The organism is Rothia sp. LK2492, from assembly GCF_040946345.1.
Classification (GTDB): domain Bacteria; phylum Actinomycetota; class Actinomycetes; order Actinomycetales; family Micrococcaceae; genus Rothia; species Rothia endophytica.
In genome coordinates, this window is the sequence record NZ_JAYWLX010000003.1 from 115,344 (window position 1) to 230,686 (window position 115,343).

A 115,343-nucleotide genomic window follows, 5' to 3' on the forward strand; every position below is an offset into this window, starting at 1 on the left:
TCTCTTGCTAACGACCCCCAGATTCTGCTGGCTGATGAAGCTCTGCTATCGCTGGACCTCAACCATCAGTACGCTGTATCTGAGCTGATCCACCGCTACAACCGTGAACACAACGCCACGGTCATCTTTGTGACCCACGAAATCAACCCGATTATTGAACACGTTGACCGGGTGCTTTACTTGGCCGGCGGACGTTTCACCGTAGGGACCGTAGAAGAGGTCATGCGCTCTGAGGTGCTCACCGATCTTTACCAAACACCTGTTTCTGTCCTTCACACCAACGGACACTATGTTGTGGTAGGCGGGGAACACTCTGAAAAAGACCATCACTGCAGTATTCAGGGCCAAGACCTGATTCATGGGCCCCACATCAATGAAATACACCGCCCCGTCACCTCCGATCGGAGTGCATAGCTGTGCAACTCAACATTACTTTTACAGATTTCCTCTCGGAAGTCTTTGTCTTCGATCGCTACGGTGAGCTGGTGGTACTGCTGCACCAGTCAATTTTTGCCGGTGCTGTGCTGGGCGTTATCGGTGGCTTTGTGGGTATCTTTGTCATGATGCGCCGGCACGCCTTTGCCGTTCACGCCATCGCAGAGATGTCCTTTGCTGGCGCTGCACTATTTCTCCTGTTGGGCTATAACGTGGTCACCGGTTCGCTGGTGGGATCCATTGCCTCAGCTCTACTGATAGCACTCATGGGCTCAAAAGCCCACGAAAATGATTCTGTGATTGGAGCTCTCATGCCTTTTGGGTTGGGGCTGGGTATCCTTTTCCTCTCTCTTTACTCAGGCCGAGCTGCCAACAAATTCTCGCTGCTAACCGGTCAAATTGTTTCGGTAGACTCCGCACAGCTCACCACCATGATCATAGGTGCAATCGTCATTGTTGGAGTCCTGGCCCTCATGTGGCGTCCCCTCATGTTCGCTTCGCTTGATCCGGTAGTAGCTCGGGCAAAAGGCGTGCCGCTTCGCACGCTTTCTCTTGCCTTCATGATTGTTCTGGGTATTGCCACCGCTCTTTCAGTTCAGGTAGTGGGCTCCCTGCTGGTTCTTGCCCTACTGATTACTCCCGCTGCAGCTGCCCTGCAGGTAACAGCGTCCCCCCTCAAAGCCCTGATTCTTTCCGTGATTTTCGCTGAGATTGCAATGGTGGGTGGCATCATGCTGGCACTGGCTGGGTCCCTTCCCATTAGCCCCTACGTCACCAGCATTTCCTTCTTTACCTTCGTGGTCTGCAGAGTAATCCGCGCTGTACGTCAGCGCCACAGCGCCTCAGGACGTGCACAGACCAAGGAAATTCAGCACGCCCCCGCCGCATAAGGGGATGAAAAAGCCCGCTCATTTTAGAGCGGGCTTTTTATATCTAACCAGCTGAACAGTTGCCACACACGCCGGTAATTTCGATAGTGTGGTTGACCTCGGTGTAGCCGTGTTCGCCAGCGATTTTTAGGGTCCAGTCCTCAAGCTGGGGGACCTCAAACTCAACCGCCGCACCGCACACCCGGCAGAGTAAATGGTGATGATGGTGCTCAGACTCGCAACGGCGGTAGATAGCCTCACCCTCCTCTGTCTTGAGGGACTCCACTTCGCCAGCAGAGAGCATAGACTGAAGAATTCTGTAGGTCGTCGCAAGAGAAACTGAGTCGCCCCTGGAGACCATAAGCTGGTGCAAATCCTGAGCTGAAATAAAATCTTCGAGAGTATCGAGGGTAGCGGCTACCGCGCGTCGTTGCTTTGTGTTACGCACCTCGGTAGTTTTCTGCGCGGTGGTCGCCATTGGCCCTCTTTCGGTAGAAGTCATCTTGCTTTACAGTCCATAATAACCTTGCAGAGCCATCCAAGTTGCTCAGTTCACCGGCAGGGGAGGGAGGCCCCGTTCACCCCAGGACAAAATAACACCGGCAGGCACCCACAGCTGTTGTGTGACCGTCGAAACTACTAGGGTAGAGATATGAAACTTACCAAATATACCCACTCCTGCGTCCGTCTCGAAGATCACGATACCGTACTGGTGCTTGACCCCGGTGGCTTCTCAGAGGTGGAAGAGGCTTTGGAAGGCGCACAGCACATTCTCATCACTCACGTTCACCCCGACCACTTTGATGAAGAGAAGGTCCTCGCCTTTCTCACAAAGAACACCGAGGTAACCCTGCACGCGCCAGCTGCTGTTGTTGATACCGTCAAAAAAGCCCTGCCCGATGCCGCGGCAACTGCCGTCACCGCTGACGGTCAGCTAGAGCTGTCAGGCTTCACCATCAAGACCTTTGGCGGCCAGCACGCGGTGATCCACCCTCTGCTACCTGTGATTGACAACGTTGGTTATCTCATCGATGATAACCTCTTTCACCCGGGTGACTCCTTCGTGGTTCCTCACGGCATCGAGGTCAAAACTCTGCTGGTCCCTATCCACGCGCCCTGGAATAAGATTTCTGAGGTAATCGACTTCATCATTGCTGTGCGGGCTCAGAAAGCATTCCAGATTCACGATTCCCTGCTGGCAGAGAATGGCAAAAATATGATTGTTGGTCACGCCACCAACTTTGGTAAAAAATACGGCACCGAATTTGAGTACCTGCCCGCGGGTACCTCAGTCAGTATTTAGAAAGAGTAGCCATGAGCACCGTTTTCACCATGATTATGAAGGGCGAAATCCCTGGCCGCGTAATTTGGCAGGACGAAAAGACAGTCGCCTTCTTCACCATCGAACCCTTTCAGTACGGTCACACCTTGGTGGTTCCTCGCGAGGAAATTGACCATTGGGTTGATATGCCCCAAGATCTTGCCAGCCACGTCTTTGGCGTAGTCCACAAGGTGTCTGAGGGCCTGCAAAAAGCCTTTGACCCCCAGCGGGTTGGCATGATTATCGCGGGCTTCGACGTGCCCCACACCCACATCCACGTCTGGCCCTCCCAGCACCAAAGTGAATTCACTTTTGAGCAGGCCAACCGCAACCCGGACGCCGCCGCTATGGACGAGGCCGCAGCCAAGCTCCGCGAAGCTCTACGCGAGCTAGGCTACGGGGAGTTCGTAGCTGACTAAGCAGTAATGTCTTAGAGGGGCATTGCGGACGAGCTCTCACCGACTAACCCTCTTGCGGGACAGTCACTACTGAAAAGATTCTTTTCCTCTAGAACCTGCCCCGCAATTCACGCCAGACACAGCCAGTCGGCTATGAGCTCGTCTGCAACGCCCCCTCTTTTTAGCTGTTCTTCATGGCGTTTAGGGCTTCGCGCAGCGCTTTGGAGATTCGCTTCTCCGAAACCGTGTAAGCGGTGCCTAAATCTTGGGCGAAGAAGCTGACGCGTAGCTCCTCAATCATCCAGCCGACCTGCTCCAGCTCAGGACTGGCGGATAGCCCAGCGGGCAGGGACTTGACCGCCTTGTCGTAGGCATCCTCAAGGTTCTGTACCGTGAGCATCAGCTGGTTGTCCCGGTTCACATTGGGCCCTAACTTTTCGAGGCGTTTGCGCATAGCGGTCAGGTATCGGGGCAGATGGTGTAGCTGGGCTGCACCCGTAGCTGCCACGAAACCGGGGTAAATCAGATGCTCAAGCTGGCCCTTCAGATCGCCCATAGCGTGGATGACTGCCAAGGAGGTGCTTTTCTTGATGAGCTTGCGCACGGCGGCTGCCTCGCTGAGGATATCTGCCACTAGTTTGGTAATGATGAAGACCGTATCAATCAGTTCAGCTCTTACCGTGTTGAAAAGCTCCGTGTACTCATCCTTGGTAAAGGGCGGGTTTGCCGGAATCAGCTGGTCAATGGCCGCAACCGTGCAGTCGCTAATCAGCTCATCGATGGAACCGTGGGGGTTCTGGGTAAAGATGAGCTTCTCACGATTATTGAGGTGATCACTCACATAACGTTCGGGCGACGGGGTACCCAGCTTGAGCAGACGAATCACACCACCGCGCTGGGCGCGCAAAGCCTCAGCCTCGGTGGGAAAAATGCGAACCGCAACGCTAGTACCTTCATCAACTAAGGCGGGGTAGCCCGCCACCGTCTGGGTAGCGATAACCCGCTCAATCTTGCGGGGGAGGTCTGCATCGGGCCAGCTAGTTAGCCCGGAGACTTCGCGGACTGCTTGAGTCTTTGACCCGGACGCACTGCCCCCGGTGCCCTTCAAGGTGAGTGCGGGTCTGACATCCGGTGTGCCCTGAGCAGAGACCTGACCCGGCGCACCTTTCTTCTTTCCACCCGCCATCGCTTGCATGGCTCCAAGAGTCTCAGGGGATGCCCCCAGTGACGCGGCCAGGGCTGAACGAATCTCAGTGTGCAGGTTTGCCTGCAAATCTTTGAGGTTCTTGCCCTCACCCAAAATTTTGTTTCTGTGGTTGCGTACCTGGAAGGTGAAACGAAGGTGATCGGGCACAGCGTCCCAGTTGAAGTCTTCCGGGTCAACCACGTGCCCGCGCAAACGGCGCAAAGCTAAAGCAAGCGCCTCAGTGAGGCTGTCGGTGAGCGGTGAAAATTCTTCGGTCAGCTTGTTAACCGCCTGACGGGCGACGTCCGGGGCCGGCACAAAGTTTTTACGAACCTGTTTGGGCAGAGACTTAATGAGGGCGGTGACCAGCTCCTCGCGCAGGCCCGGGATGAGCCATTCAAAGGGGGCAGGCTCCAGCTGGCCTAAGAAGAGCACCGGCACCTGAACTGCGATGCCATCGGTCTGCGCCTGCGAAGAGCGAACCCCACCTATAGAAACTGAGGGCGCAAACTCATACCGTAGGTCAAGGGAAAGCTCTCCGCCGCTGGTGGCTACCTGCCAGGTGCGCGGGAAGAGGGAATCATCGTAGTCGGCCGCCTCTTCATCAATGAGGTGCTCGGGGTTGAAATCGAGCAGGTGCTCGTTTTTGGTGCGCTCTTCCTTCCACCAACGGTCAAAGTGGCGCTCAGACACGACATCAGCGGGGATGCGGGCATCGTAGAAGTCAAAAAGGGTCTGGTCATCTACTCGAAGGTCGCGGCGGCGCAGGCGGGCCTCCAGCTCCTCAACCTCGGCCAGGGCCTTCTGATTGCGGGCGAAGAACCGGTGACGGGTAGACCAGTCACCCTCGACCAGAGCCGAACGAATGAACATCTCGCGGGCAGCTACCGGATCAATACGCCAGTATTGAACCCGGCGGTCAGCGATAATAGGCACTCCAAAAAGAGTGACCTTCTCATGAGCCAGAACCGCACCCTGCTTAGCAGACCAATGGGGGTCAGAATACTGACGTTTGACCAAGTGGGCAGCTAATTCTTCGACCCATTCAGGCTGGATTTCAGCGTTGACTCGCGCCCAGAGCCGGCTGGTTTCAACCAGTTCAGCTGAGACTAGCCACTCCGGGTTTTTCTTGAAGAGACCGGAACCGGGGAAAATTGCGAAACGGGTGCCACGGGCACCGCGGTATTCGTGCCGGTTAGTTTCATCCTGAATACCGATGTGGGAGAGCAGACCGGTCAGCAGAGACTTGTGCACTGCCTCCTCATGAGCCGCCGGGTCGATGTCACGACCACCACTAACGCTGATACCGGCTCCGCGCCCAATTTCGCGTAGCTGAGCAAAAAGATCCTGCCACTCCCTGATACGCAAGTAGTTGAGGAATTCTCGGTGACACATCTTGCGGAACTGGCTAGAAGAGAGCTCATTCTGCTTCTCATTGATATGTTGCCAGAGCAACAAGAAGCTAGAAAAGTCAGATTTCTCATCCAGGTAACGCTTGTGCAGAGCATCAGCTTCGCCGCGTTTATCTGACGGGCGCTCGCGGGGGTCCTGGATGGTCAGGGCAGCGGCCAGCACCATCATTTCTTTAGCTACCCCGCGCTTGGACGCCTCAACGATCATGCGGGCAAGCCTCGGATCAACGGGCAGAGCAGCCATGGCCCGCCCCGCTGCGGTCAGCGGTGACCCAGGGCCGCGGCGCCCCTGCCCCCTCCCTGCCTGTGCTCCAGCCTCACGAAGAGCACCTAGCTCACGCAGAAGGTTAACACCATCATTGATGGCGCGGCTGTCGGGAGGCTGTACGAAGGGGAATACCGAGATATCTGCCGGGGTCTTGACCACGCCGATGGCGGTCATCTGCAGGATGACAGCCGCCAGGTTGGTGCGCAGAATTTCCGGATCAGTGAACTCAGGGCGGGCTTCGAAATCCTCTTGGGAGTAAAGACGAATAGCGATACCGTCAGAGACTCGACCACAGCGGCCAGAACGCTGGTTGGCACTGGCCTGAGAAATACGTTCAATGGGCAAGCGCTGCACCTTGGTGCGGGCTGAATAGCGCGATACGCGGGCTGTTCCGGTATCAATCACGTACTTGATGCCGGGGACTGTCAGTGAGGTCTCGGCAACGTTGGTGGCAAGGACGATGCGGGGCCTGCCAGCGGGACGGAAAACCCTGTGCTGCTCAGCCATAGAAAGTCGGGCGTAGAGGGGAAGAACCTCGTAGTCTCGCAGGCGGCGGGTGGTGCGCACCATGTCATTGATAGCATCCTCAGCGTCGCGGATTTCGCGTTCGCCCGAGAAGAAAATCAGGATATCGCCGGGTGCCTCTTCAGAGAGCTCACGAATAGCATCCAGGACGCCGTCCAAAGGGTCGCGGTCTTCATCCTCTAAGCCGTCACCGGCATCCATATCGTCTTCGCCGCCATCTCCAGTGCGGGTGCCCTCTAGAGGGCGGTAGCGGATCTCAACGGGGTAGGTGCGCCCCGAAACCTCGATGATGGGCGGGGCGTCATCAGGCAGGGTTGCTTCAGCTATTTCTTTTTCTTCGGCGCTCAGTGATTCATCAACAATGCCTACGCCGGGCACGAAGCTGGGGGAGAAGTGGCGGGCAAAGCGCTCGGGGTCGATGGTTGCCGAGGTGATGATGATTTTGAGGTCCGGACGCTGGGGCATGATGCGTTTAAGGTAGCCCAGAATAAAGTCAATATTGAGGCTGCGCTCGTGAGCCTCATCGATGATGATTGCCGAGTATTTGCTGAGTAGCCGGTCATGCTGAATCTCAGCCAGCAAAATACCGTCGGTCATGAGTTTGATCGCTGAATTCTGGCCCACCTCAGAGGTGAAACGCACCTGATAGCCCACGGTTTCACCGACTTTCTGGCCCAGCTCTTCAGCAATTCGCTCAGCCACTGAACGGGCTGCAAGACGGCGGGGCTGGGTATGACCGATGAGGCCGTAGTCAGCTAGCCCCAGCTCTAGGAGCATCTTGGGCAGCTGGGTGGTTTTACCCGAACCAGTCTCACCTGCAACGATGGTGACCTGGTGGTCGCGGATAGCTGCCATAATGTCATCTCGGCGGGCTGAAACTGGCAGGGCTTCGGGGTAAGTAATGGTCTGGGGCACTAGACGCTGAACCGGAGCGGCCTTACCTAGAGGTTCTGGGCGACCTGGTGAATGGCGATTCTGCCGGCCCCGGCCCCTATCGTTGTTTCCTCTGGATTGTTTGCCCTCGTCCTTGCGGCGTGAGCGCTTGCGGGCATCCGGTTTGTCAGCTGTTTCAGAGCGAGCTGGTTCGGGCGCTCGGGTGGGGGCTGCGTGCATAGCAGCAGCCAGGGCACCCAGGTTAGAAGTTTTTGAGGAAGAATCAGATGAAGTAGACATACTGACCTCAAGTTTAGTGCAGGGCTAAGGTTGCGACTATTGACGGCTTTGCTGTTGAGAGCGAACGTACCCCCTGGACACCAGTAGTGAGCAAAGAGGCCTAGAATAAAACAAACACATTCTCCAGGGAATGAGGACTCTTTGGGCACCTGTCACTTCTTTCGTAAAGCGAGCGCTGTCTCTTCTCAAGAAGCACTCGAGCTCTGGTTAGAGGCTAGCGCCGTCATTCCTGATGTGCGTGCTACCAACCTGCTCACCCAACGAGGCATTGAGTCAGCTAGCACAAGCCGAGGGCTTATTGGCTGGCGAGCTGCCGGAGGACCGCTCGAAGGAGTTACACGCTAATGTCAGATTTCTGGGAGCGTTTCAAAGAAGCAAGAACGCACCACTATCAGCAGATGGGAAATGTGCCAGATGCCAACTCGCCGGCTAAGGGACGAGGGCCTGTAATAAACGCGGGTGTGTTTACCCCGCTGGTGATACTGCTGGGCATCATGTGGGTGACATACGCTATTTCTTTTGTTGTACCGGGTAGCTTGAGCTGGCTGGGAATTCGCTCCTGGAATTTGGCCGGCTTAGGCGGTATTTTTACCGCACCCTTCATTCACTCCGGATTGCGTCACCTGGTGGGTAATACCCTCTCGTTGGCTGTGCTCGGTGCCCTGATTTCTTTGGAGGGCGCTCGCCGTTTCCTCAGTGTTAGCCTGCTGGTGGCGATTGTTGCTGGGCTGGGAGCATGGGCGGTGAATGCACCGGGCGTGGTGACCGTGGGCGCCTCCGGGCTCGTCTTTGGCTACTTTGGCTACCTAGTTGCCGGTGCCTTTTTTACCGACTGGGGTAGCGGCAAGTTGCTGCGCGTCGTGCTGGCTGTGCTGGTAATCGCGGTCTACGGGGCAAGTATATTCTTTGGACTGGTGGGCGTGCGCGCCGGTATTTCTTGGCAGGCCCACCTCTTTGGGTTACTGGGTGGGGTGCTTGCCGCCTGGATGATTCGGGGCAAAGACAGGGTATGAAAAAGACGGGGTTGGTTCAACCAACCCCGCCTTAGAGTGGTTAGAGACCGGCTGCTACGGGCAGGACCAGCTCCATCATGTCGGTGAAGGAAGTCTCTCGCTGTTCAGCGGTGGTATCTGAGCCCTTAAAGAGATGGTCTGAGACCGTGAAAACTGACAGAGCTTCTACGCCGGCGGCTGCGGCCACCGCATAGATTCCCGCGGTTTCCATTTCAACCGCGAGAACGCCCATGTCTGCCCACTTCTTGTTATCGGAGAAGTCGGACTTATAGAAGACGTCGCTGGAGAGCACGTTGCCTACGTTCAGATTCACGCCTTGCTTCTCTGCTTCCTTTGCTACTGCCGAGAGCAGTGACCAGGAGGCGGTGGGAGCGAAAGTGCCGGGCAGCTTGTAGTGCGCCATGAAGTTGGAGTCTGTGGAGGCAGAGGCAGCTACAACGATATCGAAGGTGTCGACAGCGTCAGAAAGACCGCCGCAGGTGCCAATACGAATCAGACGCTTGACTCCAAAGGAGTGGATGAGTTCGTGGCTGTAGAGGGAGGCTGAGGGGATACCCATGCCGGTACCCATAACCGAGACGTTCTGGCCCTTGAACTCACCGGTGTAGCCGAACATATTGCGCACGGTGTTGAACTGGGTGACATTCTCAAGATAGGTCTCTGCGATGAACTTGGCACGCAGCGGGTCACCGGGGAGCAAGATAGTCTCAGCGATTTCAGCGCCGTTGGGGGCAATGTGAGGGGTGTTGAGGGGCACGGGTTTCTTCTCCAAAAGTTTCTGGCAGGGATGCCTTCTATTCTATAGTGAGCAGTCTCGGCGATCTGAGGTGCAGTTCAGAGAGGGCTTACTTGATTGCAGTCTTCTGACCGGCGCCCGACGGCTCCTATCTTGTGCTTGAACAGTCCGCGGACGTTAGTGGTGATCATCAGCGCACTCGTGCTGGCCTCAACCACCTGGCGCTCAACTGCGCCAGCAGGCAAGAGCTAGAAGACATCAGAGAGCAAGCACCCAAACATGGCTGGACTGAACTTTTTGCTGACCGTTACCCTCACGCAGGAGGGGAGAAACACACAGCCCTCTATTTAGAGAATGATGAGGGCTTTGAGGTTGAGCTAGTTCTGGTTGACGGTCCCAAATAACAGAAAACCCGCTCCTACTGCTGTAAGTGCGGGTTTAAGCTGTGCCCCCGAAAGGATTCGAACCTTCGACACCCAGCTCCGGAAACTGGTGCTCTATCCACTGAGCTACGGGGGCATATTTATTTATTCAACCATAGAACCCGTAGCGCAGGGGATGCGCTCCGCGCCGAGTCCTTGATTTGTATTTCCTCGCGCGCTCAGCAAATCAACGACTCGCTCGAGCTACGGGGGCATATTCATTTATTGAACCATGTCCGCTGTTATCACAGCGAACGGAACATAACTTTACCAGAAACATCACAAGCATTTTCACTGGCGCCCCGCTAGCGGTTACATTAGAGAGGACGCCGGGCAGAGCCACCCGGGTGCGGTCAGAAAGGGTAGCACATGGCAGCGCACTTTATCTCCGGTAACTACGGCGAGGAGGGAAACCCCTCGCAAACCTACGACTACTACCCCGGTACCACTCCCACTTCGCCTCTGCTGATTTACGTCCACGGGGGAGCCTGGCGCTTCGGTGACAAGTCCTCCTTTCACCGCTCCGATAACGATGTACACAAGATCCGCGAATACTTCCAGGCAGCCGGTTTCGCTACGGCCACCATCAACTACCGCCTTTCACATCAGGCTCTCTTTCCTGCCCAAATTCACGATGTCAAAGCAGCCATCCGCTATCTGAAGCAGCACGCTAAAGTCTTGAGCTTCGATCCCGCTAAGATAGCGCTGGCAGGAGGCTCAGCTGGCGGTCACCTGGTGCAGTTGGCTGCAGCAAGCGCGGCTTTCAAGGACCCCTATTTTGAAGGGCTGCCCGCAGTAAATATACCAGCTCATCCTTCGTCCTCAGTGAGCTGTACCGTTAGCATTTACGGCGTTTCCGATTTGCGTACCATTTTCGATGACCGTGTAGCTTGTGGCTTTGATCGGAATCATCCTGAGGACGACGGGGCGGAATGGCGGTTGCTGGGCAGCTCCTATCCAGCTCCTGTCGGGAGCGCGGCGGAGACTAACTGGTCAAAGGCTCACCCTATCGACCTGGCTCAGCAGGCAGAAAGAACTGGGAACAGAAGGCACGCACCGGTTTTCTACGTACACGGCACGGGCGATACCTGTGTGCCACCCAACCAGTCTGAAAAAGCCCACCGAGCCTTGGGGGATCGGGGAGTGGCTACCGAGCTGCTTCTGGTCCCCGGTGCTGAGCACGCTAACCCTGCTATCTATGCAGACCGTCAGGCTTGGGAAAGAATCGTTGATTGGGTTCTACATCAGTTTGAGTGAACTGTAGAACCTGACGCATCTAGGGCCGTATCGTGAACCGTACTTAGGGGGTTTCCTATAACCCTGTAAACTGGTGGCTATGACTCCCGAAGAACTCTCACTTGCTATTGACGGCGCGCTGAATGCAGCGATTGACGCCGGTGAACTGACCCTTGCTGATGGCGAAACCGCACCTGCTGTGCGTGTTGAGCGCCCTAAGAATCGTGACCACGGTGACTGGGCAACCAATGTTGCTTTGCAGATTTCTAAGAAGGTGGGTAAGAACCCCCGCGAGGTTGCTCAGATTTTGGCTACGCGTATTTCCGAGCTAGATGGGGTTGCTTCTGTTGATATTGCTGGCCCCGGCTTCTTGAACATTGTGCTGGACGCCGCGGCTGCCGGTGAGCTGGCTGTGACGATTCTCGATCAGGGGTCGGCTTATGGCCGCAGTGATGTGCTGGCTGGGAAGACCATTAACCTTGAATTTGTCTCGGCTAACCCCACCGGCCCTATCCATCTGGGCGGTACCCGCTGGGCAGCTGTGGGCGACTCACTGGCTCGCATCCTGGAAGCTCAGGGTGCCACCGTTGTGCGTGAGTACTACTTTAACGATCACGGCAACCAAATTGACCGCTTCGCCAAGTCTCTACTGGCTCGAGCCAAGGGCGAGGCAGCTCCTGAGGACGGCTACGGTGGCGAATACATCACCGATATCGCCAACCGCGTTCTGGCATCCCACCCCGATGCGCTGAGCGCTGAAGACCCTCAGGAAGTCTTCCGTTCGGTGGGCGTTGAATTGATGTTCGAGGAAATCAAGCAGTCCCTGCACGAGTTCCACGTAGACTTCGACGTTTACTTCCACGAGAACTCTCTCTTCGAGGACGGCAAAGTTGACGAGCTGCTAGAGAAGCTCAAGGAATCTGAGAATCTTTACTTCAAGGACGGCGCCTGGTGGCTGAAATCCACCGATTTCGGAGATGATAAGGACCGTGTGGTTATCAAGTCAGATGGCAACGCTGCTTACATTGCTGGCGACATCGCCTACTTCCAGGACAAGATCAAGCGCGCCGAAAACCCTGCTGACCTAGCAATTTACATGCTGGGCGCTGACCACCATGGCTATGTGGCCCGTCTGAAGGCAGCAGCTGCAGCTCTGGGCGATGACCCCGATATGGTTGAGGTCATGATTGGCCAGATGGTTAACCTGGTCAAAGACGGCAAGCCCGTGCGTATGTCCAAGCGCGCCGGCACCGTAGTGACCATGGAAGACCTGGTCGAGATTGTAGGTGTAGATGCTGCCCGCTACTCGCTGACCCGCTACTCGGTAGATTCCAACATCGACATTGACCTGGACCTGCTGACTAAGCAGTCCAACGAGAACCCGGTCTTCTACGTTCAGTACGCCCACGCCCGCACCTGTGGCTTAGCACGTAATGCAGAACTCGCCGGCGTCACCACTGATTCATACGATGTCGCTCAGCTCAGCACCGAGGCCGACTCAGCGCTACTGGCAGCTTTGGGTCAGTTCGCTGGTGCTGTCAAAGAATCAGCTGACTTCCGTGAACCCCACCGCGTCGCTCGCTACCTGGAAACCCTCGCAGGTGCCTACCACCGCTGGTACGGCGTCTCACCTGTGGCTCCCAAGGGTGAAGAAGAAATCACTGACCTGCACCGAACCCGTCTGCTCCTGAACAATGCAACCCGCCAGGTCCTAGCCAACGGCCTGGGCCTGCTGGGCGTCTCAGCTCCGGAGAAAATGTAATATGGGCGCCGAATCCGCTCTCTTTGCCCCGAGCTGGCTAACCTACCCGCAACAGCCTGCTGAGCTGCCCCCTAGCATTTGGATGCCCTCATTCAAGCGTGCTGAAAGCGGTGAGCTGACCGTTGATGGAACTCCGGTTTCTGCTCTGGTGGAAGAGTTTCAAACCCCTGCCTATGTCTTTTCTGAGGACACTTTCCGTGCTCGTGCTACCGAGTTCCGCTCGGCGTTTAAAACCGCTTTTGCGGCCCACGGGGCAGAAGTTTCTGTCTACTATGCCGGTAAGTCCTTCCTCACCACAGCTGTAGCAAAGTGGGCAGAAGAAGAGGGGCTCTATCTGGATACCGCTTCTGGTGGCGAGCTTGCTCTCGCTCAGCGCGCCGGTGTTCCGGGGGAGCGTATCGCCTTGCACGGTAACAACAAGTCGGTAGCTGAAATTCGTCGAGCCTTGGATTACGGGGTGGGGCGTATCGTGGCTGACTCGGTCCCCGAGGTGCAGATGATTGCCAGTATCGCCGCCGAGATGGGCCTTGTGGCCCCGGTGATGTTGCGCGTAACCCCCGGCGTCCATGCTTCAACCCATGACTTCATCGCCACCGCGCACGAGGATCAGAAGTTCGGTCAGTCTATGGCAGCGGGCACGGCTCCTTTAGCTGGCCTTGCCGTGGCGGAGCTAAACGAACTGGGCGTGACCGCCGAGGACGCTTACGCGACCGTGGCAGTTGCGCTGGCCCACCGGGCTGAGAGCATTGACTTGCGCGGTTTGCACTGCCACATTGGTTCGCAGATTTTTGAGGCAGACGGCTTTGGTGCCGCCGCCCAGAAGGTGCTGACCTATATGCAGCAGCTCAACGAACGTTTTGGGTTTGTGCTTCCCGAAATTGACCTGGGTGGCGGCTATGGCATCGGTTACACTGAGCAGGACGCCCCGCGCGGCTCCGCTGAAATCGCCACCGAACTTGCGGACATGGTCTCTAAGACCTGCGCCAACGTTGGTATGGCCATACCGCACCTGTCCTTTGAGCCAGGTCGGTCAATTTCTGGCCCTTCCGGTATCACCCTTTACACCGTAGGCACTATCAAAAATGTGGCGATTGAAGACGAGAACGGGGACACCCGCGTGCGCCGCTACGTTTCGGTGGACGGCGGTATGAGCGATAACCCCCGCCCCGTCCTCTACGAGTCTGACTACGCGGTGACCCTGGCTAACAGGGAACCTGCCGGGGAGCAGATTCTTAGCCGCGTGGTCGGTAAACACTGTGAATCAGGCGATATCGTGATTCGGTACTGCTATCTGCCCGCTGACCTGGCTGCGGGAGATATCCTGGCGGTGCCCGGGACCGGGGCCTACAACCACGTTATGAGCTCTAACTACAACTACCTCACCCGTCCGCCAGTGATTGCTACCTCTGGAGCTAAGGCTCCTCGTGCTATCGTGCGACGTGAAACCGAAGAAGATATGTTGGCCCGTGACCTCGGGCTAATCTAAGCGTGAAACCAATTTCAGGAGAGAAGCCTATGAGCTCCGTCCCGTCCATTAAAGTTGCTCTGCTGGGTGCCGGTAACGTCGGCTCTCAGGTAGCTCGTATGCTCACCGAAGATGCTCAGGTGCTGAGCGATCGTATAGGCGCGCAGGTTGAGCTGATTGGTATTGCGGTCCGTGATACCTCAGCCAAACGTCACTACTCTGCTAATCCCTCGCTTTACACCACCGATGCAGAGGCGTTGATCGACGCTGCTGATGTGGTAATTGAGTTGACCGGTGGTATCGAACCAGCCCGCGAGCGCATCTTGCGCGCTCTGAAAGCAGGAAAGTCGGTGGTTTCGGGTAATAAGGCTCTGCTGGCTAAGCACGGCGTGGAACTCGCTGGGGCTGCCGCTAAGAGCGGTGCGCAGCTTTCCTATGAAGCGGCTGTTGCTGGCGCTATCCCGATTCTGCGCCCCCTGCGTGATTCCCTGGCAGGTGACCGCGTGACCCGCGTGCTGGGCATCATGAACGGCACCACCAACTACATCCTTGACCAAATGCACACCACCGGTGCCCAGTTTGAGGACGCTCTGGCTGAGGCTCAGCGTCTGGGGTACGCCGAAGCTGACCCCACCGCTGATGTTGAGGGGCACGACGCGGCGTCCAAGGCGGCGATTGTTGCCTCCCTGGCCTTCCACTCAGATTTCACCATTGATGATGTTTACTGCGAAGGTATTACCTCTATTACCGCTGATGATGTGCAGGCTGCAGAAGCCGATGGTTACGTAATCAAGTTGCTGTCAGTCTGTGAACGGGACGGCGATGGAGTTAACATCCGGGTCAACCCCACCCTGGTGCCCGTAAATCACCCTCTCGCTAATGTTCACGGCGCGTTCAACGCTGTCTTTGTGCAGGCTGATAATGCCGGTGAGCTGATGTTTTACGGCCCCGGTGCCGGTGGCGCCCCCACCGCATCAGCCGTTTTGGGTGACTTTGTTTCCCTCTCCCGCCGTCTAGTGCTGGGTGGCCCTGGTGTTCCCGAATCCTCCTACGCTGATCTGTCGGCTACCGGCATGAGCGCCGTTGTTTGCCGCTATTCGGTGGGCATCGTGGTGGAGGACAAGCTGGGTGTGCTCGCTAACATCGCCCGTATCTTTGCCGAGCACGGGGTCTCGATTGAAACTATGCGTCAGACCAAGAAGCGTGACGGTGAAACCGCGCACGCGATCATTCGTATCGTGACCCACCGGGCTACCGACTCCAACCTGCGCAAAACCATGGCGGTAGTTGACGCTCTTGATACCGTCAACGAGATTACCTCCGTTATTCGCGTTGAAGACTAAGCGCCAGCTACTACTAGGAGCACCCTGACTATGAACCTCCCTATCATCGACGACTCTAATGAACCGGCGCTTTCACCCGATGTCATTCCTGTGGGCTGCGCAGTTACTGTGAGGGTGCCGGCTTCCTCGGCCAACCTTGGCCCGGGCTATGATTCCTTGGGTCTGGCACTGGCTCACTACGATGACCTGACCGTCACGCGTACAGAGTCTGGGCTTACTTTTGAAGTGACCGGTGAGGGGGCCGACCAGGTACCTCAGGACGCTAGCCACCAGGTAGTTAAGGCTATGCAGACAGCCTGGAAAGCAGTGGGGTTGCTGGAGTTGCCCGGCCTGCATATTAAAGCTCACAACCGTATCCCGCACTCACGGGGTATGGGCTCATCTGCGTCTGCCATCGTTGCCGGGGTAACCGCGGCCAACGGCCTGCTGCCTGAAGAGTTGCGCCTGGATGATGATGCTGTACTGCAGATTTGCTCGGGAATGGAAGGGCACCCGGATAACGTGGCACCCTCACTGTACGGCCAGCTGGTGGTGTCTTACGGAGAAGACGGCGGCTGGCACTGTCTGCCCATCGCGGCTCATGAACGGGTGCTACCGGTTGTAGCTATCCCCGATTACGAGGTGCCCACTAAGATTGCCCGCGGCCTCATCCCCGAGACCGTGCCGCACCGCGAAGCGGCAATCAACTCGGGCAGGGCGGCGTTGCTCACCCAGGCGATCTCTACCTACCCGGACTTCCTGCTACCTGCCACCTCCGACCTGCTACACCAGCCCTACCGGGCGGTCGCCATGAAACCCAGTGCAGCACTCGTATCAGCTCTGCGCGGCCAAGGCTACGCAGCTGTCATCTCGGGCGCCGGCCCCACCGTCATGGTGCTGGCTAATGGCAAGGAAGAACGTGTTAGCGTCCTTGACGCCATTGAAAGACTTACCGGCACACCGGGTATTAGTAAGTATGAAAGCTCACCTATCAGCTGGCGCGTGCTACCCGTTGATATCGACACAGAAGGTGTTATGCTTACACATGAAGAATAAAGTCTCAGAGCTTTTATGCCCCAGGGCATGAAGCCTAGCTTTCTTCTTACCCACGGTTTAGAGCCGCGTGAAGCCCGTACCTCTACCGTTCCCTAACACTCTCGGATCACCGAAAACCAGTGTTTCTCTGCTCTAAGCGCGTAGCCGCGCGTTTATCTGAGCAGTCAACGCCCCAGCGGTAGCCTCACCAGTGCTGACGAGAGCACTGTGTCTACCGCACTCCCAGGGCAAGGGCCAGCCAGTCTGAGGCAGCCCGACCTACCGCCCCGCGAAACCAAACGCATTTCGAAAGAAGGAATCTTCGTGGCAGAAACTACCGACCTCACCGCAGGTACGGAGACCGCAAACGCGGCTGACAATAAAGCTCCCAGTCTGAGCACCCTCAAACTAGCTCAGCTCCAGTCCCTTGCCTCACAGCTGGGCATTACCGGTGCGCGTCGTATGCGCAAGTCCGATTTAGTCGAAGCTATTACCACCCATCAGCGTGGCGGAGCAGTCGCTGATCGTGCCGAGGCACCCGTTGCTGAGGAAAAGCCCAAGCGCACCCGCAAAACTGCAGCTAAAAGTGAAGACGCAATTGCAGAAACTGTAGCAACAGAAGAGAAGCCCAAGCGCACCCGCACCCGCAAGACCTCGGCTAAGGTTGAAATTGCGGCTGAAACCTCAGAGGCTCCTGCCGAGCAAAATACTGAAGAGAGCACCGGTACTCAGCGTCGCGGTAACCGCCGCGCGAGCAGCACAGGTGCACCCCAGGCCGAGACCTCCGGCCTGGAAGCTGTAGAAGCAGCGCTGGACGCCGTTGAATCTGAAAAGAACGCCTCAGTTGACCAAAAGAACCAGAAGTCTGATGAGACTGACGGCGAAAACGGCACCAAGCGCACCCGCACTCGTAACCGCAACGATCGCCGCCGTGGCCGCCCTGAGAATGAGACCTCGGGCAACCAGAACGCCGGCGAAAAGAACGAGAGCGCTGCAACCGACTCCGCTGAGGAGAACGATGAGAAGTCTGAGCGGGAGAACCGCTCAGAGCGTGGGGATCGCAAGAACAACCGCCGTGACCGCAATGACCGTTCAGAGCGTAACGACCGGTCAGAGCGTAACGACCGGTCAGACCGCAATGACCGGTCAGACCGCAATGACCGGTCAGACCGCAATGACCGTTCAGACCGCAATGACCGTTCAGACCGCTCCTCTACCAATGGCCCCGACGAGGATCGCCGCAACGCCCGCAAAAACCGCCGCGACCGCCAGAACGAACGCCGCGACCGTCGAGGCAACCGCCGTGACTTCGATGAGCCTGAAATCACCGAAGATGACGTGCTGGTTCCTGTAGCTGGTGTTCTTGATGTGCTCGATAACTACGCTTTCGTGCGCACCTCCGGCTACCTGCCCGGTACCAACGATGTCTATGTATCCTTGGCCCAGGTCAAGCGCTACGGCATGCGCAAGGGTGACGCCGTGGTCGGTACCATTCGCGCCCCCCGCGAGAACGATAACAGCAGCCGCCAGAAGTTCAACGCCTTGGTGCAGCTGACCAGCATCAACGGCATCACTCCAGAAGAGGCTAAGGGTCGCCGTGAGTTCAATAAGCTCACCCCGCTCTACCCCAACGAGCGTCTGCGCCTAGAAACCGATGCTAAGAAGATTTCAACCCGCGTCATTGACCTTGTTGCTCCCATCGGTAAGGGCCAGCGTGGTCTGATCGTTGCACCGCCTAAGGCCGGTAAGACCTTAATGCTGCAGTCCATCGCCAATGCAATCACCACCAATAATCCCGAGGTTCACCTCATGATGGTTCTGGTGGACGAACGCCCCGAAGAAGTCACCGATATGCAGCGCACCGTCAACGGTGAAGTTATTGCCTCCACCTTTGACCGCCCCGCAGATGACCACACCACCGTGGCCGAACTGGCCATTGAGCGTGCCAAGCGTTTGGTGGAACAGGGCCGCGACGTCGTGGTTCTGCTGGATTCCATGACCCGCCTGGGGCGTGCCTACAACCTGGCAGCCCCTGCTTCAGGTCGTATCCTCTCCGGTGGCGTTGATGCTGCTGCGCTCTACCCGCCCAAGCGTTTCTTCGGCGCTGCCCGCAACATCGAAGAGGGCGGCTCTCTAACCATTCTCGCTACCGCTCTGGTTGAGACCGGTTCAAAGATGGACGAGGTCATCTTCGAGGAATTCAAGGGTACCGGCAACATGGAGCTGCGCCTTTCACGTCAGCTCGCTGACAAGCGTATCTTCCCCGCCATCGATCTGAATGCCTCAAGCACCCGCCGCGAGGAGAACCTGCTGTCGGCTGACGAAATCAAGATCATGTGGCGCCTACGCCGTGTACTGGCTGGCATGGACCCTGAGCAGTCACTCTCTGTCCTACTCTCAAAGTTGCGCGAGACTGGCTCTAACGTTGAGTTCCTGCTTACCGTTGCCAAGAGCGGCCTGGGCCACTCAGAGTAACCGAGCGATAGCACCACCCCAAATGCGGGGTGGTGCTCAGCCGCTTAACCACCAAGTTTTTGCGCCCGGGTATCGGGCGCCATCAAGATAAAGGCACAAGAGACGTGATTGACTCAATCCAGGGTCTGCTCGATGAGCACACCGACCTACAGAAGCAACTGGCTGACCCCGCGGTGCACGCTGACCAGGGTAAGGCCCGCAAATTAGGGCGCCGCTACGCTGAACTCAACGGTATTGTTGAAGCCTACAAACGCGTCACTACCCTGCGCGATGATATCGAAGCGGCCCGTGAAATGGCAGCTGAAGATGAAGACTTCGCAGCAGAGGTTAAAGAATTAGAAGCCCAGCTGCCGGCAGCTGAAGAGAAGCTACGCCGTCTGCTGATCCCCCGTGACCCGGATGATGGTCGCAACGTCATCCTTGAGGTCAAGGGCGGCGAAGGCGGCGACGAGGCATCCCTTTTTGCTGCTGACCTATTACGCATGTACATGCGCTATGCCGAGTCCAAGGGCTGGAAGACCGAAATGATTTCGGCACAGAGCACCGATGTGGGCGGCTACAAGGACGCCCAGGTCGCGATCAAGACTAACTCCACCGATCCCGCTGAGGGCGTATGGGCTCACCTGAAGTACGAGGGTGGTGTTCACCGTGTCCAGCGTGTTCCCGCGACGGAATCTCAGGGACGTATTCACACCTCAGCTGCTGGTGTGCTGGTCTTCCCCGAGGTCGATGAGCCCGAGGAAATCGAGATCAGCCAGAACGATTTGAAGATCGATGTCTACCGTTCATCGGGCCCCGGTGGTCAGTCAGTGAACACTACCGACTCCGCCGTCCGAATTACCCACCTGCCCACCGGCATCGTGGTCGCCATGCAGAACGAGAAATCACAGATTCAGAACCGTGAAGCCGCTATGCGCGTGCTGCGTGCACGTCTGCTCGCTTGGCAGCAGGAGCAGATTGACGCTGAAAACGCTGAAAAGCGTCACTCCCAGGTGCGTACCATGGACCGCTCAGAGCGTATCCGCACCTACAACTTCCCCGAAAACCGCATCGCGGATCACCGTACCGGTTACAAGTCTTACAACTTGGACGCTGTAATTAACGGTGACCTTGAAGCTGTTATCCAGTCCGCCATCGAGATGGACGAGGCAGCCCGTCTAGAGAAGCTCGGCCAGGGTAAGTAAACCGTGGGTGAGTTTTCACTGCACCTCGGTGAAGAGCTGGCAACAGCCCTTCATCGGGGTGGCGTATACCTGCAGAGCTGTGGTGTTGAATCTGGTCAGGTGGACGCTGAGCTATTGGTTGCCTTCCTCATGGAAAAATCTGAGAAAGAGCCGGTATCTCGTGGCCGGGTTCAGGCTTTAGCGCTGATGGGGTCTGCGGTTCCTGAAGGCTTTGAAAATCTCATCAACTTGCGCGGGGACAGATTACCCCTGCAACATTTGACGGGTCAGGCGCATTTCCGCGGACTGACGCTTAGCGTTGGCCCCGGAGTCTTCGTGCCCCGACCTGAAACCGAACTGCTGGTTGAGCATGCCAAGACCGCCTATCTCTCACTGGTAAACCAGGGAGGTGCCGGGGTAGTAGTGGATCTTTGCACAGGATCCGGCGCCATTGCTGCTAGCTTGGCGGCAGAACTGGCGGGTGCCAGCGTCCACGCCGTTGAGCTGTCCTCTGAGGCCGCTGCCTGGGCGCAGCGTAATCTGGCTGAGCACGCTGTTCACCTGGTGCAGGGGGACGCACTGACTGCTCTGCCAGAACTGCTGGGGCAGGTAACGGTGGTTGCCTCGAACCCACCCTACATCCCTGATGGTGCTGTTCCTCAAGACCCAGAGGTCCGTGATCATGACCCCACCTTAGCCCTGTACGGCGGTGGAGAAGACGGCATGAAAATGCCCCGAGCCGTCACTGCCCGAGCTTTTGACCTGCTAACCCCGGGGGGCTATTTCATCATTGAACATGCTGAAACTCAGCGGGAACTCATGGTAACTGCCTTTAAACGGGCCGGTTTTGAGCGTATAAAATCAATAGATGACTTTGCCGGTAAACCGCGTCATACCAGCGGCTATAAACCCCTGCCTGCCCCTACAAGTGTGAAAGAATGATGAGCGTGAACGCAAGCATTGTTACTACCACCGATGAGACCTCCCGCCGCGAGGCGGTTGAGACTGCCAAAGCAGCGATTAGCTCTCATAAGACCGTGGTGATCCCTACCGATACGGTCTATGGAATCGCTGCTGACGCTTTCTCCGTTGAGGGGGTCTCTGCGCTCCTGGCAGCCAAGGGTCGTAGCCGTCAGATGCCACCGCCCGTTTTGATTTTCAACGAGTCAGTGCTTGCTGGTCTGGCAGACGATGTATCTGAGGACGCCGCGGCGCTGGCCGCCGAGTTCTGGCCCGGTGCGTTGACCCTGATTTTCTATGCTCAGCCTTCGCTGAACTGGGATCTAGGGGAGACCCAGGGAACGGTTGCCCTGCGCGTACCCGATGATCCTACGGCTATTGAACTTCTGCGTCACCTTGGCCCGCTTGCTGTCTCTTCAGCTAATAAGACCGGACGCCCTGCAGCTACGACCGCTGAGGAAGCGATGGAACAGCTGGGCAATGATGTCGAGGTTATCTTTGACGGTGGCCCCAGGCCGCTCGAACGAGGCGAAGGGTTTGACGCTGCTTCTGTTCTGCCCTCCACCATTGTTGACTGCACCTCTGACCGTCTGGTCATCGTGCGTGAAGGCGCAATTTCGGTAGAGCGCCTGCGCGAGGTGGTACCCAACCTCATGACTCGTGCTGAGGTAGAGGCCCAGGATCAGGCAGTCCGTGAAGCGCAGGCCGCGGCTACTGAAACTCAGGTTGCCATGGATCATGCCGATTACCATGCGCTTGAGCCAGCTGATGCAGAGCCGCTGGCTCGTCGTGCACCGGCGCCCGAGAGCGGCACTGTTGTTGCGGGCTTGGTGGGTGCCTCAGGTGTTGCCGGGATAGACCAGCGACGTGTGCCGCATGCCCAGACTCCTGAGACGAAAGTGGTGCGAGATAGCACCAAACCCTACCCGGTTGATGCTGCCAGGAACCTAGTTTTCGGTGCGGCGCAGGGGGCGGCTGAGGTGCTTTCCACTAGCGAACCAGAACTACCTGAATGCACCTCACCCGAAGGCACTGAGGCTGAGGAACAGGTCGGTTAAGTCCCACTCCATCAGCTAGATTTTCTGAGCAGAAAGGGGGGCCCATGGCCCCCCCTTTCTGCTTATTCTTGGTAAAGCTTGTCCAAACTGTTGACGCTAACCTCCACGGTATTGGCAAGCTGACCCTCTCACCCGGTTCGCTGGCGCTCACTAGGCGATTCACGCCAGCCCCGACCAACTAGCCAATACCGTGCCGGTCAGGTTCCCAGTTCCCCCACCAACACTTAGTCCGCGAAGCGGCGGTCTGATTTTTTGCCCAGAGAACTGTGGGCGGTGCGTAGCACCTCTGAAACGCGGGCGGTAGGAACGAGACCGTTGGTGCGTGCCCAGCTGTCATCGACGTCCTGACCGAACCACATGACTTCGAGACGGCGCACAGGGCCGGTCAGCCTGTCACCTGAGTAGTCTGAGGCTTTGTAACCGGCACTCAGCAGGGCGCGGCAGAATTTTTCGGGAAGGCGCATCGGGCGGCGTCGTCCAGCATCGACGAGCACTGATTCAGTGGTGGCGCACTCCCAGGGCTGAAGGACGATGGGGGGCAGCTCACCGTCAAAAGCTCCCACCATAGCGGTGAACTCTGCTAGGGCGTAATTTGACGAGACGGGAGTGCGGTGCTGCCCGTCCCCGGCAACTGAGGCTAGGGGAGAAGAGGCAATCTTAGCGAAAGCTTGGGTGGTGCGGCGGCCTTGCCCCTGCACGCTAGTTGCTCGCAGTATGCAAATTTCAAGGGCGTGATGGCGAGCTACCTGGGCAGGTGCGTGGGAGGGAGCTGCTGGGAACTGCGATGCGGCAGAGCCCGGTGCTGTGCCCTGGGCTGCTTTTTCTTCAATAAAGGAGCGCAAGCCTAGCAGTACTTCTTCGCCCAGTGCTTTGGAGAAGGAATAAGCAGAGAAGGGGGCAGTTTCTGGTGTGTCTGTGAGTACGGGAACCGGTCCCAGCACAGCAGCTGAACTCATGTGAATCAGTCTGCGAACCCCGGTACGCTGAGCTGCGATAGCGATAACGGCTGGGAGTAGGGCGTTGGCACCGAGTAAGGGCGCTAAATCTTCCTGATCCGGGGCTGCTAGACCGGAGGCATTGATGACGACATCGCAGCCGGCGAAGGAATCTGCAAGGGAGTCGATGATGCCTTCTAGCTTGCGGGCGTCGCTAATTAGCTGTTGGGGGTCTGTTTCACGGGTGACTAGCCGGGGGGCCTCGATTGCATCTACCGTGAGGCCCTCAGCCGTCAGCCTAGCCAAAATAGATGAGCCAACAAACCCACTCGCGCCAATGATTTTCCAGGAAGTATCTGCCATAGTGTTTCCCATCGGTTCAAATAAGCTCCCGCACCTGTGCGGGTTTACCTCTAGGGTGTCATACAGTGCCGGTAAAACCCCGTAAGCAACCCTGAGAAAAGCCGGTATCTTGTGCGCTCACCGGCTGGCTGTAGATGGTTTAAGCTAGAAGTTAGGTAAACTTTAGAAGATTATGCGGTGTTTATGCCGCACAGCTTGAACAGGCTACCACCCGCTGAAAGGATCAAGCAGGTTTCAATGGTTTCTCCCGGTGAACCCGCAGCAGCACAAGCTGCTTGCTCAGAACGCATTGTGGCGGTGGTTGTTACCTACAACCGTCTAGACTTGCTTCCCCAAACTTTAGCTGGAATAGCGTCCGGTCAACTAGTGCCGCACACCGTCGTGATTATTAACAACGCATCAACAGATGGCACTGGCGACTATCTTGACTCACTGAGCAATGAGCTGAACACCGATATCGTGCATTTACCTAAGAACGTGGGTGGTGCCGGAGGGTTCGCGGTGGGGATTGACCGAGCTTTGGCACGCCATCAGTCGGATCTAGTATGGGTGATGGACGATGACACTGAACCGACTGACAATACCCTGAGCGAGGCCTATCGGGCCTGGGCGGATTATTCACCGGTTCGAAGTGAACGTCCCGTTTTTGTGGCCTCCAAGGTGGTGTGGGACGACGGACGCGACCACCCCATGAACACCATGCGCACTATGTTCGCAGCCGGTGAGGAGCGCACCCAGAAAGCGGCTGCGGTGGGTGCCCGCCCCATCCGCTCGGCGTCTTTCGTCTCCGTTCTGCTAGACGCTGCAGCTATGCGGGCAACTGAGCTGCCTCTGGCTGATTTTTTCATTTGGAATGATGACTTCGAGTACACCACTCGCCTTGCCCATCACGGCAATGCTATTGCTACCGAAAAATCTGTGGCTCTGCACCACACCAAAACTTTTGGTACCACCGATGCCAACCCCGGGCCCCGTTTTTATAATGATGTGCGGAACAAGCTCTGGGTTTTCTGTGCACGACGCACGCTGAGCCCCCTAGAAAAGATGCTCTACGGTGGTTCAACCGCCAGGTTATGGGCTAGCACCCTACTACGCACCACCGATAAGAAGACCTACACCGGTTACTTTCTCAAGGGAGTGAGGGACGCCGCCCGCGGCTACCGCAGTAACGATCAGGTGCTGGCGGATGTCTATGACCTGGAAACCGTTAATTCCTCTCAAAGGCAAAGAAGTCACCGGTCTGATAGTGCTGCTTTCAGTCTGCTCATGAGCGTGTACGCCAAAGATAAGGCACACCAGCTTAAGGACGCCCTGCGGTCTAATACAGAAGCTCAGAGTCTGCGCCCTGATGAAGTGGTTCTGGTTGAAGATGGACCTCTCTCTGCTGAACTCTCGGCGGTACTCGATGAATTCGAAGCTTCTGCATCCATGCCGGTTAAGCGTCTTGCCCTACCACAGAATTTTGGTTTAGCCGCCGCTTTGCGTGAGGGTCTGGATGCTTGTGCTCACGATATTGTTGCGCGGGCTGATGCTGATGACATTTCACTGCCCCATCGGTTTGACGTTCAAATCCCTTTGATAGCCAACTGCACCTACGATGTTGTTGGATCAGCGATGAATGAGTTCCTTACCGATCCGGAAGTGGTGGAGTCTGTACGGTCGGCACCTTCCCACCCCCGGACTATCAGCAATACCTTTGCAACCCGCAACCCTATGCTGCACCCCACCGTTGTCTTCAGGAAATCAGCGGTTCTTGCCGTGGGGAGCTACACCGAAGTTCCTGGGGCAGAGGATTACTGGCTGTGGGTGCGCATGAATAAAGCCGGTTTTATCTTTGGCAACGTCCAGGAGCCTCTGGTCGCCTACCGGGTCACTGAAGCCTACGCTCGGCGTGGAGGGCTTGCTGCTTGGACCAAGGATTACGAAGTGCAGCGCAGACTCTATAACGGTGGAGCTTTATCAAAACTTCAGTGGGCACGAAACATCACCGTTCGTTCTGTCTACCGTTTCGTTCCAGAATATGTTCGAAAAAAGATTTTTAGAGCCGTGACGCGCGGCAAAACAGCAGTAGTCCAGCGAGAGGGAGACCGTGGCTAAAGAAGCATCCTTGCAAACAGCCAGCATGCCCGTGCTCTCCAACACCTATGAACGCAAAACCTGGTGGAAGTACATTCAGATGGGGCTTGACTCAGTAGCCTGGCTGGTCTCCCTTCCCGTAGCCTTTATTCTGCGATACGGACTTGATATCGGACAGATTGACGGTAGCGGTTTAGCTCTTATCGCCTCACTAGCCGTCGTATTGCAGCTGGGTTTTGGTCTCTGCGCTGGGCTCTACCGCGATCGCTACTCTTATGGCAGCTTCCATGAAGGTCGCATCCTCTATCCTCTGGTGGTTGCCAACGTCATTACCATCCAGTTCGTTCTATTACTATTCGCCCGTCACATTGGTGTTCCGCGTTCTGTAGTGATTATCGCCTTCCCCATCGCTATTTTGCTCATGATGGGACTGCGTTACGTCAAACGCATGTATGAGGACCACGCTAACCGGCCTGATTTGGATAGCTCTGAGCCGGTCATCGTTTTTGGGGCGGGCTTCTTAGGCCGAAATGTGGTTTCTAATCTCATGTCGGACCCCAAATCCAAGTACCGTCCGGTAGCCATTGTCGATGATGATCCGTCGATGAGAAATGCGCGGATTCATTCGGTGCATGTCGCCGGCGAAAGCGCAGAGCTCCCGCAGCTGGTCAAGCGTCTGCACGTCAGTAAAGTCCTCATTGCTATTGGAGATAACATCTCAGAGCGTCGTCTGGTGAGGGTCACCCAGGCGATGAAAGAACTGGGCGTAGAAACTCTTCGCATCACTTCTGCCATTCCTGACATCTCGGGTATTAAGGGGGAGGAGCTGGCCAACAACGACCGTTACCTTCTCGAGAATATCCGCGGAAAAATTGATTACCAGATTAATCGGGACGCTATCGCGTCCTATGTTAAGGGTAAACGGGTTCTGGTAACAGGAGCCGGTGGCTCGATTGGCTCTGAACTCTGCCGGCAACTAAATAGGTACGCTCCAGCTGAACTGATGATGCTGGACCGCGATGAATCCCTGCTCATGGATACGAAATACTCTCTGACCGGGCTGTCTAGTCTTGATGATCGATCCATTGTGCTAGCTGATGTACGCGATGCGGACGCCATCAGGGCAGTTTTTCTTGAACGTCAACCTCAGGTTGTATTCCATGCGGCGGCACTTAAACATGTATCCGCTCTGGAGGCCTATCCCAAGGAAGCCTACAAAACTAATGTGCTGGGCACCGGGAATGTTCTCAAGGCTGCCTCTGAGGTAGATGTTGAAGTTTTCGTCAACGTCTCAACAGACAAAGCTGCTGATCCTACCACGGCTTTGGGCCAGTCCAAACGAACTGCTGAGATGCTTACCAGTTGGTATGGCCAGCAAACCGGCAAGAAATATGTGTCAGTACGCTTCGGTAATGTCTTTGGCTCTAGAGGTTCCATCAAACCCCTCTTTACTCAGCAAATACAGGATGGGGGGCCCATTACGGTCACCCACGAAGAAGCCACCCGTTTCTTTATGCTCATCTCAGACGCCTGCCTCTTAGTGATGCTGGCAGGGCATATTGGCGATAGCGGTGAAGTGCTGGTGCTCGATATGGGTAAACCGGTGTCAATTCTCAAGATTGCTGAGCACATGCGACGCATGTACGAGCGCTACGATGTTGAGATTGACATCATCGGGCTTCGTCCTGGCGAGAAAAAGGACGAAGTGCTCTTCGGTGCGGGCGAAGAGGCCCGCAGAAGCGAACTCAACCCCTATATCTTGCACGCCAAAGCACCCGTACAGGCACCTAGCGAGCTGGATTACGCCCTCTGGTTTAGAAACTACCGGGAGCACAGAGGCTATGAACGTATTGACCACGCAGGGCAGGGTGAGTAGGCCATGAACTCTGAGCTTTTGCTCCTTATTCTGGTAGCCGGTGGGGTAGCTGCCGTGGCGGGTCTTCTCCTACCTTTCGCAGTACGACCACTCTTGCACCGTTGGAACCTCGTAGACATCCCAACAGAGCGCTCATCTCATACCTCTCCGGTCTACCGGGGGATGGGTTTAGCAACGGCGCTAGCAGTCCTTTTGGGGTACGTTATTGCCTTGCTTGATGGGCAAATTTATACCGATCGCTCGGTTGCCCTGTGCGTTCTCTTTGGCATGATGTCCGCCGGGCTTCTCGGCTGGCTTGAGGACTACCGCGGTGTCTCTATTAAGGTGCGAGCTGGGGCTCAGGTGCTGATTGGTGTGATCGTCACTTTAGGTCTCACCTATGTTCTGGGCACCCCTGTATGGTGGTTACCGCTGGGGGTCATTGCTGTAGCTGCTTACATCAATGTCACCAATTTTATGGATGGCATCAACGGTATTTCAGGTCTACACGGCTTTGCCGTTGGGTTGGCCTACAGCTACGCAGGCTGGGCAAACTCGACACCCTGGCTCATAGGAGGTGGCGCCGCCCTAGCTGCAGCCTACCTTGCCTTCCTGCCCTGGAACGTGCGCACCGGCAAGAATGTTTTTCTCGGGGATGCAGGATCCTACTTTCTGGGTGGAGCCATCGCTTCAATGGCTATCGGCGCCTTTTTGTCGGGTATATACCTTGAGTACATCCTGGCGCCCCTACTGGTCTATCTGACTGATACCGGTGTAACCCTCTTGCGGCGAGTACTCAGGGGGGAGCAGTGGTACAAACCTCACCGCACCCACGTCTACCAGCAGCTTACGGACTGCGGGCTGAGTCATATCGGTAGCGCGTCTTTAGTAACAGTATTTACACTGGTCATTACAGCTATCACGGTTCACGCTCTACCTTTTGAGACTCAGGACGCTATATGGTCAGCACTCCTCGTGGTGTGTCTGTTGGGGATTTACCTGTCACTTCCCTCAGCTCTGAGAAAGGTTAAAGGTGCATCGATTATTCGGTAACCCGCCCGTTGGCCAGATGCCCTGGTGGCGCATCCTGTGTTACGTGACACTATCTTTTGTAATCTTGGCCATTATCGGTACGATTATTGGAGCGATAATAGAAGACGTTGACGGCGCTGGTGGCTTTTTGACCGGCGTAGGTATCGTCTATCTTAGTTTCCTTATCAGCATCCTAACGGTGATTGTGGGGGAGCGATGGTCGATGACATCGGCCGCGCGTTCACTGGTTATCGCTTATGTGGTGAAAGTAGTTATCTTTACGCTGCTGTTGATTCTCGCTCCCGTACCCGATGGTTTCAGGAACGGCTGGATGATGGTAGCGGCCCTTATCGCGATTCTTCTGCAGCTAGGGCTTGAAGCGTACGTCATCACCAAGCAACGACTGCTGTACTTTGACGCAACTGACTGAAGGAAAGTGAGCGGCTGTTGAAAGAAGATAAGGACACCTGGTATAGCCAGGATAAGAAGCTTCGCTCAACCGGCGAATTGGTTGCCGGAGGGGGTACTGCTGGTGCCTTTATGACGCTTCTCTATGTCATTATCGGCATAGCGGTCTGGGGTTTGGTAGGCTATGGCTTGGACCACTTGCTCGGAGCCTCTTGGATTCGGTGGGTAGGAGTTCTCATTGGCGCCTTTGGCGGTGTCTATTTGATTTTCCTCCACATGCGACAGACGCACCAGAAATAAATATCTCTTTTCAATAAGAGACCACACATACTTTTGATTCTTTGAACACCTATGAGGTTGCGCAAGCGGCCAACAAGTAGCAAGAAAGGACTTGCCTTGATTTCAAACGGGCTAGTTGTTGCAGCTGGAGAACAGCAGGGCTATCAAGCTCCCACGATTGATGATATGCACCTACCTGCAATCTTCGAGATCGGCTCGTTTGCTTTTGGCAAGCAGATGCTCTTGGTGATGCTGTCGGTGGTAATTGTGGCAGGCTTCTTTATGTATGCCGCTCGCAAGCGTGCCATGGTTCCTTCCCGCACCCAGTTCATTGGCGAAATGGGTTACGGTATGGCACGCAACAGTCTGGGGAAAGAGATTATCGGTGCTCACGCCTATAAGCCCTTCGTGCCGTTGCTCTTTACAGCCTTCTTCTTCATCCTGGTCAACAACCTTTACGGTTCCATTCCGCTGATTCAGCTACCCACCATGTCATACGTTGGCTCAGCCTACGCGCTGGCGATCATTGCTTATGTGACCTGGGTTGGTGTTGGTATTAAGCGAAAGGGTCTGGGTACTTTCTTCAAGGACATGACTATGCCCTCCGGTGTTCCTCCGGTCATCTATGTCATCCTCATTCCCATTGAGTTCATGTCCAACATGCTCATCCGCCCGGCCACCCATGCTCTTCGTCTCTTCGCCACTATGTTCGGTGGTCACTTGGCGATTATGGTTGCCGCCTCACTGACCCAGTACCTCATCATGGAGGCAGGCGGCTTCGCTGCATTGGCATCGGTTGGTTCTGGTGCCCTGGGCATCTTCCTCTTCTTCCTGGAGCTGATGATTCAGTGCATCCAGGCCTACGTCTTCACCCTGCTCCTCGCGGTTTATCTGCAGGGCTCGGTTTCAGAAGGCCACTAAAGATTTTCTCTGCTGCTCACCGTAGTAGATGAATACAGCGACCCGTGCAAACGGGTAGTTATCCAAATAAATACTCTGCCCACACAACACCCACGTGGGCTCTGTGAAAGGAAAAACCATGGAAGGTTCACTTACCGCAATCGGCTACGGTCTATCAGCTATCGGCGGCGGCATCGGCGTAGGTCTGATCTTCGCTGCTTATATGACCAGCGTTGCCCGTCAGCCCGAGTCACAGAAGGCCCTGCAGCCCATGCTGTTCCTGGGCTTCGCTCTGGTAGAAGCACTGGCAATTCTTGGTCTGGTCCTGGCATTCATTATGTAATGTTCGACTGATGTCGAACCTACTTGACCAATCTATAGAACAGGAAAAACCCCTATGTCTTTTCTAATGGCTGCGGAAGAGGGCGCTAATCCTCTCATCCCCAACATTTGGGAAATCGCCATTACCGCCATTGGGTTCCTGATCCTCCTCTTCATCGTTACCAAGTACGTCGTCCCGGCATTCGAAAAGATTTACCAGGACCGTAAGGAAGCAATCGAAGGCGGTCTTGCTAAGGCTGAAAAGGCCCAGGCAGAAGCAGCAGCAGCACGCGAAGAGTACGGTCAGCAGCTTGAAAGCGCTCGACTTGAGGCTCAGAAAATTCGTGAAGAGGCCCGTGCCGAAGGTGACAGCATCATCGCTGAAGCCAAGGAACGTGCATCGGTTGAGGCCGCTCGCATCACCGAGAACGCACAGAAGACTATTGCCGCTGAACGTGCATCTGCACAGGCTTCACTTCGCACCGAAGTTGGAACCCTTGCGACTGCACTAGCTGGCAAGATTGTTGGCGAGTCACTCGCTGACGATCAGCGTTCATCACGTGTGGTCGACCGTTTTCTTGCTGATCTCGATGCACAGCAGCAGGCAGGTGCTACTCGCTAATGTCAGCAGTATCAACTGAATCACTGAACAAGGTGGAACAGGTTCTGGCAGATAATACTGCCTCTAACCCCAACCACCTCGCAGCAGAGCTTTTCGCTGTCGTCGATCTTATCGATGGCAACGGTGGCTTGAGGCGAGGTCTAACCGATCCTTCTCGCGAAGCGGAACAGCGCGCCGGCATTGCCCGCGCAGTTTTGAGCGGCAAGATTTCTGAAGGCGCTCTTAACGTCGTTTCTGCAGCTGCAGAGGCACGCTGGAGCTTCGAGCGAGACCTGGCAGATGCTCTTGAAAAAACTGCCGTGACCGCGATTGCGATGTCAGCTGAGCAGCGCGGCGGTGCAGATGCACTGGACGCAGTCGTCAACGAACTGTTGACCTTTGTCAATACCGTTAGTAGCTCAGCGGAGGCTCAGTCAGCGCTAGCTGACAGTAGGGCAAGCAAAGAAGCACTCAAGAAGCTCGCCGTTAAACTTGGTGGTCAGGTTACCACTGAAGAGGGCAAGCTTCTGCTCGAACGAGTTGGCTCAGCGACTCGCGGTAGCACCGCAGTTCGCCTGGCTAATGAGTTTGTTGAAATCATCGTCAAGCGTCAAAACCGTTGGATTGCACGAGTAACTGCCGCTAAGGCACTCTCAGCTGAGCAGATCGCTAAGTTGCAGGGGTCACTCAACACAACCTACGGTAAGGACCTAAAGCTCGATATCACTGTCGATCCTTCGGTTCTGGGCGGTCTGCGTGTTCAGGTAGGGGACGAGGTCATTGATGGCACTCTTTCAACCCGCCTAGCAAATCTCAGCCGATCCTTCGCATAGGCAGTGTGACAAACCGTTTACGACGGTGATTTAGAAGATACATAAGGCAGTAGCGAGTTCCCGTTCATCCACTGGTGGCGGGCGGGAACCTACGTCTTGCAAGTTTAGATGGATGCACCCGTTCGGTGCAGACCATCAACCAATTAGGAGAGCAGGGACATAAGATGGCCGATTTGACCATCAATGCCGACGATGTCCGTAACGCGCTGAACGAATTCGCAGCGTCTTACGAACCCGGCAATGCAGAGCGCGTAGAGGTGGGTCGTGTTGCATCAGCATCCGACGGCATCGCACGCGTCGAGGGTCTTCCCTCAGTAATGGCTAATGAGCTTCTTCGCTTCGAAGATGGCACCCTTGGCCTGGCACAGAACCTTGATACCCGCGACATCGGTGCAATCGTCCTGGGCGACTTCACCGGCATCGAAGAAGGCCAAGAAGTTCACCGCACCGGTGAAGTTCTGTCCGTACCCGTAGGCGACGCCTACCTGGGTCGTGTCGTTGACCCCCTGGGCAACCCCATTGATGGCCTGGGCGAGATTGAAGCTGAAGGCCGCCGTGCCCTAGAACTTCAGGCACCTGGCGTTACTGCGCGTAAGTCAGTGCACGAGCCCCTCCAGACCGGTCTCAAGGCTATCGACGCCATGATTCCCATTGGTCGTGGACAGCGTCAGCTCATCATTGGTGACCGCCAGACCGGTAAAACTGCTATTGCAGTTGATACCATTCTGAACCAGAAGGATAACTGGGAAACCGGTGACCCCAACAAGCAGGTTCGTTGCGTTTACGTAGCAATCGGTCAGAAGGCTTCGACCATCGCGGCCGTCCGTGAAACTCTGAAGCAGAAGGGCGCGCTGGACTACACCACCATCGTCGCTTCCCCTGCATCAGATGCAGCAGGCTTCAAGTACTTGGCACCATACACTGGTAGCGCCATCGGCCAGCACTGGATGTACGGCGGCAAGCACGTTCTCATCATCTTTGATGATCTCTCAAAGCAGGCAGAAGCTTACCGTGCGGTTTCACTTCTGCTCCGCCGCCCGCCGGGCCGCGAGGCCTACCCCGGCGACGTCTTCTACCTCCACTCACGTCTGCTCGAGCGCTGTGCAAAGCTCTCAGATGAGCTGGGCGCAGGTTCCATGACCGGCTTCCCGATCATCGAAACCAAGGCTAACGACGTTTCAGCCTTCATTCCCACCAACGTCATCTCCATCACTGACGGCCAGATCTTCTTGCAGTCAGACCTGTTCAACGCTAACCAGCGTCCCGCAGTCGACGTAGGTATCTCTGTTTCCCGTGTGGGTGGCGCAGCACAGACCAAGGCAATGAAGAAGGTCTCCGGTACCCTCAAGCTTGACCTTGCTCAGTACCGCGCAATGGAAGCATTCGCTATGTTTGCATCCGACCTGGACGACGCCTCAAAGGCTCAGTTGACCCGCGGTGCTCGCCTAACGGAACTGCTGCGTCAGCCCCAGTACACTCCTTACGCGGTTGAAGATCAGGTTGTTTCCATCTGGGCTGGCACCAATGGCTACCTGGACGATGTAGAAGTTTCTGACGTCCTGCGCTTTGAAACAGAATTCCTGGATCACTTGCGCCGTTCAACCTCCGTTCTGCAGGACATTGCAGCTAGCGGCAAGCTTGAAGACGAAACCGTCAACGCTCTGAAGACTGCCATCGCAGACTTCAAGACCGGTTTCCGTTCAGAGGGCTCAAGCCACCTGGTTGAGGCTGGTCACGAGGAGCACAAGCCACTCGTAGACGGTGACGTCTCACAGGAAACCATCGGTTAGCGATTTACCCGAGTTTTGTTGGTGCTCATCTCTTCTATGAGCTGAGCACCATCGAAGCACGGAACGAAAGGAATCTATATGGGAGCCCAGATTAGGGTTTACCGCCAAAAGATTACTTCAACATCGTCTATGAAGAAAATCTTCAAGGCGATGGAGATGATCGCGACCTCACGTATCAGCAAAGCGCGTAAGAGCTCAGAGGCGGCAAGCCCCTACGCTAACGCGCTGACCAAGGCTGTCACCGCCATTGCTGCCCAGCATCACATTGAGCACCCGCTACTTGCATCTGGCAGCAAAGGTACTAGTGGCCGTTCAGCGGTACTGGTTCTGACCAGCGACCGCGGTCTTGCTGGCTCCTACTCATCCTCCGTCCTTAAAAAAACTGAGGGGCTCATTGAGAAGCTCCGCGGTGAAGGGCGCGAGGTCAAGCTCTACCTCATGGGGCGAAAGGCAAAGTCCTACTTTGACTTCCGTGAACGTGAGTACGAGCAGGCGTGGGAAGGCAACACCGATAACCCCAACGTGGAGATGGCTGTAGCTGCCCGCGATGCCATTCTTTCAGCCTTTGAAAGCGGCGAAGTAGATGACCTTCATATTGTCTACACCGAGTTCGTTTCAATGGTGACCCAGGAAACCCGCGTTCTGCGCCTGCTACCCATCGTGGTCGCTGACGCTCGCGCTCTGGGGGAAGAAATTGTTCCCGGTGAACGCCTTGAGAACGATCAGTTCGAACAGAATTCAGTCTTTGAATTCGAACCGAACCCTCAGGAAGTACTCGATGAACTTCTGCCCCGTTACGTCGCTTCTCGAATTTACGCTTGCCTCCTTGAGGCCGCAGCGTCTGAACTTGCTTCACGCCAGCGGGCGATGAAGTCCGCAGGTGACAACGCTGACGAACTCATCAAGAAGTACACTCGCCTGATGAACAACGCTCGCCAGGCTGAGATTACTCAGGAACTGAGCGAAATTGTTGGCGGCGCGGACGCACTCGCCTCCTAAACTTCGAAGACAACTTTTCCACGCTCTACACAAGTAAGTGAGAACAATGACTGCAACTCTGAACGAATCGGCTGCACAGCCGACTCAGGGCGCAACCGGTCGTATTGCTCGCGTTATCGGCCCCGTCGTCGACGTTGAGTTCCCTGCCGGCCAGGTACCTGACATTTACAACGCGCTGACCGCTGACCTTACCCTCAACGGCACCACCCGCAAAATCACCTTTGAGACTGCTCAGCACCTCGGTGATTCGCTGGTACGCGCAATTTCACTCCAGCAGACTGACGGCCTCGTGCGCGGTCAGGCTGTAGTGGATACCGGTGCTCCTATCTCCGTCCCCGTGGGCGACGGCGTCAAGGGCCACATCTTCAACGTTCTGGGCGAGGCCCTGGACGTATCCAATGACGAAATCAAGGCTGACACCTACTGGCCTATCCACCGTTCCGCTCCCAACTTCGCTGACCTTGAAGGTTCAACCGAAATGCTGGAGACCGGAATTAAGTCCATCGACCTTCTGACCCCCTACATTAAGGGCGGTAAGATTGGTCTGTTCGGTGGCGCCGGTGTTGGCAAGACCGTTCTGATCCAGGAAATGATTACCCGTGTTGCCCGAAACTTCGGTGGTACCTCAGTGTTCACCGGTGTTGGCGAGCGTACCCGCGAAGGTAACGACCTCTGGGTTGAAATGGAAGAGGCAGGCGTCCTCAAAGACACCGCCCTCGTATTCGGCCAGATGGACGAACCCCCTGGAACTCGTCTGCGCGTAGCACTGACCGGTCTGACCATGGCGGAGTACTTCCGCGATGTTCAGAACCAGGACGTTCTGCTCTTCGTTGATAATATCTTCCGTTTCACCCAGGCAGGTTCAGAAGTTTCAACCCTTCTAGGTCGTATGCCTTCTGCGGTGGGCTACCAGCCCAACCTGGCAGATGAAATGGGTCTGCTGCAGGAACGCATTACCTCAACTCGTGGTCACTCCATTACCTCGATGCAGGCTATCTACGTTCCCGCGGATGACTACACTGACCCCGCACCCGCGACCACCTTCGCGCACCTCGATGCGACCACTGAGCTCTCACGTGAAATTGCTTCACGCGGTCTCTACCCCGCAATCGATCCGCTGAGCTCGACCTCACGTATTCTGGACCCCCAGTACATTGGCCAGGATCACTACGACACCGCGATTCAGGTCAAGGCAATTCTTCAGGAAAACAAGGAACTCCAGGACATCATCGCGATTCTTGGTGTGGACGAACTTTCCGAAGAGCAGAAGGTCGTTGTTTCCCGTGCCCGCCGTATCGAGCAGTTCCTCTCACAGAACACCTACACTGCTAAGCAGTTCACCGGTGTTGAGGGTTCAACCGTTTCGGTGAAGGAAACCATCGAATCATTCCAGATGATCTGCCGCGGCGATGTAGACCACATCCCCGAGCAGGCCTTCTACAATATCGGTGGTATGGACGACGTGATGCGCCGTTACGAGGAACTCAAGGCACAGTCTGGAGCCAAGTAATCATGGCACTCAAAGTAGAAGTCGTTTCACGCGAATCGGTCGTGTGGGCTGGCGAAGCGAAGTACCTGCGTGCTCGTACCGTCAACGGTGACATCGGTATCATGCCCGGTCACATCCCCACCATGGCTCTCCTAGCTGAAGACGGCGAACTTCTTATCGAGTCGGTTACCGGCGAGAAGAAGGTGACCCGCCTGCACGAAGGTTTCTTGACCGTTTCAAATGATCGAGTCACCATCGCAGCTAAGCGCGCGACCATTTAGGTTGCACAAAAGCCGGGCCTCCCCACGCATGTGGGGAAGCCCGGCTTTTGTTTTTAATGCCATCAAAGCAAAAAGCTTTATGAAGGGTGAGCTAAATATAACCCAGTCCCTAAAAGAGGCGGGACTCCACATCATCCACCCCGCGCATGGCGTCATAGTCAAGGGATACGCAGCGAATGCCCCTGTCCTCAGCCAGCGTGCGCGCCTGAGGCTTAATACGCTGCGCAGCAAAGACGCCCTGTACCGGAGCCAGCAGAGGGTCACGATTAAGAAGTTCAAGGTAGCGAGTTAGCTGCTCAACACCGTCAATATCGCCCACACGCTTGAGCTCAACAGCAACCGAAACTCCCGAGGCGTCTTTAGCGAGGATATCCACGGGACCAATAGCGGTGGGGTACTCGCGGCGAACCATGCGGTAGCCCGCGCCTAAAAGCTCAATCTGATCAGATAGCAGGCGCTGGAGGTCAGCTTCAACGCCGTCTTTAATGAGCCCGGGGTCAATGCCAAGATCATGGCTCATTTCGTTGATCTTCTCGAAAACTCTAATGACCAAGCGGTCATCGGTTTTAGCCGCCTGCACCGTCCAGAGCTCACAGACATCGCTGTCCAGCTCATCGGCTAAGGAGGTGCTGTCTATTTCAGCTCGGTCGGCAATGTGCAGGCGAGCTGGTGGGCTCATCCAGTTCAGGGGTTTGTAGGAACCGCCATCCGAGTGAATAAGCACTGACCCGTCATTCTTGACCACCAACAGGCGGGTGGCGCGGGGCAGATGAGCAGAGAGTCTACCCATATAGTCAACAGAACAATCAGCAAATACTAAACGCACCGTACCACTCTAGCACCCAGGTTTAGGCCTTCAGCCTACTGGCCCACAATCCGTGAGAAAATGGTGAGCATGCCTCGTAAAGCCCACCACGCATCCCGCAAAAATAATTCTGGTCCTGTTCCCAACAAATGGCAGAAAGCTCGCCCCCAGGGGCGGGACATCTCACGCATTTTAGACCCTGCACCCTATATCGAGAGGGCAGGGGATGGAGAGTGGTTCGTTCAGCACATTCCTTCGTTCAACGCTGTCAAGACCTACAAGTGCCCCGAATGCGAACGTTCCATTACCCCCGGTACCGCTCACCTGGTGGTCTGGCAGCAAGATCACATGTTTGGTAAACAAAGAGCCATCGAAGAGCGGCGCCACTGGCATAAACACTGCTGGGAGACGCGCAGACTCTGGTAGGAACTCTTCCTTCTGTAGATCTAGAGGGTGTCTTGGCGGGGGATGAGCACTTCGCGGAGCAAGATGAGTAAGGACGCGGCAACGGGGATAGCGATAATGGCGCCGAGTACACCCCAGAGGGCGGCACCGGCTGCCACAGCGATGACGGCCACCCCACCCGGCACAGCTACGGCTTTGCTCATAATTCGCGGAGAAATAAAGTATGCCTCGATCTGTAAATAGACCAGGTAGGGGATCAAAAAGAAGAGGGCAGTCTGCCAGCTTTCTAGAAGAGCTACTAGGGATACAAGGGCGGCGGCACTCACCCCACCCACCAGGGGAATGAAGGCAAGGATAAGCACAAAGAGCATGAGTAACTGGGGGAAGGGCACTCCCACTAGAAGCATCACTACTAGGGCGAAGGATGCATTACAGGCCGCTACCACCGCCTGACCTGAGACGTACTGGCCAACCGAGCTGGTAATTTTATCTGTGAGGTATGTCACTCTTTCTCTTTTGGATGCAGGAGCTAAACGAACTCCCCAGGCCTTGATCGTGGGCAGCGACGCCAGGACGTAGCCCGATAAAAAGAGAACAATGATAGTGCCGGTGAGAAATTCTGCCAGAGTGGAACCTGCGTTAATGAGCGAATTAAAAAAGCTACTCATTACTGAAGAATCAGCTGTGATATCGGCAAAGAACTTATCGACCTCAGCATCGACTGCTGTGCGAATGTTATAGCGGCTATCGAGCCCTTCAAAGAATTCTGAGTTGAGGAAGCTTTCGAACTGTTGTGGGAAGCCGTTGATGAAGGTAATAGCCTGGCGGGCGATTACCGGTATGACCCAGAAGATGATAGCTGAAAGGAAGGCTGTAAAGGCAAGGAAGACGGTGGCTACACCGAAGCCCCGGGGGATCCCGAGCTTTTCTAGCTTTCTCACCATGGGGTCAAGGCCCAAGCCAATAAAGACGGCTCCTGTTAGCCAGCCCGCTAGAGCCCCAACGTTGATCATCAGGTAGTAGCATAGCAAGGCAAAGCCCACTCCCACTGTCACCATAAACCCAAAGTAGATGGGGTTGGTGATGTGCCGAGCTTTGCCACCTGGAACACGAGCTGATTTTGACCAACGGGGTTGCTCACCGGTGCCGAGATCTTCAGTTTCTACCGTTGCGGGCTCATCGGGTAGCACAAAGCGGTGACGGGGGAGAGCCCCTGGAATCGTTGGGAGCGTGAACCATTCTTGCTGTGCTTCAGCACCCGAACCAGATATTGAAAAATTACTCTTCGGTGATGTCTGGGAAGAAGCTCTGCGATTTAAAAAGCGCAAAGGGCGGGGACGCGGAATTTTTGGCATGGGCTATTTTCGTAACTGGTGAAGCTGGTTTCTACCACTGTATACCTGATTCAGCCTTAGGCTAGAAAAAACTCGCTGGGGTGGGCATACCCTGATTTGTTTGGCACCATGGAGTACAGAATCTAGCTTTAATCAGGAGACCACCATGAGCACCGCTAACAACGAATTTTCTGCAGAACACCTTCCCGCCTCTGTGCGTAATGCCCCGGAATTAGGTGTTTCTCTACAAGATCAGAACGGCTCGCTAGCTCCTTCTGAAGCACCAGCAGCGGGAGAACCCAGCTGGCGCGTGGATGTAACGGACGCTGAGAGCTTCCAGCAGTTGGTACAGCTTTCCAATCAGGGTGCCGTTATTTTTGCCCTGTGGGCACCGCACTCACCAGCATCGGTCTCGATGCTAGAACAGGCAGAGGCACTCGTTAATTCTGCGGGTGGCAATCTTCTGCTGGCAGCTGTAGATATCACCAAAGCACCCGAAATTGGGCAGGCTTTTCAAATTCAGGGTGTGCCAGCGGCGGTAGCAATCATTGGTGGTCGCCCAGCCCCGCTTTTCAATGGCCCTATTGATGCTGAGGCGCTGACGGACGTCCTGGGGCAGGTGCTTCAATTGGCTGCCCAACAGGGTCTCCGTGGGGGGTTTGAGCCGGTGGTATCTGAAGAGGAAATGCCCCTGCCGCCTCTGCATGCGGAGGCAATTGATGCCCTTGACCGAGGGGATTATGCCGCTGCTACCTCAGCCTACACCCGTGCACTTAACGAGAACCCCGCAGACTCTGATGCCAAGATTGGTCTAGCTCAGGTGCATCTCCTGGAACGCGTAGCTGGGCTGAGTCTCGCGGATGAGCGTGAGAAGGCTGCTGCTGATCCCACTGATGTGCAGGCGCATCTCAATGTGGCTGATCTCGATATAGCCGGTGGGCATGTTGAGGACGCTTTTGCGCGCTTGTTGCGCCTTTTTAAAGCTGTTGATACTGAGGCTAAAACTTCGGTGCGCGAACGTTTGCTGGAGTTGTTTACGGTGGTAGGTTCCAGCGACCCCCGCGTTACTAAAGCCCGGTCAGCTCTAATGACCGCCTTGTTCTAGATTCATACGGCTATAGAATATCGATGAGCCGAAAAAACGATAATCCCCCTGACGGGGGAGGTCATCAGTGCGCTACTTCACTACTATGGAGGATATGAGTGAAGAAAACTTTCCCCACAGCGCTGTTCCAGCTCACGATGAATCGTTACAGCAACCCTCTGCACATGCCCAGGTAGCTTCGCAGATAACGGACAACATCGTAGATGCTGAGGTGGCTCCCCAGAGCCAAGGAACCCCAGCACTCGATATACGGTCCCTGGTCAAGATTTTTGACCAGAGAGCTGTCGTTGATGGAATCAACCTAACCGTTCCCCGCGGCTCGTTTTACGGGCTGGTGGGGCGCAATGGGGCGGGTAAGACCACCTCTCTCTCTATGGCTACCGGAATGCTCAAACCTACCCAGGGCCAGGTGCTCATTGGCGGGGCAGATATCTGGGCGCAGCCGCTGGACGCTAAACGTAAGGTAGGGGTGTTACCAGATAGCGTCCACCTCTTCGATAAATTGACCGGTGAGCAGTTGATCACTTTCGCCGGTCGGCTTCATGGGTTAGATCAGCAGACGGTGGCTCAGCGTACCCGTGACCTGCTAGTAGCCATGGACCTCACCGGTGCTGCAGGCCAACAGGTCGCTGACTACTCAGCCGGTATGACCAAAAAAGTGGCCCTAGCTTGCGCCATGATTCATGCACCGCAGCTGCTGGTGCTTGACGAGCCTTTTGAGGCGGTGGACCCTATTTCAGCATCGAATATTCAAGACATATTGCGAGCCTATGTGGCTGGCGGAGGTACGGTGATTATCTCCTCCCACGTCATGGATCTAGTGCAGCGTCTATGCGATCATGTTGCCATCATGGATAAGGGCCGCATTCTTGCTTCAGGCACGGTGGACGAGGTCAGAGCAGGTCAGAGCCTTGAAGAACGATTTGTTCGCCTGGTCGGTGGCAGAGTGGTGTCGGAGGGTATTTCATGGTTGCAGTCCTCCTAAAACTCAAATGGGCCAATTTCGCTGCCCTTTTCACCAGCAAAAATGTGTGGGTGATCGTCGGTGTAGCCTTCGGAGGCCTCTACGCACTGGGTGCAGCCTTTGGGTTGGGGGCTTTGGGTCTCACCGTTGATAAAACTTGGTCCCTCACTTTTATGGTGCTGTTTGCTACCGTACTTTCCCTCATCTGGTGGATTGTACCTCTGGTGGCGGCGGCTGCTGACGCCACCCTAGACCCCGAGCGTCTGGCACCCTATCCCTTGACTGCCCCCCAACTTATGGGCGGTCAGTTGCTCGGAGCTTTCGTGGGAATCCCCGGAGCAGTCACCCTTATGATGAGTTTGGCCGCGGCCACGTCGCTGACCAGCACCGGCTGGTCCCTAGCCTTCTACCCGCTTTCGCTGGTGCTGGGTCTGGCGCTAGTAGTGGTGGTATCGCGCCTGATTACACAGCTTTCTATCCCAATGAGAGCCCGCCGCGGTGTCACTAATCTTCTCACCATTATTAGCTTTAGCATTTTGGTCATGCTGGGCCCCATCATGATGGGTGCAGTCACCGGGCTCTATTCAATGATTGACCGGCTACCCACTGTGGTTTCCTCCCTGCAATGGACACCTTTTGCGGCCCCCTGGGCGGTGGCTGTTCATGCAGGGCAGGGGCACTGGGGCACAGCCGGTTTGCTGGTACTTATTAGCTTGGTCTACCTGGCTCTCGCCTGGGCGATGTGGCGGCGCGCAATGGAAAAGACCATGGCTAACGTCGGAGCATTAACCCCCCATAAGGCCGCTACCATCTCAGAGGCGGGCAAGCTTGGTTTACTAGGGCTCTTCCCCGACAAGCCCAGATGGGCTATTACAGCTCGTGTTCTCCATATGATGTTCAAGGACACCCGGTGTAACCTCAATATTCTGATGGTGCCCCTCTTTTATACTATGTTCATTTTTATGGGCACCTCCATGCCTTCTTCAGAAACAGGCAGTAATATCTTGGGGCAGTTCTTCCTGACAGTCTTTCTACCAGCTTTCGCCGGGTATATCTTTGCCTACCTGATTTCCTATGAAAACATCGCCTTCTCCATGCATGTACTGGCACCCCTACGCGGGATTGAAGACCGACTGGGCCGACTCTATGCCATGCTCATAATTTATCTGCCCCTGATGGTCATCGGTAGCTTGATCTATGTGCTGGTCAGCCAGCAGACTGTTTACCTTGCTCCGATTATGTTGACCACGGTTGGGGTTTTCTTTGTGAGTTTGGGTGTCTCCGCGGTATCGGATATGTATTTCTCGGTTCCGGCGCCTCCACCCGGCTCCAGTCCCTGGAAAACACCTAAACAGCCCGATGGTTTTGCTAAGGCACTTGTCCGTGGTCTGATCATGTTCATCCCTATGGTCCTCTCTTTCCCCGGCGGGGCAGGGCTACTGGCCCAAGGAATCACAGGGAACCCCCTGTGGGGATGGCTCGGTGGCGGTGCCATGCTCATACTTGGCCTCATCATCTTGATCCTAGGAATCAAGCTAGGGTCTCGTCGCTTTGAGCAACATGCGGCAGATGCGCTGCAGCGTGTTGCCCGCTTCGGCTAACAGGGCTAGTAGCTCCATTACACTAGGAAGAAACCTACGAAAGGAAAGCCATGTCCTCCATTCCCGGAATCGAAGATCCCTTCCCCGAAACTCAACGAACCGGTGGCACAGCACTACTAGAACGCGAAGAAGTTCAGGACGTTGAACCAGGTGATCACGAACGTTTCTCCCACTATGTCCGCAAAGAAAAGATCATGGAATCAGCCCTCACCGGAAAGCCGGTGAGAGCTCTGTGCGGCAAAAAGTGGACACCGGGCCGTGATCCCGAAAAATTCCCGGTCTGCCCAGAGTGCAAGGAAATTTATGAAGGCCTAGCACCGGGACAAGACGATAACTAAAACCCTACCTGTAGCAGGGGCGCTAATCCCTCATAACTACCCGTCACTCTCTTGCACTAGCGGGTGGATGGCCAGCTCCCATGCTGGCAGTGACCTTTTTCATCCCTGCCTATGCTGCTTCTATCTCTACCCCTGAGCCGATGCTACGTTTCGGTATTTTTGCACAGGTGGCTGGAGAGGACGCCGGTCAACTGATAACTCGTTAGGGCCCAGCTCAGAATTCGGAGGCACTCCTTCCACCGTGACCTACGATGGGGCGGGGCGCACTGTCGCCGCTGAACTACCAGTCATCACAGCACCTTACCGACTCAAGGCCAATGGAACTTATCGGCGTGACCAAGCCGGTAGTTTTTCTAGCCCCATTCCTCACCGAATGGGGCTAAACTTTTCTGGTGCCCCTTTGGGCACAGTGTCGTTGCGAGGGAAGGGACTCACCATGTCAGATGCACAGCCCACACTCTTTGGAGAAGGCTCAGCCCCTCTACCCCCGGCCTATCCTGACCGCGCGGCTTGGGGCACAGCGCCTAAACTGCGTGCCTGGCAGTCAGAGGCAATGACAAAATATTTTGCTGAGAACCCGCGGGACTTCATGGCGGTGGCGACCCCCGGAGCGGGTAAGACAACGTTCGCCCTCACCGTAGCAAAAGAGCTCTTCAACCGCGGCACTATCAACCGTATGACCGTGGTGGCTCCCACTGATCACCTCAAGCGCCAGTGGGCGGATGCCGCTGCGCGAGTGGGTATCTCCATTGACCCCAACTTTAAGAACTCAGACGGCACCACGGGCCGGGGCTACCAGGGCGTAGCTCTGACCTACTCCCAGGTTGCTAACAAACCCATGCTGCACAGGGCACGCACCGAAAATGGCCGCACCCTGGTCATCATGGATGAAATCCACCACGCAGGCGATGCCCTCTCCTGGGGTGACGGTCTGCGCGAGGCCTTTGAACCGGCCACCCGCCGTCTGGCCTTGACCGGTACACCCTTCCGCTCAGACACCTCAGCTATCCCTTTTGTGCAGTATGAAGAGGACAAAGAGGGCATCCGCCGCTCTACATCTGACTACTCCTACGGCTATGGCCCAGCTCTTAAAGACCACGTGGTGCGCCCGGTTATTTTCATGGCCTACTCAGGTCAGATGCGCTGGCGCACCAGCGCCGGCGAAGAAATGGCGGCCAACCTGGGGGAGGGATTCACCAAGGATGTGACCGCCCAGGCCTGGCGTACTGCCCTCAACCCTGAGGGTGAATGGATCCCTACCGTGCTCTCGGCTGCTGATAAACGTCTAACACAGGTGCGCCGCACCGTACCGGACGCCGGTGGGCTAGTCATCGCTACCGACCACGCTGACGCACGCGCCTATGCTGCCCAGCTACAGAAAATTACGGGGGAAAAGCCAGCCCTCATTCTCTCCGATGACAAAGAAGCCTCCAATAACATCGAGGCTTTCAGCGAGGGAATGGCTCGCTGGATGGTGGCGGTCCGCATGGTATCCGAAGGCGTGGACGTGCCCCGTCTAGCCGTGGGCGTCTATGCCACCTCAACCAGCACACCGCTTTTCTTTGCCCAGGCGATTGGACGTTTTGTGCGCTCGCGTAAGCGCGGTGAAACCGCCTCGGTCTTCCTGCCCTCGGTTCCCCAGCTCATGATGCTAGCTAACGAGATGGAAGCTGAACGCGATCACGCCTTGGATCGAAAAGGCGCCAATGACGAGCCAGTAGACCCGCTCAACGAGGGCCTGGATGACCACCTCATTGAAGAAGCCAACCGTGAAGAAGTAGCCTCGGATCAGCTAACGCGCGGCAGATTTGAGGCTATCGGTTCTCAGGCATCTTTCCACGGTGTACTCTTTGATGGCAGTGAATTTGCCTCCGGCGGTCTTGAAGTGGGGTCAGACGAAGAACAGGACTTCCTGGGCATACCTGGGCTACTGGACGCCGACCAGGTGGGCACTCTCCTGCGTGCACGCCAGCAGGATCATGCCTCCAGGCGTCCTGCCACCAGCGCGCCGCAGGTGGTGGACCACCGTCAGCTCAAGGACCTGCGTAACCAGCTCTCTAAGAATGTTGCTGCTTGGGCTGCCCGCACCGGCAAACCCCACGGCTCCATTCATAACGAGCTGCGCCGTATTTGCGGTGGCCCTGCCGTCGCCCAGGCATCAGCCGAGCAGCTCCAAGCCCGCCTTGAAAAACTGCAGGACTGGTTCGTGGGCAGAAAATAAACGAGGGCTCACCTAGATAGTTTTCGCCCAGAAAGGGTTAAGAACAAGTAGCTCTTAACCCTTTCTGGGCGAAAATTTTTTGATACTCTGAACTGCCTACAGAACCTCGGTGACCGTCACACCGGCATCCTCTAATTCATCAACGGCGTCGTCCTGGCCCTCTTCAGAGACCGGGGCGGTGAGATCCAGGAGCACTCGTGTCTCGTAGCCAGCGTCCACAGCATCGAGGGCAGTTGCCTTGACGCAGAAATCGGTGGCGATGCCCACCACGTCAACATCGGTGATTTCGTGTTCCTGTAACCAGTCATCCAGAGAAAGCTTGGGGGTTTCATCCTCAACTGCTGCTCCGGCCTCGCGTTCACCGGTCATGACCGAGTTCTCGGGTGCCAGTAACCCTTCAAACCCAGAGTAAGCGGCCTCAAAGGCACCCTTACGGAAGAAAGCTTCGATGTAGTCGGTATCCAAATTTTCGTGGGTATCAGCGCCACGGCTCTCGGCTACACAGTGACGAGGCCAAGAAGTCTTGTAATCCGGGGTGTCAGAGAAGTGGTCGCCCGGGTTCACATGCCAGTCTAGGGTAGCCACGATTGCCTCGTAATCACCATGACGGGTTTCTATATACTCGCTAATCAGCGCAGCAACTTCGGCGCCGCGCTCGGTGGCCAAACTACCACCTTCACAAAAGTCGTTCTGAACATCAACAATAATGAGTGCTTTAGGCATGGGTGCTCCTTACGCCAGAGAATGAATCTACTAGTTTAGCTGTTCACAAATTCGGTGGGAATCACGGGGTCGCCGGGTGAAAGGCGGGTTGCGGCAACAGGCAACTCAGTGAGGGAACGGGCATGACGTTCAGAGGCTCTGCGCACCCCTTCGGCGCCGGTGAAACCCGGTTGAACAGCGCCGTCCACCACCAGGTCAACCATGAGATTGCGGTCGTTAGAGTCAGCCGGGGCAGTGATATCGACCCCAATGACCTCAGCCGTTGCCCTGCCTTTAGCGTTGAGCCTGCGGACCGCGCTCTTCTGACCACCGATAGAGGCTTTACCCGAGGATGCTTTAGCCACGGGCTCCATAACACCTTCGCTGTTTTCACGCAGTACTACCTTATAGACCATAGACGAGGTGGGAACACCTGAGCCGGTGACCAGTTTGGTGCCCACGCCGTAGGAATTGACGGGCGCAGCAGCCAGTGAAGCAATGGCGTACTCATCGAGATCGCTGGTCACGGTAATCTTGGTACCGGTGTTTCCCAGCGAATCCAGTAGCTCTCGCACGTACTGAGCTTGTGCCACCAGGTCACCGGAGTCCAGGCGAACGCCGCCCAGCTCCGGGCCAGCTAGCTCAACGGCAAGGCGCACAGCCTTTTCAACGTCGTAGGTATCGACGAGCAAGGTAGTGTCCTTGCCCAGGGATTCGAGCTGAGCTTCGAATGCTTCGCGCTCAGAATCGTGCAGCAGGGTGAAAGAGTGAGCGCTGGTGCCGATGGTGTGCAGGCCATAACGCCGGCCAGCTTCAAGGTTAGAGGTGCCAGCGAACCCGGTGATGACGGCGGCGCGGGCAGCTGCTACGGCTGCTTCTTCGTGGGCTCGGCGGGAGCCCATCTCAAGGCAGGGCCGGGTGCCAGCGGCAACGCTCATGCGGGAAGCCGCAGTTGCGACAGCTGAGTCGTAGTTGAAGATGGAGAGAATGAAGGTTTCTAGAATGCAGGCCTCGGCAAAGGTCGCTTCAACCTGCAAAACGGGGGAGTGGGGGAAGAAAATCTCACCCTCAGCGTAGCCTCGGATAGTGCCGGTAAAACGGAAATTTCGGAGGTAGTCCAGGGTCTGCTTGTTCACCACTTTACGGTCAGCAAGAAAATCGATTTCATCGGAGGTGAAGCGGAAGTCGTGCAGCCCTTCTAGGAACCTGCCGGTGCCCGCCAGCACACCGTAGCGGCGCCCGCCAGAGAGCCTGCGGGTAAAGACCTCGAAGACGGTCTTGCGGTGGGCGGCACCTGATGCCAGGGCAGCCTGCAGCATCGTCAGCTCGTAGTGGTCTGTGAAAAGTGCAGTTGAAGAAGTCACGGGCACAAGTTTACCCCCGCCCGGTTCAATCCGTTAGCTGGACCTAGCCGAGCCCTATGATAGATAGGGTTAGTCAGCAACTAATCCATCATAACTTGCCCCCAAGGGAGTGCCTCCGCGAGATGTCCAATCACTATCAGCCGGTTTTATCAACCGCCGGTACTGAAATCCTGCCTGACCTTGATCAGCTTCTTGATGCTGATATCTTCACCGCCCCCGATGTGCCTTGGCACGTGCTGGTGTGGAATGACCCGGTCAATTTGATGAGCTACGTGAGTTACGTCTTCCGCTCCCATTTTGGCTATGACCGTGCCAAGGCAGAAAAACTGATGATGACAGTGCACACCGAGGGTAAAGCCACTGTATTTACCGGCAGTAAAGAAGAAGCCGAACGGCACACCTCAGCCCTGCATACTTGGGGTTTGTGGGCAACTTTTGAAAGGGCGGAAAGCTAATGGCACAAGGCTTCAAATCAACACCCAGAGGCTATACCGCCCGCTTCACACCTGAAGAGGTGCAGGTTCTCACCCAGCTCTTTGAAGACGTTGCCCTTACGCTCGAGCCCGATGAAGACGCTGCGACAGACCCGCTTGCTGACCTGGTGGGCATCTCTGAAAACGCCCAGATTCCTACGGACCCTGCCCTGGCCCGTATGTTACCCGTAGCCAGCGATGACCCCGAGATAGCCGATGAGTTCCGCCGTTTTACAGAGCTTTCACTGCGCCGGGGCAAAATAGCTAACCTCCACATGGCAGCTATGGACGCCCGGAGCGTCGACCTAGCGTTGGACGCCGCACACGCCCGTGCCTGGGCAACCGCTCTCAACGATGTACGTCTGACCCTGGCCACCCGGCTTGAATTGAAGACCGAAAAAGACGCCGCTCGAATCAGTCAGATGACCGAGTGGAAGGATGTGGAAACCACTGACCAGTACATGGCCCTGCTCTATAACTTCATTACCTGGCTACAGGACTCCCTCATGGAAGCTATGCTCAGCCAGCTCGATGATTAGCAGGTAGGGCCCTTCCGGCTTCACCCGCCTACCTACCCTTTTTATGGCAAATCTACGCTTATATGACGGGCTAGAGGCGGCCTGGGCGTGATAGTCCACTCAAAAGCGTGTAGGTGAGACCGCCAACCTATTGTTCTCTCTCATTTTTAGCTAATGTCAGGTCACGATGAACGATTCATTCTCAACCCTTCAAACTCCCTGGGGAACTCAGGTGCTAGCAGAGCCTCACGCTAGCGCCCCTATCGGTGTGTTCGATTCCGGGGTGGGGGGCTTAACGGTGGCTCGAGCCATTATGGATCAGCTGCCCCACGAGTCGGTCATCTATGTGGGGGATACCGCCCACGGCCCCTACGGCCCTCTAACGATCGCCCAGGTACGAGCCCATGCGCTGCGTATTATGGATGAGCTGGTCGACTCCGGGGTCAAGCTGCTCGTCATCGCCTGCAATACTGCTTCTGCCGCCGTCCTCAGGGACGCTCGTGAACGCTACACTCGCAAGTACGGCATACAGGTGGTTGAAGTGATTCAGCCAGCTGCCCGCCGTGCCGTAGCAGCTACCCGCAACCGAAAAATCGGAGTTATCGCCACCGAAGCAACCGTGACATCACGGGCGTACGAAGACACTTTTTCTGTCATGAGTGACCTTGAAATTCATTCGGTAGCCTGTCCCCGTTTTGTTGAGTTTGTTGAGCGGGGGATTACCTCGGGGCCAGAACTACTCAAAACCGCAGAGACCTACCTGCAACCGCTGAAGGACGCCGGTATAGACACCCTAGTTCTGGGCTGCACCCACTACCCCCTGCTGACCGGCGTTATCTCCTACATCATGGGAGATGGGGTTACCCTGGTTTCTTCGTCTGAAGAATCAGCTAAGGATGTCTACAAGGCGCTCTTGAAAGCCGGGCTAGAACGCCCCACCGACTTGCCGGCATCCCACGAATTTCTTGCCACCGGCGAAACTGACACCTTTGAACATCTTGCCCGGCGCTTCCTGGGCCCAGAGGTAGCCAGGGTTAGCCATACCGAATCGGTCGCTGAGCGCTTTCCCACCGGTTCGCTGTCCATCGTGCCGCCGGCCCTCCCAACTTCTACCATATCGATCGACAATAACCTCGATCGCACCGCTGACTAGAAAGACCGACTTATGCGTTTGACTGTTATTGGTTGCACCGGCTCCTTCCCGGGGCCCAACGCCGCAGCTAGCTGCTACATGGTCTCGGCCATTGATGACCTGGGCAAGACCTGGCGCATCATCATTGATATGGGCAACGGCGCTCTGGGCACCCTGCAGACCCACATCAACCTTGAAGATATTGACGCTATCTTGGTATCCCACCTGCACCCCGATCACTGCATTGACCTTTCGGGGCTTCACGTGGCGATTAAATGGGACCCCAAGGGCTGGTCAAAGGGACCGATTCCGCTCTACGGCCCCAGCGACATCCACCAGTACCTGGTTAACACCCACGGGTTACCCCTGGACCCCGGAATGCACACCGAATTTGAATTCCACGAGTGGGCCAACTACAAAGAAGTAAAAATTGGACCCTTTACCGTTACCCCTCACGCCGTAGTTCACCCGACCAAGGAGCCCTACGCCCTGCGTCTAGAGTGCGAGACCTCTGAGGGCAAGACCGTGCTGACCTACTCGGGAGACACCGACAGCTGCATTGGCCTGATTGAAGCCGCTAGGGGCGCTGACCTCTTCCTCTGCGAGGCAGCCTACCAGGAGGGGCGCGATGACGCCCTGCGCGGGATTCACCTAACCGGCAAGCGTGCCGGTGAAACCGCCCGAGAAGCCGGTGTGCGCAACCTCCTGCTAACTCACCTGCCGGTGTGGAACGATCCAGAGACCGCGCTCGCCGAAGCTAAAGAAGTCTTTGATGGCCCGGTCAGCGTGGCCGAAGAATCTGCCACCTACCGTGTTAACCCCCGCCGCAGCCCAGAAGAATATGCCGCGAACCCCAAAACCACCACCCTTGAAGTGGTCTCGCGGCACCGCATCAGCTAGGTCGAAACCCTGAGATAACCACTCTCAATTCTGCAAAAATCTGCAGGAGGTATAGGCTAAAGCCATGACTGATAACACGGCAATCACCATCGTTCGAGCAGACGGCCGCACCGTTGACCAGCTGCGCCCCATCACCATTACACGCGGCTGGTCCAAGAACGCTGAAGGCTCAGCGCTGATTGAATTTGGCAACACTCGCGTGCTCTGTACCGCTTCGCTCACCGAAGGCGTGCCCCGGTGGCTCAAGGGCGAAGGTAAAGGCTGGGTGACTGCCGAGTACGCCATGCTCCCCAGGGCTACTAATACCCGTAATTCCCGTGAGTCTGTCAAAGGCAAGGTGGGTGGCCGCACCCACGAAATTTCACGTCTGATTGGTCGTTCTTTGCGCGCAATCATCGACACCAAAGAACTGGGCGAAAACACCATTGTCCTGGATTGCGACGTCCTGCAGGCAGATGGTGGCACCCGCACCGCAGCTATTACCGGAGCTTATGTGGCGCTGGCAGATGCCATTAGTTGGGCTAAATCTGAGGGCATCATTCCTGCCAAAGCTCAACCGCTCATCGGCTCTGTTTCAGCTATCTCAGTGGGTATTATCGATGGCGTCCCCATGCTTGATTTACCCTACGTTGAGGATGTCCGCGCCGAGACCGACATGAACGTGGTCGTTACCGGTGACGGTAAATTTGTTGAAGTTCAGGGAACCGCTGAAGGTGCTCCCTTCGACCGCGAGGAGCTTAACTCCCTACTAGATCTGGCTTTGGTAGGAACCTACGAACTATCTGAAATCCAGCGTGAGGCTTTGAAGAACTAATGCCAGCCAAAATTGTTTTAGCAACTCATAATGCCGGCAAACTGCGGGAGTTCCGCGAGATTTTGCGCGGAACCATCGACGGGTTGGACGTTGACACAGAGGTAGTCGATGCCGGTGCGGTAGGCGCCCCTGATGTCCTAGAAGATGGCGTGAACTTTGCCGAGAATTCACTGCTCAAAGCTCGTGCCGTGGCCCAAGCAACCGGCCTGATCGCTATTGCTGATGACTCCGGGCTGGCGGTTGATGTTCTTCATGACGCCCCCGGAATTTTCAGTGCCCGCTGGTCAGGTCAACACGGTGATGACACCGCTAACCTGGAGCTTCTGCTGGCCCAGCTGGCTGATATCAAAGATGAGCACCGCGGTGCTCGCTTTATCTGCGCCGCATCATTGGCAGCCCCCGGAGGGGTTGAGGCGGTAGAACACGGCGAACTTTCTGGCACTCTCTTGCGCGAACCTCGCGGTGAGGGCGGCTTCGGCTACGACCCCATTCTTGCTCCCTCAGCCTTTACCGGTGAATATGCTGGTCTTTCCTGCGCCCAGGTGCCACCTGAAGTTAAGAACGCTATTAGCCACCGCGCTCAAGCCCTGGCGGCTTTGGTGCCTCATATCCAGGCAGCTTTAGCAGGCCACTAACGCACAGAGCAGAGAAGGTTCCCTATGGTAGCGCACCTTGCACAGCTAGAACAGATGAACAGCCTGCCGGTTATCAACGCAGTGATGACCCAGGCTGGTCTCAACATTCCAATGGACCGTTGGGACGTTCGTACCACGGGCTCTGCCCATATCGTGGTCAACATGGGTGGGCAGCTGAGCGTGCGTGTAGCCAAAACCCAGCTCACCGGCTACCTGGTAGCTCGGCGCACCGAGATTCTACGCCGCCTACCGCAAAGTCTGCCCTTCACCGTGCCCCGGCCCATCACGCGTGTCATTACCCGCGCTGGTTTTACCGCAGTAGGGCTTACCTGGATTAAGGGCGAACCCCGCGACCAGGGAGCGGCACCACCCAAGCAACTAGCCAAACTGCTCAAAGGTATTCACACCATTGACTGCCGCGGGTACGGCCCCTATCTCGATCACCAGTACGAACACTGGAGGGGTGTAGAAGAGTGGGATACCCACCTGCGCGCCAACGTCGTGCCCCAGCTGCTTACAGGGGCCCAGAAGGTTGCGCTGAGAGCAATTGACTGCGTCCTGGAGCTGCCACCGGTCGAACCTGTACTTATCCACGGTGATTTAGCTGGGCATAATATTTTGTGGAACGGAGATAAGCTGGTCGGTGTCATCGACTGGGACCACGCAACCCTAGGCGACCCTGCCGTTGATCACGCTTCGCTGGGTAATTTCTATGGCTGGGAATCTCTCTCAAAAGCACTCGATGCACCCCAGATAGCCCGCGCACAGAGGGTGGCTGGCCTCTTACCCCTGCAATCTCTTGCCTATATTATGAAAAATGGTATGGGCGGTGCCATTCAGCGACTAGCTGTTGAACGCGCCGATGAATGGTACCTTGACCACCGCAGTGAAATCCTGGGTTAGCTGACGCCTAACTGTTTCAACCAGTTCTCAAGGACGAGCTCAATCGCCGGAGCTGCATCGAGGGAAGCAAGCGTCTGCGCATCGAAAACATCCTCGGTGTAAAGAGCACCTAGCAGGGTGCCGGTCAGGGCGGCAATTGAATCAGAGTCACCGTCACAATTCACTGCCTGCGCCAAAGCTTTCCGTGTAGCGAGCGCCGGACTGGTATCACCATCGGCTATTTCCTGTTCTGCACTCAGCAGTAGGTAGGCGGCAAAACCTAAACAGCCGGGGGCTAACCAGAGGTCCCCAAAACCCTCTACTGTGCGCCCAAGCGGCATACCGGTGTCCACCGAGCTCAGCGCGGTCTGCAGAGCAGCTATGGTCAGGGCAGCATCCCCGGGTAGCGCCTGGCTCTGCTCCACCGTGCCCAGCCACTGCACGACTGCTTCTAGGGCCTGCCGAGCCGGCAAATGGAGGTCGATAGCTTCGTGGGAACCTAGCAGGTGACGCACCAGCAGAGCATAGGCGCTGGCGCTCAGAATAGCGTCGGGGTGCCCGTGGGTCAGAGCTGCAGCATGGGCAGATAGCTTAATGACGGTGGCATCATCTGCCACGGGCAGAAAACCAAAGGGCGCTGATCGGATGAGCGCCCCGGTCCCCAGGGCGTGGGGATTGACGTTCTTAGAGATGAACTGCATTTCACCGGCTGCCAGCGCCGCCAGGGTGGCTTTGCCGGGGCCTCGGGCGACGCTCATGCTGGGCTGGGCATCCAGGGGGCGGGTGAGAGCGAAAGGGGCAGTAGCGGGGTAGGGGTTACCGGTGCTACGGTACCAGCGCAGGTAGGCAAGCCAAATGCAGGCGAGCTCATCGGCTGCCTGACCGTCGTTATTCCATTCCAATACCTCGCTCAGCCCATCAAGGGTGTAGATGGTCAGCTGGGTATCATCGGAAACCACCAGGGGCTGGGCGGCAAGCGTGTCGAGAAGTTCTAAGGAGTTTTTTGCCTTGTACTGCTCAAACATCTCGGTGCGGCTGAGCATTTCAACGGGGTAGCCCAAGGCATCCCCCATTGCACACCCAAGGAGGGCGCCGCGCAGGGCAACGCGGTAGGCGGGTGAGGTAGCGGAGGGCGCGTGGAAAGCAGAGGTCATAGGCACCAGTGTAGAGCAGAGCGGGCGCGGCTCCCATTAGACTGGGCTTATGCGTATTTTGCACACCTCTGACTGGCACTTGGGCCGCACCTTTCACGGCGTCTCTTTGGACGACACCATGGCTGACCTGCTCGATGAAATGGTGCAGCTGGTGGGCGTTGAGGGGGTGGATGTGGTGCTGATTAGTGGGGACGTCTATGATCAGGCGCAGCCCCGCACCGAAACCGTGCGCCTTTTCAGCAAGACTCTGAGCTCCCTGGTGGATGCCGGGGCACAGGTTATTGCTACCAGCGGCAACCACGATTCGGCGGTTCGGCTGGGCTTTGCTTCAGATCTGTTAGCTCATAGCGGAGTGCACCTGGTGACCTCCCAGACCCAGGTGGGCCGGCCTATCTTGCTCCCGATAGAGGGGGGAGAGGTTGCTTTCTACGGCATTCCCTATCTGGAACCACGCCCACTCGCCGCTCACTGGAACACTGACATCAACCATAGCTCCGTACTCACCGAGGCTATGCGTCGGGTGACTGAAAACGTAGCAGAAGTAAAACCTCTGGCCACGGTGGTGCTGGCTCATTGTTTTGCCACAGGGGCTGACCCCTCTGATTCCGAACGTGACATTTCTGTGGGTGGGGCGCTCTCTGTTCCAGCCTCCCTTTTTGAGGCGGCAGACTACACCGCACTAGGGCATCTGCACGGGCGCCAGCGGGTTACCGATACCGTGCGCTACTCTGGCTCCCTCCTGCCCTATTCCTTCAGCGAGCAGAACCACCGCAAGGGCGCCTGGATTATTGATATCGACGAGCAGGGCACGGTCAGCGTGCAGGAGTACACCTGGCGCACCTGCCTCACGGTCAAAAAATTGCGGGGCACTTTTGAAGACATCACCGGTGGTTCTTATGAAGCCTACCGCTCTGCCTTCGTCAGCATTACCCTCACCGACGCGGTGCGCCCGGCTCGTGCTCTAGAGCAGCTTAAAGAGCACTTTGACCACGTGCTTGAACTTTTCTTTGAACCTCAAGGCGTCCAGCATACCGAGCTACACAGCTACCGCCGCACACGGGAGGCCCGGACTACCTTCGATGTTTGTCAGTCTTTTTATCAGCATGTACGGGGTCGCTCTCTAGACGAGGATGAGACCGCCTATCTGACCGAGGTTACTGAACTGGCGCGGCTGGCAGGAGCATCAGAATGAGAATCCACAGTTTAGAAATTAACGCCTACGGCCCCTTCCCCGGCACCATTAGCCTGGACTTTAATGAGCTCAACGAAGCCGGTATCTTTCTGCTCAATGGTCCTACCGGGTCGGGTAAGTCCTCCATTCTGGACGCCATCTGCTATGGCCTTTACGGTAGTACCTCATCGGGCCGAACCGACCTTAAATCCCGCTTCGCCGAGCCTGAGGCACAGCCGTGGGTCAAACTTGAGTGCTCGGTGGCGGGTAAACGTTACCGCATCTTTAGAAGCCCCGATTACCTGCGCCCAAAAAAGCGCGGAAGCGGGCTCACCCGCGAGCAGGCCAGCGTCACCATTGAGGTCTTTGATGCAAAAGTGGGTAACTGGGAAGAGGACGCCAGCGTCACCCGGCACAAGGACGCCGGGGACTTCATGTACTCGGTCATTGGGCTGACCGCACAGCAGTTTAACCAGGTGATGCTCCTGCCGCAGGGTAAGTTCCAGCAGTTCTTGGTTGCCAAATCAGCAGACCGCGAGGAACTGCTCAAAAAGCTCTTCTCCACCCGAGAATTTGAGCGCATTCAGCAAATTTTAGACGACAAAGCTAAGGGTGCCGAAGCGAAGGCAGCTGAAGCTGAGGCGGCGGTGCGCTCCCTGATAGAACGTGCCCAGCGGGCGGAGACGTCTGCCGATATTACGATGGCCCGGCAGCTTCTGGTAGGGGATATCGGAGCTACTCTGCCCGAAGCCACGTCGACGGGCGAACAACCCCTAAAACCAGACTGGCTAGAGCTCACATCAGAAGGAGCGCTGAGCCGTACCCAGCAGCTACGTGATGACGTCACCGAACTCAACCGGGCTGCTACTGACCTTACCGATACCGCGGCAGCTGAGATTGCTGAGCTGCGCCAGCAAGAAACCTCACTGGGGGAGCTACAACGGCACTGGGTCCAATACCGTGACCTACAGGCTCAGGAAGAAGAACTGGATAGACAGCGTGAACAGATAACCGAAGCTGAAGCCAGCCTTGCGCTGCATCGGCGGGCCGCCACCGTCCTGCCCATGATGACCGCCCAGGCGCGTGCTGCTGCGGCCGTGAAAGATGCTCAAGATCGCCTCGAAACAGTGACCGGTCGCCTGGAAACTGCAATTGAGAACGCCCTGGCTGGAATAGAGGTAGCTGCCCCGGAATATACGCTCCTTACCGATGTGCAAAATCTTGCTGACTATGGTGCGACCGAGGACCAGGTTGCTGAGCTCACCCGCCAGATCGAGAATCTCAACGATTTTGCTCGCAGCGACCGCCAGCTCACCTCTCTGGTGCAAGAACGGAAGCAGGCCGAGACGAAAACCGAGGGGCTGCAAAAAGCTCTGGATGCAGCCCACACTGCGGTAACAAAGCAGGAACGCAAACTCGCGGAACTCAGTGCTCGTTTCACAGTCCTAGAGAACGCCGGGTCCCAGCTGACTGCGGCTCAAGTTCAGCGTGATACCGCTGAAACTGCTGTAACTCTTGCCCGAAAGCTAGAGCAGAGTAGAAGCCGGGTCGCTGCTGCTGAAGCCGCGGCCAAGACCACCAATGAGGCTCGCCGGGCTGCAGGTGTTAGAGCTGAAAACCTTCAACAGCAACGCTTTGACCGTGCCGCTCAAACGCTGGCTAGCAATCTTGAACCCGGCCAGCCCTGCGCTGTTTGTGGGTCACGAGAACACCCTGCGCCAGCTACTTTCACAGAGGAAGTCCCGGCTATCTCAGCTGAAGAGGTGAAGGATGCATTAGCTACCCGAGACCAAGCTGAGGCAAAGGCTGAAGCGGCCCTCCTGGAACTCACCTCAGCCGAGACCAGCGTGGCTGAGCTGATTGCTGCCGGTGCCAGCGACCTAAATTCTGCTCTCATCCAGCTTCAGCAGGCTCAAGAGTCTCTTACCGAGAAACAGAGAAATATGCAACGTAGAAGCGAACTCGCACAAGAGCGTGCTGCAGCTGAAGCGGATCACGAGCGACTAAAGGCAAAAGAGAATTCCTGTGCGACAGCTATGGCCCACCATCGCACCCTGCTGAACAACCTGGCCGAACGGATTGAAAAAGATGAGGCCGGGCTTGAAGTGCACCGGCAAACAACCGGGTTCATGCAGCGCGCTACAGCTTTGAATCAGGTAGCACAAAACCTGGTTTCTGCTCTCAGCACCCAACAAGAGGCTCAAAGACTAAAAAAAGCTCACATCAGGGCTGAAGAAGAACTAGCCCAGGTGGTACAGAACAGCGGTTTTTCTAGCGGTGCAGAAGCTGTGGAGGCCCACCTACCGAGCGAACGGGAAAGAGCTCTCACCATGCTGATCCAAACCCACCAGCAAAAAAGATTTACCCTTGATGGGCTTCTGGCGAGCAGCGCAATGACTGGTATCGCTGCTCGCGTCCAGCGGGGTGAAGAATCCCCCACGCCTCAGGCCCTGCAGGAGGTGATTCAGTTGCGTCAGAGCCGAGAGCGAGCGCGTGATACCTACCTCCGTACAGGAGTACGCCTCAGCGCAGCCTACCAAGAGCTCACCAGTATCGTCACAGAGCTCACCACCAGCCTCGGCTATAACCAGGAACTGTTAGTTCAAGCCCTCCGCGCTCGCAGCCTGGCAGCAACGGCAACAGCTGCCAAGAGCTCCGATAACGCGCTGCGCATGACACTGACCACCTATGTTCTAGCGGCTCAGCTAGAAGAGGTAGCTCAGGCGGCTTCAGAGCACCTTGAACAGATGACGCACGGCCGGTACACCCTTGAACATACCGATGACGCTGAGGGGCGCGGTAGTAAATCAGGGCTGGGTCTCACCGTTCGTGATGCCTGGCACGGTGCCACTCGCCACCCATCGACTCTCTCAGGCGGCGAAACCTTTATGGCCTCGCTCTGTCTGGCATTGGGGCTTGCAGATGTAGTTCAACGCACCAACGGTGGGATTGAAATTGATACACTCTTTGTGGATGAGGGGTTTGGATCGCTGGACGAGGAAACCCTTGAAGAGGTCATGACGACCCTCGATAGTCTGCGCGAAGGTGGTAGAGTCATTGGCCTTATCTCGCACGTGGCCGAAATGAAAAACCGGATTACCCGTCAGGTGCAACTGACTACCTCACCCACCGGATCATCCCTCAAATCTGAGACGGGAGCCGTATGAGCCCGTACCGCATTAAGAATAAGCGCATCAGCTCGCCGCTGAGCGGTTTCCCTTTTCTGCGTACCCGCAATAAGCTGCCAGAAAAACCTAGAACCCCGCGTCAGGCAGTGAGTGAACTGGGCACCCGTATGCGGGTCTCCTCCCGCTACGCCCAAACACGTATGCAAAATATCCTGCTCACGCACGGTTGGCGTTTCTTTATCTTCTCTCTGCTGATGAGACTGCCGGCATCCATGGTAATGCTGGCGGTGATGATGATGCTGGCCTACCAGAATAATGAAGCCACGCTGGGGGGTTACGCCGCAGGAACTGTTGGCATCAGCGCGGCTTTCATGATTCCGGTTTACCGGCGGCTTTCAGACCGCTGGGGGCAACACATCATCTTCTTCGCCGTCACCGTGCTCAATATTCTGGCGCTGGTCTGGTTGCTGCTGGAAAGTTTGAGTTTTGCTGAGGGAACGAGCGGCAGTATCACCCGTTTCTTACTCGCAGCGGCCCTCACAGGCATTACCACGGTCCCGCTGGGTACCGTCATGCGCACCTACTGGAGTGCTGAGTACCTCAAAACTAAGGACCGACGTAAACTTAACGTTTCCATCTCCCTTGAAACCATGTTGGATGTCATTGCCCTACCAGCGGGCGCCGTGATTGCCGGTCTTTCTACCCTTGTTTTTAATGCCCAGGCAACGCTCTTCTCTGTGCTTATTATCGATGTTCTGGGGCTGCTCATGATTCTCTGGAGGCCAGGGAGTCTGCCCATCGAGCGTCGAGACATGGTAGAAGGTAAACCCAAGCCTCTGCGCGGCGGCAACCGCTCCCTGCTGTGGCTTCCGCAAATTGGCATGATTTGTCTGGGCACGGTGCTGGGGTCTACCCAGGCAGCAATCGTAGCTTTTGCTCTATCCACCGACCAGATAAGCGTGACCGGCTTCTTGATTGCACTGCTGGGTCTCTTCGCTGTAGCCAGCGCTCTTTTCATCATCTTTGAACGGCTGCCCGCCTTTACGTGGGTAGCCTGGCTACTCAGCGGTTTGGGGCTGACCGCGGCTACCCTGCTTCTTTCCTTGCCCTCATCCCTCGAATGGCTGGTGCTGGCCTTGGTGCTGGTGGGGTTGTCCTACGGTATTTGCCTGGTAGTAGTGGATTCAGTGCTCACTTCTTTAGCGGCCCGCAGCAACCTGGATTTAGCACTGAGTACCATGCAGGCATGTTCACTAGGCGGAATCGCCGTGGGCTTTGTGTGGGCCGCCGACCTGAGCGAGTCCTACAACCACCAGGTCGCTCTTTTGGTCCCCCTCATTGCCGCTGCCTTCTTCTTTGTACTCGGGCACCTCTACGGCTTCCTCTGGCGCAGTATGTACGAGGAGCGTTTAGCGCCTCTGCCGCAAGACTAAAGCCGCTCGTGCTCCGTCATCGCCTGCTGCTCCAACTGTGGCCCGGTCACCTCAGAAGGTGACCGGGCCACAGCGTTTGGTGAAGGAAGGCAGGGTCTAATGTCCTCGAGCGATCCATGCCTCCAGATCGGGTGCTTCCAGGCCAATGCCGGTGGAATCACCGTGGCCTGTTAGCACCGCAGTGGACTCCGGCAGGGTTAGTAGCTTGTGCCGGATCGACTCAATGATGGTCTCGAAACTCGAGAAGGAGCGACCGGTTGCGCCGGGCCCACCGTTGAAGAGAGTATCACCTGAAAAAACTACGCCCTCGCTGTTATCCCAGCTCAGGGTGGGAGCGTAGAAACATACCGAGCCGGGGGAGTGCCCCGGGGTCGCTAGTACGGTGAGCTCGGTATCTCCAAGGGTCAGGGCCATACCGTCTTCCAGCTCTTCATCGAAACCCCAGGAGGGGTACACCATGGTCCACAGCTCCCGATCCGCTGGATTGAGGTAAACAGGTGCCCCAAAGCGGTCGGATGCCTCTTTGGCTGAGCCAATATGATCATCATGGGCGTGGGTCAGCAGAATTTTCTCGACCGTTCGGCCCGCGACCTTAGCCGCGATTTTATCGACGTCGTGGGCGGGGTCAATGATGATCACTGAGGAGTCATTCCCCAGAATCCACACGTTGTTATCAACGTCCCAGGTGCCGCCGTCCAGCGAGAAAGTCCCCGAGGTCACAACTCGTTCGATACGTTCAGTCACAGTAGAGCTCCTACTTGAATTCAACCACCGAGCGCAGCACTCGGCCGGTCTTCATGGTCTCGAAGGCTTCATTGACCTGCTCCAGGCTGATTCGTTCAGAGACGAAGCCGTCCAGATCTAGGTTGCCGGCGATATAGTGGTCAACGAACATGGGGAAGTCACGGGAGGGAAGGGTATCACCGTACCAAGCACTCTTGATTGATCCACCGCGTCCAAAGACCTCATCTAGGGGAATGGTCCAGGTGGCGCCGGGGGCAGGGACACCGACCAGCACTACACGGCCGGCGAGATCACGGGCGTAGAAAGCCTGTTCGAAGGTTGCCGGCACACCCACTGCATCAATGACAAGGTCAGCACCGAAGCCACCGGTGAGCTCACGGATAGCTTCAACCGCGTCCTTATCCTGTGAGTTCACGGTGTGGGTGGCGCCGTGCTCCCTGGCGCGAGCCAGTTTCGCTTCATCAATATCAACAGCGATGATGGTGGTTGCCCCGCCCAACTTAGCTCCGGCAATAGCGGCGGTGCCGACGCCGCCGCAACCAATAACTGCAACAGACTCACCGCGGGCAACTGCTCCGGTATTGAGCACGGCACCCAGGCCTGCGGTCACACCGCAGCCCAGCAGCCCAACAGCTGCATACTGGTCTTCAGTAAGCTCTGCATTAATTTTGGTGCACTGGCCAGCAGCGACCAGGGTCTTTTCTGCAAAGGATCCGATACCCAGAGCAGGCTCGAGTTCGGTGCCATCTTCAAGAGTCATCTTCTGGGTGGCGTTATGGGTAGCGAAGCAGTACTGCGGCTGACCCTTGGCGCAGGCGCGGCATTCACCGCATACGGCACGCCAGTTGAGGATGACAAGGTCTCCGGGGGCTACATTGGTGACGCCTTCGCCTACGGCCTCAACGATGCCGGTTGATTCGTGACCCAGGAGGTAGGGGTAATTATCGCCAACACCACCTTGAACATAGTGGTGGTCGGTCTGGCAGACACCGCATGACAATACCTTAACCAGGGCTTCACCCTTAATAGGGTCAGGGACATTGATGTTCGTGACGGTGGCTGGCTCATTTTTAGCCAGTGAAACGACGGCCTTAACGGTCTGCATAGTGCTCCTTGAGATGGGTTGGGATGACATATTTTTATCTGTGTCGACCGGTCTTCCCGGCTTCATTCTCTAACGCTACCTAAGACCACACCGCATCGCTATCTCTAGCTCCGCCATTTGGCTGAGAGCGTGTGTGAATCCGATATGATGAGGCAGGCTTACTGTTACCTTCACCGCGGATTCTTGGTTTGACCGGCAGCGCTTCATCTGTGCTCGTCCAAGAAGCGTACGGTTTCTTTTCTGACCTGCCCACTGGTGAGTATGTTGATGTGGTCCCGCCCGGCTATTTCCAGCCAGTTTGCCTGGCGTGTGGAAAGCAGGTTAAAGGCTGAGCGGGAATGAGCGAGGCTGTCTTTGCACCCTTCGTACATGAAGACGGGGCACTGAGGAATAATCTCTGGGTCCACTGCGGGAAAATGTGCTGAGGTAAATGACACAAGACTTTCTGGGGCAATGGGGGAACAAGTGAGGACGCTATCAAAGCCCTCCGGTACATCAATCTCGCCAAGTAGCGATGAATGAACCTGATCAAGCCTGCTATTGACCGGCATAGCTCCCAGAGTTAGCGTCAGTGCTAGATGAGGGAAAGTTGCTGCAAAACCCCAAAGAACCCGCGCACCTATCGAAAAGCCGATAAGGTGCGCGGGTTGCCCCAAACCTTCGGTATAGGTCTTGAGAACTTCTGAGAGCTGCGCCACTGCGTCCTGATGGTCAGCCCAGGAGATATCAAGCAAGGTCGCTGGTCGGAGACTTTCATCTTCGACCGACTGCAGACGATGGTAGGGGAGCGTCACCAGATGCAGGGGGTAGCCGGCAGCTTCAAGCGTTTTAACCCAGCCGGTAGAAACCCAGTTATGGTAAGGAGTGGAGGCGAAACCATGCACTAAAAGCACAGGAGCTTTTGCTGAGCGTCCACCTGTCAAAGGTGTAAAAGCTAGGGTAGCCACCGCAGCCTACTTCTTTGAACCATCCTGCTTCTGCTCAGCCATCTGCTGAAAATCAACCGTGCTGTGGGAGAGCCTAATCTTGCGGCCCTCTTCAACGAGCTTGTCCTTCTTCTGCTGAATTTTAATGGCTTGGGTATCGTCACGTGGGGGAAGCTTAATCTCGTCTTCGGCCTTGATGCCCGCCTGCAGCTCACGGGTGCGCTGAATCTCTGCGTCGATCTGAGCGCCCAACAGGAGCACATTATTCATAATCCAGATGAAGAGAAGCATGACGATGACGCCACCAATGAGGCCGTAAGTAGCGTTGTAGGAACCGAAGTTAGAGACGTAAAAACTGAAACCCAAGCCAGCTAGGCCCATGGTGACCAGCGCGATGGCTGCACCGGGGGTGAGGAAGCGAATCTTAGGCTGCTTAACGTTGGGGGTCGCGTAGTAGAGCAGGCTGATAAGAACAACAGCGATAACCAGCATCAAGGGGTAGCGCAACCACATCCAAACCCCAATGAAGCCGCCCAATTCGATAGCCGGAACAGCGTCCTGGACGGTGTGGAGGACGTCTTCGCTGGAGAGCAGAACCAGCATCATGGCTACTACCATGAGCACCAAAACCAAGGTCACCAGCAGGTTGAAGGGACGAAGCTTCCAGATAGGGCGCCCTTCGACTACACCGTAGATTTTGTTCATAGCGCGACCAAAAGCACCCACAAAACCTGAGGCAGTCCACAGTGCACCCACGATACCGGTAATCAGAGCGACACCTGCTGCAGAGGATGAGGTGAGCTGGGTGATGGGCTGTTCGATGACAGCCAGCATATCTGCTGGAGCGTAGTTCTTAAGAAAATTGAGAATTGCATCGGTGGTCTGCTGCCCCTGCCCAAAAACACCCAGCAGAGAAACTACAGCCAGAAGACCGGGGAAGACGGACAGCACAGTGAAATAGGTCAGAGCCGCAGCGAGATCGGTGCACCCATCGTTCATGAATTCGCTGAAGGAGCGCTTGAAAATGTATTTCCAGTTTTTACCGATGACGTCTGTCAATTTGGCAGGCTTAGGTGTTTGCCGATGCTCACCCTCAGTGGCGGCTCGGCTGATGGTCTGTTCTTCGAGAGACATCGTGTGTTCCTTCAGGGTGCAGGGAATTACTCAGTAGACATCCTATCAGCACAAGGCACCGTGTCACTTTGCAGGTTCTTGTGTGCTGGATTAAGGATGAAGAATTAAGAGCAAAAAATACCGCGACCGTCGCATGACGGCCGCGGCAGTTACCCCAAGGGTTAGTTATTGATTCCTAGTACCTGAGCTGTGTGAGCAAATAGCTCGTCAGCTAGATCATGGTTATCGTTGAGCTGCACACCAAAACCGGGTACTAGCTCCTTAATTCGAGGTGCCCAACCATCAAAATGGGTGGGGAAGCACTGTTGCATCAGCTTGAGCATAATGGGTGCGGCGGTGGACGCACCGGGGGAGGCGCCCAACAGAGCGGCGATGGAGCCATCGCCTGAGGTAATGAGCTCGGTTCCGAACTGTAGAACCCCTCCAGCCTTCTTGTCCTTTTTAATGACCTGAACTCGCTGACCAGCGGTAATGAGTTCCCATTCATCGGCTACAGCTTCGGGGTAATACTCGCGCAGGGACAGCACATGCTTTTCGCGGTTTTTCAGGAGTTCGCCGATGAGATATTTGGTCAGATCCATGTTGGCTAAGCCGGCACGAATCATGGGGTATACGTTATCAGGGCGCAGTGAGAGTGGTAGGTCAAGGAGGCTACCCTGTTTCAGGAAGTTGGTTTTGAAGCCAGCGTAAGGGCCAAAGAGCAGCGAACGCTTGCCGCCCACGTAGCGTGTATCAAGGTGGGGCACTGACATGGGGGGTGCACCCACTGATGCCTGACCGTAGACTTTGGCGTTATGCTGTAGGGCGGTCTGCTCGTTGGTATTGCGGAAGAAAAGACCGGAGACGGGGAAACCGCCAAAGCCCTTACCTTCTTTAATGCCTGATTTCTGCAGGAGGTTCAGGGCACCCCCACCGGCACCCAGGAAGACGAACTTTGCGCGGATTGTTGAACCATGATCACGGTTGAGACGGTCCTTAACCTTGACTGTCCAGCTTCCATCTGATTCTTTCGTTACATCCGTGACCTGCTGGCCGTATGTGACCGTTACGCCCTTGCTGACCAGGTAGTCAGTCATCTGGGTGGTGAGGTTACCGAAATCAACATCGGTGCCTTCGGGGGACCAGGTTGCTGCAACCTTCTGATGAACATCGCGCCCATTGACCGAAAGAGGAGCCCATTCACGAATTTGTTCAAGGTCGGTTGAGAACTTCATACGCTCAAAGAGCTTCTGATCCTGAAACGCCTCAAAGCGCTTACCCAAGTAATCTACGTGGGCATCACCAAAAACTAATGACATGTGTGGCACAGGATTGATGAAGGAGGAGTCGTTGATCTTGCCCTCTTCAACGAGGGAGGCCCAGAGCTGGCGACTTATTTGAAACTGCTCATTAATAGCAATAGCTTTGGTGGGGTTAACCGTTCCATCAGCACCGAGGGGTGCATAATTGAGTTCGCAGAGCGCTGAGTGGCCGGTACCAGCATTGTTCCACGGGTTGGAGGCTTCCTGACCTACCGCGTCCAAACGTTCCAGCAGAGTGATGTCCCATGTGGGTTCAACTTCTTTGAGGAAAACACCGAGGGTGGCGCTCATGATACCGCCACCGACGAGCACGACGTCAGTTTTAACTTCGCTTGCCACTTTGACACTCCGTCACTTGAAAGTGGTGGCCGACGCTGGACACCACGCTGAGCGGGCAACACCGGTTGCCCCTGGTTCATTGTTTAGCGTAGTACACATTACACCTCGCTCATAACAAAGGCAGGTTGTGTGCTCTTAAGTTACTGACCTTCTCGTAGCTCTATCCTGTTGAAACGGTCTAGTCCGGTAGCTTCAACACCGTAGGTTCGTACGCGGGGCCCTTGGGTTACCCCTGAGACGGGGTAGGTGAGGGGGATAGCTGGGAGTAAAAGAGCTAATTTAGCATTGATCTCACGGTAGGCTGACCTGCGTACCTCGACATCCTCAATGATGTCGGCGGCTTGCAAGGCTTTTATTATTTCAGCGTGATGTGTTGCCTCAGTGACAGACGTTTCTGGGCTCGGGCTTGCTGAGGGGGAGTTAGCGGAGCGGGACGCTGAAGGTACCGTGAGTGAGTCCGGCGCAGTTGAAGCTGGCGCAAGAACCTTACCCAGGAAGGCAGAGGGGTCTCTGAAAGTGCCTAGGAAGCCTGTGAGCTCAAGCCCGTAGTCGGGGTGGTGAGCTGGGATGTCCTCAGAATCGGGTGCATCCCATCGGTAGGGCTTAGGCACGATATTGAAGCCTGCTGCCACTAAATTAGCTGATATGACAGAGTAGATTGCCTCGGGAGCGGGCAGAGTTGCCAGGGAAACTTGAACGGGGTAATAAAAGTCGATGGGCTCACCCTCGTAGGTTGAATCCTTGAGAAGGGAGGCTGCTGTAGCTGAGTCGTAACCGTAGTGCTCACGAGCTTTTTCGTGGCGAGTCTGAAAAAGAGCCGGCAGAAAGTCATAAGCTGTTGAGGTGCCTTGCGGGTAGTAATCTGCAGCGATTTTGCTTCGGTCAATCGCTTGGGCGAGTGCTTGGCGTGTGAGAACATCTGCAAATGCTGGGTGAGAAAGGTTAATATTCACATAAGCAACCGCGTAGGGATCGCGGGTCTGAACTGCGTACCCGTCAAGTGCTAGCGGTACATAATCTTCGAGCCCGATCTGATCAAAGGCGTCCACGTTTCCCTGAAGCAGCGAGTAGTAGCGCTTTTCGGCGTCGGGGAGGGAGACGAACTCCAGCACGTCAATTCCTGGCTCAGCACCGCTGTAGTGGGGGTTGGGTGCAAGGCGTATGCTTCCTTCGCTCCACTGATCGAGTTTGAACGCACCAGTACCTATGGGGTCCTCTGTGAAGTAACCGTCTTTCCCAATGATTGCTGGAAGGGCGATGCCTAAGGCCGGCTGTGTGAGCACCTTAGGGAAGGAGACCGAGGGGCGTGAGAGGGTCACCCGAAGCATTTGATCGCTCGGAATTTCCCAGGAGGTGACGAGGGGAGGTTGCTCTTCTGAGTCTACCGACCCAAAAAGTTGGTGGTAAGGCTGGGTGAGGCGCGTGAGTGGTTGCTGCCCCAGCGCCTCCCAGCGTTCTAGGTTCGATGCAAGGGCTTGGGGTGTGAGCGCAGACCCATCGCTGAAAGTGGTCTGGGGATCAAGCTCAAAAGTATAGATTAAGCCATCATCACTGATGGTCCATTCTTGCGCCAGTCCGCTAACTGGCTCACCCGTGTTGGGATCTGCTCTGACTAAGGGATCCAAGATTTGAGTTGTAATGCGGACGCTCTCGAGGCGTTGAGTACGCGCCGGGTCTAGTGTGAGGCAGGGGGCCGCCTGTGCAAACCTGAATATTCGCTCTTCTCTTGAGGGGGAAGGCTCTGGATCCGTGCTGTCACCGGAGTTGCTAGGAGAACATGCAGATAGGGTAAAGCCCGCAGTAATGACAGCCGAAATTTGCACAAAACGACGCCGATTCATCTTATGTGAAGCCACAATCCCCCTTCGTAGCAGCTTGCGATCTGGTCTTTGATACACAAAAAGCCCAGATAACCTGGGCTTTGAGAGTGCGCGAGGAGGGACTTGAACCCTCACGCCGTAAGGCACAGGAACCTAAATCCTGCGTGTCTGCCAATTTCACCACTCGCGCAAGCGGTGCTGTAAGCACAACAGGAATAATGTTACAGCACCTCCAAGCTCACTGCAAAATGCTTGAGCTTAGCTGTCAATCCCTAAATCTCGGCGTAGTTTAGCAACGTGCCCTTTAGCGCGAACATTGTACTGAGCCATTTCTACCATGCCGTCTTCATTAACCACGATGGTTGAACGAATCAGACCTGTGTAGGTCTTGCCGTAATTCTTTTTCTCTCCCCATGCCCCATAGCGTTCTGCGACAGCGTGGTCTTCATCGGACAGCAGAGGAAAAGTCAGGTTCTGTGTGCGAATAAATTTTTCCAGGGCTTCTGCTGAATCTGGAGAAACCCCCAGCACGCTATAGCCGTGGGCCGATAGGGACTCCAAACTGTCTCTAAAATCGCAGGCCTGTGTGGTGCAGCCGGGAGTTGATGCTTTGGGATAAAAATAAACAATAACTTTGCGCCCTAAATAATCGCTCAGCGATACAGCGTCTCCGCCAGCGGTAGGTAGCGTAAATGCAGGGGCTGGGGATCCAATTTCTAAGCGTGACATGCCCTTCTTCTCTCCTTATGAATAACATTGAATAGACCAAATATCGGGGTGGACGGTGAAGATAAGTTACCACCCATACTAATATGCGAAGGTGTGACGTCACTAAATAATAAGGACAACTAAAATCGGAAAAATGAAAGGGGTGCAAATGGGTGGTGAGAACTATATATGCGTCGACGTGGTAAATATGTTTATAATAACAACATGCCTGAAATTAACAATTGGTCTATTAATAGACTATTATCAACCGCCGCGCGCATGCTTGAGTACAGCTGGAATGATCAGCTGAAGTCACTGGGCTTGACTCACGCTGGAGTTACAGCCCTGAGTGTTATCGCCCAACAGGGGATGATTTCTCAGGTCAAAGTTGCATCATTAGTGGGAGTCCAAGCCCAAACAATGGGCAAGACCCTTGCTCGGCTTGAGAGCCACGGTCACGTTTTTAGAACGCGAAATACCATTGATCGGCGCAGCTACCTTCTTGGTATCACCGATGAGGGCCGGCGCGTCCTTTCTGAAGCCGAAAATATTGACCGAAAACTTGCATCCGTAGGCGAACTGTCCAAGCCTGAATTTCGTGGCATGTTAATTAACATTATTGAAGGCCTGAAGGAGCAGGGTGCCGAGGAAGTTCTCAAGGGTTCTATTCCCCACCAGGGTGCCTTTAGTAGCTCCTATGGCGCACCTGATTCGGGTGAGGTGAATCTGGGTAAAGGTGCGACTGAGGTTAAACGCGTTAACACTGCTGTGATGGACGTCATTACTCCCGAGGTGATTGCTCGCTATCGCAGTGAGGGTGACCGCTAGAGCTCACTCAGAGCTGTGTATATCATCACAGTATGTTTTATGATTTGCATGTACGACATGATGTGCGTATAGTATTTATTCGTTGCTAACAAGCAATAAAAAAATTAGCGCCTCTAGCTCAATTGGCAGAGCAATTGACTCTTAATCAATGGGTTCTCGGTTCGAGTCCGAGGGGGCGCACCACTGCAGAAAAGCCCTGACCGATTGGTCAGGGCTTTTCTGTTCTCCTAGAGAATGTGCATCCGCTATTTAAACGGTCTTAGCTGACAGTCTATATTTGCCAGGCATCGATAATGACCCGCTTGAAATCTTCGATATCAAGTTGCTGGTCCAGAACACCTGACCCATGGTGAGTTTCGACTGGCATGAGGGGCTCGAACCTTAGGGTAAAACTGGTCCCGTTGGTGAGCTCAATGCCGTAAGTTCCGTCCCCCACAATAAAGGTACGCATCGCATTGGTGTTATCAACAGAAGTAGGTACCCCAGTAGCTTCAATGGCAGGAAGGGCGAGGGGAGCGATAATCGCTTCACGCGGGGTGTCCCTGTATCCCACCAAAAAATATTCTTGGTGGGGCTGTTGTTGAGCCGCGACGTCGCTGTTTGCGTATACCGATGAGCCCGAAGCAAAGACGAGATTGTAGGCACCATAATTGAGGATTTGGGTGTCAAAGACCTGGTGTAGGGCCTTGCTGATCTCGGTGCTACTGAGCTCTGGGGTGTTCATAGGCACCAGTCTACGGACGATGTATATGAAAGCAACCCACGTAGAACCATTACGTACAGATGACATACCGTGACGCGCCAGGGTGGTGGTGTGCACCTAAAGAATGCAGTCTAATTCCTAGTCGCATTGGCCTATGTTCATATCAGCGACATAAATGTTCATAATATAAAACCAGTTTGACCTGGTGAGCATAAATCATGAGTATATGATGTATGACAACACGCCAGCAGTCACAGATTCGAATTCTTGTGGTGCGTTTCCTTCTTGGGTACGCGGCATAAGTTTTGTTTGTGTTCTGACAGCGTCTATGCCCTTCGCCCCACCACAGCGGAGGGTTTTTTCATAGGTACAACCACATCCAGGACTGAACCTATGACCCTAGAGAATAACCCCATTCGCCTCAACATCACACCACACTCTGACCTACTTTACGAGGATGACCAATGACAGCGGGAAATCCCATTAACCCGGCAGCAATCGCTAAGACTTTTTCGTCTCGAGCTGCCAAGACCGAGACGGCTCAACCGTCCAGCCAGCGAATGACGGGCTCACAGGCTATTGTGCGTTCACTCGAAGAGCTCGGTGTCACCGATATCTTTGGTTTGCCAGGTGGAGCAATTCTTCCAACCTACGACCCTCTCTTTGACTCCGAACAGCTGAACCATATTCTCGTACGTCACGAGCAGGGTGCAGGGCATGCTGCTGAGGGCTACGCCGTTGCCAGTGGCAAGGTTGGTGTGGCTATCGCTACTTCAGGCCCAGGCGCCACCAATCTTCTCACCGCTATTGCCGATGCCAACATGGATTCAGTGCCCATCGTCTGCATTACGGGTCAGGTTTCCAGCAAAGTCATCGGCACCGACGCTTTCCAGGAAGCCGACATCGTGGGTATGACCATGCCCATCACCAAGCACTCTTTTATGGTGCGTGACCCCCAAGAAATCCCGCGTTGCCTTGCCACTGCTTTCCGTATCGCAGCAACTGGCCGCCCCGGGCCGGTGCTGGTGGATATTACTAAGGATGCCCAGCAGGGCATGATGGATTTCTCCTGGCCGCCGACCACCGAGGTGCGGGGCTACAACCCGGTAACCCGCGGTCATTCAAAGCAGGTCCGTGAGGCTGCCAAGCTCATTACTGAGGCTCAACGCCCGGTGCTCTATGTCGGTGGAGGTATGGTCCGCGCTGATGCTTCAGAAGAGCTCATGAAGCTTGCTCGTCTTATCAACGCCCCTCTGGTGACTACTCTGACCGCAAGAGGCGCCTTCCCTGACTCTGACCCGCAGAATCTGGGGATGCCCGGTATGCACGGCACGGTACCGGCTGTCATCGCTATGCAGAAGTCTGATCTGCTAATCGCTCTTGGCGCTCGTTTCGATGACCGGGTCACTGGAGTTGTGGATGAATTCGCCCCGGGTGCCAAAGTTATCCACGTGGACGTTGACCCTGCAGAAATCTCAAAAATCCGGATTGCTGATGTGCCAATCGTTGGCGACCTGCGCTACGTTCTCCCTGAACTAACCAGCATCATCACCGAGGAATTTGCCGCTGCGCTGCCTGACCTCAGTAATTGGTGGGCACTGGTCAATCGTTTCAAAGAGACCTTCCCCTTGGGGTACACCAAGACCGAAGATGGCCTTGGCTCACCCGAGTATGTCATTGAAAAACTGAGTGAAATTTCAGGTCCCGATGCCTACTACGTGACCGGTGTGGGTCAACACCAGATGTGGTCAGCTCAGTTCATTCAAAATGAGAAGCCCCGCCACTTCATCAATTCTGCAGGTTTGGGCACCATGGGCTTCTCGGTTCCTGCGGCAATGGGCGTGAAAGTAGCTTTCCCCGAAGCCACTGTGTGGGCTATCGACGGTGATGGTTGCTTCCAAATGACCAATCAAGAGCTAGCAACCTGTGCTCAAAATAATATCCCCATCAAGGTTGCGGTTATTAATAATTCATCCTTGGGCATGGTGCGCCAGTGGCAGAACCTCTTCTACGATGGTCGCTACTCAAATACCCATCTAAAGACAGGTATGGGCACCGAACGCATCCCTGACTTCGTGAAGCTAGCTGAGGCCTATGGCTGTGTTGGTTTGCGTTGCGAATCTGATGATGATGTTGAGGCAACTATTCGTCAGGCCCTTGAGATCAATGACCGCCCTGTGGTGGTGGACTTCAATGTCAGCCCTGATGCCCTGGTCTGGCCCATGGTGCCCGCCGGTGTCTCTAATGACCAGATTCAGATCGCAAAAGATATTTCCCCCAGCTGGGATGATGAGGAGACAGCATGAGCCGCCACACCCTATCTGTACTGGTAGAAGATAAACCCGGGGTTTTAGCGCGCGTTTCAGGGCTTTTTGCCCGGCGTATGTTCAATATCGATTCACTGGCTGTTGGCCCCACTGAAGTGCCGGGTATTTCGCGGATTACTCTGGTCGTTGATGCTGATGGGCACCTCTTGGAGCAGGTGACCAAGCAGCTTAACAAGCTGATTCATGTGCTCAAAATTGTTGAACTGAGTGATGAACAATCAGCCCAGCGTGATCACATCCTGATCAAGGTTCGTGCTGATGCTTCAGCCCGCATCCAGGTCACCCAGGCAGCTGATCTCTTCCGTGCCAAAATCGTTGATGTTTCCCCCGAGTCAGTCATCATTGAAGCCACTGGCTCAGCCAATAAAATAAATGCACTTCTTGAGGTGCTTGAACCCTTTGGTGTACGTGAGATCGTCCGAGCGGGGACTATTGCGCTCTCTCGTGGGCCTCGTTCTATGAGCGAAAAAGCGTTGCGCAGCTAGCCCTTGCCGCGGTGATTCAATCCGCAAAACATAAGTTCATTATGTGGACAATCCATCTCATTTTTAGTTTTGCTGACTAAGGTAGAGACAAGGATCCACACCCACAAGTTTTAGAGCAGTAGCTCAACATCAAACTGATCAAGGAGATCGCACACCATGGCAAAGATCTACTACAACGACGACGCCGACCTCGCCAACATCTCAGAGCGCTCGGTAGCCATCATCGGCTACGGCTCCCAGGGTCACGTTCATGCGCTCAACCTGCGCGACTCAGGCGTAGACGTCCGTATTGGTCTTGCAGAAGGCTCAAAGTCACGCGCAAAGGCTGAAGCAGAAGGTCTGCGCGTGCTCTCTGTTGCAGAAGCAGCAGCCGAAGCTGATGTCATCATGATTCTGACCCCCGACCAGGTGCAGGCCGAGGTCTACAAGAAGGACATTGCCCCCAACCTCAACGAAGGTGATGCCCTCTTCTTCGCCCACGGCTTCAACATCGTCTTTGGATATATTGAAGCACCTGAAGGCGTAGATGTAGCGATGGTTGCTCCTAAGGGTCCCGGCCACACCGTGCGCCGCGAATTTGAAGCAGGACGCGCTGTTCCCGCCCTCGTAGCCGTCGAAAAAGACGCCTCAGGATCAGCTCTTGAGCTGGCTTTGGCTTACGCCAAGGGCCTGGGGGCGACCCGCGCTGGCGTCATCGAGACCACCTTCAAGGAAGAAACCGAATCAGACCTCTTCGGTGAGCAGGCTGTTCTGTGTGGCGGTGCTTCCCAGCTGATTCAGTACGGTTTTGAAACCCTGACTGAGGCTGGTTACCAGCCCGAAATCGCCTACTTCGAGGTGCTACACGAACTCAAGCTGATTGTTGACCTCATGGTTGAAGGTGGCATCGCCAAGCAGCGTTGGTCCATCTCAGATACCGCTGAGTACGGTGACTATGTTTCAGGCCCCCGCGTCATCACCCCCGAGGTGAAGGAGAACATGAAGGCTGTTCTCTCTGACATTCAGACCGGTGCATTTGCCAAGCGCTTTATGGAAGACCAGGCAGCTGGCGGCACCGAGTTCAAGGAACTGCGCGCCAAGGGCGAGGCTCACCCCATCGAGACCACCGGCCGCGAACTGCGCAAGCTCTTTGCCTGGAACACTGCTGACGATGACTACACCGACGGTTCAGTAGCCCGCTAAGGCGTACCTTCCACCGATAGCTAGAACAAGAGCTTCATCGTTGGGCAACACTGCCGGTTACCCGATACGATAGAACGGGTAGCCGGCTTTTGCCGTCTTTCTAGAACTTTTGCCCCTGGACCGGTTGACGTAGCCTTTGTGGTGAACTGCGCAATCGGGGGAGCAAAAGCCCATATTATTCAGTTGGCTCAATAAGAGCGACTGCTCACCGGCGTCCTTAGGGTCCGAAGCGTCGGTGACAGTAGTGCTGAACCCATCAACCACCAGTGTTATTCATAAGGAACCCACCGTGACCACCAAACCCGTAGTGCTACTTGCAGAAGAACTATCCCCCGCAACAGTTGAGGCTCTGGGGCCTGACTTTGAGATTCGTTCCTGCGACGGCGCTGATCGTTCCCAACTTCTGCCTGCTATCAAAGATGTCGATGCAATTTTGGTCCGCAGTGCCACCCAGCTTGACGCTGAAGCCATCGAAGTGGCACAGAAACTGAAAGTTATTGCTCGTGCCGGTGTGGGCCTGGATAACGTTGATATTAAGGCGGCAACCAAAGCCGGTGTGATGGTAGTGAACGCCCCCACCTCTAACGTGATTTCAGCTGCTGAGCTCACTGTGGGCCACATTTTGGGCCTGGCACGCAACATTGCTGCCGCTGATGCTTCGATGAAGGCAGGGGAGTGGAAGCGCTCCTCTTTCTCAGGCGTTGAACTGTATGAGAAGACCGTGGGCATTATCGGCCTAGGTCGAATTGGTGGCCTTGTGGCTGAGCGTCTTCGCGCCTTCGGTACCGAGCTCATCGCCTACGACCCCTTCGTTACCTCCGCTCGCGCAGCAGCTCTTGGTGCCGAATTGGTAGATTTGGACGAGCTGATTGAACGCTCTGACTTCATCACCATCCACATGCCCCGCACTCCCGAAACTCTGGGCATGATCAATGCTACGAGCTTTAAGAAGATGAAGAAGAGCGCCTACGTGGTGAACGTAGCTCGCGGTGGTCTGATTGATGAAGCAGACTTGGATGCCGCCCTGCGTGCCGGCGAAATTGCTGGTGCTGCCATTGACGTCTACGTCAAGGAGCCCGCAAAGAATGTGCCTTTCGTGGGCTTACCCTCGGTGGTAGCCACCCCGCACTTGGGCGCTTCGACTTTCGAGGCTCAGGAAAAGGCCGGTATCTCGGTTGCTAAGTCTGTGCGCCTGGCCCTGGAAGGGGACCTTGTGCCCGATGCTGTTAACGTGGCTGGTGGTGCCATCGATAAGGACGTCCGCCCCGGCGTGCCCCTGGCAGAAAAGGTAGGCCGTATTCTCACTGCACTGGGTGGGGACGAAGCCCTCACCCGCGTAGAGGTCAAAATAGCTGGAGAAATTGCCACTAAGGATGTCACCTCCCTCAAGCTTTCAGCTCTTAAGGGTGTATTCACCGATGTTGTTTCTGACAAGGTTTCATATGTCAACGCCCCCGTTTTGGCTGAGCAGCGCGGTGTAGAGGTCGAGCTGGTCACCACCACCGAAACCGAGTACTTCCGTAACGAAACAGTGTTGTCCGGTGCATTTGCCAATGGTGAGGTTGTCTCGGTGGCTGGCACCGTGACCGGCCCCAAACTGGTTGAGAAGCTGACCAACGTTAACGGCTACGACATCGAAATTCCCATCACCGACCACATGCTGGTGCTTGAGTACGCCGACCGCCCGGGTATCATCGCTGCGATTGGTACCCTACTGGGCACCGCGTCCATCAATATCGCAGGCATGCAGGTCTCCCGTCAGAGTAAGGGTGAAGAAGCACTCTGCGTGCTCGCCCTGGACTCGGCTCTTTCACCCGAGGTGCTCGACAGCATCAAGCGCGTAGTATCTGCTGAGCGTGCCGCCATCATCAACCTGGCTGACTAGCTAGAGGTATAGACCTAGAAGTCTTACAAAGAAGGGTCTTGCTTTTCCACCGAGGGGAAGAGCAAGACCCTTTAGCGTTGATAGGTTCCCGAGTCCACCCCACCTGAAAGTGTCTGCCCATATCAGAAATGGGTAAGGGGGTGACGCTGGAGGCTGTTGCTGGTAGGTTGGTGATTTCCCGGACCCTTAATAAACAGCTCGCGTTTAAGATCCCCCCGGTCTAAATGCACTGGGTGCTTTGGCTCCCTTGCTGCACGGTGATACCGGATTCCCAGAATCCAACAGAAAGTCACTCTAACGATGACCGTTCAACCACACCTACCCCGCCGAGCTCTTGCCCCATTACTGACCGGCAGTCTAGCGCTGGCCCTCACTCAGCCCCATAGCCAGGCACAGGCAAGCCCCGTCTCCCCGCTGCATCCAGCTAATTATCTGGCTCGAGGCACCGTTGCCCAACGCAGCGTTGCAGCTATGCCGGTTCTCCCCAACTCTGCACAGATGGCTAACTACCTCAAGAACCTGCATTCAACCTACGTCACCGATCAATTTAAGGGTAGGCTCCCGCTGAGCGGCAATATTTTTGCCTACAACATCCCTATCCACACGGTTAACAGTAAGGACTAACAGTAAGGACCCCCACCAAAACTACGAGTGGTTTTACAGCTTTGATCACCGCGTCAAATACCAGAGCGATGAATATAAAAAACTGATGGGTGCTGAAACCCCGGTGCGCATACCCCTCCCCAAAAATTTTCAAATACCCGGTGGCGGGGATCGCTCGATTGCTGTCTATGACCTGGGCACCGGTTTATGGCGGTCCTTCTTTATGGTTCAGAAAACAACTGAGGGCGAGCATCAGGAACGCTGGCATTACAGTTCTGGTGGCTACATCAAGGACGCACGAGCTTTGGCCGGATCAGGTCATAGCCTCCAGCTCACCGGAGGCTCCAGCAGTGTGGTTGGAATGGCTAGCGAGCTCACTCAAATCGGTATCGATGAGGTGCTAGCAGGGAGAATCAACCATGCGGTCTCCTTTACCTTGCCCAACGCCCGCAGCGGCTACTCCTGGCCTGCTCGTCAAGGAGACGGCAACCTAACAGACCCCCTTGCTCCCTACGAGGGGCAGTGGTTCCGCATCAATCCGGCGGTCAATTTAGATTCTCTGGGCTTGCGCCCACTGACCCTCATGATTGCCAAAGCTCTCCAGAAATACGGGGGCTACGGCAGTGATCGCAACATCTGGTGCATGGCAGCTAACTACGAATACGACACCAGTCAGACCGAAGCCACTCAAGGGAATTCCCGCTGGTACACCCAGGTGCAAGCTAAGTATGGTCAGGCGCCAGAGAACCTGCATGACTTCCCTTTCCAGCATCTGCAATTTGCTCCTAAAGACTGGAAGGGCGGCCTCTAATCTCCCACCGCTGTTCAGATGATAGAGGGGGTGGGGGAGTCTACGCCCTGCAACGGTAGAGCGCACCCCTGAAGCGGGCAATATTAGCCCATGGGGCGTGGTTCACGGTAAAGTTGTGCCTATGACTTCAACCCCCTTCTACATCACCACCGCAATCGCTTACCCCAACGGCGACCCCCACATCGGTCACGCTTACGAACATATTGCCACCGATGTGATGGCTCGTTTCAAGCGCCTCGATGGCTTTGATGTACGCTTTTTGACCGGCACCGATGAGCACGGCCAAAAAATGCAAACTACCGCCGAGAAACTGGGCATGAGTGCTCAAGAACTCGCCGACCAGAATGCCGCCCGCTTTAAAGCTATGGATGATCAGCTGAGCATCAGCTACGACCGCTACATCCGCACCACAGACCCCGACCATTATGAAGCATCCCAGGCTATATGGAAGCGAATGGAAGAGGCGGGGGACATCTACCTGGACAAGTACGAGGGCTGGTACTCCGTCCGTGACGAAGCCTTCTACGCAGAAGACGAGACCGAGGTGCGCAACGGCGTACGCTACGCCATTGAAACAGGCACCGAGGTGGAGTGGAACGAGGAGGAATCCTACTTCTTCCGACTCTCCAAGTACGCCGCCCGCCTCAAAGAGCTCTACGCAACCGATGGGTTCGTCTACCCCGAATCCCGCCGTAACGAGCTAGCAGGCTTCATGAAGGACGGGCTGCGCGACCTCTCCATCTCCCGCACCAGCTTTAACTGGGGCGTGCCCGTGCCCGGCAATGAAAAGCACGTCATGTACGTCTGGGTGGACGCCTTGACTAACTACTTGACCGGCGTCGGCTTTCCGGACACCAACAGCGACCTCTTTAAGACCTACTGGCCCGCCAGCTACCACGTCATCGGCAAAGACATCTCACGCTTCCACGCTATCTACTGGCCTGCTTTCCTCTGGTCAGCCGGTATCGAGCTACCCAAGCGAGTCTTCGCCCACGGCTTCCTGCTGGTTGACGGCGAAAAGATGAGCAAATCCATCGGCAACGTTGTTGACCCTGTAGATCTGGTGTCCTCCTTCGGGCTGGATCAGCTGCGCTTCTTCCTGCTCCGTGAGGTCAGCTTCGGCCAGGATGGCTCCTACTCGGCCGAAGCTATCAAGAGCCGCATCAACTCTGATTTAGCCAATGACTTGGGTAACCTGGCCCAGCGCTCGCTATCTATGGTTGCCAAGAACTGCGAGGGCAAGATGCCGGTTCACGGCGCTTTCACCGCTGAGGATCAGGCCATGCTCGATATGGCGAATGCCCTCTACGAGCCGGTGCGCGCTGACTTCGATGAACTGGCGTTTCACAAAGCTCTAGAACGTATCTGGCAGGTGGTAGGCGAAGCTAACCGCTACTTCACCTCCCAGGAACCCTGGAAGCTGCGTAAGACTGACCTAGAGCGCATGAACACGGTGCTCTACGTGACCGCCGAGGTACTGCGTATCGTTGCAATCTTGACTCAGCCGGTCATGCCCACCGCGATGGGGAAGATGCTGGACCTCCTAGCAGTTAGCCAAGACGCCCGCAATTTCGCTGACCTGGGCCAGGCACTGGTACCCGGTACCGAACTGCCGGCTCCCGCCCCGGTCTTCCCCCGCTATGAGGAGCCCAAAGAAGGCTAAGCCTTAGCCCTCACCGAAGCTAAGAAAAAACTGCCCCACCTGAAGGTTTCAGGTGGGGCAGTTTTATAGGCTAAGTAGCATCCTCAGATGGCGCCTGGGCTTAGCTTGAGGCAAGTCGGCGGCGTACGTATCTAACTCATCTACTCTTAGAACCAACCCAGGCCAGTGACCTTGTAGTAAAGCATTTGCGCTAGGGCAATGTAGCCCCACCCATTGAGGTGCAGACCGTCTGTTGAGAAGAGAGAGGGCGGGATTTTACCTTCATCGTAGGCTTTTCTATCGGTATCTGAGCTCCACACTCCCGAACCTGATAGGGCGCCGTACCTCAACCAGCTCTCCTGGGTGGTCTCCCGAAGGAAGGTTTCGGGGTTGACGAACAGCTCGCCGTACTTTTCAGCAGCCCATGCGTTATAGCCGCTGACCTGCTTTGCTCGGTCAGAATCTTTGCTATCACTTTTGCTACGGAAGTGCCCCATCACCAGGGTGCGCTTGGGGGCAAGGGCGAAAGCGTGTTCTGTATCTTTACGAATCTGCTCGGTTTCATTCATATTGTTCCGACCAATTTGAATGATGTGGTAAGAAGAACGCGAAATCATTTCTTGATAAGAATGGAACCAACTAGCTGGGGTAGTAGCAGGTGCGTAGATTGCTTCACCGTCAACCTGCCTGGTGAAGATGAAGGTATCCTTGGACGCAGGCACCAGGACACCAGGTACCCCACCTACGTAGCCGGCGGCAAGAGTGCTGCCGCCCCACGCGACGTTAGAATCAGACGCTAGGGTTACTTCAATAGAACCTGAAGCCGGAATGGTGTCCTGTGGGAACACCAACTTGTACATGCTTTCTGGTGTTCCCCTGCGAGCATTAATCTGGGTGGAGGTTTCACCGCCACGTCCAAAATTCAGGACTGGAGCTTCTAAGTATGAATGCAGTAAGGCTTCAATCGTGGCGTTAAAGCCGGCGGGAACACCCTGATCAGCCTGAGCTCCTTCGAAGGAGGAGCTCCCCCAAAGAGCCAGGGATGGGCCATTGACCGTGGGGTAGGTGAGTTCGGGCGGGAAGACATTGGACGTCGCATCGGAAGCGTGAGCAGGTGAGCTGCTGGAGGTTGTGCTGATGAGGGTTGCTGCACTGGCTGCGCCGGTTAGAGCAGCAAAGCGCATGAGGTTTCTGCGCGAAGTCGAAAGACCTTCTACGTTTTCGGGGGCCATCTGTACCTTAGTCATGGTGTTTAGAGTGATAACAATGTCGTATCAACGCGTCTGTTGTTTTGCGCCTCAGCTATACATAGTAGTTAGACTTGTGGGTGATTATCTAGGAAAGGTCGCCGTGTCATTACTTACTAGTCGCTGTATAAAGGGTGTATCCATTCTGAGCCTATTAGCTACGGGGCTGCTAACCGGCTGTTCCACACAGCCAGAAAACTTCAGCGAACTTCCCACCCAGAAACCTAAACCGGAGCACATCTCCCAGCTCTCTTCATGGATATACCCTCCCGCAGAAGCAGAGGAAGCCCGCCGTGGATTTGTTGAGCGGTGCGTCAAACAGGCAGGTGGCTCCTACAAAGAGGCTGTGCTGCACCATGATCTGGAAGACACTGTCTTCACGGGCCGCACCACAGAAGAACTTAAGGAAACCGGTTATGGGTCTGAGCCTGCAGATAATAGCCAGCAAATAGCTGACTTTGACCAAAAAGGGCTTGACGCTTATATCGGTACCGATAAGGCTGAGCAGTTCCAGGTGACCTTCATGGACTACACCAGCGGTGACATCTCAGCAGACGGTTGCTTGGCACAAAGCTATGAGTACATCTACGGTAGTGCTGAAAATGGCATTAAGGTTGCACTCTTAGCCCCGCAATTTGGCCAGGCTATTTCAGAAGAGCTGAACGCTGACCAAACCTATATTGATTTGCAAAATGCCTGGAAAACCTGCATGAATGATGCTGGGATTACTTCCCTTGAATCCACCGATCAGGCTGTCTATCAGTCCAGTTTAGTTGATGCTGAAACAGCGGAAAAAATGCTGAAAAGCGATATCAGTTGCCGAGAAAGCAATAATTTTGATGGTGCTGTTACTGAGCTCAAGCACTCATATTACGAGAGCATGTATAAACGCCTAAAACAGTTCTCAGACGATATCGAAGAGACCCATCAGCTTGCTCTTGAACGGGTTAACGCTGATAAGGCTGAGCCCAAGGACACCTCATCTGTCACGGTGCCCACAACCTCATCCTCACCTTCAGCGCCCTAAAATCTTAGGGAGATCACCGCGTCGGTAGGCTTTGATCTAGCGTCAAGCCCACCGACGCTGTTTTTACTAGTAGCTTTAGGTGACCTGCCGAAGAGCGGCCACCGGTGGCACCCCAGTAGCTTTGTAAGCAAGCAGATAGGGAGGCAGCTAGCCAGGCTAGCGTTAGGCCACCTATCCAGGGTGCAACCAACCCTTGCCGCGCGAAAGCGTAGGTTAGAACTGCACCTTCAGCTACGAAAGCTTGCAGGAGAAGCAAGCTCAGTGCGGGTGTCCAGGGGTACAGTAATCAGCTGCCCCTGCAATGCACTCGGCATTCACCCTGAATCTACGGCGCTCAGCATCCTTTAACTGAACCAAAACATCATCCACGTCTCCCAGCTTAGAGAGCTAAAGTGCCGGCAGCAGAACCGACAGATGCTATACCCCCTCAATTCATACCGCAGTATGAGCACCAGACCCACCGAGACACCAAGATTGGGTAGGGTAGTAGCATGCAGTACATCTCAACGCGCGATACTGGCGCAACCCCCGCGTCCTTCACTGACATCCTTCTGGGCGGGCTAGCCCCCGACGGCGGTCTCTACCTGCCCGTAGAATACCCCCAGCTGACCGACGCCACCCTTACCCATTGGCGCCAGGTGCTGAACACTGAGGGCTACCATGCGCTCGCCGCTGAAGTGCTGCAGCTCTTCGTTGATGACATCCCAGCTGAGGACCTCAAAGCGATTACTGCCCGTGCCTATAGCTACCCCAAATTTGCCTCTGAAGACATTGTTCCAGTGACGGAACTAGAACCCGGACTGCTCATCGGTCACCTGTCTGAAGGCCCCACTGCTGCCTTTAAAGACATGGCCATGCAGCTGTTGGGCGAGCTCTTCGAATACGAACTCGCCCGCCGCGGAGAACACCTGACCATTGTGGGCGCGACCTCTGGCGACACCGGTTCCTCAGCCGAATACGCTATGCGTGGCCGCACAGGCATCAAGGTTTTCATGCTGACCCCTGCCGGTCGCATGACCCCCTTCCAGCAAGCACAGATGTTCGGTCTAGATGATGAGAACATCATTAACATCGCTTTGGACGGTGTGTTTGATGATTGCCAAGACGTCGTCAAGGCCATCTCAGCCGACGCTGCTTTCAAGGCGGAACACCGTATTGGTGCGGTGAACTCCATCAACTGGGCACGCCTCATGGCCCAGGTGGTCTACTACGTCTCAAGCTGGATTCGTGCCACCGAAACCAACGACCAGAAGGTCTCCTTCTGCGTTCCTACCGGTAACTTTGGTGATATCTGTGCAGGGCATATCGCCCGCCAAATGGGGTTGCCCATCGACCGTCTGATTGTTGCGACCAACGAGAATGATGTGCTCGATGAATTCTTCCGCACCGGTGACTACCGCGTGCGTTCTTCGGCCGATACCTATGAAACCTCCAGCCCCTCCATGGATATCTCACGAGCCTCAAATTTTGAGCGCTTTGTTTTTGACCTGCTGGGGCGCGATGCTGAGCGCATTGCTGATCTCTTCGGTATCAAGGTACGCCAGGGTGGGTTCTCACTGAGTGATGACCCAGCATTCGCGGACGCCGCGGACCGTTACGGCTTTGCCTCGGGCAAGTCCACCCACGCCGATCGTGTTGCCACAATTCGCGAGGTCAACGAGAAACTGGGTGTGCTGCTTGACCCCCACACCGCTGACGGTGTGAAGGTGGCCCGCTCACTGGCCTCCGAAATTGACACCCCTATCATTTGTCTTGAAACCGCTCTTCCGGTCAAGTTCGCTGAAACCATTGCTGAGGCTATCGGCTCTGAACCAGAAATTCCGGCACGTTTTGAGGGCATTATGGACGCTGAGCGTCACGTACTTGACCTGCCCAACGACGCTGAAGCAGTCAAGAACCTGATTCGCGAACGCGCCTAAACTTGAAGCATGAATGGCGCCGCAACCGTGTTGGTTGCGGCGCCATTTGTTTAACCTGACTAAAGAAAAAGGCTTGCTGTCTTACGATAGGGTTTATGCGAGCTATCAAAACTGATGAACAAGCAATCCTGGAAGCCACAGTGCGGTCTGCGCTTCCCATAGACCGCGCTGAAACCAACCCCACACAGGAAGAACGCCAGCAAATACTAGATAGCTTGGCAAATACGCAGGTAGTCCGTGAATGCGAGTGTGGTACCTGCCCTTCCATAACCCTTGCACTCGACACACCAACCACTGGGTATAGCGGTGTACTATCGGCAGAAACCGTGGACGATTCTGCTCTTGTGCTCGTACATATCAGGCAGGGTGCGGTAAAAGAACTTGAAATTGCCCCGCTGCATGAAGGTGTCAGCGTAGCCCTTCCTGCGCCAGCTGCGCTAGTGCTCGGCGAGCTGCCCTCCCCGCAGTCCGTAGTGTGAGTTGCTTAGACGCCCACTATCTGAAACCAGCGACCAAAATGTGGTAAAGACTAGAGGGCGGGGCTAGCCTGGAAACATGACTGAAAATCGCTCCATCAACCTCGCCGTCATTGCCGGCGACGGCATTGGCCCCGAAGTAGTAGCCCAAGCCGAGCGCGTGCTGAACCACGTCGCTGACCTCGAGAACATCACCCTCACCAGCACCCCCTACAGGCTGGGTGCTGAGCATTGGCTAGCAACCGGTGAAACCCTCACCCAAGAGACCAAAAATCAGCTAGCTACCCACGATGCTATTCTTTTCGGTGCTGTGGGTGCTGATCCCCGCTCGGCAACGGTGCCCAGCGGTCTTATCGAGCGCGAAATCCTGCTCAACCTGCGCTTTTCCTTTGATCACTACATCAACTTGCGCCCATCCAAGCTCTTTCCCGGTGCAGTCTCACCGCTGAGCAACCCCGGCGACATCGACTTCGTGGTGGTGCGAGAAGGCACTGAAGGCCCTTACGCCGGTAATGGAGGCCTGCTGCGGGCTGGCACCCCGGCTGAAATTGCCACCGAGGTTTCACTCAACACTGCCTACGGCATTGAGCGCTTGGTCCGCTATGCTTTTGAACTGGCTACCAGCCGCGAGAAAAAGAAACTGACCCTGATTCATAAGACCAACGTTCTTGTTAACGCCGGTCAGCTCTACTCCCGTATCTTCAACGAAGTCGCCGCAGAGTACCCGCAGGTCACCACCGATTACTTGCACATTGATGCTGCCACCATTTTTTTCACCACTGAGCCCTCTCGTTTTGATGTCATTGTCACCGATAACCTCTTTGGTGACATTCTCACTGACCAGGCTGGCGCTATCACCGGTGGTATCGGCTACGCTGCCTGCGGCAATATCAACGCCAGCGGCACCTTCCCCTCAATGTTTGAGCCGGTGCATGGCTCAGCCCCAGATATTGCTGGCCAGGGCATTGCTAACCCGACCGCCACCGTCCTTGCCGCGGCTATGCTGCTGCGCCACCTCGGCTTTGAGGGCGCCGCAGCGCGAGTCGAGCGAGCCGTAGAAGCAGACCTAGCAGCCAACCCCGGTGCCCAGCGGTCTACCGAAGAGGTTGGCTCGGCAATCATCGCTGCTCTCTAAATCTGCATCTGCGCCCCGCTCTTTCAACGGGGCGCAGACTTTTTCACACGTGGGAGGGCTCACCTGCGGTATCCTCTCTTACAGGAGACCCCTACTTTAACTCAAGGATGGAACATGACTGTGGACTTCACCGTTACCCGTAACACCAACCCCACCAGCCCCGAACGTCGGGCGGAGATTTTGGCTGACCCGGGCTTTGGTAAGCACTTTACCGATCACATGGTGCGTATTGACTGGCACGGTGACCACGTAGACGGCGGCGAATGGTCTAATGCGCAGGTGCTGCCTTACGGCCCTCTGAGCCTGGACCCCGCGGCATCGGTCTTCCACTATGGCCAGGAGATTTTTGAGGGCATCAAGGCCTACCGCCAGGCTGACGGTTCTATCACCACCTTCCGCCCCGAAGAGAATGCAGCCCGCCTCAACAAGTCAGCTCAGCGCCTGGTTTTGCCGAATCTGCCGGAAGAACTCTTCACCGAGGCTATCCGCCAGCTGGTCAGCGTCGACGCCGACTGGGTACCTAGCGGTGACGGTGAATCCCTCTACTTGCGTCCCTTCATGATTTCAACCGAGGCTTTCTTGGGTATTCGCCCAGCACACGCAGTGAGCTTCTTTGTGATTGCTTCACCCGCCGGTAACTACTTTGGCACTCCCAAGCCCGTTGATATCTGGCTTTCAACTAACTACGCCCGCGCGGGTGTGGGTGGCACCGGTGAGGCTAAGTGCGGCGGCAACTACGCAGCGTCCCTGGCTGCTCAGCTAGAGGGTGAAGCTAACGGTTGTAAGCAGGTGATCTTCAAGGACCCCAACCGCGATGACGCCATTGAAGAGTTGGGCGGCATGAATGTCTTCTTCGTCTTTGCTGATGGCAAGATTGTGACCCCTGAGCTGACCGGCACTATCCTGCGCGGTATTACCCGTAAGTCCATTATCAAGCTGGCGCAGGAGCGCGGCCACACTGTTGAGGAGCGTAGGTTCACTCTGGATGAGTGGCGCCAGGGTGTTGCATCGGGCGAGATCACCGAGATTTTTGCCTGCGGTACCGCCGCTGTGATTACTCCCGTCGGTAAGCTCAAGGCAGCTGACTTTGAGATTTCTTCACCTTCGGGTGAGGACGGCGGGGCAGTCACCATGGGTCTGCGCGAAGAACTAGTGGGTATGCAGACCGGTAAGGTCGAAGACCGCTTCGGCTGGAACGTGAAGCTGGTCTAAACTCACCCCTTTGGTGCTACCACTGGCCTGTTCCTGTTGTTTTGGTCTGACGGCGTCAGGCCAAAACAACGGGAACAGGCCAGTTGGGCTTTTAAGCCTGGGATGGCGAGAGATTGAGGGTTGATGTCAGGTCAAGTTGCGCGCAAAAGCTATCGTCGTGGCTGACCAACAATAGAGCGCCCCGGTAGGCATTGAGCGTTTGCACCAGCCAGTTAACCGTTGAGATATCCAAATTATTGGTGGGTTCATCGAGAATCAGCAGCTGGGGAGCGAGAGCTGCCAGTAGCTCACATGCCAGTGCTACCCTGAATCTCTCACCACCAGACAGCGCGCCTACTGGCAGATGCACGCGGTCGCGTTTAAAGAGCAGACGGGCTAGCTGGTCTCGCACCTCTTGCTCCGTCAATACCGGGTTGGCCTGCGCCACTAACTGAAGCATGGATTTCTCTGGCGGAAGACTGATGGACTGAGGCAGGTAGCCGGTATTTGGCACGCGGTAGGTGCAGGTATAGGCAGGCTCCACACCGGTGGTGTGTACTGCTTTCCCCATCACTTCCCTTAGTAGAGTGGTCTTGCCTGACCCGTTACGACCGGTTAGCCGGATCCTCTCAGGGCCCTGAAGAACCAGCGTTTCGGGCAGATCTGCACGAGAGGACGCCCGCTCAAGCTCCAGTACCCGCTTGCCCACTGCAAGTTCTGTAGCAGGCAACTGACAGTAAACCGTATTATCCTGCCGCAGTAAAGATTCAGCATTGAGCTTTGCCTCAATAGCTTGATTAACACGCTGGTCTTGTACCTCCCTGAGCCTGCCAGCCGTTTTTTGAGCGCTCATTTTGTCCAAGCCCATCGCCAGCCCTGGTTTTCGGTTCTGCTCCGCAAATTTTTTGCCGCGCCGCTCAGCCCGGGCAAGCTTAGTCTCTGCTTCGATGCGCTCGCGTTTCTCTTTCCTCTCTACTACCTTGGCATCGCGTACCTGCCGGGTCGCAGCGTCCTGTTCAAGATCAATGCCCTGCCGGTAGCTTTCATAGTTTCCGGTAAAATGTCGCAGCTGCCCGCCGTGCAGCTCGTAGATTTCATCAACCAGCGCTAGGAGCTCAAGGTCGTGGCTCACCACCAGCACGGGGCAGGTCAGGTGCCTGAGTTTGCGGTAGAGAGCTACCCGAGCTTCAGCGTCGAGGTTGTTGGTGGGCTCATCCAGCAGAAGGATGTCGGGGCTGGGCTTTCCTGCATCCGGTGAGATAAGTGCGGTGAGGGCAGCGGTGACGGCTTCACCACCTGAAAGGGAACCTACTGTTCTGCCCATGAGGGTGCGGGCATCTGGTACTTGCCCTTCTCGGTTAGCCTGAGCGGGGCCGAACCCTGCCGTAGCCAGCGCCGCGGTTGCGTTTTCGGCAGCGTCCCAGTTATCGTCAATTGCCTCATAAATAGTGGGGGAGTAGTTGCCGTTCTCTAGTGCATCCAGAGCCTCTAGAGTTTTCTCAATGCCAAAGAGTTCTGCCAGTGTGGTGGCGGTTGTGAGCCCGAGGTCTTGGGGTAGGTAGGCACAATGGGAGGGGCGGGTAATTTCGCCGGAGCTTGGTGCCAGCAAGTCTGCGAGTATGCGCAGGAGAGTTGATTTGCCACTGCCATTGTCGCCAACCAGTGCGGTAACAGGGGCGGTAATTGAGCCAGAAATATCGGTGAAGCAGACGGTGCCGTCGGGCCAGCTGTGGCTGAGGTGGGTAAACGAAAGGTGGGGTTGCGTTTTAGGCATAGTGGTGCAGTTCTCAAGCATAGAAATGGGGTGCTGAAAACTGCTGCCGTGGGCAGGGTTTCAGCAGGGATTAGAGAGCTGCTGAAGAATCCACCGCTCTGCCTTTCGTTGACTGCAAGGACTGGTACACAGTCTAAAGAGAGTAGGGAAGTGCTGTCAACGGTCATCAAATGACTTATATGAAATCTAGCGGACGACACCTAGGTGTAAAGGTCCCGCGCAATACAATGAAGGATGAGAATAAAGGGTGACTTAGTAGCCCAATCCATCAGTAAGTATAAGGAACAGAGTGACGGCAGAAATCAAACTTTCAGATTCGCCCTTATCAAAGCCTGGTATGAGTCTATGGCTTGCCTGTGGAACCTGGGGCCTCGGTGGATTTATCTATGGTTGGCTTTTTGCAGGGGTCCGTTACGGAAGAGACTATTGGAATTTTGCATTCGAATCTCTCGGCTGGGCAGATTGGAGTTTTGCGGCAGTCTGTGGACTAGGATCATTCGCCTTGATTCTCATTAGAGGATTATCAGCTGGTAAGCAAAAAAATAAAAATGAGAGTAACCAGCTTATTCGTATTGTTTCAGCGGTCCTTCCCGCCTTTTTCCTGATTTCATCACTTGCTGTTCTAGCTTTAACGTTTACGACCTACGACCCCGATTGGCAGGATGCTCGCCAAGGAATTGCGACTGCTTTCGCTGCCCTAATCGCAGCTGTTGGTGTGGTAGTTTCCGTTGCTGTTACCTATAAGACGGGTGAAGAAAATCGTCTAGCTCAGAAGGAAATTGAACAACAGAAACTGGACGCTGAGATAATTAAAACCCTGCATGAGCGCCTTCATGAAGTTATCCCCCGTCGCTACGGTAAAGACAGCGCCGATGAAGTTTCAGCATCCTTCTTTCAGCTTGCTTCGCTTTATAAGGACTGGGAAACTTTGGCTGCTACTTCCTCATTAGTCGATGCCCAAAAAGATAGTCAACAACGTAACATTCTCAAAATTCTCTTTGGGATCCACAAAAGTCAAGAAATAAATGATGGAGGTGGCGATACTCCTCGAAGCGAATTGGAAATCCGCACTCTTAATTCCATCATTCAAAATATATTTCCAAAATATTTAGTAGGCTATGAAAATTCATTCATTTTTGATTTGAGTTACTTAGATTTATCGTATTTAGATTTTTCAAGTAGAGACATGAGGGGAAGTAACTTCAAAGGTGCTTTTATCAAAAATGGGAAATTTGAGAACGCAAGACTAGAAGGTGCATTTTTGACCGATTCAATACTTAATGATTCAGTTTTTGAAAATTCATATCTAAATGATGCCCATTTGGACGGTGCTAATCTCGACAACGTTGAATTTAAAGAAGTTCACTTGGAGGGTGCAAACCTTTATAAGGCATCAATGGTTGGAACTGACTTTAACTGGACCTACCTCGAAGGTGTGACGCTCTTTTCAACAATGGAAATGGCTGTAATAAATTTATCTCGTTCGCAAGGTGAAGTTACTCTTTGGCCTCACGATCGGGTAATTAGACAACTAGCATCGTGTAAGTCTTTACCTTTGTGCTCTGAACTTAGAAAAATTCTTTATATGACGGACAAGCTAGTTAATCAGGTGCAAGATTCTCACCGTACTCGTGGTCGGGAAATCCCTAAATAAATTATTCGGAGGTATCCCTTACCCTTTCACACTTCCGGTAGCCTAGAGTCATGCGCATTGCTCGATTTACTGTTGAAGATAACCTGCATTTTGGCCTCGTAGAAGGCGACGCAGGTGAAGAAACCATCACCGTTCTCTCGGGGGACCCCTTCTACTCAGGCGTCAACCCCACCGACAAAAAATACCGCCTGGACGAAGTGCGCCTACTTGCGCCCATCATTCCCCGTTCCAAGGTCATCGGCGCTGCCCGCAACTGGCACGACCACGCCCAAGAACTCGGCAACCAAACCCCTACCAGCCCTCAGTTCTTCTTCAAGCCCAACACCTCCGTCATCGGCCCCGGCGACCCCATTGCCCTGCCCGAATGGTCCAGCGACGTCTCCTACGAAGGCGAGCTTGCTGTGGTCATCGGCCGCATTGCTAAGTCCGTCCCCCTAGACCGCGTCCCCGAGGTAATCTACGGCTACACCGTTGCTAACGACCTCACCGCCCGCGACGCCCAAGAATCAGACGTGCAGTGGGCACGCGCTAAGGGCTTTGACGGCTCTTGCCCCCTGGGCCCCTGGATTGAAACAGAGCTGCAGACCGATGACCTGACGATCCAGACCTGGGTAGACGGCGACCTTAAGCAGGACGGCACCACCGCAGACATGGTCTTCTCCGTCGCAGAACTGGTGGCAGCAGCCAGCGAATACTTCACTCTGCTACCCGGCGACGTCATTCTCACCGGTACTCCAGCCGGCGTCGGCAAGCTCTCAGCGGGCAACGAAGTCGAAATTGAGGTCGAGGGCATCGGTGCCCTGGTTAACACCGTCCGCGCAGAATAAGCTGCCCAGCCGCTAAAATTGAACCCGAAAAACTTATACACCACCACAGAAAGGGACGTGAAAACATCCATGAGTGATTACGCTCTGAAACTTACTGATCCGTCCGAAACCCGCGTGCGTTTCTGCCCATCACCCACCGGCACCCCCCACGTGGGTATGGTGCGCACCGCACTCTTCAACTGGGCCTATGCTAAGCACACCGGCGGCAAGCTAATCTTCCGTATTGAAGACACCGACGCGGCACGTGACTCAGAGGAATCTTTCAATCAGGTGCTCGAATCCCTGCAGTGGCTGGGCATCAACTGGGATGAGGGTGTCGGTGTGGGTGGCCCCCACGAGCCCTACCGCCAGTCAGAGCGTATGGACATTTACGCCGAGGTTGTGGAGAAGCTCAAGGCAGGCGGCTACGTCTACGAGGATTTCTCAACCCCCGAAGAGGTAGAAGAGCGCCACAAGGCCAAGGGCGAAGACCCCAAGCTGGGCTACGACAACTTTGACCGCGACCTCACCGAAGAGCAGAAAGCAGCCTACCGCGCTGAAGGCCGCCTGCCTGTTCTGCGCCTGCGCATGCCTGACACTGACATCACCTTCAACGACCTGGTGCGCGGTGAAATCACATTCAAGGCGGGCTCTGTTCCAGACTTCGTCGTGGTTCGCGCCAACGGCAAGCCCCTCTACACCCTGGTTAACCCCGTGGACGACGCGCTGATGGGCATCACCCATGTGTTGCGTGGTGAAGACTTGCTGTCCTCAACTCCGCGCCAGATTGCGCTCTACCGCGCCCTGGTTGAGGTGGGGGTTACCAGCTTCATCCCCGAATTCGGCCACATGCCCTACGTGATGGGCCAGGGCAACAAGAAGCTTTCCAAGCGTGACCCCGAATCCAGCCTCTACAACCTGCTGGATGCCGGCTTCATCAAGGAAGGTCTGCTCAACTACCTGTCCCTGCTGGGCTGGTCCCTGTCTCACGACGAGGACATCTTCACCATGGACACCATGGTGCAGCACTTCGACATCACAGACGTACTGGCTAACCCCGCCCGCTTTGACCTCAAGAAGGCTGAAGCAATCAACGGCACCCACGTGCGTATGCTCGAAGCTGAGGACTTCCGCAATCGCCTGGTACCCTTCCTCCACAAGGCTGAGCTGGTCTCAGCTGACGAGTTTGAGGCCCTGACCGAGCGCGAACAGCAGATTTTGACTGAAGCTGCGCCTCTGGTCCAGGAACGCATGCAGCTACTAGGTGAGACCCCGGGCTTGCTGGGCTTCCTCTTCAAGAAGGACGAGGACATAGAGACCGCTCCCGACGCCGCTAAGCAGCTTAAGGAGTCAGCACCCGCTGTTCTGGACGCCGCGATTGCCGCTATTGAGGGCCTAGAAACCTTTACTGCTGAAAGCATTCAAGACGCCCTGCGCGAGGCAATCGTTGAGGGTCTAGGAATCAAGCCCCGCCTGGCCTTCGGACCGGTGCGCACCGCTATCTCGGGTGAGCGTATTTCACCACCCCTCTTTGAATCCATGGAGATTTTGGGCAAGGATTCCTCCCTCGCCCGCCTCAAGAAGCTAGCCGCTTCATTGGCGGTCTAGAGTCTGCCCACCCTGAGCCTCGCCTCCTGCCACCTGCCCGGTGGTCAGGGGAGCGGGGTTCTTTGCGTTTTGGGAGGTTCTGCTGTAGTTACTTCTGGGGACTGCTTTTATCTTTTCCATAGGTATCTGAGCGGTGCGCGGATTGGTTTAGATATCTCATGACAAGCAAAAATGCGTAATAACCGGTCACAAAGGGGAGTGTTCAGGGCTGGTAGCTGGAGCGGGCTTGCCCTGGCACAAGTCCAGTGGTAGAAAATGAAACAAGCATTGACCCATATCACACTAGCCTTGGAGTAATTCTCGTGCACTCACCTCGCTACCTAACCCAAACCCTTACTCTGGCTGCTCTTGGTGCCCTGGTCTTGAGCGGCTGTGGGCAGAAGGCAACTGGTAGCATCCCGGAGCCTGGCGATAGTTCTTCATCGGCTGCTTCTTCTGCCTCGGTATCTGCCGGGGGCGCTGATACTTCTGAGGGTGCTACTGCTGAGGTGACTGAGCGCTTTTCTGGTGGGTCTAAGGCGCCTGAGGGGGAGTATCGTGCTGCTGACGAGCAGGGCCCGGCTCAGAATGTGCCTAAGCCTGAGGCTCCTGCTGGAATGAACGTCGAAACTACCGAAGGCATGGAAAAGTTCATCACCTATTACCAGGACATGCGCAACTATGCCCTGCAGACCGGGGATGTCCAAGAAGCGAGTTTGTTGGTTGATAAGTCTTTCACCGACGAGCATGATTTTTATACAGCTCTTGAAGATTTATATGACAATGATGGTTGGATGATATCTGGTGGGATAACAATTCACTACAACATGAACTTGCTAACGTCATTGGGGGATGGTGAGTACTCCATCGGGAGTAACTTCGAGGTCAAAGATTCTGTGCTCTGGCTCGATGGCGAAGCAACCTATAACGATAACTCTCAAGTTATCTACGATGGTGTTGACTTGCGAATTAAGTTTGTTGATGGACGATGGAAGGTTCTGAGCGCTAATGTGGTGGAGTAAATGAAACAGCTACTATCACTTGTTCTTTGCATCGGTGCCATTTCGTTGGGTGTCGTTACTCCTGCTTTTTCCCAGTCAAGCGGAGAAGCAGGTTCAGATGATTTTAAAGTTCGCATCAAAAAAGACATCTTAAAAAATGAAGCAATGAGTTCTCGAAAAAGCGAACCAGTGGCGGTTCATGAAGAAGTTCCAGGCGATTCAGCTGCCTCTGCCATGAAACTTATACAGTTCAAAGAACATAAAAATCCTGAGGATAAGCGTGCTCGGTTAGCTGAAGGAGCCTCACTACAAACAGGTTCCTACTGTTTGGCCTCAGATGGAACCTTAGGCACTATGGGTGTTGTCCCCGCTGACTGGGGCGACGGATCGGATACTCCCTACTACAACAACGGTGTTCCTCTGGGATGTATCGCTCTGAACCCCGATGAACTTGAGGGCGCTGGTCTTGAGCTTGTTGAAGTAAACGGTGAGATGGTTGTCCAGCCTATCCGTATCCATCTGACTGTGGAGGATTTGCAGAGTTTCCCCATTACCCCGGCAGATGCCCATCAAGAGCGAGCTCCCCATACCTTGAAAAATTACAACACCAACTTTTGGGCAGATGCTAGTGTCCAGGAGTTCCAGCGTGAAATAGCTGGTCAGCAGGTTCAGGTGAGAGCTACGCCAGTGAGTTACAGCTTTGTCTATGGTGACGGTGGTCAGCTAGGTCCTGTCTCGTATGCCGGGTATCAACTGGGTGAGGATGTCTGGGATGAGGAGACACCAACCAGCCACAAATATACGGTGCCGGGGGACTATCAGTTCAGTGTGGTGACGGGGTATCGAGGTGAATTTAGCGTTGATGGCGGTCCCTGGGAGGTGATTGATGGAACGGTGGAACGCGCCAGTGAGGGTCAGTTGGTGCGGGTGTGGCGGACGCAGGTGGGTTTGGTTGCTGATGATTGTTCAGCTGATGGGGGTGCTTGGGGTTGCCCCGGCACTGACCGGTAAGCAATCCAACAAAGTAGAGACAATTTACGGCGAATTAGAGCCGGCTCCAAGCCCCTAAACCTTGGTACTGCAGGGCTCATCCAGGGCGCAAATTTGGGTGTGACTCAGGTCTACCAATTTCAAGTTGCACACCCCGAGTAAAGCGTATAGAGTTATTACTCGTTGCGGCGATGAGTTCGAAGAACAAAACGCAGCAATAAACAACAATGGGATATGGTGTAATTGGCAACACTACGGTTTCTGGTACCGTCATTCTAGGTTCGAGTCCTGGTATCCCAGCGAACAACTTGAAAAAGTTGTTGCGGCCCCATCGTATAGCGGCCTAGTACTCCGCCCTCTCACGGCGGCAACACCGGTTCGAATCCGGTTGGGGTCACAGGCAAGAAAACCTCCACTCACTTGAGTGGAGGTTTTCTTTATTAACCCCACCATCCACCAAAGGTCCCGATGCCAAGCTTCAGCTTGAGCGTGATGCAAAGCATTGCTTCTAGGTTTGCACCAAAACCCACCTTACCTATATGCTTATATCTGTTGCTCTTAAGGAGTAACGCTTCAGAAATGAAGACGGCCCCATCGTATAGCGGCCTAGTACTCCGCCCTCTCACGGCGGCAACACCGGTTCGAATCCGGTTGGGGTCACAGGCAAGAAAACCTCCACTCATTTGAGTGGAGGTTTTCTTTTTATCTAGAGCTACTATGCCACACTAGCGCTGTTTTACCCTATAGTTCACTCTTTACCCAAGCCCTACGTGCAAGAATAGAATCGTGCACAACGAAACTATCACTCACACTTTGCAGGGCGTGCGCGAGGCCCGCGACACGCTTGCCGCAGCGCACTTTCCCCTGGAAACCGGGGGAGCAGGAGCTGCTCGTGAGCTGGCCCGCAAAACGGTAACCCAGCTCGATGATTACATCATCCCTAAACTCTCCAGCCTTGACGCCCCATTGACCGTGGTGGTTGGCGGTTCAACCGGTGCCGGTAAATCTACGCTGGTGAACACTCTCATCGGTGAGCCCGTGACTCGGTCCGGCGCTATCCGCCCCACCACCCGCCAGCCAGTTCTGCTACACCGTCCAGAGGACGCGGGAGCATTCACTCCTGAGCGTATATTGCCTAATCTGGTGCGCGTCCCCGTAGAACCAGGTGCGGCTCTTCCCGGCGCTAACCCCCACAACGGCCAGGACGAACTGGTTATGGTACCCGTGCCTGGACTGCCCGCCGGCGTTGCCTTGGTTGATGCCCCGGACTTTGATTCAGTTTCAGATGAGAACCGACGTCTGGCTAAGCAGCTCCTGGCAGCTGCTGACTTATGGCTCTTTGTCACCACGGCTAATCGCTACGCCGATGCTGTGCCCTGGGAGATCCTTCGTGAAGCAGCTAAGCGTGATATCACCATTGCGGTGGTGCTCAACCGTGTGCCTGAAGGCTCTGAAGATGAAATTGAAGCTGACCTGACCCGTATGTTGGCTGAAGCCGGTATTACTGCCGCGCTGATTATGTCCGTTACTGAACAGGACCGTGATGATCAGGGTCTGCTACCCGCCGTCGCGCTGACTCCGCTGACCTTTTGGTTGCGTAGCCTAGGTGCTGATGCTGATGCTCGCAGCGCCATTGCACGCCGCACACTGGAGGGCGCGGTGCGAGGCGTGGCTGGCCAAACACACCAGCTCGCTGACGCCCAGCGGGAACAGGAAGACGCCGAGCGTGCTCTGCGCCAAAACCTGAATGACGCCTACGCCCACGCCTTTGAAAACGTCAAGGAATCCACTAAAGACGGTCAAATGTTGCGCGGTGAGGTGCTCACCCGCTGGCAGGATTTTGTGGGAACCGGTGAGTTCTTTCGCTCGGTGGAAAGCACCGTCGGCAAAATCCGCGACCGTATCTCAGGTTTCCTGCGCGGCACTCCGCCTACCAAAGTTGTTGAGGTAGAGCAGGCTCTAGAGGTTGGCCTGCATTCGGTGATTATGGAAGAGGCCGCTGCAGCGGCCGAAACAGTTCAGCGCCGCTGGCTCGAGGACCGAGCCGGCCGTGCTCTGCTAGCAGGTGAGGATCTGGGAGGTCAGGATAAGGACTTCCCCGAGGAAATCGCTGAAAGCATCCGTGCCTGGCAACAGGATGTCATGGACATCATCTCTCAGGAGGGCGCCGACAAGCGCCAAAAGGCACGTTTCATGTCGCTGGGCGTCAATGTCACAGCTGTGATTCTGATGATTGCTGTCTTCTCCATGACCGGTGGACTAACCGGTATCGAGGTGGGTATCGCTGGTGGCTCAGGTGTGGTCGGTCAGAAGCTTCTCGAAGCAATCTTCGGTGAGGACGCTGTGCGCCGCATGGCTAACCGGGCTCGTGAAACCCTCGAAGCCCGCGTCAAAGAACTGCTGGACCGTCACGCCCAGCGTTTTGAAGACCGCTTGAACAGCCTAGAGATGGGCCCGGACCACCAGGCGCTTGAAGATGTAGCAGTTACACTCACCTCAGCCGGTGAGACCATGATGGCAGGGGAGCAGAACCAAGATGGCTGAGACCAAGAAAGACCAGAGTCATACCGCTCTAGCCCAGCGCGTTGCCGCTCTTGAAAAAGCGGTAGAGCTGGGCGCCGGCCGCCTAGAACCTGAACTTCTGCACCGAGCAACCGACGTACTAGCGCGCACCGGAGCTCGCCGTGAGCTTTCTGCCGAGCACACCGTCATCGGCTTTTTTGGCGCAACGGGTTCTGGTAAATCAACCCTCTTTAACGCCGTGGTCGGCAAAGAAATCGCCAAGAGCGCCGCCCGCCGCCCCACCACATCAGTTGCACAGGCTGCGGTCTGGGGCAAGACTGGGGTTGAGCCCCTACTGGACTGGCTGGGCGTTGAAAACCGCACCTACATGGACGAGGATGCCGCCGAAGCCACCGAAGCTCTCAACCGCGCTGACGTCCCGGTCACCGTAGGCATGTGGAATAAAATCCGTAAATCTGTGGGGCACGCAAAAACAGAAGAGGCAACCGGCGGTCTAGTACTGCTCGATCTGCCGGACTTTGACTCGGTGGAGGCCTCCAACCGCGTCATCGTTGAAAAAATGGCGCAGTGCGTGGACGTGCTGGTCTGGGTTATGGACCCCCAAAAATATGCCGATGCCGTCATCCACCAGGACTTCATCGCCCCGCTCGCATCCCACGGCGCTGTTACCCTAGCTGTTCTCAACCAGGTGGACCGCCTGGACCCCGCAGAAGTGCCAGCGGTACTGGATTCACTCAAACTTCTGCTGGCACAGGACGGGCTTTCTTCCACTCTGGTTGCTGACCCCCTGGCAGTCTCAGCCCGCACTGGCGAAGGCGTGCCCCGTCTACGCGAAGTTCTGGGGCAGGTAGCCGTAGCAAAGAATGCCGCACTAGAACGTATCGATGCTGATTTGCGCACGGTGTGTGCTGATCTGGGTCGCCAGGACGGCGGTGGGCATCCTCGCGGAATTACCCCCGAGAATACTGAGCAACTTGAAGCTGGCCTATACGCCGCATCAGGTGCAGATGGCATTGTGAAGGCTGCAGCTAACTCCTATAAGTTGCACGCGGCTGAGAAGACCGGCTGGATTGCAACCCGTTGGTTGCTCAAGGCTCGCAAGGACCCTCTCAAGCGCCTGGGTCTGCATAAGGAACACGATGGCGCACCGATTTCTAAATCTTCTCTGCCTCCGCTGGGTGCTTCTCAGAAAGCGGCGATGAGCACCTCTCTTCGTACCTTTGCGGGTGATGTTTCTGAAGGCGTGGATGAGCCCTGGAGTCACAGCATCAGGGATTCAGCTCGCACCTATGAAGACCAGCTGCCCAGTGAAATCGAGCGCGCTATTGCCACCGTTCACTATGATGCGGGCAAGAAGCGCTGGTGGTGGCAGGTGCTTAACGTCTTCCAGTGGTTGGGTATCGTTGCGGCGCTCGTGGGCCTGCTCTGGCTCACCGGTCTAGCCCTCGCTACCTACTTCCAGATCGTTCTGCCGGAACCACCTACCGTTGAAGGCTTCCCGCTACCTGTCCCGACCCTGCTAGTGATGACCGGTCTGCTGCTGGGTATTGTGATAGCGATGCTGGGCAGGCTCATCGCGGCAGCTGGCCACCGCATGTACGCTCGTGGAATCACGCGCCAGCTAGAGAACAATGTTGCGGACGTTGCTCAACGGGCTGTGGTGGCACCGGTCGAAGATGAACTCAACCGTCTAGCTGACTACCGGGCAGCTCTAGAGCGGGCTCGATAGCCTCCGGCTCTCAGCGCAGGCAGATGAAAGCGTGCTGACTCCAGCTCAAAATTAAAGGTGGCCCTTGATGCGGACTAGAATTTGTCCGCATCAAGAGCCACCTTTTTGATGCTGAGCTGAAGGGCTGATGGGTAACTAGCTACGCAGCGCCTCAGTGAGAGCGGCGGCTGCTTCACAGACCACTTCGGCGTGCAGCCTGCCGGGCTGACGGGTGAGGCGCTCGATGGGACCTGAGATTGAGATAGCTGCAATAACCTTGCCAGCGGGCGAGCGCACAGGAGCTGATACCGAGGCGGTGCCGCGCTCTCGTTCCCCCACCGACTGTGCCCACCCGCGGCGTCGCACCGCAGCTAGCATGGTGGCAGAGAATCGGGCGTTATGTATGCTTTCAACAAGGCGTGCCTGCTCTTCCCAGGCAGTGAGAATCTGAGCTGCAGATCCAGCCTTCATAGAGAGCTGGGTGCCCACGGGAATGGTGTCGCGCAGGCCAATGGGGCGCTCTGCTGAGGCAACACAAACGCGCCAATCGCCCTGGCGGCGGAAAACCTGGGAGGATTCCCCAGTGACATTGCGCAGATTGTTGAGCACGGGCCCGGACGCTGCAATGAGGCGGTCTTCGCCGGCGGCAGATGATAGTTCGCCCAGGCGTGGGCCCAGCATGAACCTGCCCTGAATGTCACGAGCTACCAGACGGTGGTGGGTCAGTGCCACGGCCAGACGGTGGGCGGTGGGGCGGGCGAGGCCGGTTGCTTCAACCAATTGGGAGAGCGAGGCGGGGCCAGCTTCAAGGCAATCAAGAATGTGGGCGGCTTTGTCGAGGACGCCGACGCCGGAGCTGCGGTTTTCCTGCATGAGGTCAGTCTTTCACCTGGTGGAGACGCACGGGCGGTGCGGTCTCGTATCGCGGTCAGTGTGTGTTTCTGGGTGTGAAACCGTGGGGCTAGGATTGTGTCCGTGTATCTATCATGACTTCTCATATTCTGATATGCAAGTTCAGTTATTGGAAAGTTTGAAAAAACAGCGTCACACTGGTGTATGACAGTACTTATTTTGTTGATGGAGGACTCATGGATGGTGTAACGGGTATTAAGCCCCGCACCCTGGCGGAGAAGGTATGGGACGCGCACACCGTAGTGCCCGGCAAGGGCGGCAAGCCTGATCTTCTCTACATCGATTTACACCTGGTGCACGAAGTTACCTCACCGCAGGCTTTTGAGGGCCTCCGCCTTGAAGGGCGCCCTCTGCGCCGCCTTGACCTCACCATCGCAACTGAGGATCACAACACCCCCACCGAGAACATTTTCTCAACGATTGCCGATATCACCTCACGCACCCAGATTGAAACCCTGCGCAAGAACGCTGAAGAGTTTGGGGTGCGTATTCACTCACTGGGTGATGCTGAGCAGGGCATCGTGCACGTCGTTGGCCCCCAGCTGGGTCTCACCATGCCCGGTATGACCGTGGTCTGCGGTGACTCCCATACCTCAACCCACGGCGCCTTTGGGGCGCTCGCCTTTGGCATTGGCACCTCAGAGGTCGAACATGTCATGGCTACTCAGACCCTGCCCCTGGCGCCCTTTAAAACCATGGCGATTAACGTTGAGGGAACGCTGAAGCCCGGTGTTACCGCCAAGGACATCATCCTGGCAGTAATCGCTGAAATTGGCACCGGCGGTGGCCAGGGCTACGTGCTGGAATACCGTGGTTCTGCTATCCGCGACCTCTCTATGGAGGGGCGCATGACCATCTGCAACATGTCCATTGAGGCAGGTGCCCGCGCCGGCATGGTGGCTCCCGATGAAACGACCTTCGAATACGTCAAGGGTCGCCCCCACGCACCAACCGGTGAGGACTGGGACGCTGCGGTGGACTACTGGAAGACCCTTCCTACCGATGAGGGTGCGACCTTTGACCGTGAGGTTTTCATCAACGCTGATGAACTTGAGCCGTTTGTTACTTGGGGAACCAACCCCGGTCAGGGGACCCCGCTCTCCCAGTCTGTTCCCTTCCCCGAGGACTTCGGCGATGAGAACGAACAGAAGGCTGCTAGCCGTGCCCTGGACTACATGGGCCTAACCGCTGGTACACCGATGAAGGAGATTCCCGTTGACGTGGTCTTCTTGGGCTCCTGCACCAACTCCCGCATCGAAGATTTGCGGGCAGCTGCAGACATCGTCAAGGGGCACAAAGTGGCAGACGGGGTGCGCATGATGGTGGTGCCCGGCTCCCAGAAGGTACGCGCACAGGCTGAAAAAGAAGGCCTCGATCAAATCTTCAAAGACTTCGGCGCCGACTGGCGTTTTGCAGGCTGCTCTATGTGCCTGGGTATGAACCCTGATCAGCTAGCACCGGGGGAGCGTTGCGCCTCGACATCTAACCGTAACTTTGAAGGGCGCCAGGGCAAGGGTGGCCGCACGCATCTGGTGTCACCTCTGGTAGCGGCAGCTACCGCCATCCGCGGTACCTTGGCATCGCCTGCTGACCTCTAAACTCCTCTGAACCCTGACCTGTCCCCGGACGTACTCCCGGGGCGCACCAGAAAGACTGAACTATGGAACCGATTAAGAAGCACACCGGCATTGGCGTGCCGCTGCGATCATCCAACGTTGATACCGACCAAATTATCCCTGCCGTTTACCTCAAGCGCGTTACTAAGACCGGCTTTGATGACGCCCTTTTTGCAGGCTGGCGTAAGGATGAAAACTTCATTCTCAACCAGGAGCCCTACAAGCACGGCAGCGTGCTGGTGGCTGGCCCTGACTTTGGCACCGGCTCCTCCCGCGAACACGCGGTCTGGGCACTGAGAGATTACGGTTTCCGCGTGGTGATTTCAGCACGCTTTGCCGATATTTTCCGCGGCAACTCAGGTAAGCAGGGGCTGGTAGCGGCCCAGGTGTCACAGGATGACGTGGAACTGATATGGAAGCAACTCGAGGCAGAACCGGGCACCGAGGTCACCGTGGACCTTGAATCCAAGACTGTGACCGTGGGTGCCCTCACCGTACCCTTTGAAATCGATGACTATGTGCGCTGGCGTCTCATGGAAGGCCTCGACGATATTGGGCTGACCCTTCAGCATGAAGAAGCTATCACTGAATTCGAAGCTTCCCGCCCCGCCTGGTTGCCCCGCACCCAGTAGCTAAACCACTGCTACGAAAAGTTCGCAAGGACGCCGGTGACTCATCCCCGGCGTCCTATGGCTTTTGGCTGAGTGGTAACCGCGGCACCTGCCGACGCCTGGCCTAAGGGTGCTGAGGGTTGAATCGGGGCCTGTAGGAGTGCCTATTACCGGTATTACGTCTCAGCTGCACATGAGAACATCACTTAAAGGGTAAACTTACCGGGTAAGAAACTTTTTAAGATTGGACACACATGGTCAGCGCACTGCGTATTGAAGGTGGCACCCCTCTTAAGGGCGAGGTTAACGTCCGCGGTGCTAAGAACTTGGTTCCCAAGGCAATGGTTGCAGCTTTGCTTGGCTCAACCCCCTCAGTGCTCCGCAACGTCCCTCAGATTAAGGACGTTCAGGTTGTCACTGACCTTGTTGAACTGCACGGTGTATCCGTGGATTACAACATGGAAGCTGGCGAGCTGCGCATGGATCCCAGCAAGGTGTCTGTAGCTAACCACACCGACATTGAAGTTCACGCCGGTGATTCCCGTATTCCCATCCTTCTGTGCGGCCCGCTACTGCACACCATCGGTGAAGCATTCATCCCCGATTTGGGCGGCTGCAAAATTGGCGACCGCCCCATCAACTACCACCTGCGCGTTCTAGAGCAGTTCGGCGCCAAGGTGGAGAAACTGCCCACCGGCATCAGCATGCGCGCCCCCGCAGGCGGGCTTCAGGGCGCCGCCATTGAGCTAGAATACCCCTCGGTGGGTGCCACCGAGCAGGTTTTGTTGGCAGCTACCCGCGCCAAGGGCAAAACAGAGCTTAAGGGCGCTGCCATAGAGCCCGAAATTATGGACCTCATCTCTATCTTGCAGAAGATGGGCGCCATCATCACCGTTGAAACCGACCGCCAAATCATCATTGAGGGTGTGGACGAGCTCACCGGCTACAACCACTTTGCTATGCCTGACCGTAACGAGTCAGCCTCCTGGGCCTCCGCTGCGCTTGCAACCCAGGGCGACATCTTCGTCCGCGGTGCCAACCAAAAGGATCTCGCGACCTTCATTAACGTCTACCGCAAGCTCGGAGGCGGCCTGGATATTCAGGACGAGGGCATTCGCTTCTTTCATAAGGGTGGGGACCTCAACCCCCTCTTCGTAGAAACCAACGTGCACCCCGGTTTCATGACCGACTGGCAGCAGCCCCTGGTGGTTGCCATGACCCAGGCAAAGGGTGTTTCGGTGCTCCATGAGACGGTCTACGAGAACCGTTTCGGCTTTACCGACGCCCTAGTGCGCATGGGTGCCTCAGTGCAGCTGCACCGCGACTGCCTTGGCCCCGCAACCTGCCGTTTTGGCCACAAGAACTTCTTGCACTCAGCGATTATCACCGGTAAGACCCCTCTGCGGGGTGCTGATATCAACGTGCCTGATCTGCGCGGTGGTTTCTCCCACGTGATTGCGGCACTCACCGCTGAAGGCACCTCCAACGTCACCGGTGTTTCGGTCATTTCCCGTGGCTATGAGCACTTTGCAGATAAGCTCACTGCTCTGGGCGCCAAATTCGAGGTCTCCGCTTAAGATGGCCGCCAAGAGTTCCTCACTGGGTGATATCAGCCCCACCGCCAAGGGTGATGCGGTATACCGGTTGGCAGGTAACCTGCTCAGACCTCTCTATCATCTACCCATGAAGATTGATATCACCGGTATCGAGAAACTGCCGCAAGAGGGCGGCTACATTGTAATCTCCAACCACCTAACCGTGGTTGACCCGATTACTGCAGCCTACCCCCTCTTCATCAGGGGCGTTTTACCCCGGTTTCTTGCTAAAGAGGGGCTCTTTCGCGTGCCAGTTCTGGGGTGGCTCATGCGCCAGTGCGCTCACATCCCCGTCAGCCGTGGTTCTGCGCAGGCCGGTAAATCCCTGGACGTTGCGCGCAACGTTCTGGACGCCGGGGGAGCGGTACTTATCTTCCCCGAGGGCACCCTCACCAAGGATCCAGAACTGTGGCCCATGACCGGTAAAACCGGTGCAGCACGCCTTGCTTTAGCAACCGGTGCTCCCGTCATTCCCATCGCCCACTGGGGTGATCATGAATTCTGGCCCCGTGGTGGAAAGCCTCGCTTTGGGTTCCCCCGCAAGAAGGTGCAGATTGTAGTGGGCGACCCCATTGATTTCAGCGATCTTCTCACCGATACCGAGCCGGGAGCTAAGCAGAACCGCCAACAACTAGCGGACGCTACGACCAGAATGCTGGATTGTGTCACTGACTTGCTTGAGACCATCCGCGGTGAAAAAGCCCCAGCCGGGCGCTGGAACGCCGTGCTAGGTGTGCGTCAAGCACCCGAGAACAACTAGAACCCCGGAGTAGAAAGGCAGATATGAGCTCTTCTCTTCCATTAAAAGTAGTTGTTCTTGGTGCCGGTAGCTGGGGCACTGCCTTTGCCAAAGTAGTGGCGGATGCAGCTACCGCTGCGGGAAGTAACCGTCAGGTGGTGCTCTGGGGCCGTAAACCAGAGGCTATGGCCCAGATGGCCAGCACTCGCATTAACGAACCCTATTTCCCGGGGGTAAAGCTACCGGATAATCTGGAGTTCACTTCAGATGTGGAACAAGCACTACATGGCGCTCACATCGTTGTTCTGGCGATTCCAGCTCAGGCGCTCCGAGCACAGCTTGAAGTTTTTGCGCCTCTCCTCGAGCCTGACGCGGTTCTGGTTTCACTCGCCAAGGGCCTCGAGATGGGCAGTGGTCTGCGCATGAGTGAAGTGATTATTGAAGTGCTCCAGGGCAACCTAGTTGCCATCGACGCTCCCTCTGAAACTATCTCTGGGGTCGCTGACCGAGTCACCGTGCTTTCTGGACCCAACCTTGCTAAAGAAATTATCGTTGAGCAGCCCACCACCTCCGTGGTGGCAGCTACCACTCTGAAAACAGCCCAGAAAGTAGCTTCAATTTGCGCAGCAGACTACTTCCGCCCCTACACCAATACCGATATTATCGGTGTTGAAATCGGCGGGCTGGTTAAGAACGTTATTGCGCTCTGCGTAGGAATGTGCGAAGGGAAACAGTACGGGGACAACTCAAAAGCTTCGGTGATGACGCGTGGGCTAGCAGAAACAACCCGTCTTGCCCTGGCACTGGGCGGCAAACTGGAGACCATGAGCGGACTAGCTGGCATGGGCGACCTCATCGCTACCTGCTCATCCCCGCTCTCACGTAACCATACCGCTGGCCGCCTCCTCGCAGAAGGTATAGAGCCAGACCAGCTGCACACCGTCATGAGCCAGACCGCTGAATCCATAAAATCAGCTCCGGTTGTGGCAGAACTCGCGCGAAAAGTGGAGGTCGCCATGCCTATCACTGAAGCAGTGGTTGCAGTTTTGAACCGTACAATATCAGTTGAGCAGCTGGCACCGGCACTGCTGGGTAGAGCGCTTAAATCAGAGAGCGATCACATTAGCTAGCGGTCGCCGAACAAGGCCAGTTCAATGTACCGATCGTCTCAGACCACCTATCGTAAGGATGCCATGACTCTTTCGAGCCAGAAGCCCACCGTCGCACTCCTGTGTGGTGGACGCTCATCGGAGCACTCGATTTCTTTGATTACCGCTCGCGGTGTGCTTGGAGCTATCGATCATGAAAAGTACAACGTCGTCACCATTGGTATCACCCGCGATGGGCGTTGGTTTTTGACCGATGAAGATTTTCTAAACCACCTGCTGGAAGAAAACGCACTGGCAGACTTCCCGACTGAGGGCAAGCAGGTTTTTCTGCCCCTGGGCGGGGGAGATAACCGTCTGCGACTCATTGATTCCAAGGACGAGACCCACGTTGAAATGGGCCCTGCCATTGACGTGGTGTTCCCGCTGTTGCACGGCCCCTTTGGTGAGGACGGAACCGTTCAGGGGCTGCTAGAAATGGCTGACCTGCGCTACGTAGGCTGCGGTGTGGCGTCCTCAGCCATCGGCATGGATAAACACTTCATGAAAGTTGCTTTTGAAGCCGCCGGTCTGGCGGTTGGGCCCTATGAAGTAATCACCCACCGCCAGTGGGTACAGAACCCTGACCAAGCCCGTGAACGCATCCAGGCGCTAGGCTACCCGGTCTTCGTAAAACCCGCACGCGCCGGATCATCCTTCGGCATTACCAAGGTGGATTCTGCTGAACAGCTCGATGCCGCCATTGAAGAAGCACACAAATATGACCCCAAACTTGTCATCGAAGCGGGAATCCTAGGGCGAGAAATTGAGTGCGCGGTGCTCGATGGCCGTCAATCAGCTAACCCGTTGGCTTCACATCCCGGTGAAATCGTGATGGTGGATCAGGAACACAGCTTCTATGATTTCGAGTCTAAGTACGTCTCTAAGACCAGCGCTGAAACCCGCTGCCCTGCAGACCTACCCACCGACGTCGCCCAGCAGCTACGAGAGCTAGCCGTTGAAGCTTTCCTGGCAGTAGACGGGGAGGGCCTGTGCCGTGCCGACTTCTTCTACACAGAAGACGGGAACCTGGTGATTAACGAAGTTAACACCATGCCAGGCTTTACCCCCATTTCTATGTATAAGACCATGTGGGAGAACACCGGGGTGAGCTACGCTCAACTGATTGATGAACTGATTACCCTGGCTCTTGAACGCCCGCTAGGCCTGCGCTAAGAGACAAAACCCCGCGTTATCATTCACCAGTGAAAACGCGGGGTTTTGCTTTGTGTGTTTATTGCTGTTTAGGCAGATGAGTCAGCAGTCTCTATGTCAGAGAGAGTGTCATCAATATTGGTGCATTCTTGCTGCTGAGGAATTTGGCCTACCGCCGAAGCAATTTCTGCCAGCAGGGTTGATGAGGAAACCTGGTCAGCATCGAAGGTGATTTGGATGGCGGGTGTACGGCCGAAGGTCTCCGCTACCCAGGTGCCCGTGGCGCTTTGCTCATCACGTTCAGCCATTTGTTCATCGGCTGGTTTGATGATCCAGTCGATACCATTGACCGAAGCGCAGGGGTCTGCAACTGGTGCGGTGGGCAAACTGACCCCGCATTTAAGAACGGACACGGTCGGCTCGCCCCATGCAGTAGTGCCCTGAGCGGTGGTCTCACGCTGTTCAAAACCGCCGAGTGTTTCTGGCATAGCGACCATAGCGTAGGCGCAGACCGGATTGGCTGCGTCCTCAGCAGGTTGGAGGTTAACAACTCGCGGGCCGCAACCCGAAAAAGCGAGGGATAAAAAGCAGACTACGGTGAGAAGGGTGGTCTTTTTGAGCGTGTTCACCCAACCATTCTAACGCCTGCCTGTCTGTCTATATGGTGCCCTCACTCCGCGCATGTTGAACCCAACATTTCAACTGGAGGCAACATTCGGTAGGGTAGTACAAAAGATTTAGGTAACTGAGACCGTGTGGAAGGGGATGAGTGGATGCGTCGTATACGCAGTGCACTAGCCGTTGCCGGGGCACTTGGTGTTATGGTGCTACCCGTTGCAGCGGCAATGGAAACAGCTCCTGCATCTGAGGCAACAACGCCCCCGAGCGTAACTGCAACCGCTTCACCGACCCCCACATCTTCTCGCAGCGCCCCCGCTGAATTTACTCCCGGCACCCCCTCGCCGCAGCAGCCGACGTCCTCTCCCGAGCCAACCCCTGACCTAACCTCTGAGCCAACATCGCCCCCCACTGAGAGCGCTACTCCCACTCAGCCAACCTCTGAACCAACGCCCGAGCCAACCTCTGAACCAACGCCTGCGCCCGAACCTACTGAGGCTCCCAGTACGATGCCGGCATCGCCTCAGCCTAGCGCGCAACCGCCTGAAGAGGTGGAATCCGTCCCTACACTGCCTCAGCCGAATGACGAGGCTCAGCCCCTGCGACCTGCACCTCAGCAAAGCACTGAAGAAGCTCAAGGGGCTGTGGCTGCTCTTTCCCCCTGGACGCTCGGCTCTACCTTCAATAGCGACCGTATAACCGGCGTTATTACCCCTCCGCTTGCTCCCGTAGATTCTCGCGAAGCCACCGCAGTGGCTTCTGGCAGGCTACCTGCATCTGTTCTTGGGCTCACCAATCCCCAGTACTTTGAACGGCAAAGCTATGATGGCACCTTTGGGTGGGTTGAAGGCTTTCTTAATTCCAAGAGCGACCCTTTGCCCCGCTCTGACTCCAGCACCGCTGCCGGTGTGGTGGGAGCAGAAACGCGTGAAGGCAGTGTTAGCGCCATGCCCAGTGGTAACGTTTTTGAACGAGGTATAGCCATTGTGAGCGGTTCTGGCCCGCTCGTGGTTTTCACAGGAATTGCAGCATGTGGGCTTTTGTTCATCGTGGGCAACTTTATGCGCCAGAGTCGAACCGACAAACGATAGGTAAGGGTAAACACCCCATCATGCAAAGAGCACGAGACGTCAGTGAGGACCAGCTGCTAGAGGCCTTCTTACCCATCATTAAAAGTCATAACACCAAGGCTGACCGTCTCATGCTTGGCCCCGGTGACGACTGTGCTGTGCTTAATCTGCGCGACGGGTTGACAGTGATAACCACCGATACCCAAACAGAAGACCAAGATTTCCGATGCACGTGGGCTAACGGCATGGTAACAAGCGGGTACGATGTGGGGTGGAAGGCTGCGACTCAGAATCTGGCTGATATTGCTGCCATGGGGGCCGTCCCACAGACCCTGCTCATTTCCCTGACACTAACCCCAGATACGCCCGTGACGTGGGTAGAGGACTTTGCTCGCGGGGTGACCGAGGCCTGCACCGCCCAGGGCGCTGAGAAGTGCAGTATTTCTGGTGGAGATTTAGGAGCCGGAAGCGAGATTTCGGTAACGGTTACGGCTGTAGGAACCTGCCTCACCCCGGTCCTCCGTAGCGGGGCTCAAACCGGGGACGCACTCGTCCTGGCCGGAGCGGTGGGCACCGCCGCCGCTGGCCTAGCCTTGTTAGAGAACTCTTCAGGCTACCAGCTCACTCCCGGGCTGTCTGCTTGTATTGAAGCTCAGCAAAGACCGTGCTCACCGTTAGCCAGTGGTGCCTCCGCAGCTCACCAACTCACTGCCATGCTCGACGTTTCAGATGGTCTGCTGCGCGATGCTGGGAGAATAGCCCGAGCGTCCTGCGTTAACATTGATATAGACGCTGCTGCTTTGTCGCCCTGGGTCGCCAGGGCCCAGGAGGCAGCAGATTTATGCACGGCACCAAGCCAGAACGCCGATGACCTCGCCCTGCACTGGGTGCTAACCGGTGGAGAAGACCACGGTCTGTTGGCGACTTGCCCGGCAGACTCCGTGCCCGCTGGCTTCACCCGGATTGGTAGGGTGACCCAGCCGGGAGGCGCCGTGACCGTTGATGGAAAAACTTACCGTGCGAAGGGGTGGGACCACTTTGAAGCAACTGCCCGCTAACTGGTGGCTGCCCTGGCTGGTACGCGCTCGCACCCAGCTGGTTGAACACCGAAACTTACTTAACCGCATCAATGTTTTTCCCGTAGCTGACGCTGATACAGGAACTAACCTCGTTGCAACCGTAGGGCGGGCAGCTGATACCGCGGGACTAGCCGATGAACCTGATTTCGCAACCGCCGCACGCGCTGCTCTGCGAGGTGCACGGGGAAACTCCGGCACTCTAGTCTCAGTTTGGTTGCTGGGCTTAGCCAGTGAGCTGGAGGGGCTTGATTGCCCGGATGTAGCCCAGCTACAGCATGCCCTGTTAGCGGGTGCCCAGCGCGCCCAGAGCGCGCTCAGTCAGCCCGCTGAGGGAACCGCTCTCACCGTGATGTCAGCCTTAGTCGTCGTACCGCCTACAGAAAATTTTGGGGGCTACCTGGCCAAGCTGGTGGATGCAGCTGAAGCGACTGTACGGCAAAGCGCCCATGCCGAGCACGCGCGTCATGGTTGGGTGGATTCAGGTGCCCTCGGAATGCTTCTCATAACTGCTGCCCTGTACACCGCGATAACCGCTACAGAGGCTGCCGCTAACTACTCTGATCTTCTGGTTCTTCCCCCTGCTTTTGAAGGCAAAAAGCTGCTTGATTCGGAGGTTGCTGGTGCTAAGACACAACCTCAGGTGGAGGTGATGTGCACCATACGGTTGCCGGTCTATGAGGTCACCGCCCTACGTAGCGCCCTGGATACTATTGGTGATTCTGTGTCCATCGCCCAGGTGTATGCAGGACATGAGGCTCTCTGGGCTATTCACGTGCACGTTGCCAAAGAGAGGGATGCTCTGCGAGTCTTAGAAGCCGCGGGTAAGCCTCAGGACGTGCGAGTGACAGCCTTAGACACCGCTGAGCATCGGGAGCGACATGCCGGAGAACTGGCATGAGCGATGACGCTCTTTTTGAGGTGCCGGCTAGTGGCACAACAACCAACTCGGGCAAGGCGCGGGAGCAGAAAGTTTCGACCGCTGAAGCTAGAAAAAAACCGACCAAAACTACCCGCCGTGTCACGGCGAGCGCCAAGACTGGGCAAGCGTCCAGCTCTAGGTCTAAGAGCCCAGCTCAGACTAAAACCAGTGGAAAACCTGCTCGCCGCAGAACTAAAAAGTCTGAGCCTCTACCCGAGGAAGCGCGGCAGGCACTGGCCCGTTATGCTGCCGAAGACCGCTTAGAGAACGCTAAGCTCAGCACCTATCTGGGGCCAACGACGGCTAAATCCCTGAAGACCCATCTGGGCCTTGAAACGGTGGGTCAGTTACTGGAGTACTACCCGCGAAAATACCTGCCTCGCGGGGAGTTAACCTCTTTTAGCTCCCTGCTCGAAGGGCAAGAAGCAACCATTGTGGCTAAGGTGTTGAGGGTGACGACCCGCACCATGGCTTCCCGGCGCGGCTCCATCACTGAAATTACCATCACCGACCACCTTGGCGGCGACGAAACCGAGCCTACCCAAGAACATTCCGTTAGTTTTGCCGTCAAGTATGGGCGCGCCAATCCGGGCATCCCTAACCCCAACGCTTACCGTGGAGCTGCCGCACCCGCGACAGCAACCGGGCCCTACAGCAACCCCCGCATTACCGGCTCAGCTGGCTACGCAGCTGGTGTCACCGGCAATGCAGATACCTACGATGTATCTGCCAGCTATAACCCCGGTGCCGTCTTTGGGGGTTATGCAACTGACAGCTACGCCATGGTGGGCGATCAGCGCACCATGACGCTCTCATTCTTTAATGCCTGGACGGCTGCCCGTGAGATTCACGAAGGCGACCAGGTGATGTTCTCGGGCAAGGTAGGCACCTATCGGGGCGAGCTGACCCTGACGAATCCTCACTATGCGGTGCTCACCGACCGTAGCTCTCCTGAACCGGTGGGGGAGCAGGCCATTGAGCGTGCCCGAGCTAAAGCCGGCGCACCCATCCCTGTCTACCGGGCCAGCCCCAAATGTCCGACTGACCGTGTTGCTGCGGCGGTCGAAACCCTGCTAGATGCAGCGCCCCTTAACGAGCTGGAAGACTCGGTGCCCTATACCGTGCGTCGAGCCCGCAAAATACCCTCCCTGCAGTGGACCTACCGCGCTGTTCATACTCCCGATACCGAGGAAACCTGGCGAGCTGCCCAGCACTCCCTGCGCTATCGCGAAGCCTTTGTGCTCCAAAGTGCTCTAGCCCGCATACGGGCAGCCAGGGCAGCACACCAGACGCTTGCGCGCCCCTTTGTTCCCGGCGCTCACGCTGACCGCCTGCTCACCCTGTTACCCTATAAACTCACCGAAGGGCAGCTGAAGGTCGGCGATGAAATCAAAGCTGACTTGGCATCAACCGTGCCCATGAATCGTCTGCTCCAAGGTGATGTGGGATCGGGTAAAACCGTGGTTGCCCTGCGTGCCATGCTGCAGGTTGCTGATAACTCTGCACAATCCGCCCTGCTAGCACCCACCGAAGTGTTGGCAGAGCAGCATTACCGCTCGGTCTGCGAGATTTTGGGCGACCTTCTCGATACTTCACCCTTGGACGCGGCCCCCCTCGATACCGTGCAGGACAAGTTGGCCCCCGCATCGGCCTCCTTATCAAAAGCTAGCGGCAAGGTGCGGGTGCTACTTCTGACTGCATCTCTGAAAACTAAGGCTAAGCGAGAGACCCTTCTAGCTATCGCCTCTGGTGCTGCGGATGTCGTCATTGGCACCCACGCCCTGTTAGCTGAGGCTGTGCGGTTCGCTAACCTGGGTCTGGTGGTGGTCGATGAGCAGCACCGTTTTGGTGTGGAACAGCGCGATGCCCTGCGCGGCCCGGGCGGTGAGCTGCCCCACCGACTGGTGATGACGGCAACCCCTATTCCCCGCACCGTTGCCATGACGGTCTTTGGTGACCTCGACACATCCGTGCTGGATCAGCTCCCAGCTGGCCGCCAGAAGATATCGACCTACGTGGTGCCACTGGCCGAAAAACCTTCCTGGGGTGAGCGTCTGTGGCAACGGGCTCGGGAAGAGATTGACGCGGGCCATCAGGTCTATGTGGTGGTCCCCAAAATTGGGGGGACCGATGCCGCCAAAGACCTTGAAGCGGGGGAGACCCTTTTTGGTCCAGGGGCGCAAGAGAGCGCTCGTGATGCACTGGCCTCCGTAGAATCTGTACTCGAACAGCTAGAAGATACCCCCGTTCTGGCAGGCACCCGCATCGCCGGCTTGCACGGGCGGATGGACACGGCCGAGAAAAACCGGGTCATGACCGAGTTCAGCGCTGGTCAACTTGACCTGCTGGTCTCAACCACCGTGATTGAAGTGGGCGTTAACGTCCCCAACGCCACGCTCATGATTATCATGGACGCCGACCGCTTTGGCATCTCGGGACTGCACCAGTTGCGTGGGCGTATTGGCAGAGGTTCACTACCCGGTACCTGCCTGCTGGTGACCAAGCAACCGGCGGAGGGGGTCTCACGTGAGCGTCTCACCGCCGTTGCCAGCACGACCGACGGCTTTGAGCTCTCCCGCATCGACCTGGAGCAGCGGCGCGAAGGTGACATTCTGGGGGCTGCACAGTCGGGTAAGAAATCTACTCTCAAACTGCTGCGCGCCCTGACCGATGCCAAGCTGATTGAAAGGGCCAGGGAGGACGCCTTTGCCCTCATTGAGACTGACCCCACCCTGGCGGCGCACCCCGATTTGGCGCGCACCATCGACCGGGCGCTGGACGCCGACCGCGAAGCATTCTTGGGCAGGGGCTAGGGGCTCTGCCTAGCCGCTGTCTTCCCATCCCCCTCTTTCAGTGTGCGGTGTTGCCCGGCTTTGGACTAGGCTAGAGGCACCACCCTTCCCTCACCTTTTGGAGTCATTGTGAGCCGTATTGTCTCAGGTCTTGCCGGCGGTTTGCGCCTGGCCAGTGTGCCCGGTGATAACACCCGCCCCACCACTGACCGGGTGAAAGAAGCCCTTTTCTCCCGACTTGAGGGTTACGGGCTCACCCAGGGGGTGCGAGTACTGGATCTCTTTGGCGGCTCAGGCGCACTGGGGTGCGAGGCTCTCTCTCGCGGAGCCGTGCACGCTGATTTCGTGGATCACTACCCCAAAGCCATTACTGCTATTGAAAAGAACAGCGCAGCCGTGGCAAAAGCTGGTGGCGGTAGCTCCCGCGTGCACAAGATGACCGCCCGCAGCTACCTGAACACCTACCGGGGAGAGCCCTGGGATGTTGTCTTTGTAGACCCGCCCTACTCAGTGGATAACGAGGAGCTGGTCGAGCTCCTTACCACCCTTGCCCAGCACCTTGCTGATGGGGCGGTGATTGTGGTTGAACGGGCTGCCCGCACTGGCGAGCCCGTTTGGCCCAGTACCCTCGAAAAGTTTGCTGACAAAAAATACGGCGAAACAGTGCTCTACTATGTGGAGTCAGCCACCTAGCCTCTTGCTAGGCTAAGGGCATGAGCAAGAACGATGACACTCCCCAACTTTTGACCAGTAACACCCTGGTTTTTCAGCAGACCAGTAGCATGCTGAGCAACGACTTCAGAATTGAGGACGCCGCCGGCAACCTGGTCGGTCAGGTGCTCACCACCGGCGGGGTTGGGGCACGCCTGCTCAAAGGCAGTCGAACCTTCGACCTGCTCGATGAACGCGGTAACCTTCTACTTCACATCAAAGACCCCTTCGACATGGGCTTTGACCGCTACGAACTCATCACCCCCGATGGCTCCTTGCTGGCCCACGTGCGTAAACAATTCTCTATGATGCGCAAGCGTTTGAAGATCGAAATGCCTGGTCTGACTCTGGAACTAGCCGGTAGCATCCTCGAATACGACTTCTCCATTCGCACCGGCGAAAGGGTAGCTGCCCAGGTGAGCCGCCAGTGGGGCGGGGTAGTGGCCGGTCTGCGCGGGCGCAGCCGTTACTCGGTGTCCTTCGATCCTGATGCACCAGAGCCCGTTCGCCTAGCCATGGTGGGTGCATTGATTGCACTTGACCTGATGCGAGCCAAGGACGCCCGTAACTAGTGAGCGGTGAAGGCCAGTAGCCTACTCACCGCTTCACGTAAGACCTCCGGCTTTTTGCAGAAGGCAAAGCGCACGTAGGAAGCAACCTGCGGGCGGAAGCCTTCGGTCACGAAAGCGGTCAGAGGAATGAGTGCTACACCTGCCAACTGGGGCAGCGCCGCGCAGAGCTCTTCCGCATCAGCAAAGCTCTTGGCCTCTAGGACCTGAGAGACATCGGCTATGGCGAAGAAAGTGCCAGAAGGCTCCATCATCTGCCAGGGTGAACCTGCCAAGCCAGCGATCAGCAGGTCACGCTGAGCAGTGTAGTTATCCCTAAATCCTCGGTAGAAATCGTCACCCAACGCCACACCGGTTGCTGCCGCTACCTGTAGCGGCGCCGCGGCACTGTGGGAGAAATAGCCCTTGACCGGACGTACTGCTTCCAGCAGATGAGCCGGACCGGTGACCCAACCCACCCGCCAACCGGTCAGGGAATGAGTCTTAGAAATAGCCGATACCGCCAGGGTTCGCTCGGCGGCTCCGGGCACAGCCTGGATGGGAGTAAAATCCACACCGGGGTAATAGAGATGCTCATAGACCTGATCAGCCAAAATGAGTGCGTCGTGTTGCCGCGCCAGGCCCACAATTTTCTCAAGAACCGACCGCGAAAAAACTGTTCCGGTGGGGTTATGCGGGTCATTGACCACAATCAAGCGGGTGCGCTCGCTGAACGCATCTTCAAGAGCTTCAAGGTCCGGTGTAAAAGTGGGAGGCAGCAACGGTACCGTTTTGATCTGCGCCCCAGCTAGAGCCGCTGCGGCGGGGTAGAGGTCGTAGTAGGGCTCGAAGAGGATGACTTCTTCCCCCGGTTCCACGAGCGCGCCAATAGAGGACGCCAGAGCCTCTGAGGCACCAGCCGTCACCAGCACCTGGGTCTCGGGGTTGAGCTCAAGATTATAAAAGCGCTGCTGATGCTGGGCGATAGCCTCTCGCAAGACAGGCAGCCCGGCAATCGTGGCGTACTGGTTGACCCCTGTGCGCATAGCCTCAGCTGCGGCGTCCAACATCACCGCCGGCCCGTCGGTATCAGGGAAGCCCTGCCCCAGGTTAAGGGCTCCCTGCTGGTTAGCCAGAGCAGAGATTTCCTCAAAAATGGTAGACCGCCAAGAGCCATCAGCGCCCATCAGGCCCGCTGCCTGACCTACCCGTTCATACGCTCGCTGCACCACAAGAACCTCGCAAAACTCGGTAACAAACTCACTCCACTGTACCCAACACCCAAGCTCAAGCGTCCCCACTCTGTCACATAATGATCAGCTATCTCTCAGACTGCTAGGCTGGGAGGCATGCAATTGGTAGTTTGCCCCGGATCATTTGACCCCATCCACAACGGTCACGTAGAAATCATCACCCGCGCCGCAAAGCTCTACGGCCGCGTTATTGTGGCGGTCGCGCACAACGCCAAAAAGACCTACCGCTTCACCCTTGAAGAACGCATCGCGATGGCAGAAGAAACCTTCGCCCTCTTTGACGATGTCACCGTAGAAGCCCTGCCAACCGACATGCTCCTGGCCGACTTCGTGCGCTCACGTGGATCAATCCTCATGGTTAAAGGCGTGCGCAATGCCCAAGACTTTGAATACGAAGCACCCATGGCCAGCATGAACCGGCACGTTTCCGGTGTCGAAACAGTATTCCTTGCCGGAGACCCCAAACACAACCACCTTTCCTCCACCATTGTCAAAGAGGTTGCAGGGTACGGCGGGGACGTGCGCGCCTTCGTCCCGCGGGCCGTGCAGCGAGCCTTCGCCGAAGCTCAGTAGATCGATCATAAACTCGTCGAGCCAGAAGGTAAGGATGATGGGGTCACTCAAAGCTAGCTGCCCCTCTTGCAGAGCAAAGTCAACCAGCGTTGAGGGCGCTCACCACTTAGACTGCATCCATCCACCCCACTGTGTCAGGGGAAACAGTGTTAAAACCGAAGCAGGCTTGAATAGTCGCCGCTAGCCACCTAGAATTGGTTCTTGGTTTAAAACATTCTTGAGGGAGTTCGTCATTTCACGAAAAGATTCATCGCCCCTGAAGATCTCCGCGCGAGATCTCAGCAAACGACCGGGCAGTATGGAAACCCTTGAAGAAGTTGTGCCAGCACCAATTGACTTTGGTAACGCTCTAATTGGGGCGGAAGAGGGTGACGACATTGACCTCAATGTTCGCCTGGAATCCGTTTCAGATGGTATCTTGGTAACTGGTACTGCATTTGTCACCATGAACGGTGAATGCAGCCTCTGCCTAGACCCGGTTGAATTTGATATAACAGCCGATGTCCAAGAGCTTTTTGTCTTTGAGAAGGCACCTTCAGGTGGCCCCGAAGATGAAGTAGATGAGCAGTACGCCGTAGAGAACGATGAAATTGATCTCGAACCGGCACTGCGGGACGCCGTAATTCTACAATTGCCGTTCCAGCCTGTTTGCAGGGACTCCTGCCAGGGTTTGTGTTCCGAATGTGGAATCCGCCTGGAGGAAGACCCCGAGCATCACCACGAGGTACTAGACCCGCGGTGGAATTCGCTTTCTGCGTTGCTCGATGCAGACGACAAATAAAACTTAAGATAATTCAAGAGAAAAGAGATAGCTGTGGCTGTTCCCAAGCGGAAAATGTCCCGTGCTAACACCCGCGCACGTCGTTCCCAGTGGAAGGCGTCCGCTCCTCAGTTGGTCAAGACCGTTGAAAACGGTCGCGTAACCTACTCCCTGCCTCACCAGGCAAAGCT

Annotated in this window: 101 protein-coding genes and 6 tRNA genes (2 of these 107 cut by a window edge); 83 read left to right on the forward strand and 24 right to left on the reverse strand. The window is 55.9% G+C overall.

What is annotated here, in order from left to right; genetic code table 11:
- A protein-coding gene (locus VVR27_RS04450; RefSeq protein ID WP_368547236.1) for a metal ABC transporter ATP-binding protein crosses the window boundary here: on the forward strand, nucleotides 1-414 show its 3' end. It extends 471 nt beyond the left edge of the window; 414 of the gene's 885 nt are visible here — the last part of the coding sequence; its start codon lies beyond the left edge, outside the window; its stop codon occupies nucleotides 412-414.
- Nucleotides 415-416: 2 nt separating this feature from the next.
- The gene (locus tag VVR27_RS04455; RefSeq protein WP_368547237.1) at nucleotides 417-1,325 is read left to right on the forward strand and encodes a metal ABC transporter permease; all 909 of its coding nucleotides are present in this window, start codon (nucleotides 417-419) and stop codon (nucleotides 1,323-1,325) included.
- Nucleotides 1,326-1,368: 43 nt separating this feature from the next.
- Here the strand turns inward: VVR27_RS04455 and VVR27_RS04460 are convergent, their stop codons facing one another.
- Nucleotides 1,369-1,782 carry a Fur family transcriptional regulator gene (locus VVR27_RS04460; RefSeq protein ID WP_368547238.1) on the reverse strand — a complete coding sequence of 138 codons (414 nt, stop codon included), beginning with the start codon at nucleotides 1,780-1,782 and terminating at the stop codon, nucleotides 1,369-1,371.
- A 174-nt stretch (nucleotides 1,783-1,956) separates the two neighbouring features.
- Between VVR27_RS04460 and VVR27_RS04465 the strand changes: the two genes are divergently transcribed.
- Together VVR27_RS04465 and VVR27_RS04470 are read left to right on the forward strand one after the other, a co-directional pair.
- Nucleotides 1,957-2,607: an MBL fold metallo-hydrolase gene (locus tag VVR27_RS04465; protein WP_368547239.1), complete on the forward strand. Its 651-nt coding sequence runs from the start codon at nucleotides 1,957-1,959 to the stop codon at nucleotides 2,605-2,607.
- 11 nt (nucleotides 2,608-2,618) lie between these two features.
- Nucleotides 2,619-3,044 carry an HIT family protein gene (locus VVR27_RS04470; protein WP_368547240.1) on the forward strand — a complete coding sequence of 142 codons (426 nt, stop codon included), beginning with the start codon at nucleotides 2,619-2,621 and terminating at the stop codon, nucleotides 3,042-3,044.
- A 160-nt stretch (nucleotides 3,045-3,204) separates the two neighbouring features.
- Here VVR27_RS04470 and hrpA read toward each other — a convergent pair whose 3' ends face one another.
- Complete coding sequence (gene hrpA / locus VVR27_RS04475) at nucleotides 3,205-7,587, reverse strand: ATP-dependent RNA helicase HrpA (protein ID WP_368547241.1); 4,383 nt, start codon at nucleotides 7,585-7,587, stop codon at nucleotides 3,205-3,207.
- Nucleotides 7,588-7,931: 344 nt separating this feature from the next.
- Between hrpA and VVR27_RS04480 the strand changes: the two genes are divergently transcribed.
- Nucleotides 7,932-8,600, forward strand: a complete 669-nt coding sequence (locus tag VVR27_RS04480; protein ID WP_368547242.1) for a rhomboid family intramembrane serine protease — start codon at nucleotides 7,932-7,934, stop codon at nucleotides 8,598-8,600.
- Between the two features lie 40 nt (nucleotides 8,601-8,640).
- On the opposite strand, the gene deoD is transcribed toward VVR27_RS04480, so the two are convergent.
- The gene (deoD, locus tag VVR27_RS04485; RefSeq protein WP_368547243.1) at nucleotides 8,641-9,357 is read right to left on the reverse strand and encodes a purine-nucleoside phosphorylase; all 717 of its coding nucleotides are present in this window, start codon (nucleotides 9,355-9,357) and stop codon (nucleotides 8,641-8,643) included.
- A gap of 134 nt (nucleotides 9,358-9,491) precedes the next feature.
- Between deoD and VVR27_RS04490 the strand changes: the two genes are divergently transcribed.
- The gene (locus VVR27_RS04490; RefSeq protein ID WP_368547244.1) at nucleotides 9,492-9,740 is read left to right on the forward strand and encodes a hypothetical protein; all 249 of its coding nucleotides are present in this window, start codon (nucleotides 9,492-9,494) and stop codon (nucleotides 9,738-9,740) included.
- 42 nt (nucleotides 9,741-9,782) lie between these two features.
- On the opposite strand, the gene VVR27_RS04495 is transcribed toward VVR27_RS04490, so the two are convergent.
- Nucleotides 9,783-9,855 (reverse strand) — tRNA-Arg (locus VVR27_RS04495).
- Between the two features lie 272 nt (nucleotides 9,856-10,127).
- Between VVR27_RS04495 and VVR27_RS04500 the strand changes: the two genes are divergently transcribed.
- From VVR27_RS04500 to VVR27_RS04540, 9 genes are all read left to right on the forward strand, one after another.
- Nucleotides 10,128-11,015: an alpha/beta hydrolase fold domain-containing protein gene (locus VVR27_RS04500; RefSeq protein ID WP_368547245.1), complete on the forward strand. Its 888-nt coding sequence runs from the start codon at nucleotides 10,128-10,130 to the stop codon at nucleotides 11,013-11,015.
- 79 nt (nucleotides 11,016-11,094) lie between these two features.
- Complete coding sequence (argS, locus tag VVR27_RS04505) at nucleotides 11,095-12,756, forward strand: arginine--tRNA ligase (RefSeq protein WP_368547246.1); 1,662 nt, start codon at nucleotides 11,095-11,097, stop codon at nucleotides 12,754-12,756.
- A gap of 1 nt (nucleotide 12,757) precedes the next feature.
- On the forward strand, nucleotides 12,758-14,242 hold the full coding sequence (gene lysA / locus VVR27_RS04510; RefSeq protein WP_368547247.1) for a diaminopimelate decarboxylase: 1,485 nt from the start codon (nucleotides 12,758-12,760) through the stop codon (nucleotides 14,240-14,242).
- Nucleotides 14,243-14,271: 29 nt separating this feature from the next.
- Nucleotides 14,272-15,564: a homoserine dehydrogenase gene (locus VVR27_RS04515; RefSeq protein ID WP_368547248.1), complete on the forward strand. Its 1,293-nt coding sequence runs from the start codon at nucleotides 14,272-14,274 to the stop codon at nucleotides 15,562-15,564.
- Between the two features lie 30 nt (nucleotides 15,565-15,594).
- Nucleotides 15,595-16,599, forward strand: coding sequence for a homoserine kinase (gene thrB / locus VVR27_RS04520; protein WP_368547249.1), 1,005 nt, complete (start codon nucleotides 15,595-15,597; stop codon nucleotides 16,597-16,599).
- 303 nt (nucleotides 16,600-16,902) lie between these two features.
- Complete coding sequence (gene rho, locus VVR27_RS04525) at nucleotides 16,903-19,053, forward strand: transcription termination factor Rho (RefSeq protein WP_368547250.1); 2,151 nt, start codon at nucleotides 16,903-16,905, stop codon at nucleotides 19,051-19,053.
- Between the two features lie 104 nt (nucleotides 19,054-19,157).
- Nucleotides 19,158-20,237, forward strand: a complete 1,080-nt coding sequence (prfA, locus tag VVR27_RS04530) for a peptide chain release factor 1 (RefSeq protein ID WP_346872339.1) — start codon at nucleotides 19,158-19,160, stop codon at nucleotides 20,235-20,237.
- Between the two features lie 3 nt (nucleotides 20,238-20,240).
- Nucleotides 20,241-21,158 (forward strand): peptide chain release factor N(5)-glutamine methyltransferase, encoded by a 918-nt coding sequence (gene prmC / locus VVR27_RS04535; RefSeq protein WP_368547251.1) that lies wholly within the window; start codon nucleotides 20,241-20,243, stop codon nucleotides 21,156-21,158.
- Complete coding sequence (locus tag VVR27_RS04540) at nucleotides 21,158-22,234, forward strand: L-threonylcarbamoyladenylate synthase (RefSeq protein WP_409349933.1); 1,077 nt, start codon at nucleotides 21,158-21,160, stop codon at nucleotides 22,232-22,234. Before prmC ends, VVR27_RS04540 begins: the two co-directional genes overlap by 1 nt.
- A 224-nt stretch (nucleotides 22,235-22,458) precedes the next feature.
- On the opposite strand, the gene VVR27_RS04545 is transcribed toward VVR27_RS04540, so the two are convergent.
- Nucleotides 22,459-23,532 carry an NAD-dependent epimerase/dehydratase family protein gene (locus VVR27_RS04545; protein ID WP_368547253.1) on the reverse strand — a complete coding sequence of 358 codons (1,074 nt, stop codon included), beginning with the start codon at nucleotides 23,530-23,532 and terminating at the stop codon, nucleotides 22,459-22,461.
- 237 nt (nucleotides 23,533-23,769) lie between these two features.
- On the opposite strand from VVR27_RS04545, the gene VVR27_RS04550 reads away from it, so the two are divergent.
- The 13 genes from VVR27_RS04550 to VVR27_RS04610 all read left to right on the forward strand — a co-directional run bounded on the left by VVR27_RS04550 (nucleotide 23,770) and on the right by VVR27_RS04610 (nucleotide 36,396).
- Nucleotides 23,770-25,629: a glycosyltransferase gene (locus VVR27_RS04550; RefSeq protein ID WP_368547254.1), complete on the forward strand. Its 1,860-nt coding sequence runs from the start codon at nucleotides 23,770-23,772 to the stop codon at nucleotides 25,627-25,629.
- Nucleotides 25,622-27,484 carry a polysaccharide biosynthesis protein gene (locus VVR27_RS04555; RefSeq protein WP_368547255.1) on the forward strand — a complete coding sequence of 621 codons (1,863 nt, stop codon included), beginning with the start codon at nucleotides 25,622-25,624 and terminating at the stop codon, nucleotides 27,482-27,484. Before VVR27_RS04550 ends, VVR27_RS04555 begins: the two co-directional genes overlap by 8 nt.
- Before the next feature lie 3 nt (nucleotides 27,485-27,487).
- Nucleotides 27,488-28,516 carry a glycosyltransferase family 4 protein gene (locus VVR27_RS04560; RefSeq protein WP_368547256.1) on the forward strand — a complete coding sequence of 343 codons (1,029 nt, stop codon included), beginning with the start codon at nucleotides 27,488-27,490 and terminating at the stop codon, nucleotides 28,514-28,516.
- Nucleotides 28,497-28,925 carry a hypothetical protein gene (locus VVR27_RS04565; protein WP_368547257.1) on the forward strand — a complete coding sequence of 143 codons (429 nt, stop codon included), beginning with the start codon at nucleotides 28,497-28,499 and terminating at the stop codon, nucleotides 28,923-28,925. Before VVR27_RS04560 ends, VVR27_RS04565 begins: the two co-directional genes overlap by 20 nt.
- A gap of 17 nt (nucleotides 28,926-28,942) precedes the next feature.
- Entirely contained in the window at nucleotides 28,943-29,203 is a 261-nt protein-coding gene (locus tag VVR27_RS04570) for a hypothetical protein (protein ID WP_368547258.1), read from the forward strand.
- 96 nt (nucleotides 29,204-29,299) lie between these two features.
- Nucleotides 29,300-30,103: a F0F1 ATP synthase subunit A gene (gene atpB / locus VVR27_RS04575; protein WP_368547259.1), complete on the forward strand. Its 804-nt coding sequence runs from the start codon at nucleotides 29,300-29,302 to the stop codon at nucleotides 30,101-30,103.
- A gap of 118 nt (nucleotides 30,104-30,221) precedes the next feature.
- On the forward strand, nucleotides 30,222-30,425 hold the full coding sequence (gene atpE, locus VVR27_RS04580; RefSeq protein WP_346872349.1) for an ATP synthase F0 subunit C: 204 nt from the start codon (nucleotides 30,222-30,224) through the stop codon (nucleotides 30,423-30,425).
- A 54-nt stretch (nucleotides 30,426-30,479) separates the two neighbouring features.
- A complete protein-coding gene (locus tag VVR27_RS04585; protein WP_251379006.1) occupies nucleotides 30,480-31,025 on the forward strand; it encodes a F0F1 ATP synthase subunit B in 546 nt (181 codons plus the stop codon).
- Nucleotides 31,025-31,837: a F0F1 ATP synthase subunit delta gene (locus VVR27_RS04590; RefSeq protein ID WP_368547261.1), complete on the forward strand. Its 813-nt coding sequence runs from the start codon at nucleotides 31,025-31,027 to the stop codon at nucleotides 31,835-31,837. The genes VVR27_RS04585 and VVR27_RS04590 overlap by 1 nt, the downstream gene beginning before the upstream one ends.
- Nucleotides 31,838-32,001: 164 nt before the next feature.
- Nucleotides 32,002-33,627, forward strand: a complete 1,626-nt coding sequence (gene atpA, locus VVR27_RS04595; protein WP_368547262.1) for a F0F1 ATP synthase subunit alpha — start codon at nucleotides 32,002-32,004, stop codon at nucleotides 33,625-33,627.
- Between the two features lie 78 nt (nucleotides 33,628-33,705).
- Nucleotides 33,706-34,626 carry a F0F1 ATP synthase subunit gamma gene (locus VVR27_RS04600; protein WP_368547263.1) on the forward strand — a complete coding sequence of 307 codons (921 nt, stop codon included), beginning with the start codon at nucleotides 33,706-33,708 and terminating at the stop codon, nucleotides 34,624-34,626.
- A gap of 46 nt (nucleotides 34,627-34,672) precedes the next feature.
- Nucleotides 34,673-36,136, forward strand: coding sequence for a F0F1 ATP synthase subunit beta (gene atpD / locus VVR27_RS04605; protein ID WP_368547264.1), 1,464 nt, complete (start codon nucleotides 34,673-34,675; stop codon nucleotides 36,134-36,136).
- A 2-nt stretch (nucleotides 36,137-36,138) separates the two neighbouring features.
- Nucleotides 36,139-36,396 carry a F0F1 ATP synthase subunit epsilon gene (locus tag VVR27_RS04610; RefSeq protein WP_368547265.1) on the forward strand — a complete coding sequence of 86 codons (258 nt, stop codon included), beginning with the start codon at nucleotides 36,139-36,141 and terminating at the stop codon, nucleotides 36,394-36,396.
- A gap of 109 nt (nucleotides 36,397-36,505) precedes the next feature.
- On the opposite strand, the gene nucS is transcribed toward VVR27_RS04610, so the two are convergent.
- Nucleotides 36,506-37,222 carry an endonuclease NucS gene (nucS, locus tag VVR27_RS04615; RefSeq protein WP_346872356.1) on the reverse strand — a complete coding sequence of 239 codons (717 nt, stop codon included), beginning with the start codon at nucleotides 37,220-37,222 and terminating at the stop codon, nucleotides 36,506-36,508.
- Nucleotides 37,223-37,291: 69 nt separating this feature from the next.
- Here nucS and VVR27_RS04620 point away from each other — a divergent pair, with 69 nt between their 5' ends.
- Nucleotides 37,292-37,627, forward strand: coding sequence for an ATP/GTP-binding protein (locus VVR27_RS04620; protein WP_368547266.1), 336 nt, complete (start codon nucleotides 37,292-37,294; stop codon nucleotides 37,625-37,627).
- 20 nt (nucleotides 37,628-37,647) lie between these two features.
- Here the strand turns inward: VVR27_RS04620 and VVR27_RS04625 are convergent, their stop codons facing one another.
- On the reverse strand, nucleotides 37,648-38,961 hold the full coding sequence (locus VVR27_RS04625; protein ID WP_368547267.1) for an AI-2E family transporter: 1,314 nt from the start codon (nucleotides 38,959-38,961) through the stop codon (nucleotides 37,648-37,650).
- 145 nt (nucleotides 38,962-39,106) lie between these two features.
- On the opposite strand from VVR27_RS04625, the gene VVR27_RS04630 reads away from it, so the two are divergent.
- From VVR27_RS04630 to VVR27_RS04650, 5 genes are all read left to right on the forward strand, one after another.
- Complete coding sequence (locus VVR27_RS04630; protein WP_368547268.1) at nucleotides 39,107-40,045, forward strand: tetratricopeptide repeat protein; 939 nt, start codon at nucleotides 39,107-39,109, stop codon at nucleotides 40,043-40,045.
- Nucleotides 40,046-40,139: 94 nt separating this feature from the next.
- Entirely contained in the window at nucleotides 40,140-41,030 is an 891-nt protein-coding gene (locus VVR27_RS04635) for an ABC transporter ATP-binding protein (RefSeq protein WP_368547269.1), read from the forward strand.
- Nucleotides 41,012-42,610 carry a hypothetical protein gene (locus tag VVR27_RS04640; protein WP_368547270.1) on the forward strand — a complete coding sequence of 533 codons (1,599 nt, stop codon included), beginning with the start codon at nucleotides 41,012-41,014 and terminating at the stop codon, nucleotides 42,608-42,610. Before VVR27_RS04635 ends, VVR27_RS04640 begins: the two co-directional genes overlap by 19 nt.
- A 50-nt stretch (nucleotides 42,611-42,660) precedes the next feature.
- Nucleotides 42,661-42,948 (forward strand): DUF3039 domain-containing protein, encoded by a 288-nt coding sequence (locus tag VVR27_RS04645; protein ID WP_251378994.1) that lies wholly within the window; start codon nucleotides 42,661-42,663, stop codon nucleotides 42,946-42,948.
- Nucleotides 42,949-43,384: 436 nt separating this feature from the next.
- On the forward strand, nucleotides 43,385-45,169 hold the full coding sequence (locus VVR27_RS04650; protein ID WP_346872363.1) for a DEAD/DEAH box helicase: 1,785 nt from the start codon (nucleotides 43,385-43,387) through the stop codon (nucleotides 45,167-45,169).
- Between the two features lie 96 nt (nucleotides 45,170-45,265).
- Here the strand turns inward: VVR27_RS04650 and VVR27_RS04655 are convergent, their stop codons facing one another.
- Both VVR27_RS04655 and VVR27_RS04660 read right to left on the reverse strand, forming a co-directional pair.
- A complete protein-coding gene (locus VVR27_RS04655) occupies nucleotides 45,266-45,892 on the reverse strand; it encodes an isochorismatase family protein (RefSeq protein ID WP_346872364.1) in 627 nt (208 codons plus the stop codon).
- Between the two features lie 35 nt (nucleotides 45,893-45,927).
- Nucleotides 45,928-47,235: a nicotinate phosphoribosyltransferase gene (locus VVR27_RS04660; protein ID WP_409349929.1), complete on the reverse strand. Its 1,308-nt coding sequence runs from the start codon at nucleotides 47,233-47,235 to the stop codon at nucleotides 45,928-45,930.
- A gap of 122 nt (nucleotides 47,236-47,357) precedes the next feature.
- Between VVR27_RS04660 and clpS the strand changes: the two genes are divergently transcribed.
- From clpS to VVR27_RS04695, 7 genes are all read left to right on the forward strand, one after another.
- A complete protein-coding gene (gene clpS / locus VVR27_RS04665) occupies nucleotides 47,358-47,690 on the forward strand; it encodes an ATP-dependent Clp protease adapter ClpS (protein WP_346872366.1) in 333 nt (110 codons plus the stop codon).
- Entirely contained in the window at nucleotides 47,690-48,247 is a 558-nt protein-coding gene (locus VVR27_RS04670) for a DUF2017 domain-containing protein (RefSeq protein WP_368547272.1), read from the forward strand. Before clpS ends, VVR27_RS04670 begins: the two co-directional genes overlap by 1 nt.
- A gap of 166 nt (nucleotides 48,248-48,413) precedes the next feature.
- Nucleotides 48,414-49,379: a glutamate racemase gene (murI, locus tag VVR27_RS04675; RefSeq protein ID WP_346872368.1), complete on the forward strand. Its 966-nt coding sequence runs from the start codon at nucleotides 48,414-48,416 to the stop codon at nucleotides 49,377-49,379.
- Between the two features lie 12 nt (nucleotides 49,380-49,391).
- Nucleotides 49,392-50,258 carry an MBL fold metallo-hydrolase gene (locus VVR27_RS04680; RefSeq protein ID WP_368547273.1) on the forward strand — a complete coding sequence of 289 codons (867 nt, stop codon included), beginning with the start codon at nucleotides 49,392-49,394 and terminating at the stop codon, nucleotides 50,256-50,258.
- Nucleotides 50,259-50,322: 64 nt separating this feature from the next.
- The gene (rph, locus tag VVR27_RS04685; RefSeq protein WP_368547274.1) at nucleotides 50,323-51,072 is read left to right on the forward strand and encodes a ribonuclease PH; all 750 of its coding nucleotides are present in this window, start codon (nucleotides 50,323-50,325) and stop codon (nucleotides 51,070-51,072) included.
- On the forward strand, nucleotides 51,072-51,707 hold the full coding sequence (locus tag VVR27_RS04690) for a non-canonical purine NTP pyrophosphatase (protein ID WP_368547275.1): 636 nt from the start codon (nucleotides 51,072-51,074) through the stop codon (nucleotides 51,705-51,707). Before rph ends, VVR27_RS04690 begins: the two co-directional genes overlap by 1 nt.
- A gap of 24 nt (nucleotides 51,708-51,731) precedes the next feature.
- On the forward strand, nucleotides 51,732-52,610 hold the full coding sequence (locus VVR27_RS04695; RefSeq protein ID WP_368547276.1) for a phosphotransferase: 879 nt from the start codon (nucleotides 51,732-51,734) through the stop codon (nucleotides 52,608-52,610).
- Here VVR27_RS04695 and VVR27_RS04700 read toward each other — a convergent pair.
- Nucleotides 52,607-53,743 carry an ADP-ribosylglycohydrolase family protein gene (locus tag VVR27_RS04700; RefSeq protein ID WP_368547277.1) on the reverse strand — a complete coding sequence of 379 codons (1,137 nt, stop codon included), beginning with the start codon at nucleotides 53,741-53,743 and terminating at the stop codon, nucleotides 52,607-52,609. The two genes, VVR27_RS04695 and VVR27_RS04700, sit on opposite strands and share 4 nt — an antisense overlap.
- A 49-nt stretch (nucleotides 53,744-53,792) precedes the next feature.
- On the opposite strand from VVR27_RS04700, the gene VVR27_RS04705 reads away from it, so the two are divergent.
- Genes VVR27_RS04705 through VVR27_RS04715 form a run of 3 tightly spaced genes read left to right on the forward strand, consistent with a single transcriptional unit; the run spans nucleotide 53,793 to nucleotide 59,475 of the window.
- A complete protein-coding gene (locus tag VVR27_RS04705) occupies nucleotides 53,793-54,935 on the forward strand; it encodes an exonuclease SbcCD subunit D (protein ID WP_368547278.1) in 1,143 nt (380 codons plus the stop codon).
- Nucleotides 54,932-58,081, forward strand: a complete 3,150-nt coding sequence (locus tag VVR27_RS04710; protein WP_368547279.1) for an AAA family ATPase — start codon at nucleotides 54,932-54,934, stop codon at nucleotides 58,079-58,081. Before VVR27_RS04705 ends, VVR27_RS04710 begins: the two co-directional genes overlap by 4 nt.
- On the forward strand, nucleotides 58,078-59,475 hold the full coding sequence (locus VVR27_RS04715; protein ID WP_368547280.1) for a hypothetical protein: 1,398 nt from the start codon (nucleotides 58,078-58,080) through the stop codon (nucleotides 59,473-59,475). Before VVR27_RS04710 ends, VVR27_RS04715 begins: the two co-directional genes overlap by 4 nt.
- 96 nt (nucleotides 59,476-59,571) lie before the next feature.
- Here the strand turns inward: VVR27_RS04715 and VVR27_RS04720 are convergent, their stop codons facing one another.
- The 8 genes from VVR27_RS04720 to bcp all read right to left on the reverse strand — a co-directional run bounded on the left by VVR27_RS04720 (nucleotide 59,572) and on the right by bcp (nucleotide 67,573).
- Nucleotides 59,572-60,219: an MBL fold metallo-hydrolase gene (locus tag VVR27_RS04720; RefSeq protein ID WP_368547281.1), complete on the reverse strand. Its 648-nt coding sequence runs from the start codon at nucleotides 60,217-60,219 to the stop codon at nucleotides 59,572-59,574.
- Between the two features lie 10 nt (nucleotides 60,220-60,229).
- Nucleotides 60,230-61,324 (reverse strand): S-(hydroxymethyl)mycothiol dehydrogenase, encoded by a 1,095-nt coding sequence (locus tag VVR27_RS04725; RefSeq protein ID WP_368547282.1) that lies wholly within the window; start codon nucleotides 61,322-61,324, stop codon nucleotides 60,230-60,232.
- A 203-nt stretch (nucleotides 61,325-61,527) separates the two neighbouring features.
- Nucleotides 61,528-62,271 (reverse strand): alpha/beta fold hydrolase, encoded by a 744-nt coding sequence (locus VVR27_RS04730; RefSeq protein ID WP_368547283.1) that lies wholly within the window; start codon nucleotides 62,269-62,271, stop codon nucleotides 61,528-61,530.
- A 6-nt stretch (nucleotides 62,272-62,277) separates the two neighbouring features.
- The gene (locus tag VVR27_RS04735; protein ID WP_368547284.1) at nucleotides 62,278-63,384 is read right to left on the reverse strand and encodes a YihY/virulence factor BrkB family protein; all 1,107 of its coding nucleotides are present in this window, start codon (nucleotides 63,382-63,384) and stop codon (nucleotides 62,278-62,280) included.
- A gap of 161 nt (nucleotides 63,385-63,545) precedes the next feature.
- Nucleotides 63,546-65,024, reverse strand: coding sequence for a malate:quinone oxidoreductase (locus VVR27_RS04740; RefSeq protein WP_368547285.1), 1,479 nt, complete (start codon nucleotides 65,022-65,024; stop codon nucleotides 63,546-63,548).
- 140 nt (nucleotides 65,025-65,164) lie between these two features.
- Entirely contained in the window at nucleotides 65,165-66,649 is a 1,485-nt protein-coding gene (locus VVR27_RS04745) for an ABC transporter substrate-binding protein (protein ID WP_368547286.1), read from the reverse strand.
- 303 nt (nucleotides 66,650-66,952) lie between these two features.
- Nucleotides 66,953-67,034 (reverse strand) — tRNA-Leu (locus VVR27_RS04750).
- A gap of 68 nt (nucleotides 67,035-67,102) precedes the next feature.
- Entirely contained in the window at nucleotides 67,103-67,573 is a 471-nt protein-coding gene (bcp, locus tag VVR27_RS04755; RefSeq protein ID WP_368547287.1) for a thioredoxin-dependent thiol peroxidase, read from the reverse strand.
- Nucleotides 67,574-67,777: 204 nt separating this feature from the next.
- Between bcp and VVR27_RS04760 the strand changes: the two genes are divergently transcribed.
- Nucleotides 67,778-68,380: a MarR family winged helix-turn-helix transcriptional regulator gene (locus VVR27_RS04760; protein WP_368547288.1), complete on the forward strand. Its 603-nt coding sequence runs from the start codon at nucleotides 67,778-67,780 to the stop codon at nucleotides 68,378-68,380.
- Nucleotides 68,381-68,487: 107 nt separating this feature from the next.
- Nucleotides 68,488-68,563: transfer RNA gene (locus VVR27_RS04765), tRNA-Lys, on the forward strand.
- 88 nt (nucleotides 68,564-68,651) lie between these two features.
- On the opposite strand, the gene VVR27_RS04770 is transcribed toward VVR27_RS04765, so the two are convergent.
- Nucleotides 68,652-69,104: a hypothetical protein gene (locus VVR27_RS04770; protein WP_368547289.1), complete on the reverse strand. Its 453-nt coding sequence runs from the start codon at nucleotides 69,102-69,104 to the stop codon at nucleotides 68,652-68,654.
- Nucleotides 69,105-69,547: 443 nt separating this feature from the next.
- On the opposite strand from VVR27_RS04770, the gene VVR27_RS04775 reads away from it, so the two are divergent.
- From VVR27_RS04775 to metG, 7 genes are all read left to right on the forward strand, one after another.
- Nucleotides 69,548-71,389, forward strand: a complete 1,842-nt coding sequence (locus VVR27_RS04775; RefSeq protein ID WP_368547290.1) for an acetolactate synthase large subunit — start codon at nucleotides 69,548-69,550, stop codon at nucleotides 71,387-71,389.
- Nucleotides 71,386-71,895, forward strand: coding sequence for an acetolactate synthase small subunit (ilvN, locus tag VVR27_RS04780; protein ID WP_251378971.1), 510 nt, complete (start codon nucleotides 71,386-71,388; stop codon nucleotides 71,893-71,895). Before VVR27_RS04775 ends, ilvN begins: the two co-directional genes overlap by 4 nt.
- Before the next feature lie 156 nt (nucleotides 71,896-72,051).
- A complete protein-coding gene (gene ilvC / locus VVR27_RS04785) occupies nucleotides 72,052-73,077 on the forward strand; it encodes a ketol-acid reductoisomerase (protein ID WP_368547291.1) in 1,026 nt (341 codons plus the stop codon).
- 289 nt (nucleotides 73,078-73,366) lie between these two features.
- Nucleotides 73,367-74,962, forward strand: a complete 1,596-nt coding sequence (serA, locus tag VVR27_RS04790) for a phosphoglycerate dehydrogenase (protein WP_346872389.1) — start codon at nucleotides 73,367-73,369, stop codon at nucleotides 74,960-74,962.
- A 300-nt stretch (nucleotides 74,963-75,262) separates the two neighbouring features.
- The gene (locus tag VVR27_RS04795) at nucleotides 75,263-75,586 is read left to right on the forward strand and encodes a hypothetical protein (protein WP_368547292.1); all 324 of its coding nucleotides are present in this window, start codon (nucleotides 75,263-75,265) and stop codon (nucleotides 75,584-75,586) included.
- An 85-nt stretch (nucleotides 75,587-75,671) separates the two neighbouring features.
- Nucleotides 75,672-76,376, forward strand: coding sequence for a hypothetical protein (locus tag VVR27_RS04800; protein WP_368547293.1), 705 nt, complete (start codon nucleotides 75,672-75,674; stop codon nucleotides 76,374-76,376).
- 121 nt (nucleotides 76,377-76,497) lie between these two features.
- The gene (gene metG, locus VVR27_RS04805) at nucleotides 76,498-78,039 is read left to right on the forward strand and encodes a methionine--tRNA ligase (protein WP_368547294.1); all 1,542 of its coding nucleotides are present in this window, start codon (nucleotides 76,498-76,500) and stop codon (nucleotides 78,037-78,039) included.
- Between the two features lie 146 nt (nucleotides 78,040-78,185).
- Here the strand turns inward: metG and VVR27_RS04810 are convergent, their stop codons facing one another.
- Nucleotides 78,186-79,265: a hypothetical protein gene (locus VVR27_RS04810; protein WP_368547295.1), complete on the reverse strand. Its 1,080-nt coding sequence runs from the start codon at nucleotides 79,263-79,265 to the stop codon at nucleotides 78,186-78,188.
- Nucleotides 79,266-79,368: 103 nt separating this feature from the next.
- On the opposite strand from VVR27_RS04810, the gene VVR27_RS04815 reads away from it, so the two are divergent.
- The 5 genes from VVR27_RS04815 to VVR27_RS04835 all read left to right on the forward strand — a co-directional run bounded on the left by VVR27_RS04815 (nucleotide 79,369) and on the right by VVR27_RS04835 (nucleotide 85,034).
- A complete protein-coding gene (locus VVR27_RS04815; protein WP_368547296.1) occupies nucleotides 79,369-80,292 on the forward strand; it encodes a hypothetical protein in 924 nt (307 codons plus the stop codon).
- 491 nt (nucleotides 80,293-80,783) lie between these two features.
- Nucleotides 80,784-82,211: a threonine synthase gene (thrC, locus tag VVR27_RS04820; protein ID WP_368547297.1), complete on the forward strand. Its 1,428-nt coding sequence runs from the start codon at nucleotides 80,784-80,786 to the stop codon at nucleotides 82,209-82,211.
- A 95-nt stretch (nucleotides 82,212-82,306) separates the two neighbouring features.
- Entirely contained in the window at nucleotides 82,307-82,690 is a 384-nt protein-coding gene (locus VVR27_RS04825; RefSeq protein ID WP_346872398.1) for a hypothetical protein, read from the forward strand.
- 76 nt (nucleotides 82,691-82,766) lie between these two features.
- Nucleotides 82,767-83,822, forward strand: a complete 1,056-nt coding sequence (locus VVR27_RS04830; RefSeq protein WP_368547298.1) for a 3-isopropylmalate dehydrogenase — start codon at nucleotides 82,767-82,769, stop codon at nucleotides 83,820-83,822.
- Nucleotides 83,823-83,936: 114 nt separating this feature from the next.
- Nucleotides 83,937-85,034 carry a branched-chain amino acid aminotransferase gene (locus VVR27_RS04835; protein ID WP_368547299.1) on the forward strand — a complete coding sequence of 366 codons (1,098 nt, stop codon included), beginning with the start codon at nucleotides 83,937-83,939 and terminating at the stop codon, nucleotides 85,032-85,034.
- 91 nt (nucleotides 85,035-85,125) lie between these two features.
- Here the strand turns inward: VVR27_RS04835 and VVR27_RS04840 are convergent, their stop codons facing one another.
- Nucleotides 85,126-86,787, reverse strand: a complete 1,662-nt coding sequence (locus VVR27_RS04840; RefSeq protein ID WP_368547301.1) for an ATP-binding cassette domain-containing protein — start codon at nucleotides 86,785-86,787, stop codon at nucleotides 85,126-85,128.
- Between the two features lie 289 nt (nucleotides 86,788-87,076).
- On the opposite strand from VVR27_RS04840, the gene VVR27_RS04845 reads away from it, so the two are divergent.
- From VVR27_RS04845 to VVR27_RS04890, 10 genes are all read left to right on the forward strand, one after another.
- A complete protein-coding gene (locus tag VVR27_RS04845; protein ID WP_368547302.1) occupies nucleotides 87,077-88,441 on the forward strand; it encodes a pentapeptide repeat-containing protein in 1,365 nt (454 codons plus the stop codon).
- 50 nt (nucleotides 88,442-88,491) lie between these two features.
- Nucleotides 88,492-89,268, forward strand: a complete 777-nt coding sequence (locus tag VVR27_RS04850) for a fumarylacetoacetate hydrolase family protein (protein WP_368547303.1) — start codon at nucleotides 88,492-88,494, stop codon at nucleotides 89,266-89,268.
- A gap of 69 nt (nucleotides 89,269-89,337) precedes the next feature.
- Complete coding sequence (gltX, locus tag VVR27_RS04855; RefSeq protein WP_368547304.1) at nucleotides 89,338-90,855, forward strand: glutamate--tRNA ligase; 1,518 nt, start codon at nucleotides 89,338-89,340, stop codon at nucleotides 90,853-90,855.
- A 302-nt stretch (nucleotides 90,856-91,157) separates the two neighbouring features.
- Nucleotides 91,158-91,856, forward strand: a complete 699-nt coding sequence (locus VVR27_RS04860; RefSeq protein WP_368547305.1) for a DUF6318 family protein — start codon at nucleotides 91,158-91,160, stop codon at nucleotides 91,854-91,856.
- A gap of 144 nt (nucleotides 91,857-92,000) precedes the next feature.
- The gene (locus VVR27_RS04865) at nucleotides 92,001-92,846 is read left to right on the forward strand and encodes a hypothetical protein (protein WP_368547306.1); all 846 of its coding nucleotides are present in this window, start codon (nucleotides 92,001-92,003) and stop codon (nucleotides 92,844-92,846) included.
- Nucleotides 92,847-93,053: 207 nt separating this feature from the next.
- Nucleotides 93,054-93,125, forward strand: a tRNA-Gln gene (locus VVR27_RS04870).
- Nucleotides 93,126-93,149: 24 nt separating this feature from the next.
- Nucleotides 93,150-93,222, forward strand: a tRNA-Glu gene (locus VVR27_RS04875).
- A 190-nt stretch (nucleotides 93,223-93,412) separates the two neighbouring features.
- Nucleotides 93,413-93,485 (forward strand) — tRNA-Glu (locus VVR27_RS04880).
- Nucleotides 93,486-93,611: 126 nt separating this feature from the next.
- A complete protein-coding gene (locus VVR27_RS04885) occupies nucleotides 93,612-95,369 on the forward strand; it encodes a GTPase (RefSeq protein WP_368547307.1) in 1,758 nt (585 codons plus the stop codon).
- Nucleotides 95,362-97,077 (forward strand): dynamin family protein, encoded by a 1,716-nt coding sequence (locus tag VVR27_RS04890; protein ID WP_368547308.1) that lies wholly within the window; start codon nucleotides 95,362-95,364, stop codon nucleotides 97,075-97,077. The genes VVR27_RS04885 and VVR27_RS04890 overlap by 8 nt, the downstream gene beginning before the upstream one ends.
- A gap of 135 nt (nucleotides 97,078-97,212) precedes the next feature.
- On the opposite strand, the gene VVR27_RS04895 is transcribed toward VVR27_RS04890, so the two are convergent.
- Nucleotides 97,213-97,929, reverse strand: a complete 717-nt coding sequence (locus VVR27_RS04895; protein ID WP_345444942.1) for an IclR family transcriptional regulator — start codon at nucleotides 97,927-97,929, stop codon at nucleotides 97,213-97,215.
- A gap of 215 nt (nucleotides 97,930-98,144) precedes the next feature.
- Here VVR27_RS04895 and leuC point away from each other — a divergent pair, with 215 nt between their 5' ends.
- The 6 genes from leuC to VVR27_RS04925 all read left to right on the forward strand — a co-directional run bounded on the left by leuC (nucleotide 98,145) and on the right by VVR27_RS04925 (nucleotide 104,850).
- Nucleotides 98,145-99,566: a 3-isopropylmalate dehydratase large subunit gene (leuC, locus tag VVR27_RS04900; RefSeq protein ID WP_368547309.1), complete on the forward strand. Its 1,422-nt coding sequence runs from the start codon at nucleotides 98,145-98,147 to the stop codon at nucleotides 99,564-99,566.
- Nucleotides 99,567-99,628: 62 nt separating this feature from the next.
- Nucleotides 99,629-100,216 (forward strand): 3-isopropylmalate dehydratase small subunit, encoded by a 588-nt coding sequence (gene leuD, locus VVR27_RS04905; RefSeq protein ID WP_346873252.1) that lies wholly within the window; start codon nucleotides 99,629-99,631, stop codon nucleotides 100,214-100,216.
- A 233-nt stretch (nucleotides 100,217-100,449) separates the two neighbouring features.
- Nucleotides 100,450-101,772 carry a UDP-N-acetylglucosamine 1-carboxyvinyltransferase gene (gene murA, locus VVR27_RS04910; RefSeq protein ID WP_368547310.1) on the forward strand — a complete coding sequence of 441 codons (1,323 nt, stop codon included), beginning with the start codon at nucleotides 100,450-100,452 and terminating at the stop codon, nucleotides 101,770-101,772.
- A 1-nt stretch (nucleotide 101,773) separates the two neighbouring features.
- A complete protein-coding gene (locus VVR27_RS04915) occupies nucleotides 101,774-102,550 on the forward strand; it encodes a lysophospholipid acyltransferase family protein (RefSeq protein WP_368547311.1) in 777 nt (258 codons plus the stop codon).
- Nucleotides 102,551-102,573: 23 nt separating this feature from the next.
- Nucleotides 102,574-103,659 (forward strand): NAD(P)H-dependent glycerol-3-phosphate dehydrogenase, encoded by a 1,086-nt coding sequence (locus VVR27_RS04920; protein WP_368547312.1) that lies wholly within the window; start codon nucleotides 102,574-102,576, stop codon nucleotides 103,657-103,659.
- Nucleotides 103,660-103,722: 63 nt separating this feature from the next.
- Nucleotides 103,723-104,850 carry a D-alanine--D-alanine ligase family protein gene (locus VVR27_RS04925; protein WP_346873276.1) on the forward strand — a complete coding sequence of 376 codons (1,128 nt, stop codon included), beginning with the start codon at nucleotides 103,723-103,725 and terminating at the stop codon, nucleotides 104,848-104,850.
- A gap of 68 nt (nucleotides 104,851-104,918) precedes the next feature.
- Here VVR27_RS04925 and VVR27_RS04930 read toward each other — a convergent pair whose 3' ends face one another.
- Nucleotides 104,919-105,458 (reverse strand): DUF3515 domain-containing protein, encoded by a 540-nt coding sequence (locus VVR27_RS04930; protein ID WP_368547313.1) that lies wholly within the window; start codon nucleotides 105,456-105,458, stop codon nucleotides 104,919-104,921.
- A 144-nt stretch (nucleotides 105,459-105,602) separates the two neighbouring features.
- On the opposite strand from VVR27_RS04930, the gene VVR27_RS04935 reads away from it, so the two are divergent.
- From VVR27_RS04935 to VVR27_RS04960, 6 genes are all read left to right on the forward strand, one after another.
- Nucleotides 105,603-106,538 carry a hypothetical protein gene (locus VVR27_RS04935; RefSeq protein WP_368547314.1) on the forward strand — a complete coding sequence of 312 codons (936 nt, stop codon included), beginning with the start codon at nucleotides 105,603-105,605 and terminating at the stop codon, nucleotides 106,536-106,538.
- A gap of 20 nt (nucleotides 106,539-106,558) precedes the next feature.
- Nucleotides 106,559-107,575 (forward strand): thiamine-phosphate kinase, encoded by a 1,017-nt coding sequence (gene thiL, locus VVR27_RS04940; RefSeq protein WP_368547315.1) that lies wholly within the window; start codon nucleotides 106,559-106,561, stop codon nucleotides 107,573-107,575.
- Nucleotides 107,556-108,494 carry a DAK2 domain-containing protein gene (locus VVR27_RS04945; protein ID WP_368547316.1) on the forward strand — a complete coding sequence of 313 codons (939 nt, stop codon included), beginning with the start codon at nucleotides 107,556-107,558 and terminating at the stop codon, nucleotides 108,492-108,494. Before thiL ends, VVR27_RS04945 begins: the two co-directional genes overlap by 20 nt.
- Nucleotides 108,491-111,328, forward strand: coding sequence for an ATP-dependent DNA helicase RecG (locus VVR27_RS04950; protein ID WP_368547317.1), 2,838 nt, complete (start codon nucleotides 108,491-108,493; stop codon nucleotides 111,326-111,328). The genes VVR27_RS04945 and VVR27_RS04950 overlap by 4 nt, the downstream gene beginning before the upstream one ends.
- Nucleotides 111,329-111,436: 108 nt before the next feature.
- Nucleotides 111,437-112,000, forward strand: a complete 564-nt coding sequence (gene rsmD / locus VVR27_RS04955; RefSeq protein ID WP_346923376.1) for a 16S rRNA (guanine(966)-N(2))-methyltransferase RsmD — start codon at nucleotides 111,437-111,439, stop codon at nucleotides 111,998-112,000.
- Nucleotides 112,001-112,020: 20 nt separating this feature from the next.
- Nucleotides 112,021-112,590, forward strand: a complete 570-nt coding sequence (locus VVR27_RS04960) for an LURP-one-related/scramblase family protein (protein WP_368547318.1) — start codon at nucleotides 112,021-112,023, stop codon at nucleotides 112,588-112,590.
- Here the strand turns inward: VVR27_RS04960 and VVR27_RS04965 are convergent.
- Nucleotides 112,587-113,795 (reverse strand): aminotransferase class I/II-fold pyridoxal phosphate-dependent enzyme, encoded by a 1,209-nt coding sequence (locus VVR27_RS04965; RefSeq protein WP_368547319.1) that lies wholly within the window; start codon nucleotides 113,793-113,795, stop codon nucleotides 112,587-112,589. The two genes, VVR27_RS04960 and VVR27_RS04965, sit on opposite strands and share 4 nt — an antisense overlap.
- 120 nt (nucleotides 113,796-113,915) lie before the next feature.
- On the opposite strand from VVR27_RS04965, the gene coaD reads away from it, so the two are divergent.
- From coaD to rpmF, 3 genes are all read left to right on the forward strand, one after another.
- Nucleotides 113,916-114,392, forward strand: coding sequence for a pantetheine-phosphate adenylyltransferase (gene coaD, locus VVR27_RS04970; RefSeq protein WP_368547320.1), 477 nt, complete (start codon nucleotides 113,916-113,918; stop codon nucleotides 114,390-114,392).
- Nucleotides 114,393-114,690: 298 nt separating this feature from the next.
- On the forward strand, nucleotides 114,691-115,173 hold the full coding sequence (locus VVR27_RS04975; protein ID WP_346873239.1) for a DUF177 domain-containing protein: 483 nt from the start codon (nucleotides 114,691-114,693) through the stop codon (nucleotides 115,171-115,173).
- Between the two features lie 33 nt (nucleotides 115,174-115,206).
- Nucleotides 115,207-115,343 carry the 5' portion of a 50S ribosomal protein L32 gene (gene rpmF, locus VVR27_RS04980; protein WP_237203960.1) on the forward strand. Its footprint extends 67 nt past the window's final position, so the window shows 137 of its 204 coding nt (coding positions 1-137); its start codon is at nucleotides 115,207-115,209; its stop codon lies beyond the right edge, outside the window.

Coding starts and splice junctions, on each gene's coding strand:
- VVR27_RS04460 (WP_368547238.1), bottom strand. CDS start 1,782: ATGGCGACCACCGCGCAGAAAACTACCGAGGTGCGTAACACAAAGCAA.
- VVR27_RS04465 (WP_368547239.1), top strand. CDS start 1,957: ATGAAACTTACCAAATATACCCACTCCTGCGTCCGTCTCGAAGATCAC.
- VVR27_RS04470 (WP_368547240.1), top strand. CDS start 2,619: ATGAGCACCGTTTTCACCATGATTATGAAGGGCGAAATCCCTGGCCGC.
- hrpA (WP_368547241.1), bottom strand. CDS start 7,587: ATGTCTACTTCATCTGATTCTTCCTCAAAAACTTCTAACCTGGGTGCC.
- VVR27_RS04480 (WP_368547242.1), top strand. CDS start 7,932: ATGTCAGATTTCTGGGAGCGTTTCAAAGAAGCAAGAACGCACCACTAT.
- VVR27_RS04500 (WP_368547245.1), top strand. CDS start 10,128: ATGGCAGCGCACTTTATCTCCGGTAACTACGGCGAGGAGGGAAACCCC.
- argS (WP_368547246.1), top strand. CDS start 11,095: ATGACTCCCGAAGAACTCTCACTTGCTATTGACGGCGCGCTGAATGCA.
- lysA (WP_368547247.1), top strand. CDS start 12,758: ATGGGCGCCGAATCCGCTCTCTTTGCCCCGAGCTGGCTAACCTACCCG.
- VVR27_RS04515 (WP_368547248.1), top strand. CDS start 14,272: ATGAGCTCCGTCCCGTCCATTAAAGTTGCTCTGCTGGGTGCCGGTAAC.
- thrB (WP_368547249.1), top strand. CDS start 15,595: ATGAACCTCCCTATCATCGACGACTCTAATGAACCGGCGCTTTCACCC.
- VVR27_RS04540 (WP_409349933.1), top strand. CDS start 21,158: ATGAGCGTGAACGCAAGCATTGTTACTACCACCGATGAGACCTCCCGC.
- VVR27_RS04545 (WP_368547253.1), bottom strand. CDS start 23,532: ATGGCAGATACTTCCTGGAAAATCATTGGCGCGAGTGGGTTTGTTGGC.
- VVR27_RS04550 (WP_368547254.1), top strand. CDS start 23,770: ATGGTTTCTCCCGGTGAACCCGCAGCAGCACAAGCTGCTTGCTCAGAA.
- VVR27_RS04560 (WP_368547256.1), top strand. CDS start 27,488: ATGAACTCTGAGCTTTTGCTCCTTATTCTGGTAGCCGGTGGGGTAGCT.
- atpE (WP_346872349.1), top strand. CDS start 30,222: ATGGAAGGTTCACTTACCGCAATCGGCTACGGTCTATCAGCTATCGGC.
- VVR27_RS04585 (WP_251379006.1), top strand. CDS start 30,480: ATGTCTTTTCTAATGGCTGCGGAAGAGGGCGCTAATCCTCTCATCCCC.
- VVR27_RS04590 (WP_368547261.1), top strand. CDS start 31,025: ATGTCAGCAGTATCAACTGAATCACTGAACAAGGTGGAACAGGTTCTG.
- atpA (WP_368547262.1), top strand. CDS start 32,002: ATGGCCGATTTGACCATCAATGCCGACGATGTCCGTAACGCGCTGAAC.
- VVR27_RS04600 (WP_368547263.1), top strand. CDS start 33,706: ATGGGAGCCCAGATTAGGGTTTACCGCCAAAAGATTACTTCAACATCG.
- atpD (WP_368547264.1), top strand. CDS start 34,673: ATGACTGCAACTCTGAACGAATCGGCTGCACAGCCGACTCAGGGCGCA.
- VVR27_RS04610 (WP_368547265.1), top strand. CDS start 36,139: ATGGCACTCAAAGTAGAAGTCGTTTCACGCGAATCGGTCGTGTGGGCT.
- VVR27_RS04620 (WP_368547266.1), top strand. CDS start 37,292: ATGCCTCGTAAAGCCCACCACGCATCCCGCAAAAATAATTCTGGTCCT.
- VVR27_RS04625 (WP_368547267.1), bottom strand. CDS start 38,961: ATGCCAAAAATTCCGCGTCCCCGCCCTTTGCGCTTTTTAAATCGCAGA.
- VVR27_RS04630 (WP_368547268.1), top strand. CDS start 39,107: ATGAGCACCGCTAACAACGAATTTTCTGCAGAACACCTTCCCGCCTCT.
- VVR27_RS04635 (WP_368547269.1), top strand. CDS start 40,140: ATGAGTGAAGAAAACTTTCCCCACAGCGCTGTTCCAGCTCACGATGAA.
- VVR27_RS04640 (WP_368547270.1), top strand. CDS start 41,012: ATGGTTGCAGTCCTCCTAAAACTCAAATGGGCCAATTTCGCTGCCCTT.
- VVR27_RS04645 (WP_251378994.1), top strand. CDS start 42,661: ATGTCCTCCATTCCCGGAATCGAAGATCCCTTCCCCGAAACTCAACGA.
- VVR27_RS04650 (WP_346872363.1), top strand. CDS start 43,385: ATGTCAGATGCACAGCCCACACTCTTTGGAGAAGGCTCAGCCCCTCTA.
- VVR27_RS04655 (WP_346872364.1), bottom strand. CDS start 45,892: ATGCCTAAAGCACTCATTATTGTTGATGTTCAGAACGACTTTTGTGAA.
- clpS (WP_346872366.1), top strand. CDS start 47,358: ATGTCCAATCACTATCAGCCGGTTTTATCAACCGCCGGTACTGAAATC.
- VVR27_RS04670 (WP_368547272.1), top strand. CDS start 47,690: ATGGCACAAGGCTTCAAATCAACACCCAGAGGCTATACCGCCCGCTTC.
- murI (WP_346872368.1), top strand. CDS start 48,414: ATGAACGATTCATTCTCAACCCTTCAAACTCCCTGGGGAACTCAGGTG.
- VVR27_RS04680 (WP_368547273.1), top strand. CDS start 49,392: ATGCGTTTGACTGTTATTGGTTGCACCGGCTCCTTCCCGGGGCCCAAC.
- rph (WP_368547274.1), top strand. CDS start 50,323: ATGACTGATAACACGGCAATCACCATCGTTCGAGCAGACGGCCGCACC.
- VVR27_RS04690 (WP_368547275.1), top strand. CDS start 51,072: ATGCCAGCCAAAATTGTTTTAGCAACTCATAATGCCGGCAAACTGCGG.
- VVR27_RS04695 (WP_368547276.1), top strand. CDS start 51,732: ATGGTAGCGCACCTTGCACAGCTAGAACAGATGAACAGCCTGCCGGTT.
- VVR27_RS04700 (WP_368547277.1), bottom strand. CDS start 53,743: ATGACCTCTGCTTTCCACGCGCCCTCCGCTACCTCACCCGCCTACCGC.
- VVR27_RS04705 (WP_368547278.1), top strand. CDS start 53,793: ATGCGTATTTTGCACACCTCTGACTGGCACTTGGGCCGCACCTTTCAC.
- VVR27_RS04710 (WP_368547279.1), top strand. CDS start 54,932: ATGAGAATCCACAGTTTAGAAATTAACGCCTACGGCCCCTTCCCCGGC.
- VVR27_RS04715 (WP_368547280.1), top strand. CDS start 58,078: ATGAGCCCGTACCGCATTAAGAATAAGCGCATCAGCTCGCCGCTGAGC.
- VVR27_RS04725 (WP_368547282.1), bottom strand. CDS start 61,324: ATGCAGACCGTTAAGGCCGTCGTTTCACTGGCTAAAAATGAGCCAGCC.
- VVR27_RS04735 (WP_368547284.1), bottom strand. CDS start 63,384: ATGTCTCTCGAAGAACAGACCATCAGCCGAGCCGCCACTGAGGGTGAG.
- bcp (WP_368547287.1), bottom strand. CDS start 67,573: ATGTCACGCTTAGAAATTGGATCCCCAGCCCCTGCATTTACGCTACCT.
- VVR27_RS04760 (WP_368547288.1), top strand. CDS start 67,778: ATGCCTGAAATTAACAATTGGTCTATTAATAGACTATTATCAACCGCC.
- VVR27_RS04770 (WP_368547289.1), bottom strand. CDS start 69,104: ATGAACACCCCAGAGCTCAGTAGCACCGAGATCAGCAAGGCCCTACAC.
- VVR27_RS04775 (WP_368547290.1), top strand. CDS start 69,548: ATGACAGCGGGAAATCCCATTAACCCGGCAGCAATCGCTAAGACTTTT.
- ilvN (WP_251378971.1), top strand. CDS start 71,386: ATGAGCCGCCACACCCTATCTGTACTGGTAGAAGATAAACCCGGGGTT.
- ilvC (WP_368547291.1), top strand. CDS start 72,052: ATGGCAAAGATCTACTACAACGACGACGCCGACCTCGCCAACATCTCA.
- VVR27_RS04795 (WP_368547292.1), top strand. CDS start 75,263: ATGACCGTTCAACCACACCTACCCCGCCGAGCTCTTGCCCCATTACTG.
- VVR27_RS04800 (WP_368547293.1), top strand. CDS start 75,672: ATGGGTGCTGAAACCCCGGTGCGCATACCCCTCCCCAAAAATTTTCAA.
- metG (WP_368547294.1), top strand. CDS start 76,498: ATGACTTCAACCCCCTTCTACATCACCACCGCAATCGCTTACCCCAAC.
- VVR27_RS04810 (WP_368547295.1), bottom strand. CDS start 79,265: ATGACTAAGGTACAGATGGCCCCCGAAAACGTAGAAGGTCTTTCGACT.
- thrC (WP_368547297.1), top strand. CDS start 80,784: ATGCAGTACATCTCAACGCGCGATACTGGCGCAACCCCCGCGTCCTTC.
- VVR27_RS04825 (WP_346872398.1), top strand. CDS start 82,307: ATGCGAGCTATCAAAACTGATGAACAAGCAATCCTGGAAGCCACAGTG.
- VVR27_RS04830 (WP_368547298.1), top strand. CDS start 82,767: ATGACTGAAAATCGCTCCATCAACCTCGCCGTCATTGCCGGCGACGGC.
- VVR27_RS04835 (WP_368547299.1), top strand. CDS start 83,937: ATGACTGTGGACTTCACCGTTACCCGTAACACCAACCCCACCAGCCCC.
- VVR27_RS04840 (WP_368547301.1), bottom strand. CDS start 86,787: ATGCCTAAAACGCAACCCCACCTTTCGTTTACCCACCTCAGCCACAGC.
- VVR27_RS04850 (WP_368547303.1), top strand. CDS start 88,492: ATGCGCATTGCTCGATTTACTGTTGAAGATAACCTGCATTTTGGCCTC.
- gltX (WP_368547304.1), top strand. CDS start 89,338: ATGAGTGATTACGCTCTGAAACTTACTGATCCGTCCGAAACCCGCGTG.
- VVR27_RS04865 (WP_368547306.1), top strand. CDS start 92,001: ATGAGTTCTCGAAAAAGCGAACCAGTGGCGGTTCATGAAGAAGTTCCA.
- VVR27_RS04890 (WP_368547308.1), top strand. CDS start 95,362: ATGGCTGAGACCAAGAAAGACCAGAGTCATACCGCTCTAGCCCAGCGC.
- VVR27_RS04895 (WP_345444942.1), bottom strand. CDS start 97,929: ATGCAGGAAAACCGCAGCTCCGGCGTCGGCGTCCTCGACAAAGCCGCC.
- leuC (WP_368547309.1), top strand. CDS start 98,145: ATGGATGGTGTAACGGGTATTAAGCCCCGCACCCTGGCGGAGAAGGTA.
- leuD (WP_346873252.1), top strand. CDS start 99,629: ATGGAACCGATTAAGAAGCACACCGGCATTGGCGTGCCGCTGCGATCA.
- murA (WP_368547310.1), top strand. CDS start 100,450: ATGGTCAGCGCACTGCGTATTGAAGGTGGCACCCCTCTTAAGGGCGAG.
- VVR27_RS04915 (WP_368547311.1), top strand. CDS start 101,774: ATGGCCGCCAAGAGTTCCTCACTGGGTGATATCAGCCCCACCGCCAAG.
- VVR27_RS04920 (WP_368547312.1), top strand. CDS start 102,574: ATGAGCTCTTCTCTTCCATTAAAAGTAGTTGTTCTTGGTGCCGGTAGC.
- VVR27_RS04925 (WP_346873276.1), top strand. CDS start 103,723: ATGACTCTTTCGAGCCAGAAGCCCACCGTCGCACTCCTGTGTGGTGGA.
- VVR27_RS04935 (WP_368547314.1), top strand. CDS start 105,603: ATGCGTCGTATACGCAGTGCACTAGCCGTTGCCGGGGCACTTGGTGTT.
- thiL (WP_368547315.1), top strand. CDS start 106,559: ATGCAAAGAGCACGAGACGTCAGTGAGGACCAGCTGCTAGAGGCCTTC.
- VVR27_RS04950 (WP_368547317.1), top strand. CDS start 108,491: ATGAGCGATGACGCTCTTTTTGAGGTGCCGGCTAGTGGCACAACAACC.
- VVR27_RS04960 (WP_368547318.1), top strand. CDS start 112,021: ATGAGCAAGAACGATGACACTCCCCAACTTTTGACCAGTAACACCCTG.
- coaD (WP_368547320.1), top strand. CDS start 113,916: ATGCAATTGGTAGTTTGCCCCGGATCATTTGACCCCATCCACAACGGT.
- VVR27_RS04975 (WP_346873239.1), top strand. CDS start 114,691: ATGGAAACCCTTGAAGAAGTTGTGCCAGCACCAATTGACTTTGGTAAC.